The 114469-nt window shown below is 61.8% G+C and carries 101 protein-coding genes, 1 tRNA gene and 1 pseudogene (2 of these 103 cut by a window edge); 59 read left to right on the forward strand and 44 right to left on the reverse strand.

What is annotated here, in order from left to right; genetic code table 11:
- The 3 genes from LW136_RS08105 to LW136_RS08115 all read right to left on the reverse strand — a co-directional run.
- Positions 1-357: the start of an MlaA family lipoprotein gene (locus LW136_RS08105; protein WP_125877429.1), read on the reverse strand. It extends 399 nt beyond the left edge of the window; 357 of the gene's 756 nt are visible here — the first part of the coding sequence; it begins with the start codon at positions 355-357; its stop codon lies beyond the left edge, outside the window.
- A gap of 4 nt (positions 358-361) precedes the next feature.
- Positions 362-1654, reverse strand: a complete 1293-nt coding sequence (locus tag LW136_RS08110; protein WP_234174927.1) for an alpha/beta fold hydrolase family protein — start codon at positions 1652-1654, stop codon at positions 362-364.
- Positions 1655-1820: 166 nt separating this feature from the next.
- Positions 1821-2045 (reverse strand): DUF2061 domain-containing protein, encoded by a 225-nt coding sequence (locus tag LW136_RS08115; protein WP_014819793.1) that lies wholly within the window; start codon positions 2043-2045, stop codon positions 1821-1823.
- A gap of 281 nt (positions 2046-2326) precedes the next feature.
- Here LW136_RS08115 and LW136_RS08120 point away from each other — a divergent pair, with 281 nt between their 5' ends.
- The 5 genes from LW136_RS08120 to LW136_RS08140 all read left to right on the forward strand — a co-directional run bounded on the left by LW136_RS08120 (position 2327) and on the right by LW136_RS08140 (position 7149).
- Positions 2327-2641, forward strand: a complete 315-nt coding sequence (locus LW136_RS08120; RefSeq protein ID WP_003301253.1) for a DUF485 domain-containing protein — start codon at positions 2327-2329, stop codon at positions 2639-2641.
- Positions 2641-4296 carry a cation acetate symporter gene (locus tag LW136_RS08125; RefSeq protein WP_234174928.1) on the forward strand — a complete coding sequence of 552 codons (1656 nt, stop codon included), beginning with the start codon at positions 2641-2643 and terminating at the stop codon, positions 4294-4296. Before LW136_RS08120 ends, LW136_RS08125 begins: the two co-directional genes overlap by 1 nt.
- Before the next feature lie 241 nt (positions 4297-4537).
- Positions 4538-5347, forward strand: a complete 810-nt coding sequence (locus tag LW136_RS08130) for an SDR family oxidoreductase (RefSeq protein WP_014819796.1) — start codon at positions 4538-4540, stop codon at positions 5345-5347.
- 128 nt (positions 5348-5475) lie between these two features.
- A complete protein-coding gene (locus LW136_RS08135; protein ID WP_234175241.1) occupies positions 5476-6606 on the forward strand; it encodes an MFS transporter in 1131 nt (376 codons plus the stop codon).
- 114 nt (positions 6607-6720) lie between these two features.
- Entirely contained in the window at positions 6721-7149 is a 429-nt protein-coding gene (locus tag LW136_RS08140; protein WP_003301247.1) for a hypothetical protein, read from the forward strand.
- Positions 7150-7164: 15 nt separating this feature from the next.
- Here the strand turns inward: LW136_RS08140 and LW136_RS08145 are convergent, their stop codons facing one another.
- The 5 genes from LW136_RS08145 to LW136_RS08165 all read right to left on the reverse strand — a co-directional run bounded on the left by LW136_RS08145 (position 7165) and on the right by LW136_RS08165 (position 15351).
- Positions 7165-7392, reverse strand: a complete 228-nt coding sequence (locus LW136_RS08145; RefSeq protein ID WP_234174929.1) for a YheU family protein — start codon at positions 7390-7392, stop codon at positions 7165-7167.
- 44 nt (positions 7393-7436) lie between these two features.
- Positions 7437-10184: a hybrid sensor histidine kinase/response regulator gene (locus LW136_RS08150; protein ID WP_234174930.1), complete on the reverse strand. Its 2748-nt coding sequence runs from the start codon at positions 10182-10184 to the stop codon at positions 7437-7439.
- A 194-nt stretch (positions 10185-10378) separates the two neighbouring features.
- Positions 10379-11584, reverse strand: coding sequence for an osmoprotectant NAGGN system M42 family peptidase (locus LW136_RS08155; RefSeq protein WP_014819799.1), 1206 nt, complete (start codon positions 11582-11584; stop codon positions 10379-10381).
- A gap of 119 nt (positions 11585-11703) precedes the next feature.
- Positions 11704-13443, reverse strand: coding sequence for an N-acetylglutaminylglutamine synthetase (ngg, locus tag LW136_RS08160; RefSeq protein ID WP_179484550.1), 1740 nt, complete (start codon positions 13441-13443; stop codon positions 11704-11706).
- 135 nt (positions 13444-13578) lie between these two features.
- Positions 13579-15351 (reverse strand): N-acetylglutaminylglutamine amidotransferase, encoded by a 1773-nt coding sequence (locus LW136_RS08165; protein ID WP_014819801.1) that lies wholly within the window; start codon positions 15349-15351, stop codon positions 13579-13581.
- A gap of 175 nt (positions 15352-15526) precedes the next feature.
- Here LW136_RS08165 and LW136_RS08170 point away from each other — a divergent pair, with 175 nt between their 5' ends.
- Positions 15527-16000, forward strand: a complete 474-nt coding sequence (locus LW136_RS08170; protein WP_104097083.1) for a MarR family winged helix-turn-helix transcriptional regulator — start codon at positions 15527-15529, stop codon at positions 15998-16000.
- Between the two features lie 58 nt (positions 16001-16058).
- Here the strand turns inward: LW136_RS08170 and LW136_RS08175 are convergent, their stop codons facing one another.
- From LW136_RS08175 to egtB, 3 genes are read right to left on the reverse strand one after another with little or no spacing between them, the layout of a single operon-like run.
- A complete protein-coding gene (locus tag LW136_RS08175; protein ID WP_234174931.1) occupies positions 16059-17837 on the reverse strand; it encodes a S8/S53 family peptidase in 1779 nt (592 codons plus the stop codon).
- 3 nt (positions 17838-17840) lie between these two features.
- A complete protein-coding gene (egtD, locus tag LW136_RS08180; RefSeq protein WP_003285636.1) occupies positions 17841-18803 on the reverse strand; it encodes an L-histidine N(alpha)-methyltransferase in 963 nt (320 codons plus the stop codon).
- A 2-nt stretch (positions 18804-18805) separates the two neighbouring features.
- The gene (gene egtB / locus LW136_RS08185; RefSeq protein WP_234174932.1) at positions 18806-20101 is read right to left on the reverse strand and encodes an ergothioneine biosynthesis protein EgtB; all 1296 of its coding nucleotides are present in this window, start codon (positions 20099-20101) and stop codon (positions 18806-18808) included.
- A gap of 149 nt (positions 20102-20250) precedes the next feature.
- Here egtB and LW136_RS08190 point away from each other — a divergent pair, with 149 nt between their 5' ends.
- A complete protein-coding gene (locus LW136_RS08190) occupies positions 20251-21066 on the forward strand; it encodes an OBAP family protein (protein ID WP_234174933.1) in 816 nt (271 codons plus the stop codon).
- A 2-nt stretch (positions 21067-21068) separates the two neighbouring features.
- Here the strand turns inward: LW136_RS08190 and LW136_RS08195 are convergent, their stop codons facing one another.
- Positions 21069-21764, reverse strand: a complete 696-nt coding sequence (locus LW136_RS08195) for an SDR family oxidoreductase (RefSeq protein WP_234174934.1) — start codon at positions 21762-21764, stop codon at positions 21069-21071.
- 9 nt (positions 21765-21773) lie between these two features.
- Entirely contained in the window at positions 21774-22079 is a 306-nt protein-coding gene (locus LW136_RS08200; RefSeq protein WP_014819807.1) for a hypothetical protein, read from the reverse strand.
- A gap of 117 nt (positions 22080-22196) precedes the next feature.
- Between LW136_RS08200 and LW136_RS08205 the strand changes: the two genes are divergently transcribed.
- Positions 22197-26516 (forward strand): DEAD/DEAH box helicase, encoded by a 4320-nt coding sequence (locus LW136_RS08205; protein WP_234174935.1) that lies wholly within the window; start codon positions 22197-22199, stop codon positions 26514-26516.
- 171 nt (positions 26517-26687) lie between these two features.
- Here the strand turns inward: LW136_RS08205 and LW136_RS08210 are convergent, their stop codons facing one another.
- The gene (locus LW136_RS08210; protein WP_191122160.1) at positions 26688-27551 is read right to left on the reverse strand and encodes a DUF6279 family lipoprotein; all 864 of its coding nucleotides are present in this window, start codon (positions 27549-27551) and stop codon (positions 26688-26690) included.
- A 178-nt stretch (positions 27552-27729) separates the two neighbouring features.
- On the opposite strand from LW136_RS08210, the gene LW136_RS08215 reads away from it, so the two are divergent.
- A complete protein-coding gene (locus LW136_RS08215; RefSeq protein ID WP_014819810.1) occupies positions 27730-27918 on the forward strand; it encodes a hypothetical protein in 189 nt (62 codons plus the stop codon).
- A 30-nt stretch (positions 27919-27948) separates the two neighbouring features.
- Here LW136_RS08215 and LW136_RS08220 read toward each other — a convergent pair whose 3' ends face one another.
- From LW136_RS08220 to LW136_RS08235, 4 genes are all read right to left on the reverse strand, one after another.
- Entirely contained in the window at positions 27949-28497 is a 549-nt protein-coding gene (locus LW136_RS08220) for a hypothetical protein (RefSeq protein WP_101274243.1), read from the reverse strand.
- A gap of 78 nt (positions 28498-28575) precedes the next feature.
- Positions 28576-29346 carry an ABC transporter substrate-binding protein gene (locus tag LW136_RS08225; protein ID WP_102833270.1) on the reverse strand — a complete coding sequence of 257 codons (771 nt, stop codon included), beginning with the start codon at positions 29344-29346 and terminating at the stop codon, positions 28576-28578.
- A gap of 121 nt (positions 29347-29467) precedes the next feature.
- Entirely contained in the window at positions 29468-30193 is a 726-nt protein-coding gene (locus LW136_RS08230; RefSeq protein ID WP_041013500.1) for an RNA pseudouridine synthase, read from the reverse strand.
- A 78-nt stretch (positions 30194-30271) separates the two neighbouring features.
- Positions 30272-30451 (reverse strand): hypothetical protein, encoded by a 180-nt coding sequence (locus LW136_RS08235; RefSeq protein ID WP_014819814.1) that lies wholly within the window; start codon positions 30449-30451, stop codon positions 30272-30274.
- Between the two features lie 181 nt (positions 30452-30632).
- Here LW136_RS08235 and LW136_RS08240 point away from each other — a divergent pair, with 181 nt between their 5' ends.
- The 3 genes from LW136_RS08240 to LW136_RS08250 all read left to right on the forward strand — a co-directional run bounded on the left by LW136_RS08240 (position 30633) and on the right by LW136_RS08250 (position 35156).
- Entirely contained in the window at positions 30633-31781 is a 1149-nt protein-coding gene (locus tag LW136_RS08240) for a PQQ-dependent sugar dehydrogenase (protein WP_234174936.1), read from the forward strand.
- Between the two features lie 166 nt (positions 31782-31947).
- Complete coding sequence (locus LW136_RS08245) at positions 31948-34278, forward strand: glucose/quinate/shikimate family membrane-bound PQQ-dependent dehydrogenase (RefSeq protein ID WP_234174937.1); 2331 nt, start codon at positions 31948-31950, stop codon at positions 34276-34278.
- A 41-nt stretch (positions 34279-34319) separates the two neighbouring features.
- Positions 34320-35156: a CvfB family protein gene (locus LW136_RS08250; RefSeq protein WP_234174938.1), complete on the forward strand. Its 837-nt coding sequence runs from the start codon at positions 34320-34322 to the stop codon at positions 35154-35156.
- A 44-nt stretch (positions 35157-35200) separates the two neighbouring features.
- On the opposite strand, the gene LW136_RS08255 is transcribed toward LW136_RS08250, so the two are convergent.
- Together LW136_RS08255 and LW136_RS08260 are read right to left on the reverse strand one after the other, a co-directional pair.
- Positions 35201-35782 (reverse strand): DUF488 domain-containing protein, encoded by a 582-nt coding sequence (locus LW136_RS08255; protein WP_234174939.1) that lies wholly within the window; start codon positions 35780-35782, stop codon positions 35201-35203.
- A gap of 3 nt (positions 35783-35785) precedes the next feature.
- Positions 35786-35998, reverse strand: a complete 213-nt coding sequence (locus LW136_RS08260) for a hypervirulence associated TUDOR domain-containing protein (protein ID WP_063541423.1) — start codon at positions 35996-35998, stop codon at positions 35786-35788.
- 535 nt (positions 35999-36533) lie between these two features.
- Here LW136_RS08260 and LW136_RS08265 point away from each other — a divergent pair.
- The 6 genes from LW136_RS08265 (at position 36534) to LW136_RS08290 (ending at position 43634) form a co-directional block, all read left to right on the forward strand.
- The gene (locus LW136_RS08265; RefSeq protein ID WP_234174940.1) at positions 36534-38606 is read left to right on the forward strand and encodes a glycoside hydrolase family 5 protein; all 2073 of its coding nucleotides are present in this window, start codon (positions 36534-36536) and stop codon (positions 38604-38606) included.
- 447 nt (positions 38607-39053) lie between these two features.
- Complete coding sequence (locus LW136_RS08270; RefSeq protein ID WP_234174941.1) at positions 39054-39836, forward strand: hypothetical protein; 783 nt, start codon at positions 39054-39056, stop codon at positions 39834-39836.
- Entirely contained in the window at positions 39833-40258 is a 426-nt protein-coding gene (locus LW136_RS08275) for a phage holin family protein (RefSeq protein WP_234174942.1), read from the forward strand. The genes LW136_RS08270 and LW136_RS08275 overlap by 4 nt, the downstream gene beginning before the upstream one ends.
- Positions 40255-41013 carry a DUF3618 domain-containing protein gene (locus LW136_RS08280; RefSeq protein WP_234174943.1) on the forward strand — a complete coding sequence of 253 codons (759 nt, stop codon included), beginning with the start codon at positions 40255-40257 and terminating at the stop codon, positions 41011-41013. Before LW136_RS08275 ends, LW136_RS08280 begins: the two co-directional genes overlap by 4 nt.
- 84 nt (positions 41014-41097) lie before the next feature.
- Positions 41098-41173 (forward strand) — tRNA-Thr (locus LW136_RS08285).
- A gap of 499 nt (positions 41174-41672) precedes the next feature.
- Positions 41673-43634: a methyl-accepting chemotaxis protein gene (locus tag LW136_RS08290; RefSeq protein ID WP_234174944.1), complete on the forward strand. Its 1962-nt coding sequence runs from the start codon at positions 41673-41675 to the stop codon at positions 43632-43634.
- A gap of 98 nt (positions 43635-43732) precedes the next feature.
- Here LW136_RS08290 and LW136_RS08295 read toward each other — a convergent pair whose 3' ends face one another.
- From LW136_RS08295 to LW136_RS08310, 3 genes and pseudogenes are all read right to left on the reverse strand, one after another.
- A complete protein-coding gene (locus LW136_RS08295; protein ID WP_234174945.1) occupies positions 43733-45862 on the reverse strand; it encodes a TonB-dependent siderophore receptor in 2130 nt (709 codons plus the stop codon).
- Between the two features lie 227 nt (positions 45863-46089).
- Positions 46090-47633 (reverse strand): annotated as a pseudogene (locus tag LW136_RS08300) (diguanylate cyclase).
- Between the two features lie 408 nt (positions 47634-48041).
- The gene (locus LW136_RS08310; protein ID WP_234174948.1) at positions 48042-49922 is read right to left on the reverse strand and encodes an NAD(P)/FAD-dependent oxidoreductase; all 1881 of its coding nucleotides are present in this window, start codon (positions 49920-49922) and stop codon (positions 48042-48044) included.
- 257 nt (positions 49923-50179) lie between these two features.
- Here LW136_RS08310 and LW136_RS08315 point away from each other — a divergent pair, with 257 nt between their 5' ends.
- A complete protein-coding gene (locus LW136_RS08315) occupies positions 50180-52066 on the forward strand; it encodes a sigma-54-dependent Fis family transcriptional regulator (RefSeq protein WP_041013517.1) in 1887 nt (628 codons plus the stop codon).
- A gap of 32 nt (positions 52067-52098) precedes the next feature.
- Here LW136_RS08315 and LW136_RS08320 read toward each other — a convergent pair whose 3' ends face one another.
- The 6 genes from LW136_RS08320 to LW136_RS08345 form a co-directional block, all read right to left on the reverse strand.
- Positions 52099-53082, reverse strand: a complete 984-nt coding sequence (locus LW136_RS08320; protein WP_234174949.1) for a lipid A deacylase LpxR family protein — start codon at positions 53080-53082, stop codon at positions 52099-52101.
- Positions 53083-53159: 77 nt separating this feature from the next.
- Positions 53160-54224, reverse strand: coding sequence for a hypothetical protein (locus tag LW136_RS08325; protein ID WP_234174950.1), 1065 nt, complete (start codon positions 54222-54224; stop codon positions 53160-53162).
- A 3-nt stretch (positions 54225-54227) separates the two neighbouring features.
- Positions 54228-54476 (reverse strand): acyl carrier protein, encoded by a 249-nt coding sequence (locus LW136_RS08330; RefSeq protein WP_015277638.1) that lies wholly within the window; start codon positions 54474-54476, stop codon positions 54228-54230.
- Positions 54473-56374 carry an HAD-IIIC family phosphatase gene (locus tag LW136_RS08335; RefSeq protein ID WP_234174951.1) on the reverse strand — a complete coding sequence of 634 codons (1902 nt, stop codon included), beginning with the start codon at positions 56372-56374 and terminating at the stop codon, positions 54473-54475. Before LW136_RS08335 ends, LW136_RS08330 begins: the two co-directional genes overlap by 4 nt.
- A 21-nt stretch (positions 56375-56395) precedes the next feature.
- On the reverse strand, positions 56396-57934 hold the full coding sequence (locus LW136_RS08340; protein ID WP_234174952.1) for an MBOAT family O-acyltransferase: 1539 nt from the start codon (positions 57932-57934) through the stop codon (positions 56396-56398).
- Positions 57935-58334: 400 nt separating this feature from the next.
- A complete protein-coding gene (locus LW136_RS08345) occupies positions 58335-58568 on the reverse strand; it encodes a hypothetical protein (RefSeq protein ID WP_015277635.1) in 234 nt (77 codons plus the stop codon).
- 205 nt (positions 58569-58773) lie between these two features.
- Between LW136_RS08345 and LW136_RS08350 the strand changes: the two genes are divergently transcribed.
- The 5 genes from LW136_RS08350 (at position 58774) to LW136_RS08370 (ending at position 62940) form a co-directional block, all read left to right on the forward strand.
- The gene (locus tag LW136_RS08350) at positions 58774-59649 is read left to right on the forward strand and encodes a YihY/virulence factor BrkB family protein (protein ID WP_234174953.1); all 876 of its coding nucleotides are present in this window, start codon (positions 58774-58776) and stop codon (positions 59647-59649) included.
- A 154-nt stretch (positions 59650-59803) separates the two neighbouring features.
- Positions 59804-60919: an N-acetylglucosaminyl phosphatidylglycerol synthase gene (locus tag LW136_RS08355; RefSeq protein WP_041013530.1), complete on the forward strand. Its 1116-nt coding sequence runs from the start codon at positions 59804-59806 to the stop codon at positions 60917-60919.
- Complete coding sequence (locus LW136_RS08360) at positions 60912-61673, forward strand: N-acetylglucosaminyl phosphatidylglycerol deacetylase (protein WP_234174954.1); 762 nt, start codon at positions 60912-60914, stop codon at positions 61671-61673. The genes LW136_RS08355 and LW136_RS08360 overlap by 8 nt, the downstream gene beginning before the upstream one ends.
- Entirely contained in the window at positions 61670-62662 is a 993-nt protein-coding gene (locus tag LW136_RS08365; RefSeq protein ID WP_234174955.1) for a glucosaminyl phosphatidylglycerol flippase, read from the forward strand. The genes LW136_RS08360 and LW136_RS08365 overlap by 4 nt, the downstream gene beginning before the upstream one ends.
- A gap of 86 nt (positions 62663-62748) precedes the next feature.
- A complete protein-coding gene (locus LW136_RS08370; protein WP_046622295.1) occupies positions 62749-62940 on the forward strand; it encodes a CsbD family protein in 192 nt (63 codons plus the stop codon).
- 80 nt (positions 62941-63020) lie between these two features.
- Here LW136_RS08370 and fdxA read toward each other — a convergent pair whose 3' ends face one another.
- Together fdxA and mutS are read right to left on the reverse strand one after the other, a co-directional pair.
- Positions 63021-63344 (reverse strand): ferredoxin FdxA, encoded by a 324-nt coding sequence (fdxA, locus tag LW136_RS08375; protein ID WP_003285709.1) that lies wholly within the window; start codon positions 63342-63344, stop codon positions 63021-63023.
- Positions 63345-63465: 121 nt separating this feature from the next.
- The gene (gene mutS, locus LW136_RS08380) at positions 63466-66045 is read right to left on the reverse strand and encodes a DNA mismatch repair protein MutS (protein WP_234174956.1); all 2580 of its coding nucleotides are present in this window, start codon (positions 66043-66045) and stop codon (positions 63466-63468) included.
- A 474-nt stretch (positions 66046-66519) separates the two neighbouring features.
- Between mutS and LW136_RS08385 the strand changes: the two genes are divergently transcribed.
- From LW136_RS08385 to recX, 4 genes are all read left to right on the forward strand, one after another.
- Positions 66520-67632, forward strand: a complete 1113-nt coding sequence (locus LW136_RS08385) for an acyltransferase family protein (protein ID WP_234174957.1) — start codon at positions 66520-66522, stop codon at positions 67630-67632.
- A 97-nt stretch (positions 67633-67729) separates the two neighbouring features.
- Complete coding sequence (locus tag LW136_RS08390) at positions 67730-68227, forward strand: CinA family protein (RefSeq protein WP_234174958.1); 498 nt, start codon at positions 67730-67732, stop codon at positions 68225-68227.
- A gap of 83 nt (positions 68228-68310) precedes the next feature.
- A complete protein-coding gene (recA, locus tag LW136_RS08395; RefSeq protein ID WP_014819877.1) occupies positions 68311-69354 on the forward strand; it encodes a recombinase RecA in 1044 nt (347 codons plus the stop codon).
- A gap of 5 nt (positions 69355-69359) precedes the next feature.
- Positions 69360-69827 (forward strand): recombination regulator RecX, encoded by a 468-nt coding sequence (recX, locus tag LW136_RS08400; RefSeq protein ID WP_234174959.1) that lies wholly within the window; start codon positions 69360-69362, stop codon positions 69825-69827.
- A gap of 100 nt (positions 69828-69927) precedes the next feature.
- On the opposite strand, the gene LW136_RS08405 is transcribed toward recX, so the two are convergent.
- Positions 69928-71019, reverse strand: coding sequence for an LOG family protein (locus LW136_RS08405; RefSeq protein WP_023444835.1), 1092 nt, complete (start codon positions 71017-71019; stop codon positions 69928-69930).
- A gap of 115 nt (positions 71020-71134) precedes the next feature.
- Positions 71135-72544 (reverse strand): MBL fold metallo-hydrolase RNA specificity domain-containing protein, encoded by a 1410-nt coding sequence (locus LW136_RS08410; protein WP_234174960.1) that lies wholly within the window; start codon positions 72542-72544, stop codon positions 71135-71137.
- Positions 72545-72676: 132 nt separating this feature from the next.
- On the opposite strand from LW136_RS08410, the gene LW136_RS08415 reads away from it, so the two are divergent.
- The gene (locus LW136_RS08415; RefSeq protein ID WP_234174961.1) at positions 72677-75091 is read left to right on the forward strand and encodes a phosphoketolase family protein; all 2415 of its coding nucleotides are present in this window, start codon (positions 72677-72679) and stop codon (positions 75089-75091) included.
- 55 nt (positions 75092-75146) lie between these two features.
- Here the strand turns inward: LW136_RS08415 and LW136_RS08420 are convergent, their stop codons facing one another.
- A complete protein-coding gene (locus LW136_RS08420) occupies positions 75147-75545 on the reverse strand; it encodes a PA3611 family quorum-sensing-regulated virulence factor (RefSeq protein WP_014819882.1) in 399 nt (132 codons plus the stop codon).
- A 127-nt stretch (positions 75546-75672) separates the two neighbouring features.
- Between LW136_RS08420 and LW136_RS08425 the strand changes: the two genes are divergently transcribed.
- Positions 75673-76383, forward strand: a complete 711-nt coding sequence (locus tag LW136_RS08425) for a tRNA-uridine aminocarboxypropyltransferase (protein ID WP_090519008.1) — start codon at positions 75673-75675, stop codon at positions 76381-76383.
- Positions 76384-76396: 13 nt separating this feature from the next.
- Here the strand turns inward: LW136_RS08425 and LW136_RS08430 are convergent, their stop codons facing one another.
- The gene (locus LW136_RS08430) at positions 76397-77308 is read right to left on the reverse strand and encodes a DMT family transporter (RefSeq protein WP_014819884.1); all 912 of its coding nucleotides are present in this window, start codon (positions 77306-77308) and stop codon (positions 76397-76399) included.
- Between the two features lie 246 nt (positions 77309-77554).
- On the opposite strand from LW136_RS08430, the gene erdR reads away from it, so the two are divergent.
- Positions 77555-78205 (forward strand): response regulator transcription factor ErdR, encoded by a 651-nt coding sequence (gene erdR, locus LW136_RS08435; RefSeq protein ID WP_003299411.1) that lies wholly within the window; start codon positions 77555-77557, stop codon positions 78203-78205.
- A gap of 14 nt (positions 78206-78219) precedes the next feature.
- Here erdR and LW136_RS08440 read toward each other — a convergent pair whose 3' ends face one another.
- A complete protein-coding gene (locus LW136_RS08440; RefSeq protein WP_014819885.1) occupies positions 78220-79146 on the reverse strand; it encodes a LysR family transcriptional regulator in 927 nt (308 codons plus the stop codon).
- Between the two features lie 113 nt (positions 79147-79259).
- Here LW136_RS08440 and fpr point away from each other — a divergent pair, with 113 nt between their 5' ends.
- The 5 genes from fpr to LW136_RS08465 all read left to right on the forward strand — a co-directional run bounded on the left by fpr (position 79260) and on the right by LW136_RS08465 (position 85407).
- A complete protein-coding gene (gene fpr, locus LW136_RS08445; protein ID WP_014819886.1) occupies positions 79260-80036 on the forward strand; it encodes a ferredoxin-NADP reductase in 777 nt (258 codons plus the stop codon).
- Between the two features lie 125 nt (positions 80037-80161).
- On the forward strand, positions 80162-81940 hold the full coding sequence (locus tag LW136_RS08450; RefSeq protein WP_234174962.1) for a recombinase family protein: 1779 nt from the start codon (positions 80162-80164) through the stop codon (positions 81938-81940).
- 1167 nt (positions 81941-83107) lie between these two features.
- Complete coding sequence (locus LW136_RS08455) at positions 83108-83416, forward strand: hypothetical protein (protein WP_234174963.1); 309 nt, start codon at positions 83108-83110, stop codon at positions 83414-83416.
- 490 nt (positions 83417-83906) lie between these two features.
- Positions 83907-84128 (forward strand): hypothetical protein, encoded by a 222-nt coding sequence (locus LW136_RS08460; protein WP_234174964.1) that lies wholly within the window; start codon positions 83907-83909, stop codon positions 84126-84128.
- A 511-nt stretch (positions 84129-84639) separates the two neighbouring features.
- Entirely contained in the window at positions 84640-85407 is a 768-nt protein-coding gene (locus LW136_RS08465) for a hypothetical protein (protein WP_234174965.1), read from the forward strand.
- On the opposite strand, the gene LW136_RS08470 is transcribed toward LW136_RS08465, so the two are convergent.
- Positions 85393-86939 (reverse strand): IS3 family transposase gene (locus LW136_RS08470; protein WP_086937305.1). Its coding sequence is split into 2 segments (ribosomal slippage): positions 85393-86453 and positions 86453-86939, totalling 1548 coding nucleotides; the frame shifts between segments, so codons are not numbered across the junction. The two genes, LW136_RS08465 and LW136_RS08470, sit on opposite strands and share 15 nt — an antisense overlap.
- A gap of 375 nt (positions 86940-87314) precedes the next feature.
- Here LW136_RS08470 and LW136_RS08475 point away from each other — a divergent pair.
- The 6 genes from LW136_RS08475 to LW136_RS08500 all read left to right on the forward strand — a co-directional run bounded on the left by LW136_RS08475 (position 87315) and on the right by LW136_RS08500 (position 91491).
- On the forward strand, positions 87315-87788 hold the full coding sequence (locus LW136_RS08475) for a hypothetical protein (protein ID WP_234174966.1): 474 nt from the start codon (positions 87315-87317) through the stop codon (positions 87786-87788).
- 1 nt (position 87789) lies between these two features.
- Positions 87790-88077, forward strand: a complete 288-nt coding sequence (locus LW136_RS08480) for a hypothetical protein (RefSeq protein WP_234174967.1) — start codon at positions 87790-87792, stop codon at positions 88075-88077.
- A 47-nt stretch (positions 88078-88124) separates the two neighbouring features.
- Entirely contained in the window at positions 88125-88517 is a 393-nt protein-coding gene (locus LW136_RS08485) for a hypothetical protein (RefSeq protein WP_234174968.1), read from the forward strand.
- 6 nt (positions 88518-88523) lie between these two features.
- Positions 88524-90251 (forward strand): tape measure protein, encoded by a 1728-nt coding sequence (locus LW136_RS08490; protein ID WP_234174969.1) that lies wholly within the window; start codon positions 88524-88526, stop codon positions 90249-90251.
- A gap of 229 nt (positions 90252-90480) precedes the next feature.
- Positions 90481-90735 carry a hypothetical protein gene (locus tag LW136_RS08495; RefSeq protein WP_234174970.1) on the forward strand — a complete coding sequence of 85 codons (255 nt, stop codon included), beginning with the start codon at positions 90481-90483 and terminating at the stop codon, positions 90733-90735.
- 141 nt (positions 90736-90876) lie between these two features.
- Complete coding sequence (locus LW136_RS08500) at positions 90877-91491, forward strand: recombinase family protein (RefSeq protein ID WP_200650016.1); 615 nt, start codon at positions 90877-90879, stop codon at positions 91489-91491.
- A 363-nt stretch (positions 91492-91854) separates the two neighbouring features.
- On the opposite strand, the gene LW136_RS08505 is transcribed toward LW136_RS08500, so the two are convergent.
- From LW136_RS08505 to LW136_RS08515, 3 genes are all read right to left on the reverse strand, one after another.
- Positions 91855-92346: a hypothetical protein gene (locus LW136_RS08505; RefSeq protein ID WP_234174971.1), complete on the reverse strand. Its 492-nt coding sequence runs from the start codon at positions 92344-92346 to the stop codon at positions 91855-91857.
- A 133-nt stretch (positions 92347-92479) separates the two neighbouring features.
- A complete protein-coding gene (locus LW136_RS08510) occupies positions 92480-92971 on the reverse strand; it encodes a YchJ family protein (RefSeq protein WP_234174972.1) in 492 nt (163 codons plus the stop codon).
- Position 92972: 1 nt separating this feature from the next.
- Positions 92973-93470, reverse strand: coding sequence for a DUF6231 family protein (locus tag LW136_RS08515; protein ID WP_234174973.1), 498 nt, complete (start codon positions 93468-93470; stop codon positions 92973-92975).
- A gap of 132 nt (positions 93471-93602) precedes the next feature.
- Here LW136_RS08515 and LW136_RS22760 point away from each other — a divergent pair, with 132 nt between their 5' ends.
- A complete protein-coding gene (locus tag LW136_RS22760; protein ID WP_472739251.1) occupies positions 93603-94241 on the forward strand; it encodes an OmpA family protein in 639 nt (212 codons plus the stop codon).
- Positions 94242-94301: 60 nt separating this feature from the next.
- Here the strand turns inward: LW136_RS22760 and LW136_RS08525 are convergent, their stop codons facing one another.
- Positions 94302-94766, reverse strand: coding sequence for a CopD family protein (locus LW136_RS08525; RefSeq protein ID WP_234174974.1), 465 nt, complete (start codon positions 94764-94766; stop codon positions 94302-94304).
- Between the two features lie 87 nt (positions 94767-94853).
- Between LW136_RS08525 and dinG the strand changes: the two genes are divergently transcribed.
- The 4 genes from dinG to pdxH all read left to right on the forward strand — a co-directional run bounded on the left by dinG (position 94854) and on the right by pdxH (position 99863).
- Positions 94854-96998, forward strand: coding sequence for an ATP-dependent DNA helicase DinG (dinG, locus tag LW136_RS08530; protein ID WP_023444823.1), 2145 nt, complete (start codon positions 94854-94856; stop codon positions 96996-96998).
- A 109-nt stretch (positions 96999-97107) separates the two neighbouring features.
- Complete coding sequence (locus LW136_RS08535) at positions 97108-98256, forward strand: serine hydrolase domain-containing protein (protein ID WP_234175242.1); 1149 nt, start codon at positions 97108-97110, stop codon at positions 98254-98256.
- Positions 98257-98392: 136 nt separating this feature from the next.
- Entirely contained in the window at positions 98393-99019 is a 627-nt protein-coding gene (locus LW136_RS08540; RefSeq protein ID WP_045666256.1) for an OmpA family protein, read from the forward strand.
- A gap of 196 nt (positions 99020-99215) precedes the next feature.
- Entirely contained in the window at positions 99216-99863 is a 648-nt protein-coding gene (gene pdxH / locus LW136_RS08545) for a pyridoxamine 5'-phosphate oxidase (RefSeq protein WP_045666257.1), read from the forward strand.
- 224 nt (positions 99864-100087) lie between these two features.
- Here pdxH and LW136_RS08550 read toward each other — a convergent pair whose 3' ends face one another.
- Positions 100088-100324 carry a hypothetical protein gene (locus LW136_RS08550; RefSeq protein ID WP_090519001.1) on the reverse strand — a complete coding sequence of 79 codons (237 nt, stop codon included), beginning with the start codon at positions 100322-100324 and terminating at the stop codon, positions 100088-100090.
- A gap of 164 nt (positions 100325-100488) precedes the next feature.
- On the opposite strand from LW136_RS08550, the gene LW136_RS08555 reads away from it, so the two are divergent.
- The 7 genes from LW136_RS08555 to LW136_RS08585 all read left to right on the forward strand — a co-directional run bounded on the left by LW136_RS08555 (position 100489) and on the right by LW136_RS08585 (position 106875).
- Positions 100489-100950 (forward strand): outer membrane lipoprotein, encoded by a 462-nt coding sequence (locus tag LW136_RS08555; RefSeq protein ID WP_046621300.1) that lies wholly within the window; start codon positions 100489-100491, stop codon positions 100948-100950.
- 216 nt (positions 100951-101166) lie between these two features.
- Positions 101167-103959, forward strand: coding sequence for a monovalent cation/H+ antiporter subunit A (locus LW136_RS08560; protein ID WP_090519000.1), 2793 nt, complete (start codon positions 101167-101169; stop codon positions 103957-103959).
- On the forward strand, positions 103959-104288 hold the full coding sequence (locus tag LW136_RS08565; protein ID WP_003299385.1) for a Na+/H+ antiporter subunit C: 330 nt from the start codon (positions 103959-103961) through the stop codon (positions 104286-104288). The genes LW136_RS08560 and LW136_RS08565 overlap by 1 nt, the downstream gene beginning before the upstream one ends.
- Entirely contained in the window at positions 104285-105784 is a 1500-nt protein-coding gene (locus tag LW136_RS08570) for a monovalent cation/H+ antiporter subunit D (RefSeq protein ID WP_234174975.1), read from the forward strand. Before LW136_RS08565 ends, LW136_RS08570 begins: the two co-directional genes overlap by 4 nt.
- Positions 105781-106281, forward strand: coding sequence for a Na+/H+ antiporter subunit E (locus LW136_RS08575; RefSeq protein ID WP_234174976.1), 501 nt, complete (start codon positions 105781-105783; stop codon positions 106279-106281). The genes LW136_RS08570 and LW136_RS08575 overlap by 4 nt, the downstream gene beginning before the upstream one ends.
- Positions 106266-106535, forward strand: coding sequence for a K+/H+ antiporter subunit F (locus LW136_RS08580; RefSeq protein WP_003299380.1), 270 nt, complete (start codon positions 106266-106268; stop codon positions 106533-106535). Before LW136_RS08575 ends, LW136_RS08580 begins: the two co-directional genes overlap by 16 nt.
- 10 nt (positions 106536-106545) lie before the next feature.
- Positions 106546-106875 (forward strand): Na+/H+ antiporter subunit G, encoded by a 330-nt coding sequence (locus LW136_RS08585; RefSeq protein ID WP_003299378.1) that lies wholly within the window; start codon positions 106546-106548, stop codon positions 106873-106875.
- Positions 106876-106928: 53 nt separating this feature from the next.
- Here LW136_RS08585 and LW136_RS08590 read toward each other — a convergent pair whose 3' ends face one another.
- Together LW136_RS08590 and map are read right to left on the reverse strand one after the other, a co-directional pair.
- Positions 106929-109631 (reverse strand): [protein-PII] uridylyltransferase, encoded by a 2703-nt coding sequence (locus tag LW136_RS08590; RefSeq protein WP_234174977.1) that lies wholly within the window; start codon positions 109629-109631, stop codon positions 106929-106931.
- A gap of 37 nt (positions 109632-109668) precedes the next feature.
- Entirely contained in the window at positions 109669-110451 is a 783-nt protein-coding gene (gene map / locus LW136_RS08595; protein WP_014819901.1) for a type I methionyl aminopeptidase, read from the reverse strand.
- Between the two features lie 286 nt (positions 110452-110737).
- Here map and rpsB point away from each other — a divergent pair, with 286 nt between their 5' ends.
- From rpsB to uppS, 5 genes are all read left to right on the forward strand, one after another.
- Entirely contained in the window at positions 110738-111478 is a 741-nt protein-coding gene (rpsB, locus tag LW136_RS08600; RefSeq protein ID WP_014819902.1) for a 30S ribosomal protein S2, read from the forward strand.
- A gap of 127 nt (positions 111479-111605) precedes the next feature.
- Positions 111606-112469, forward strand: a complete 864-nt coding sequence (gene tsf / locus LW136_RS08605) for a translation elongation factor Ts (protein WP_014819903.1) — start codon at positions 111606-111608, stop codon at positions 112467-112469.
- Positions 112470-112670: 201 nt separating this feature from the next.
- Positions 112671-113414 (forward strand): UMP kinase, encoded by a 744-nt coding sequence (pyrH, locus tag LW136_RS08610; RefSeq protein ID WP_014819904.1) that lies wholly within the window; start codon positions 112671-112673, stop codon positions 113412-113414.
- The gene (frr, locus tag LW136_RS08615) at positions 113411-113968 is read left to right on the forward strand and encodes a ribosome recycling factor (protein WP_014819905.1); all 558 of its coding nucleotides are present in this window, start codon (positions 113411-113413) and stop codon (positions 113966-113968) included. Before pyrH ends, frr begins: the two co-directional genes overlap by 4 nt.
- Positions 113969-114105: 137 nt before the next feature.
- Positions 114106-114469: the 5' portion of a polyprenyl diphosphate synthase gene (uppS, locus tag LW136_RS08620; protein WP_014819906.1), read on the forward strand. Its footprint extends 398 nt past the window's final position; only the first 364 of its 762 coding nucleotides appear in the window; the start codon lies at positions 114106-114108; its stop codon lies off the right edge, out of view.

Consider the following 114469-nt stretch of genomic DNA (forward strand, 5'->3'; position numbering starts at 1 on the left):
CGCGCGCTGGCCCTTGAGCTGAGCCAGGCTGTTGAACAGCGTCGGCACTTCGCCGAGGTTGCTGAAGAAGTTGCTCACGCCTGTGCGCACCGTCGGCGGCGTGACGTAGCGATAGCCGCGGACCACCGGCAGCATCACCCACTGATCGAGCCGATAGTTGAAGTGGTAGATGCGCCGGTTGACCGACTCGAACGGATCGTAGACATCCAGTGCCTGGAAGGTGGCGCGCTCGAACTCGCGCTGATCCAGACCGGGATTGAACTCCAGATTGCGCAGCGGATGGGTGAAACCATCCTCATCCACCTTCGGCGTGTCGGCGAAGGCCAGACCACTGGCCAGAAGCAACGGCAGCAGCATTCCTTTAGCCACGGAAGAACTCCAGCATGTGTTGAGTGTTTACGCGGTAGTTGAGGTTGCCGCAGTGGCCGCCTCGCGGATAAAGGGTCAGGCGATCACCGAAGGTACGGCGCAGGAAGCCGAGGTCACCCTCGCCGAGGATCAGGTCGTCGGCGTTGTGCATGACGGCGATCTTCGGACTCTGGCGCAGGTAATCCTCCAGTGCGTACAGGCTGACCTGCTGGATCAGCTGGGTCAGGCTGCCGCCGTCGTACTGGGCGCGCCACATCGGAATCACCTGCTCGGTGATGTAGCAGTCGAAGTTGCACAGCAGTGCGCGCTTGAAGAACGGCTCCAGACGGGTGCCTTCGTTGATCGGATACTCGGGCGGTGTGATCAGGCCGCGACGGTTGATCAGGTCGGAGGTGAAGGTGATATCCGCGGCGGAGAAGCGGAACACTGAACCGATGAGCATCGCCATCTGCTCGTCGCTGAGCTTCAGGTTCGATTGCTGGAAGTCGTAGAGAACGGCCTCGTCGAGGTCGATATAGCCCTTCTGACGGTAATAGCGCGTGAGCTTTTCCAGAATCACTTCGTAGAAGGTGGTGTGGTCGTTAATGCCTTCGACGCGGGTCTGCACCAGCTTGTCCAGGTTGCTGACCGAGGTGTAGAGGTTGACCGGCGGATTCAGCAGCAGCACGCGCTTGAAGTTGAAGCTGCGACGGGTTTCGTCCAGCTGGCTGACGAACGCGGCATTCAGGGCGCCGAGGCTGTAGCCGGTGAGGTGGTACTCGGTGACGGGCAGCTTGTGGTGCTGCGCGCGGACCGCCTGCATGACCCGGTACAGGTCTTTGGCATCGTCGCTGCTGATCCCGGGTGTTGCGTAGCGCGAGGCGGCGGACATGAAGTCATAGCTGGTCGGCGACGACAACTGCACCACATGGTAGCCGGCGCCGTAGAACAGACGCTTCAGGGCTTCGGTCTTGCCTGCCGAATAGCGCGCGCCGGTACCGGAAATGATGAACATGAGTGGCGCGGGGCCGCTTTGCCGAGCGAGCCGATAACGCAGCTTTTTGACCGGCCAGAAGTTGTCCGGGAGGGTGAACTCGCGTTCGGGACGCAGACGCAGGTTGTAGTCGGCCTGGTCGATATCGTCATCGGTCGGCACTTCGGCGCGTAGCTCGATGGGCGTACCGGCGATGGTGGCTTCGAAGGGGTTGGACAGCGGGAAGCCGTACTCCTCGACAGTCAGATCGGCGGCGTGGACAGGCGCAACGACCAGGGCGAGCAGGGCGGTCAGGCGCAACAACAGCTGCATGGTGCTTCTCCGTTAACAGGCCCGGTTGGCCTGTGGCAAGGCAGCGACGGCGTCCCGCGCTACCTGTCCCAATAGAACTGCATCGGCTGCACAACGCAAGCCAACTTCACTATGGCAGCGCGGTTGCGGATTCGATCCCTGCGCAGAATGAGAAATGACGACGGCGTCAGGCGTGATGGTGCAGCCAGGCATGTTTGGGGATGGGCATCTTGCTTGCCGGACTGCGTTCGAAACGCTGCCAGAGCTTCTCGTGGAAGTAGAAGCCCACCGAGTTGCACAGCGGTTCGACGGTGGCGACCAGGCCGCCAATGGCGATGCTGCCAGTCAGTGCATAGGTCACCGAAAAGGCGATGCAGAAGTGCATCAGGGTGAACGTCACGGTCTTCAGCATGGCCCCGTCTCCTTGTGCAGTCGAGAATCGTTCTCGCGATGAAGAGAGTCTGGTCGAGCCCGGGCAATGTCTGAAATCAACGTTTCGCATGTGCGACATAGCGCCACACTATTTGTATGTGGATTTGTTGCGGCGCCCCATTTTCCGCGGCTGAACGGCTCTACGACGGGTGTTTTTGTGAACTGCATTCAGACCAAAGTCGGGTGGTGTTCATCCGACCCAAGCCTAAAGTAGCCGCCCCTGCTCCCACCGGGGGGTAGCGACCGTGGAGACAGATTCCAATGCACAATGAAAATGTTTACCGGCAGATCTATGCCAATCCGCGTTTCCAGGAGCTGGTTGCCAAGCGCGGCCGTTTTGCCTGGCTGCTATCGGCCGTCATGCTCAGCGCCTACCTGGCGTTCATCCTGCTGATCGCCTTCGAGCCAAAGATCCTCGGCATTCCGCTGTCCGCCAATACCGTGACCACCTGGGGTATCCCGGTTGGCGTCGGGGTGATCTTCATGGCGTTCATCCTGACCGGTGTCTACGTGCAGCGTGCCAACGGTGAGTTCGATCGCATCAACCAGGAAATCCTCAACGAGGCACAGCAATAATGATCCTGCGTTTTCTGATGACTGCCCTGCTGTTGGCAGTCTCGCCTGTGCTTCTCGCCGATGCCATCACCGGCGAAGTCCAGAAACAGGCCACCAACTACACCGCCATCATCATGTTCGTGGTGTTCATCGTGTTCACCATGGGCATCACCAAGTGGGCGGCCAAGCGCAACACCTCCACGGCTGACTACTACACCGCGGGTGGTAGCATCACCGGCTTCCAGAACGGCCTGGCGATCGCCGGCGACTTCATGTCGGCGGCATCCTTTCTGGGCATTTCCGCGCTGGTCTACACCAGTGGCTACGACGGCCTGATCTACTCCATCGGCTTCCTCGTCGGCTGGCCGATCATCCTCTTCCTGATGGCCGAGCGCCTGCGCAACCTGGGCAAGTTCACCTTCTCCGACGTGGCGTCCTATCGCCTGGGCCAGACTCAGATCCGTCTGCTCTCGGCGTTCGGTTCGCTGATCGTGGTGGCCTTCTACCTGATCGCGCAGATGGTCGGCGCCGGCAAGCTGATCCAGCTGCTGTTCGGCCTGGACTACTACGTAGCCGTGGTGCTGGTCGGTGTGCTGATGGTCATGTACGTGCTGTTCGGCGGCATGCTCGCCACCACCTGGGTGCAGATCATCAAGGCGGTCCTGCTGCTGTCCGGCGCCTCTTTCATGGCCATCATGGTGATGAAGAGTGTCGGTTTCGACTTTGGCAGCCTGTTCGCCGAAGCAGTGAAGATCCATGAGAAAGGCGCTCAGATCATGAGCCCGGGCGGCCTGGTTTCCGATCCGATCTCGGCGATCTCCCTCGGCCTGGCGCTGATGTTCGGCACCGCTGGCCTGCCGCACATCCTGATGCGCTTCTTTACCGTCTCTGACGCCAAGGAAGCGCGCAAGAGCGTGTTCTACGCCACCGGCTTCATCGGCTACTTCTACATCCTGACCTTCATCATCGGCTTCGGCGCGATCCTGCTGGTCAGCACCAACCCGGACTTCAAGGACGTGACCGGCGCCATCGTCGGCGGCACCAACATGGTCGCCATCCACCTGGCCAGCGCGGTGGGCGGCAACCTGTTCCTCGGCTTCATCTCCGCGGTCGCCTTCGCCACCATTCTCGCCGTCGTGGCGGGTCTGACCCTGGCCGGTGCCTCGGCGGTTTCCCATGACCTCTATGCCTGCTTGATCAAGCAGGGCAAGGCGCGGGAAGAGGACGAGATGCGCGTAACCAAGCTGACCACCCTGAGTCTGGGCGTGGTGGCGATTCTGCTCGGCATCATCTTCGAGAAGCAGAACATCGCCTTCATGGTGGGCCTGGCGTTCTCCATCGCCGCCAGCTGCAATTTCCCAGTGCTGTTCCTTTCCATGTACTGGAAGGGCCTGAGCACCCGTGGTGCGCTGTTTGGTGGCTCGCTGGGGCTGTTCACCGCGTTGCTGCTGACCATCATCAGCCCGACCGTGTGGGTCGACGTATTCGGCTTCGCCGAAGCGATCTTCCCCTACAAGTACCCGGCGCTGTTCTCGATGGCTGCGGCATTCGCCGGCATCTGGTTCTTCTCGGTCACCGACAAGTCCAAACGTGCTGGAGAGGAGCGCGAGCGCTTCTTCGCCCAGTTCGTTCGTTCGCAGACCGGCCTGGGGGCTACTGGCGCTGTCGCGCACTGACGTCCAGCCGGCAACACAAGAGGGCAGCCTGCGGGCTGCCCTTTTTAATGCCTGCAAGGAGGGCTGTCATCTGGCTGCAACAGCCCCATCCTGCACCCATATTGCCTGCCCAGAACCGCGCGGTCAGCCCCATCAGCCGCGGGTTTGCCAAGGGCATTCAGCAGTCTGATGGATGCCGGTCCGTGCCCCGGCATTCGCTAGACTCGCTGCCACTACCCGAACAACAAAAGGCAGCACAACGATGCACAACCGCATGATGATTACCGGTGCCGGCTCCGGACTTGGTCGCGAGATTGCCCTGCGCTGGGCGCGTGAGGGCTGGCAGCTGGCGCTTTCCGATGTCAACGAAGGCGGCCTGGCGGAAACCCTGAAAATGGTCCGCGAAGCGGGCGGTGACGGCTTCACCATGCGCTGCGACGTGCGTGACTACAGCCAGCTGATCGCCTTCGCCCAGGCCTGCGAGGAGAAGCTTGGCGGCATCGATATCGTGGTCAACAACGCCGGTGTGGCTTCCGGCGGCTTCTTCGACGAGCTGTCGCTGGAGGACTGGGACTGGCAGATCGCGATCAACCTGATGGGCGTGGTCAAGGGCTGCAAGGCGTTCCTGCCGCTAGTACAAAAGAGCAAGGGCAAGATCATCAACATCGCGTCGATGGCGGCGCTGATGCAGGCACCGGGCATGAGCAACTACAACGTGGCGAAGGCCGGCGTGGTGGCGCTGTCGGAAAGCCTGCTGGTCGAGCTGCGCCAGGCCGAGGTCGGCGTGCATGTGGTCTGCCCGTCGTTCTTCCAGACCAACCTGCTGGATTCCTTCCGCGGCCCGACGCCAAACGTGAAGGCGCAGATCGGCAAGCTGCTGGAGTCCTCGCCGATTACTGCGGCGGACATCGCTGACTACATCCACCAGCAGGTCGCCAAGGGCGAGTTCATGATCCTGCCGCACGACGAGGGCCGTATGGCCTGGAAGGTCAAGCAGCAGAACCCTCAGGCGATCTACGACGAGATGGCGCTGCTGGCCGAAAAGAAACGCGCCAAGAGCAAGGCGCTCTGAGACTGCCCGGCCGCTTCGGCGGCCGCTGCGGTTGCCTCGGGGAGGGGCGGGGAGTAGGGTTGCCTGTCCGGCTTTTTTCGCCGTAACCCTATGGATCGCTTGTGAAATTTCCCTCCCGCGGGCTGCTGATGCTGGCGCTGGTCCTGGCTGCCATCAACCTGCGCCCAGGTATTACCTCCTTCGCTCCGCTGATCGAGCGCATCGCCGAAGAGCTTTCGCTTTCTCGCGGTCTGATCAGTCTCACCACGGCCTTGCCGGTTCTGCTGATGGGCTTGCTCGCGCCCCTGGCGCCGCGGCTGGCAGTGCGTTTCGGGCTGGAGCGCAGCATCGCGCTGTGCCTCGGGCTGATCGGCGTGGCATTGCTGTTGCGGCTGTTCGGCCACAACGCCGTTCTGCTGATCGGCACCGCCGGGCTGGTTGGCGCCGGGATCGCCGTCGCCGGGCCGCTGCTGTCCGGTTTCATCAAGCGCTACTTCCTCGAACGCATGGGCCAGACCGCCGCCTGGTACTCGCTGAGCATGGCGGTCGGCGGCACCCTCGGCGTAGTGGTGACGGCGCCGGCCACCGAGGTGATGGGGCAGGACTGGACGCGTGGCCTGGCGCTCTGGGCGTTGCCGGCCCTGGCTGCGCTGCTGATCTGGTCGCGCTTGCCCAATCAGCCGGAAGCCGCCAGCGAGAGTCGTGCCGGTTTGCCCTGGAAGGAGCCTCGGGCCTGGTTGCTCAGTGTCTACTTCGCCCTTCAGGCCGGGCTGTTCTACGCGCTGGCCACTTGGCTGGTGGCTCGTTATCACGAGGTTGGCTACAGCCTGCTGCAAAGTAATGCGTTCTTCAGTGGCTTCATGCTCATCGGCCTGCCGAGTGCCTTTGCCATGCCCTGGCTGGCGCAGCGGCTGGGCAATCGGCATCGAATCATGGCGGCGTGCGGCGGGTTGGCGACCCTTTGCCTGGCAGCAATCGCTCTGGCACCGAGCTGGCAACCCCTGGTGGTCTGCATGCTGCTCGGCGTCGCGCTCAACGGCACCTTCTCCCTGGCGCTGATCTCGCCGATGTACGAAGCCAATACTCCGTTGGCGGTCAGCCGGCTGACCGCGATGATGCTCTGCACCGGCTACTGCCTGGCGTGCCTGACTCCGGTACTGGCCGGGCTCGGGCGTGATCTGGCGGGTGACTATCGCATGCCGTTCCTGGTCCTCACCGGCATGGCGGCATGCATGTCGTTGTTGGCGATGCGCCTGCGGCCACGGCATCAGGATTGCTGAACCGTCCCGAGGCTGTGGCCTGTTTCACCACTTCCCAAGCCGCGGGTGACCCGCCCGCCGCGCTGTGCTAGAAAGCTCGCCGTCCCAGTTCATCCCTGCGTTTCGGAGTTTCGAGTGGAGTCTGAATCCATCGTTTATGGCTGCATCCGTGATTGGCCTTCCGCCGACCCCGAGCAGTGCCGCCAGCGCCGGGCGAACAATCTGGCTGCCGTGCAGGCGTTGCCGCAGGGCGAGGCCTGGCCCTTCATCGGTCGCGAAATGTTTTCCTTCTGCCGTAACGAGGAACTGGGCCTGTACCAGACCCAGGTGATCCACTTCGGTGCCAGCTACCGCGCAGTGGAGTACGAGTGGGCGCTCTGGGTCCAGCGTTTCGAGGAGCTGCTCAAGCAGTTGTACTGGACCAGCGCGGTGGTGCACCTGGAAACCGAGCTCAACGGCACCCACACCTTTCGCTGGGAAACCGATACCGGCAGCCACAGTCCGCAGCAGAGCGACCTGCGCATGCGCTGTGCCTGGGAGCGCGAGAGCGGTCTGTTCGGCTGAAACGCGCGGCGTCGTTCAGTCCAGCCACTCGCGCGGCACATCGCGCCTAAGGGCCAGCTGGCATTGCTGACTGTCGGGGTCGAAGACGATCACCGCCTCCCCCTTCTCCAGCGCGCGGCGCACCCGTGTCACCCGGGTTTCAAGCGGGGTTTCGTCACCATTATCGGTGCCGTCGCGGGTGACGAAATCTTCTATTAGGCGGGTCAGGGTGTCCGGTTCGAGCTGGTCGTGCGGTATGAGCATGGGATTTCTTCGGGTGAGCCGGTTTGCCACAAGGCCGGCGGACGTTAGCTCGCGCCGCCCTGCAGGTAGCTGTCCAGGCAAGCATACAGCTGCCGGCTCTCCAGAGGTTTACCGATGAATTCATCCATACCCGATTCCAGGCCGCGCTGACGGTGCTCTGCCAGTACGTGGGCGGTCACGGCGATGATCGGCACGGCCTGTAATTCAAGCTCCGCTTCCAGCTTGCGTATCCGCCGGCTGGCTTCGAAGCCATCGAGCTCCGGCATTTCGCAGTCCATCAGGATCAGTTGCACGGCTTCCGGATCGCGACGATAGAGGTCCACGGCCTGGCGTCCGTTGTCGGCGAGCTGAACCGCGTAACCGCGCTTTTTCAGCAGGCCGCGCACCACCATCTGATTCACCGGATTGTCCTCGGCGACCAGAATGCAGGGTTCGCGGGGTGGCTGCTCTGCTGGTGCAACGTCGGTCGCTTCGCTAGCCTGCTGAGGCGCTGGAGTGTATAGCGCCTGCAACGCCTCACGCAGCGGCGTGCTCTGCAGCGGTAGCGCCAGGCTGATCAGACGTAACCCAGGCGATGGCGGTGGCGGCTCGTGGACCGGCGAATAGAGCATCAGCACCCGCTGATTCGCCTCCAGATGCGGGCGAAGACGCTCCAGCCACTGCGCCGGACTACCCGGCCAGGGCGCTAGCAGAACCAGCAGTGGCGGGGCGGTGAAGTCAGACAGGTAGTCCGGCAGACATTCCGGGGTCTGGCAGCGCTCGGTGCGCATGCCCCAGCGCCGCAGCAGATGGCTCAACGCTTCGAGGCCCTCGGTATCCTGCGAGGCGAGCAGCGCCGGGCGGCCGCCGAGCAGATGGGCGAGGGGGTCTTCCGTGTCGCTAGCGCTTTGCAGCGGGATTTCGAAGCAGAAGCGACTGCCGCGGCCTGGTGCGCTCTGCACCTCGATATGGCCGTTCATCATTTCCACCAGCTCCTTGCTGATCGCCAGGCCGAGCCCGCTGCCGCCATAACGTCGGGTGGTACTCGAATCGCCCTGGGAGAAGGACTCGAACAGTTGCGCCAATACTTCCTGACGCATGCCGATACCGCTGTCGCTGACGCAGAACACCAGGCGCCGGGTGCCTTCCTGAGTCTGGCGGCAGGAGACTTCGAGCAGTACGTGGCCGTGCTCGGTGAATTTCAGCGCATTGCTCAGCAGGTTCATCAGAATCTGTTTGAGTCGCGTGGGGTCGCCACGAATCCGTCGCGGCACGCCGGGCTCCAGGCCTACGTGCAGGCTCAGCTGTTTCTCCAGCGCCTGCGCGGTGAACAGCCGGATGGTTTCGGAAATCAGGATTTCCAGATCGAAATCGATGTCTTCCAGGCTGAGCTTGCCGGAGCCGATCCGGGCGTAGTCGAGGATGTCGTTGATCACCGCCATCAGCGAATTGCCGGAGCTGGAGATGGTATCCAGGTAGAACTGCTGGCTGCGGTCCAGCGGCGTTTCACGCAGCAGTTGCAGCATGCCGAGCACGCCATTGAGCGGAGTGCGGATCTCGTGACTCATCTTGGCCAGGAAGCGGCTCTTGGCTTCGTTCTCGCTGGCGGCCCGCTCGGCGGCCTCACGCGAGCGGTAGCCCTCTTCCTTGAGCAGGTTGATGCGATCGGCCAGGCCGATGGACAGGGTGATCAGTTCGAAAGCGACGCTGGCCTTGACCACCGCCGCTCCGTACAGGCCGAACAGTTCGAAACCCAACGAGCCGGCCGTGACCAGAATGAACGAGGCCAGCAGCACGCCCCAGGCCAGCGTGTAGTAGACGCCATAGCGCACGCCGCGACGCCAGACGAAGGCGCCGGTGACAAGCAGGCCGACCGAGGCGGCGATCACCGTGATGCTGGCCAGGATGCTCCAGGTCTGCACGTCCAGCAGCAGCCCGGAAACCATGCTGCCGAGGGCGATCAGCAGCGTGCAGCGCAGCACCAAGTCGAGCCGTGGAAAGAGCTCGCGGGTGTGCAGGAAGTGGCGGCTGAACTGAATGGCGATCAGGCAATGGCTGAACATCAGGACGTAGATGCCCATGGCCACCAGCCCGCCGTCGTCAGCCAGCCATTTGACCAGCAGGCCGTCGAAGGAGAGCGCGAACAGCCCGACGTTGAGGGTGTAGACCAGATACCAGAAGTACGCCGGCTCGCGCAGCGAGGCGAAGAGGAACAGGTTGTAGCAGAACATCGCAAACAGCACGCCGTAGAAGGCGCCGCTGATGCCGCTCAACTCCTGTTGCTGGGCCGCGCTGGCGTTGTAGCTGCTGAAGTACAGCGGCACGTAGAGCGTGCTGGTGGTCTTGATGCGCAGCAGAAGGGTGGTTTCGCCCGGAGGCAGATCGACGGGAAACCAGAAGTCGCTGACCTTTACCGGTCGATCCGCGAAGGGGTAGCGATCCCCGCTCAGCTGCCTGCTGATGCTGCCGTCGGGGTACTGCAGGAACAGCTCAATGTGGTCGAGCAGCGGGTAGTTGATTTCGACGAAGCCGCCGAGCGGTGCGTCCAGCTCGTTGACCAGTCTGGCGCGTAACCACCATGTCGAGCTGTTCTTGCCCTCGTTCACATGGCCGCTCTCGACGGTGCGCATGCGCTCGTCCGCGAATGCCATGACTTCATCGACATCCAGCGCGCCATCCGGGTCCTCGAGGTAGAGGGTGCCGCTTCCGAGTGACTTGCGCAGGTCGGGTGAATCGAACACGACGGGCGAGATTGCCCAGGCTTGGAGCGACAGGCAAAACAGCAGCAAAGCCAGGCATGAACGCGGCGTCATGTTTCGTTCCGGAAGAGGCGCGCCCGAATGGGCGACACATATTAGTAGAGCGATGTGACGGTACCGATTCCTTGGGCTCTACATGGCGCCTTCAGAGTGCCGCACGTCCTTGTCCGGTTAACTTTGCCGAGTTACACGCCGAGCGGCAAGCGTCTACTGTGCGAAGCAGGCGCCTGGTCACGTAAGCCGATGGCTCAACTATCACGCTCCTGGGGTTGGTGCTGGCGCCCGATCAGTGTGTCGACGGGTGGTACACGGGTGTCGTTCTCCATCTGCGCATCATGTTCCAGTTGATGGCTGAAGCGTTCCAGCGAGTCCTTCGAGTGCTGTGAGTCGCTGGCGAAGACCGGCTGGCTGAGCATGTAGCCGCAGAGCAGGCGGCTCATGGCCGCGAGGCTGTCGATGTGGGTGCGTTCGTAGCCATGGGTGGCATCGCAGCCGAAAGCCAGCAGCGCGGTGCGGATGTCGTGTCCCGCTTCGACCGCCGATTGGGCGTCGCTGTGGTAGTAGCGGAACAGATCGCGGCGCACCGGGATTTCGTTCTCGCTAGCAAGCTTTAGCAGGTGGCGCGATAAGTGAAAGTCGTAGGGGCCGCCGGAATCCTGCATCGCCACGGTTACCGCGTGCTCGCTGGAGGCCTGGCCCTTGGCCGCCGGCGCGATGTCGATCCCGACGAACTCGCTGACATCCCAGGGCAGGGCGCCGGCGGCTCCAGAACCGGTTTCCTCGGTGATGGTGAACAGCGGATGTACATCGATGGGTGGTTCGCGGCCGCTTTCGACGATGGCCTTCAGTGCCGCCAGTAGCGCGGCGACGCCAGCCTTGTCATCCAGGTGACGGGCGCTGATGTAGCCGTTCTCGGTGAACTCCGGCATTGGATCGAAGGCGACGAAATCACCGACGTTGACCCCTAGCGCGCAGGTTTCGTTGCGGCTGTAGGTATAGGCGTCCAGGCGCAGTTCGACGTGGTCCCAGCTGACCGGTGCTTCATCCACGGCAGTGTTGAAGGCATGCCCCGATGCCAGTAGCGGTAGTACGCTACCGCGGATAACTCCGGTATCGGTGAAGACGCTGACGCGGCTGCCCTCGGCGAAACGGCTCGACCAGCAGCCCACCGGGGCCAGGCCGAGGCGGCCGGTATCCTGAATCTCGCGAACAATGGCACCGATGGTGTCCAGGTGCGCCGCGACGGCGCGATCCGGGCTGTAGCGCCGGCCCTTGAGTGTGGCGCGGATGGTGCCGCGGCGGGTCAGCTCGTAGGGGATGCCCAGCTCGGCCAGGCGCTCGGCAACATAGCGCACAATGGTGTCGGTGAATCCGGTGGGGCTGGGGATGGCGAGCATCTCCAGCAACACGCGTTGCATGTAGTTGAGATCGGGTTCGGGGAGTTTTGCGGTCATGGGAGCTCCTGTTGACGGTGCTTTTTTAGCCACCGGATGGAGTGAATGTCGGAGAACGGGACCCGCCATAGTGACGAGCGACCTGTGGCGACCCGGCTTGGTGCCGGGTCGCGCCAGACTCAACCTGCGGTGCTGAGCGGGAAGAGCAGGTCGATGAAGCGTTCGGCGGTCGGCTGCGGCTGATGATTGGCCAGGCCGACGCGCTCGTTGGCCTCGATGAAGACGTACTCCGGCTGGTCCGGTGCCGGCACCAGCAGGTCCAGGCCCACCACCGGGATATCCAGTGCGCGGGCGGCGCGTACGGCGGCGTCGACCAGCTCGGGGTGCAGTTGCGCGGTGACGTCTTCCAGCGTGCCACCGGTATGCAGGTTGGCGGTGCGGCGCACCGCGAGCCGGTGTCCGTCCGGCAATACACTTTCGAAGTCGAAGCCGGCGTCGCGCAGGCAGCGCTGGGTTTCCTCATCCAGCGGAATGGAACTCTCACCGCCGGTAGCGGCCTGGCGCCGGCGGCTCTGCTTCTCGATCAGCGAACCGATGCTGGTGCGGCCATCTCCGATGACTTCCGCCGGGCGGCGTATCGCCGCGGCGACCACCTCGAAACCGATCACCACGATGCGCAGGTCGAACCCCGGATGAAAGCTTTCCAGCAGCACGCGGCTATCGTACTGCCGGGCGCGCTGGATGGCGTCTTCCATTTCGGTCGCATCGCGCAGGTCCACGGCGACGCCCATGCCCTGTTCGCCATCCACCGGCTTGACCACCACGCTGCCGTACTCGGCGAGGAACGCGGCATTTTCCTTCGGGCCGGCGGCCAGTTGTTGCGCCGGAAGACAGATGCCGGCCTGAGACAGGGTGCGGTGGGTCAGGCGCTTGTCCTGACAAAGCGTCATGCTGACAGCCGAGGTTAGGTCGGATAGCGACTCTCGGCAGCGCACCCGCCGGCCGCCCTGGGTCAGGGTGAACAGACCGGCTTCGGCATCGTTGATCTCGATCTCGATACCGCGCCGCCGGGCCTCGTCGACGATGATCTTTGCGTAGGGATTGAGCTTTGCTTCCGGGCCAGGGCCGAGGAACAGCGGCTGGTTGAAGCTGTTCTTGCGCTTGACGGTGAAGGTCTGCAGGTCGCGGAAGCCCAGCTTGGCGTACAGCGCCTTGGCTTGCTGGTTGTCGTGCAGCACCGACAGATCGAGATAGGCCAGGCCGCGGCCCATGTAGTGTTCGATCAGGTGACGCACCAGCGCCTCGCCGACGCCCGGCCGCGGGCAGCTTGGCGAAACCGCCAGGCACCACAGGCTGGAGCCGTTTTCCGGATCGTTGAAGGCGCGGTGGTGGTCGATGCCCATCACGCTGCCGATGATCTGCCCGGAGGTCTCGTCCTCGGCCAGCCAGTACACCGGGCCGCCCTGTTCGCGAGGGGTGCAGCGCTCCGGGTCGACTGGCATCATGCCGCGCGCCTGGTACAGGCCGTTGATGGCCTGCCAGTCCGCTTCGCTCTGGGCACGGCGCACGCAGAAACCGCGGAAACGCTTCTGCGCAGGGCGGTAGTCGGTGAACCAGATACGCAGGGTATCGGAGGGGTCGAGGAAGAGTTGCTGCGGTGCATAGGACAGCACCTGATGTGGCGCGGCGACGTACAGCGCGATATCGCGCTCGCCCGCCTGCTCGTTGAGCAGTTCGGCAGCGAGTTGGGCGGGATCGGAGTAGGTGTGGCCGACCAGAATGCGACCCCAGCCGCAATGCAGGATCACCGGGCCGCAGGGCTCCTCCTGACCGTCCTCGGCGAAGCGTGCCTGCAGCCGCTGGTAGGTCGGAGCCTGACCGCGCAACAGACGCTGACCGTAGGCTTGGGACTTCTGCATGGTGCGTTCCTTGATGCTAAGTCACGAACCGGCAGCGGCGGGGCGATGTGCTCGCCCCCGTGGCGCGTGGCAACCGCAGCCGTTCGTGAGCGGGTTATCGGGGCCGTCGTGGCCTGGCGCCTGCATCGGCCACCGTCAAAGGCCTTGCTCGCTCAACCATAGGTTGACCGCCGCTAGCTGCCAGAGTTTTGAACCGCGCAGCGGCGTGAGCTGGCCATCCGGATCGGCGAGCAGCTTCTCCAGTGCCTGCGGGTTGTAGAGGCCGCGTTCCTGGCTGGGGTCGAGCAGCATCTCGCGAACCCAGTTCAGCGTCGCACCCTGCAAGTGCTTGAGGCCCGGCACCGGGAAGTAGCCCTTAGGCCGGTCGATCACCTCGGCAGGAATCACCTGGCGCGCCGCTTCCTTGAGCACATACTTGCCGCCCTCGGGCAGCTTAAACCTGGCCGGGATGCGCGCCGACAGTTCGGCTACGCGGTAGTCGAGGAACGGCGTGCGCGCCTCCAGGCCCCAGGCCATGGTCATGTTGTCGACGCGCTTGACCGGGTCATCGACCAGCATCACTGTGCTGTCGATACGCAGCGCCTTGTCCACCGCCGCATCGGCGCCGGGCTGGGCGAAGTGCTGACGGACGAAGTCGCCGGAGAAGTCGCCCTGGACCCACTGCTGCTGCACAGTCTCGGCATATTCCTCGTACGTGCGATCGCGGAACGCGGCGAGGTAGGCCGCCACCGGGTCTTCGGCGCCGTCCACCAGCGGATACCAGTGGTAGCCGGCGAACAGTTCGTCCGCACCCTGGCCGCTCTGCACCACCTTGCAGTGCTTGGCCACTTCCCGCGAGAGCAGGTAGAAGGCGATGCAGTCATGGCTGACCATCGGCTCGCTCATCGCCTGGAAGGCGGCCGGCAGCTGTTCGAGGATTTCCTTTTCCTGAATGCGCAGCTGGTGGTGGCGCGTGTTGTAGTGCTTGGCGATCAGATCCGAGTACTTGAACTCGTCGCCGCGCTCGCCGCCGGCATCTTCGAAGCCGATGGAAAAGGTCAGCAGGTTGTCGGCCACGCCGGCTTCACGCAGCAGGCCGACCAGCAGGCTGGAGTCGACACCGCCGGAGAGCAGTACGCCGACATCCACCGCGGCGCGCTGACGGATCGCCACCGCCTCGCGCATGGTGTCCAGGGTGCGCTGTTTCCAGTCTTCGAAGCTGTAGTTGCGCTCCTCTTCTCGGGCGCCGAATTCCAGCTCCCACCAGCGCTGGGTGGTGGTCGCGCCATTGGCGTCGACGCGCATCCAGCTCGCCGGCGGCAGCTTCTCGATACCGGCGATCAGCGTGTCCGGTGCCGGAACCACGGCGTGGAAACTCATGTAGTGATTCAACGCCACCGGGTTCAAAACACCGGCGATATCGCCGCCCTTGAGCAGTGCCGGCAGCGACGAGGCGAAGCGCAGGCGCTGGTCGGTGCGCGACAGGTAGAGCGGCTTGACGCCGAGACGGTCGCGGGCGATGAACAGCTGCTGGCTGTCGCGCTCCCAGATGGCAAAGGCGAACATGCCGTTCAGCCGCGGCAGCAGCGCTTCGCCCCAGGCATGGAAGCCCTTGAGCAGCACTTCGGTATCGCCTTCGGAGAAGAAGCGGTAGCCCAGGCCTTCCAGCTCAGCGCGCAGTTCCGGGTAGTTGTAGATGGCGCCATTGAAGACCATCGACAGGCCGAGGGCCGAGTCGATCATCGGCTGGCCGGACGCCTCGCACAGATCCATGATCTTCAGGCGTCGGTGACCCAGGGCGAGTGGGCCCTGGCTGTGGAAACCGCACGCGTCGGGGCCGCGCGCAGTCAGGTGTTGAGTGATGCGTTCAACCGCAGCCAGATCGGCCGGGCGGTTATCGAAGCGAAGTTCTCCAGCTATGCCACACATAAGATCCTTACCGGTTTTGCCGTTGGGGAGTGTGACTGGCCCGTCACCCGCGAAGTTCAGCCTTTCGGATCAGCGCAGCGGCGCCGATGCGGCCGGGAACAGGTCAGTCAGCTTTTTACACCAAAACAAAAAAATGATTTGATGTCAAAGTTAGTTTTCGCAAGAAAAGCCGCATATGACTGAAGAAACAGTTTTAAACGAAAGCAATAGTGCCGGGCTGGAAGCCTTCGAAATGCCGCTGTTTCAGGCCATGCGCCGGTTGCAGCAGGACGCCGAAGTACATGCCAAGCGTCTGGCGCGCTACGGAGGCTTGAGCCCTGTGCAGCTGATGATCCTGCAGGTGCTGGCTAGCGAAGGGCAGTTGACCGCAAGTGACCTGAGCCGGCGCGTCAGCCTTACCGCAGCCACGCTTTCCGGGCAGATCGACCGGCTGGAGGAGCGCGGGCTGTTGCAGCGCCAGCGCGACGACCAGGACCGCCGCCGCCAGTGGCTGCTGCTCAGCGATAGCGGCCGCGCCTTGTTGCAGCAGGCGCCAGCGCTGCTGCCACCGGAATTCCGCGCGCGTTTCGCCGCCTTGCCGCAATGGGAGCGCCACGCGCTGACCGCCGCGCTGCTGCGTGCCGCCGAGCTGTGCGGCGACATGGAGTGAACACCTAGGGGTCTGTTCCCGTTTCATCGCGAGCCCGCGAATGAAACGGGAACAGACCCTAGCGCGAGTTCTTCAGGCTTTCCACGGTCAGCTCCAGCGCCTTGCGCATGTCCAGCCGTGCTGAGCGACCGACATCGCGATCATCCAGTCGATAGCCGCGCTCGGACGGCAGGATCGGCGCGGTAAGGTCATCCGCCTCGGCGGGCTCGAAATCCGAGTCGCGGCCGATGGTCATGGCGCTGCGGCGTAGCAGTTCACGCACCTGATCCGGCTCCAGCCCGGGATTGACCGAAAGCATCGCACCCACCGCACCGGCGACCAGCGGCGTGGCATAGGAAGTGCCGCAGTGCACGTCGCCGCGCTGCTCGGGATCGAGAGTTGCTGCACGGGTGCAGGCGGCGGCGGTGATGTCCACGCGCATATCGACGTTGGATGATTTGCGCTTGCGTACGTAGTCGGGGTGCTCCACCGAGACCTTTTTCCGGTCGTTGCGCTCATGGCCGCCGACCACCAGCAGCTGCTCGGTGATGAACGAGGAGGGCAGTCGATAGTCGTCACGCCCGGAGTGGGCCGAGCCATTGCCGGCGGAGTTGATCACCAGCACGTCGGGATGTTCGCGGCGCAACCAGAGGAAGAATTCCTCCAGCAGCTCCTCGTAGCCGCTCATGGCAATTCCCGAGCGCAGCAGCGAATCCACCGGCTCGCCTTCCACATCCACCGTGCCAATGCGGTGGATGCCCCAACTCCAGTTGAGGATGCGCGCGCCGTCCTCCACCAGATTCACCGAGGCCGCGACGTTGGCCGTGATGCCGGCGTCCGAGTTGCGCTCGACGATCACCTCGAAGCCCGGCCCGGTACCGTCCAATGCACTGAGAAAGCCCTGGTCGCGGGCATCGCTGGCATGGGCGGCGAGGATGCCGGCGACGCTGCTGCCGTGATTGTCCGGCCGGTCGGCGTCGCGGGCGTAGAGGCAGGTGCGCTGCTGCTGTGGATCGCAGGGTTCGAGGTACTCGGCGAAATGCGGTGCATCGAAGTCCACCGCGCGTTCGATGATGCCGATACGCACCGGCTGTTTTTCGCCGGCGCGCTGGCCGGCGGGAATGCGTTCGCGGTAGTAGTCCACCGCATCGAGGAAGCGGTTGGCGGCCCACTCGCGGTTCTGCGGACGCTTCTGATCCGCGGTCTTGCCGGTTTCCTGCTCGTCGTTCTCGGCAGCCGATTCCTCGATCACCACGGCATCCACACCCACCTCGCTGCCCAGGCGCAGCACCATGGCGTCGCGCTCGGTCAGGTCTTTCACTGGTAGGCGCAGCTGATAGGTGTTCAGCGGCGGTATGGCGCCGACGACTTCGGCACCGTACTTCTTGGCGAGCTGGCGCGCCTTGTCCAAGCCTTCGTGATCCTCCTCGATGATCAGGCTGACCAGGTCTACATAGGTGGTCAGGTCATCCATGTTGCGCGCCACTTCGTCGGGTTTGGCGGCGAGCACCTGGCTGCGACCGGCCGAGAGCCAGACCGGATTGCTGCGTAGCCCGTCGCGCTCAAGCCACAGCGGGCCGCTGCGCACCGCGTCCGCCGCAAGGATCAGACGCAGCTGCTCACCGTCGCGCTGGAGCTTTTCGGCAGCCACTCGCTCGCCGTTGAGGTGCAGCTGCACCTCGCCACGGGGCAAACCTTTGGCGCTCAGGCACCAGCTCAGCGAATCTCCGGCAAAGAGGTCGCCGCAGCGCTTGAGCTGGGTGATGCGGATTGGATCTTCTGCAGCTACTGGAAGGGTGGCGAGGGCACTCAATAGCCCAAGGCCGAGGGTGAACAGGGCGCAAGCGCGTGCAGGCATGGCTCAACGTCGCTCGAGGTAGTTGACGCTGAAAAGCCCGCGCCGGTCGGTCCACTGACCGCGACAGTCGAAGCCGGCGGCATCGGCCAGGGCAGCGAAGGATTCCAGCGTGTACTTGTAGGAGTTTTCCGTATGCAGGCTTTCCCCAGCATCGAAGTGGAAGCGCCGGCCTTCGATGGTCACGTCCTGCGCATCGGGGCTGATCAGGTGCATCTCGATGCGCGATTCGGCCTCGTTGAAGAAGGCGCGATGGACGAAGCGTGACGGGTCGATGTCGCTGTCCAGCTCGTTGCGGATGCGCTGCAGCAGGTTGAGGTTGAAGGCGGCTGTGACATGAGCGCGGTCGTTGTAGGCCGCTTCCAGCACCGCACGATCCTTGACCAGATCGACGCCGATCACCAGGCCGCCGCCGGCCGGCAGCACATCGTGCAAGCGCTGCAGAAAGGCCGCGGCCTCGCCTGGGGTGAAGTTGCCGATGCTGGAACCGGGGAAGAACATCAGCGGGTGCTCGCTGGAAAAATCATCCGGCAGGTTCAGCTCGTTGGAAAAGTCGGTACAGGCGGCATGCACCTCCAGCCACGGGTAGTCCGCCGCCAGCCGCTGGGTACTGCTGAGCAGGAAGTCCTCGGAGATGTCGATGCCCAGATAGCTGGTCGGGTGCAGCGCCTCCAGCAGCAGGCGTACCTTGCGACTGGCACCGCTGCCCAGCTCGATCAGGTCGCTGTGAGGGCCGGCGATGTCGAGGATGTCGTTGGCAGCCTCGGCGAGAATCTGCTCCTCAGTGCGGGTGATGTAGTACTCGGGCTGCTGGCAGATCTGCTCGAACAGCTCGGACCCGCGCCGATCATAGAAGAACTTAGGCGAGGCCCATTTCGGGCTCGCGGCGAACCCGGCGAGGGTTTCGTCGCGCAGCGAGGCGTCGTGTGGCTGTTGCAGCTGATCGTGAAAGTGAATTGCCAGCGCCATGTTCAGAGCCCTCTGGCCAGGCGCAGCCCGGCGAACTGCCAGCGCATGGCCGGCTGGAAGAAGTTGCGGTAGGTGACCCGTAGGTGGGATTCCGGCGTGGCGCAGCAACCGCCACGCAAGACCATCTGGCCGGACATGAACTTGCCGTTGTACTCGCCGAGGCTGCCCTCCAGCGGGCGAAAACCCGGATAGGGCAGGTAGGCGCTGGCGGTCCACTCCCAGACATCGCCGAACAGCTGCCTCGGGCCGTCATGGCCGGGCGGCGCGGCGACCGGTTGCAGGTAGTCGCTTTCAAGGAAATTGCCGCGCAATGGCTGGTCGGCGGCGGCGACTTCCCATTCCGCTTCGCTCGGCAGCCGCGCACCGGCCCAGCGTGCGAACGCATCGGCCTCGTAATAGCTGATGTGACAGACCGGTGCCTCCAGGTCCAGCGGGCGCAGACCACCAAGGGTCATCTCGTGCCAGCTGGCGTCCTCGCGCAGCCAGTACAGCGGAGCGTTCCAGCCGGCCTGCTGGATCAGGTCCCAGCCGTCCGACAGCCACAGCTCCGGGCGGGCATAACCGCCGTCAGTGATGAACGACAGGTATTCGCGGTTGCTCACCAATCGTTCGGCAAGCTGGAAATCCTCGACGAACTGGCGATGTCGCGGGGTTTCGCAATCGAAGGCGAAATCGCTGCCGGCATGCCCGATGTGCTGCACACCGCCGGCGTATTCATGCCAGCGCGGGCGCTCGGGGCTGCTGGGCCGGGGCTGGGCGAGATCGTCGCGATAAACCGGGTGCAGCGGGTTCTGCGCGAGGATGTGCTTGATGTCCATCAGCAGCAGTTCCTGGTGCTGCTGCTCATGCTGCAGGCCGAGGCCGACGCGGCGGACGATTTCGGCAGCCTGCTCGCGCGGCGGATTGCTCAGCAGTTCGCCCATGGCCTGGTCGACGTGGCGGCGATAGCGATAGATCTCGTCCACTCCCGGGCGGGACAGCACACCGCGCCGTGCCCGCGAAAAGGGCAGGCCATGGGTCTGGTAGTAGGAGTTGAACAGGTAGTCGTAGGCCTCGTTCAGCCGCCGGTAACCAGGCAGATAAGGCAATAGCAGAAAGGTCTCGAAGAACCAGCTGACGTGCGCCAAGTGCCATTTCGGCGGGCTGACTTCCGGCGTGCTCTGGATGACGTAATCCTCGACCTGCAGCGGCGTGCAGATCGCCTCGCTGGTGGCGCGTACCTGCCGGTAACGCTGCAGCAACAGGTCGAGTTCGGCGAGTACCGGATGCGAATGTGGCTGCTCTGCCAGGTTGCCCATGGCTGTCCCCCTCGGGTTTGACGACCGAAACGGCCTCCCATAGCGACCCGGCGCAGCGGGCAAAAGTTTCTGCCGGCCGGCCCGGCAAAGTTGAAGAAGAACCGGCGGCGCCCTGGTCACTCTGTATGAGCAAAGCAGGGGATCGAACCATGCGAAAGTTGTCAGTTTTGGGTTCCGCAGCGCTGTTGGCTGCCTGCGGGCAACACAATACGGCGTCCTACACCGACGCCGCGGGCGCGCCGAAAAGCGCCGAGACGCGCACCCTCGAGGCCGGCGCAAAGCTGTTGCAGGGCAAGGCGCCGCTGAATGCTGTGAGCGCTTACCTCAACGGCTTTCACTTCTATAACGGCGACATGGACGGGCAAATGGAGGCCCACCACTACGTCACGCGGCTGAACGAGGACGTGATGCAGGCGCTGATCTACGACGGCAATGGCAGCGATGCCAAGCTCATGGGCGTCGAATACATCATCAGCGCGCGCCTGTTCGCGACACTGCCCGACGATGAGAAGATGCTCTGGCACAGCCACGATTACGAGGTGAAGTCCGGCGCGCTGGTCGCCCCCGGCCTGCCGCAGGTCGCGGAAAAGCAGCTGATGGAACAGGTGGTCAGCACCTATGGCAAGACGTGGCACACCTGGCATACCGACCGCGACAAGGAACTGCCCTATGGAATTCCGGCGCTGATGATGGGATTTACCGCGGATGGCCAGCTGGACCCGGCGCTGGAACAGGCCCGTGACGACCGTCTCGACGTGGATACCCAGGCGATCCGTCGCAGTCGCGAGTCGATCCCGCAGCCGACGGTCGATCCGGCGGCAAATGCCTGGGAGAAAGGTGAAGTGATTCAGCTGCAGCGGGTGCGGGGGGCCGGCGAGCATCGCCACGGCGATGGGGCCGGACGGGCGGAAATCATCGAGTCGGGACGCCTGCAACAACAGCAACAGCGCAGCGATGAACGCTGAGGTTACTGATCGCCGTCGACCGGGGGCGTCGGGCGAATCAGGATTTCGTTGACGTCGACATGGGCCGGCTGCGACAGGGCATAGACCACTGCGCGGCCGACATCCTCCGGTTGCAGGGCATAGGCTGGCGGCTTGTCGAACAGCGGCGTGTCGACCATGCCCGGCTCGATCAGAGTGACTCGCACACCGCTGCCGCGCAGTTCTTCGCGCACGCTCAGACCCATCCCGGTCACCGCCCATTTGCTGGCGCTGTACATCGAACCAGGAATGACGAAGCGCCCGGCTGCCGAGCCGGTGAGCAGCAGATGACCGCGGCTGGCCTTCAAGGCGGCCAGCGTGCAGCGCAGGGTCAGGCCAACGCCGTAGACGTTGGTCAGCAGCATGGTTTTCCAGACTTCGGGATCGGCGCCGCTGAAACCGCCGTCGCTGCCGGGGATGCCGGCGTTGGCGTAGACGGCATCGAGCTGGCCGTAGTGATCGAGCACGCGTTGCACCATGGCTTGCTGCTCGGCGTAATCGGTCACGTCGCAGCGAATGGCGAGGGCGCGCTGCGGCCCGATTTCATCGACCAGATGCTGCAGCTTGTCCTCGGAGCGCGCGGCGAGCGCCAGCCGGTAGCCGGCCGCCGCTGCCAGGCGTGCGGTTGCCGCGCCGATACCGGATGAGGCGCCGGTGATCAGCAGCACGTGGTCGCTCATGGCCGCTCCTCAGTAGTTCGGCGTGGTTTCCGGAATGGCGCTGTCGTCGGTGATGAACGGCATGCTCCAGGGTTCGAGGGTGCAACCCTTGTCGATCAGCTCCTGACGGGTCTGCTCGATCACCTGTGCCATGCGCAGCGGGTCGGCGTAGTCGCGCACCTGCGCCACGCGGGTGATTTCCTCGCCGCTGCCGTTCATCACGGTGAAGCCGAAGCTGTCGTCCTCGGGGTTGGCGCTGGTCACGCAACCACAGGGCAGGAAGGCTTCCGAGGCCAGTTGCATGGCGTTGTCGAGGCTGAGCGGGGTGGTGGTCATGGTCATCTCCGTTGCGTTGCGGATGTTTCAAGTTGACCGCCATATCCCATGGCCGTTTCCCGACCGCCGACCGGCTGTCGCTTGTGCAAAGGCCGGGGCGCCACCATATTCATCGGCATGACCACGTCATCCGTCGATCCGCTTGGCCGTTTCCACCCCGCCGTGGCGGGCTGGTTTTCCCGCAGCTTTCCCGCACTGACGCCGGCCCAGGCGGCTGCCTGGCCCCTTATTCGTGCCGGTCGTTCGACCCTGGTGGCCGCGCCGACTGGCTCGGGCAAGACGCTGACCGCATTTCTCGCCGCCATCGATGACCTGGTGCAGCAGGGGCTGGCCGAGGGCGGCCTGGCCGACGCGACGCGCGTGCTCTATGTCTCGCCATTGAAGGCCTTGTCCAACGACATCCATATCAACCTGGAGGAGCCGCTCGCCGGGATCACCGCGGAGCTGGCGCGTCTGGGGCTACCAGCGCTGGAAATCCGCACCGCGGTGCGTACCGGCGACACGCCGCAGGCCGAGCGCAACGCCATGCGCAAGCGCGTCCCGCATATCCTCGTCACCACGCCGGAATCGCTCTATGTGCTGCTCGGCTCGGCGTCTGGGCGCGAAATGCTCGCCGATGTGCAGAGCGTGATCGTCGACGAGATTCACGCCATCGCCGGCAACAAGCGTGGCAGCCATCTGGCGCTGTCGCTGGAGCGACTGGAAGCGCTCTGCAATCGGCCGCTGGTGCGGGTCGGCCTGTCGGCGACGCAGAAGCCGATCGATGCGGTGGCGCGCTTTCTGGTCGGCGTCGAGCGACCGTGCGAGATTGTCGACATCGGCCATGGCCGCGCCCGCGACCTGGCGCTGGAAGTGCCGCCGGTGCCGCTGGAGGCGGTGATGAGCAACGACGCCTGGGCGCTGGTCTACGACCGCTTCGCGGCACTGGCTGGCGAGCATCGCACCACGCTGGTGTTCGTCAACACGCGGCGCATGGCCGAGCGCACCACCCGCCACCTGGCCGAGCGGTTGGGTGCAGAGGTGGTCGCTGCGCATCACGGCAGTCTGGCCCGCGAACAGCGGCTGAGCGCCGAGCAGAAGCTCAAGCGCGGAGAGTTGCGGGTGCTGGTGGCCACTGCCTCGCTGGAGCTGGGTATCGACATCGGTGATGTCGAGCTGGTCTGCCAGCTGGGATCGCCACGCTCGATTTCGGCTTTCCTGCAGCGGGTCGGGCGCGCCGGGCACCAGGTCGCCGGGGTGTCCAAGGGGCGGCTGTTTCCCAGCTCCCGCGACGACCTGATCGAGTGTGCCGCGCTGCTCGACGCCGTGCGTCGTGGCGAGCTGGACACGCTGAATATCCCGCACGCGCCGCTGGATGTGCTGGCGCAGCAGATCGTCGCGGAGGTGGCCTGTCGGGAATGGGAGGAGGAAACGTTGCTCCAGCTGTTCCGCCGCGCGATGCCCTATGCCGCGGTCGACGACGCGACCTTCCAGGCACTGCTGCGAATGCTCGCCGAGGGCTATACGACCCGCCACGGAACCCGCGGCGCCTATCTGCACCGTGATCTCGCGACGCGCAGCCTGCGTGGCCGGCGCGGTGGCCGGCTGACCGCACTGACCTCCGGCGGCACCATCGCCGACAACGCCGACTATGCCGTGCTGCTGGAGCCGCAGGGGCTGAATATCGGCACGGTGAACGAGGACTTCGCGGTGGAGAGCCTGGCCGGCGATGTGTTCCAGCTGGGTAACACCTCGTATCGCATCCTCAAGATCGAGTCCGGGCGGGTGCGTGTCGAAGATGCTCAGGGCATGCCGCCGAGCATTCCCTTCTGGCTGGGCGAGGCGCCAGGGCGCAGCGACGAGCTGTCCTTTGCCGTGGCGCGGCTGCGTGACGAGATCGATCAACGGTTGGCTGAGGGGGCGGCGGTGGGCAGGGTGGACCTGTCGCCCGCCATCGATTGGCTTACCGGCACCCTTGGCCTGGCGGAAACCGCCGCGCGACAGATCGTCGAATACCTGGCGCGTGCCCGCTCCGCACTTGGCGCCTTGCCGACTCAGCAGCGGCTGGTGATGGAGCGCTTCTTCGACGAGTCCGGCGGCACCCAGCTGGTCATTCACTCGCCCTATGGCAGCCGCATCAATCGCGCCTGGGGGCTGGCACTGCGCAAGCGCTTCTGCCGCACCTTCAACTTCGAGCTGCAGGCGGCGGCCACCGAGGACGCCATCATTCTTTCGCTGTCCACCAGTCACAGCTTTCCGCTGGCGGAAGTCTGGCGCTACCTGCATTCGGCCAGCGCCGAGCAGGTGCTGATCCAGGCACTGCTGGATGCGCCGCTGTTCGGTGTGCGCTGGCGCTGGATCGCCACCACGGCACTGGCGTTGCCGCGCATGGCCGGCGGACGCAAGGTCGCGCCGCAGCTACAGCGAATGAAGAGCGACGATCTGCTGGCCACGGTCTTTCCCGACCAGGTTGCCTGCCTGGAAAACATCGTCGGCGAGCGCGAGATTCCCGATCATCCGCTTGTACGCCAGACACTCGATGACTGCCTGCACGAGGCTATGGATAGCGAAGGCTGGCTCGTGCTGTTGCGGCGCATGGAGGGCGGCGAGGTCGAACTGCTGGCGCGTGATCTGCCCGCGCCGTCGCCGCTGGCCATGGAGATTCTCGGCGCGCGGCCTTACGCCTTTCTCGACGATGCGCCGCTGGAAGAGCGCCGCACCCAGGCGGTGCTCGCGCGGCGCTGGAGCGATCCGGAGTCGGCTGACGATCTGGGCGCGCTGGACCCGGAAGCGATCGCCGCCGTGTGTGAGGAGGCCTGGCCCGAGGCGCGCAGTGCCGACGAGTTGCACGAGGCGCTGACAGCGCTCGGTTGCATTGCCGAAGCCGAGACCGTCGCACAGTCGCAATGGGGCGAATGGCTGGCCGAACTGGCCCGTGGCGGCCGCGCGACGCGCATGGAGGTGGCGCACGACCGCTTCCTCTGGTTGCCGCTCGAGCGCCTGATGCTGCTGCGCGCGGTCTATCCGCAGGCCCCGTTCCAGCCGCATCTGCAGGCGCCCGGCGGCTACGATCAGCCAATCGAGGAAGAGGCTGCACTGGTCGAGCTGATTCGTGCGCGGCTGAGCGGCTTCGGCCCGCTGCCGGTGGCGTTGATCGCGCGGCCGCTGGCGTTGCCGGCCTCTGCCGTCGCGGCGGCGCTGGTCCGTCTGGAAAGCCAGGGTTACGTGATGCGCGGGCGTTTCAGCGCTGGCGCAGTGGAGGAGGAGTGGTGCGAGCGGCATCTGCTGGCGCGTATCCATCGCTACACGGTCAAGCGCCTGCGGCGGGAGATCGAGCCGGTCGAACGTGTCGATTTCATGCGCTTTCTTGCTGACTGGCAGCATCTTTCCGCGACCACGCGCATGCAGGGGCGCGAGGCGCTGGCCACTGTCGTCGAACAGCTGGAGGGCTTTCAGGCCGCCGCCGCAGCGTGGGAGGCCGATCTCTTGCCTGCGCGCCTGAAGGATTATGGCGGCACCTGGCTGGACGAGCTGTGCCGCTCCGGTCGCATTGTCTGGACGCGGCTGGCCGGGCGACTCAGGGCCGGCGGCGGGCCGGTGCGCGGCACGCCGATCGTGCTGCTGCCGCGGCGCCAGTTACCGACCTGGTATGCACTGGCCAGCGACGCGCCGGCGCCGGAACTGTCTTCACGGGCACAGCGGGTGTTCGAATGCCTGAACGCCCAGGGCGCGCTGTTCTTCGATGAGCTGCAGCACGACGCGCATCTGCTGCGCAGCGAACTGGAGGATGCCCTTGGCGAGCTGGTGGCGGTGGGTTTGGTGAACGCCGACAGCTTTGCCGGTCTGCGCGCATTGCTGGCGCCGGCGAGCAAGCGCTCGCGCACGGCCCGGCGAAGCCGCGGGGGTGCCTTTATCGGCGGGATGGATGACGCCGGCCGCTGGGCACTGGTGCGCAAGTCTGGAGCGGGCGAAGAGGAGGCAAGAACACCAGCGTTCGATGCAGAGGCACTGGAGCACATTGCCCGTGTGCTGCTGCGCCGTTACGGCGTGGTGTGCTGGCGCCTGCTGGCGCGTGAAGCGGACTGGTTGCCGCCCTGGCGCGACCTGCTGCGGGTCTACCATCGGCTGGAAGCCCGTGGCGAGATTCGCGGCGGGCGCTTTGTTGAGGCGGTGGCGGGCGAGCAGTTCGCTCTGCCGGAGGCGCTTGGCTTGCTGCGCGAGGTGCGCAAGCGGCCGCTGGCCGGCGAGATGCTGGCGGTGTCCGCGGTCGATCCGTTCAATCAGCTCGGCACCTTGTTGCCGGGCGCCAGGGTGCCGGCCCTGGCGGCAAATCGGATCCTTTTTCGCGACGGGTTGCCGGTGGCTGTGCTGGCGGCGGGCAAGCCGCAATGGCTGGTCGAACTGGACGAGGATGCCCAGCGCGAGGCGCGCCGCCTGCTGACGCCGGCCAGACGCTGAGTAGTTAGTAGCCTGTTTGGTACGTTCAGTTGGTCAATTTCGGCGCCCATGGCTCCGATACTGTGTTGCTGCTCCTTGCCATAGCATCACTATGACTCGTCGCAGCGCCTTGCCTCGCAGCTATGTTCATCCGAACTTGCCTCAACCCACTCACCGCCCAAGCACCCGGGATCAGGCTGTCGGCGCCAGGCATTTCAGGTCGCTGAAGTCGGTGCGCAGCTGCGCCAGGCGCCCGCTGAGGTGGGTCCGCTGCCCTTCGTCGGCGAGGCTATAGAGGTCGGCCACCAGGTCCAATCCGGCCTGCTCGGCACGCTGCAACGCGGCCTGATCGTTCGTACTCAGCAACGCCTCGCGCTCCTGCAGCAGCTGCGCGATGCGGTCATCGAAATCGTCGCGGTGGCGCTGCTCGACCGCGGCCAACAGCAGCTCTTGCCAGCGCTCGCGGTTGCTCAGCCAGCGGCTGTTCTGCTCGTTCAGGGCGTGAGACCAGAGCAGCACACGTTGACGCTGGGCCGCGTTCAACTGGCCGAGCCAGTACTGCAGGCGCTCCTGCATACGCTCGGCGCGCTCGCGAATCTGCCGGTCCAGCGGCGGAGCCAGGTATTTCTCCCGGTACTCCACTCGGTTTTCCTCCAGCGCGTTGCGCAGTTCGGCGACCTGCTTGTCGCTCAGGGCACGCAGCAGGTCCGTTGCGGTGGGGGTGATCTCCACGGCAACGCTGTGCATGGCGTCGCGGACGTCGCGGTACTGTGGTTCGAGATCGCGGCGATCGAGCTGGCCGCCAGCAGTTTCACGCTCAAGCTGTTCGAGGTTGGCCAGCAGTTCCGGCAATTGCGTGCTGCAGTGCCAGGCCAGGTGCTCGCGCAGGCGTTCGCGCAGCTCGTCCTTCTGACGGTTATCGAGGTCGAGATAGTCGTTGAGCGTCCAGGGCACGACCATGTCGAGGTTGCGATAGACCAGGGTGGCGCGGCTGCAGCCGTTCAACAGCGTGGCGCAGAGCAGGGTCAGCAGGAGCAGGCTGGCAATGGGGCGCATCGTCTTTCCTCGAGCGTCGGCGGCTGTTCTGTAGAGCCACGGCAGCGCCGGGGGTTCGGCTGGCGGACCGTTTCGTCGGTGCCGGCGAGCAAAGGCGGCTGGCCTGTGGTCTTCCCTACATGGAGTCGTTCCGACGATATGGGGCGGCCGACTTACCCAGCAGCAGTGGAGAAAAGCCATGACCTCTCAGATCAAGCACCTCAGCGGCGAAGACGTACCCAAGGCTTGGCGCCCGACCTGGGCCGTGTGCTGGGTAGTGGAGCTGAACGGCACCATCGTCGGTGGCCCCTACGCCACCGAACAGGAAGCGCGTGCGGTGGCCGATGGCGACGAGGAGCCGCGGATCTCGCAGACCCCGGCGCCCTGAAACGGTAATCCCAGGCGCCCGGGCCCGTAACTAGCGGGACTGTTCCAGGCAGTGCTGCGGGCAGGGCGCCTGATACGGGACCGATGGCGGTGGCGGAGCGACCAGCTGATTCACCAGCTCCAGTGATTTATCGAAGGATGGATAGCCGCTGCGCGCCACATCCAGCTCGCCGTAGGCGTCGCGATAGCGTTCCGCGCGATCCTCGTCTGCTTCGTTGAGCAGGTACGGCTCGTGATAGATCTTGTAGAGCAGGGCCACCGCATGGGGGTGGCCCTTGCGCTTGGCCTTCTCCAACAGGTCGAGCACTTCCGATGGCTCCGGGCCTTGGCGAATCAGCAGAAGGGCCTGATAGAACTCAGTCTCGCCGCGCCGATCCAGCTTCGCACTGCGATCAAGCAGGGCCTGGGCAAGTTCGTAGCTGTCTTCGTCGCCGATCGAAATCAGAATCTTCGCCTGCATCAGGTCATTCTGGTACAGCAGCCGTTCGGCACGACATTGGTCGTTCCAGTCGCGGTCGCAGGATTGAGTGGCGCAGCCGCCGAGGGTCAATAGCAGGCTGACCAGCAGTGCCTTTTTCATGGCTGAATTGGTACTCCGTTCTCTTTTCGCCAGTATGAGCCGTGCCAGCTTCGATTCGCCAGTGGCGCTTACGTTCGCTCAATAATTGGGACAGGGCGCGCTCATCTCTTGCAGGCCGTAGCGCCTGAGCAGGGTCTGCCAGCGCGCGCTGTGCGGCAGATCGGCGATGAGCTGATGCACGAACTGCGTGGTTTCGGCTGGCAGGCTGGCGGTCATGAGCACGTGCCGGTCGAAGACATAGAGCGGGCGTGGCGAAACATGCAGCGGTGCGTCCGGCACCTCTGTCAGGCTGAAGAACAGCCGTGAGGAGCGCGGCATCAACGCGACATCGATGCGCTGGTTGAGCAGCTTGTTCAGGTTCTGCAGATCGTTGTGCACGTCTTCGCGCTGGATCAGGCCCTTGTCGATATCGCCTTCCAGCGCCCGGTAGAGATGCCCGAGCACGCCGCCCAGACGCAGCCCGTGCAGCGATTTCGGGCCGTCATAGTCGACCGGCTTGTCGTTGTGGGACACGAAGTCCTGGATGTCGCACAGCAGAGGCCGAGTCCAGCTGGCGCCGGCGGTGAGGCGCTCTGGGAAGAACTCCGGCGTGGCCCATAGGAGGATGCCGGGCTCCTTGTCCTCGAGGCGCGCGTCGAGACGTTTGCGCGGCAACTGGGTCAACTGAAAGTCGTAGCGGTCCTGGTTGGTCGGATGCTCGTTGAGCAACTGCACCAGTGCTTCGGAGAGCCCGGGGTTCTGCCCCGAGGCAAAGGGCGGCGAGGGTTGGTAAGCCCATACGGCGACGGGCTCGGCAGCCAGGATGCTCAGCGGGAAAACGGTCAGCAGCAGGAGCATCAGTTTCTGCATCGCGGTCCTGTCTTGAGTGAGTGGCCATCGTGGCGAAGTGCCGCTCAAGACTGATTCAGCAGGGGATGTAAAGCAAGAGTGCTCCGCCGGCCGGTGCTGCCGATGGCGTGCGGGCGCGGCGTCAGAAGCGTTCGTGTTCGCCGACAAAACGCCACTGGCCGGCCGGTAGTTTGGCCATGGACAGGCGGCCGATGCGAATGCGTTTGCAGGCCAGCACCGTCAGCCCGATGGCTTCGCAGAGCAGGCGGACCTCGCCGGGCGCGGGTTCCTTGATCACCAGGCGCAGACGGTTTTCGCTCTGCCAGCTGACCTTGGCCTTGGGCAGGATCTTGCCGCGGTGGCCAATGCCCTTGGCGAGCAGGGCCAGCCCGTTTTCTTCGGCTTCGCCGCTCACTTCGACGACGTATTCCTGCTCCAGCTTGTCGCGCGTGCTGGTGAGCAGGCGGATCACTTCACGTTGCTGGCTGAAGACGGTCAGCCCGCTGGCGTCGGCGTCCAGTGGCAGCAACAGGTTCTGCTGCAGCAGATGACGCTGCAACGCTTCGTTGCGGCTGGGGTCGTCGCTCCAGTGCTCGCTGGCCTGCAGTACGCGGCGGGTGCTGTCGACGTCGGCATCGATCACCAGCCCGGCCGGTTTGTGCAGCAGCAGCGTCACAGGCGTGATTTCCTTCGCGGTAGCGCCGGCCTGCAGTTCGACACGCTGTTCAGGTCGCACCTTGATGAAAGGCGCTTCGACCAGTTCTCCGTCGACCGTTACCCAACCACCCTCGATATACAGCTCGGCCTCGCGCCGGGAACAGCCGAGTTGCTCGGCGAGGCGTTTGGCAAGGCGTACGGGGTCGGTCATGGTGCGCTCGGAGACGAGAAAGGAAGGGGTAGAACGCGGCGAGCCATGATAAAGCCGGCTCGCCGAAGGCGGTTCAGATCACTTCTTGCTGATGGTGATCTGGCGGGAAGGACCGTTGGTCTGGCCACTCACACCGTTGGGGATGGTCTGGACTTCGCCGCCTGCCTTGATGAAAGCGGCCATTTGCGCAGCGAGGGACTGGCTGGTTTCGGTGGCGGGTTCGGGCTTGCGCTTGGCGCTGGTGGTTTTAGTGGCCATGGATCGCTTTTCCTTTAATCAGTCGAACCGGGCATTATACAGATTTGATCAAAATTTGTTCAGGTTTTTGCAGGCCGTCATTTCTTGAAGCGTTTTTGCAACCACTCAGCGAACCGTCTGGTCTTCAATTAGCCGCGAAAGCGAGTTTCTCGACGCCGGATCATCACCTGAGAGGAAGACCATGCTGCGCCATGCCATTCGCACCACGCTCTGTGGTTTTGCCATCGCCGCTTCGCTGCAGGCTGTCGCCGAAACTGAACGTCATTCCAGCGAGGCTGGGCCGGTAACGGTCAAGGAGATCGCCAGCGGCCTTGAAAACGCCTGGGCACTGGCCTTCCTGCCGGACGGCAAGCGCATGCTGGTGACCGAACGGCCTGGCCGCCTGCGCGTGATCGGACTGGACGGCAGCCTCTCCGAGCCACTTGCTGGCGTGCCGGAGGTCTTCGCCCGCTCCCAGGGTGGTTTGCTCGACGTGCGATTGTCGCCGGACTTCGATAAGGACCGCCTGGTCTACCTGACCTATGCCGAGGCCGGTGAGCAGGGCAAGGCTGGAACGGCGGTCGGTCGTGGCCGGCTGAGTGACGATGACACACGGCTGGAGAACTTCGAGGTTATCTTCCGTCAGCTGCCGAAGCTCTCCACCGGGGTGCACTTCGGCTCGCGGCTGGTGTTCGACGGCAAGGGACACCTGTTCGTCGCGCTCGGCGAAAACAATCAGCGGCCGACCTCACAGGACCTCGACAAGCATCAGGGCAAGGTGGTGCGCATCGGCCTGGACGGCAGTGTGCCGGAGGACAACCCCTTCGTCGGGCAGAGCGGCGTACGACCGGAAATCTGGTCCTACGGCCATCGCAACCAGCAGGGCGCCGCACTCAACCCCTGGAGCGGCGTGCTCTGGACCCACGAACATGGGCCGCGCGGCGGTGACGAGGTCAACATTCCCCAGGCTGGCAAGAACTACGGCTGGCCGTTGGCAACTCACGGCATCAACTACAGCCTGCTGCCGATTCCTGAAGCCGAGGGTGAAACGGTCGAGGGCACTGAGCCGCCGCACCACGTCTGGAAAAAATCGCCGGGCGTCAGCGGGATGGCGTTCTACGATGCCGAGCGCTTTCCCGGTTGGCAGCGCAGTCTGTTCATCGGCGCGCTGGTGGATCAGTCGCTGATACGCCTGCAGCTCGATGGCGACCGCGTGGTTGGTGAAGAGCGCCTGCTCAAGGAGCTGGGCGCGCGCATCCGCGACGTTCGCGTCGGGCCCGACGGTTACCTCTATGTGCTGACCGATGCGGGCAATGGCAAGTTGCTTCAGGTTGGCCTGGACACCCAGTAAGTCTCGCCTGGCGGGGCTGCCGGCCCCGTCTTGCCAAGTCACGTCGCGCCAATTGCCCCTGTGCACGGAGCATTCCCGCTCGTCGCCTGTCCCACTCTCATGATGGCCAGCCCTGCCGGCCGTCGCAGTGTGGTGATTTGAATAACAAGATCGAGGGAGACAGGCCGTGGCTGTGGTCATCAGCGGAGTGTTCTGCATCATCGTCGGGCTTGCGCTCGGTGCAGGGGGAGCGAAGGTCGTCAGCCTTGGCGGTACCTGGTATTTCGCCATCGTCGCGGCAGGGTTTCTGCTGACCGGGGTCCTGCTGCTGATGCGCCGCCGCGCGGCGCTTTGGGTTTACGCGCTGCTGATGCTCGGCGCGCTCGGTTGGGCGCTGTACGAAGTGGGGCTGGACTGGTGGCAGCTGGCGCCGCGCGGCAGCATCATCGCGCCGCTCGGGTTGTGGCTGCTGACGCCCTGGATCGCGCAGCGGCTGGGCTGGCAGCACTTCGGTTTTCGCGCCTGGGGTGGCGCCGCGCTGCCGCTGATGCTGGCGGTCGTGCTCTGGGGCGCAGCAGCGGTGTACGCCGTTGGGCACGACAGTCACGACATCAAGGGCATGCTGCCGCCGCCTTTGGCCGAGGCGCCTGCCATGGACCAAGCCGTGCCGGCCGGCGACTGGCACGCCTACGGACGCAGCCAGCAGGGCCAGCGCTACTCGCCGCTGGCACAGATCACGCCGCACAACGTCGAGCGGCTGGAGCCGGTGTGGCACTACAGGACCGGAGATCTGCGCGGTCCGGACGACCCGGATGAAACCACCTACGAAGTCACCCCGCTCAAGGTCGATGACAGCCTGTACCTGTGCACGCCGCACAATCTGGTCATCGCGCTGGATGCCGAAACCGGCGAGGAGCACTGGCGCTTCGATCCCGAGGTGCCGCATTCGGTCAACCGCCAGCACCTGACCTGCCGCGGGCTTTCCTACCATGCAGCGCCGCCGGCCACCGAGGGCCAGGCCTGTCGGCAGCGCCTGTTCATGCCAACCGCCGATGCCAGGCTGATCGCGCTGGATGCGAAGACCGGGGAGATTTGCCCCGGCTTCGGCGACAACGGCGCGGTGGATCTCTGGGCGAACATGCCCCACGTGAAGGAAGGCTTCTACTATTCCACGTCGCCGCCGGTGGTCGCGCGTGATCGGGTGATCGTCGGCGGAGCGGTGAATGACAACGTTCGCGCCAACGAGCCGTCCGGCGTCATCCGTGCCTATGACGTCTATACCGGGGAGCTGAAATGGAACTGGGACCCGGGTAATCCGGATGAAACGGCCCCGATCGCCGCCGGGCAGACCTACAGCGCAAGCAGCCCGAACAGCTGGAGCATCTCCAGTGCCGACGAGGCCTTGGGTATGGTCTATGTGCCGCTGGGTAATCAGGTGCCGGATCAGTGGGGCGGTAAGCGTAGCGAGAACAGCGAGCGTTTTTCCTCCTCAATCGTCGCCCTCGATCTGGATAGCGGCCAGCTGCGCTGGGTCTTCCAGACAGTGCGCCATGACCTCTGGGACATGGACGTACCGGCGCAACCGAGCCTGATCGACATCCAGACCGAGGAGGGGCCGGTGCCCGCGCTGGTGGCGCCGACCAAGCAGGGCGACATCTATGTACTCGACCGTCGCACGGGTGAGCCGGTCCTGCCGGTGCGCGAGGTGCCTGCACCGCAGGGCGCGGCCAAGGGTGACTGGGTCGCCAGGACGCAGCCTGCGTCGGCACTGACCTACGAGCCGCCGAAGCTGCAGGGCAAGGACCTGTGGGGCGCGACGCTGATTGATCAGATGATGTGCCATATCCAGTTCCACTCCCTGCGCTACGAAGGGCGGTACACACCGCCATCGACCCAGGGCACCCTGGTCCATCCGGGCAATTTCGGGGTGTTCAACTGGGGTGGTGTAGCCGTCGACCCGGTGCGGCAGATGGTGTTCAGCACGCCGGCCTATCTGGCCTTCACCTCGAAGCTGATTCCCCGGGAGGATGCCGAGACGACCTATGTGTCCGAGGAGGAGCCGTTCCTCAACGAGAACTTCGGCTCGCCCTTCGCCGTTGAGCTGAAGGCTTTCGTCTCGCCCATCGGCCTGCCATGCACCGCGCCGCCTTGGGGCTACGTGGCCGGCGCCGATCTGCGTACCGGCAAGACGCATTGGCTGCGCAAGAACGGCACGGTGCGCGACCGCTCGCCGATTCCGCTGCCGTTCAAGATGGGCGTGCCGAGCCTTGGCGGACCGATGCTCACCGCCGGTGGCGTCGCGTTCCTGAGCGGGACGCTTGACTACTACCTGCGCGCCTACGATGTCAGCACCGGCCGCGAGATATGGAAAGCGCGTCTGCCGGCCGGTGGCCAGGCCACGCCGATGACCTACGAGAGCCGCTCGGGTCGGCAGATGGTCGTGGTGGTTGCCGGCGGGCATGGTTCGCTGGGCACCAAAGCCGGTGATTCGGTGATCGCCTATGCATTGCCACGCTGACAGGCGCTAGAATCGCCGCCTTTATATTCGGGACCGCCCACATGGCCGCAATCGGACGTTACAACAGCCTGCAGATCGTCAAGCACACCGGTTTCGGCCTCTATCTGGACGGCGGCCCTGACGGCGAAATCCTGCTGCCCAACCGCTACATCCCCAAGGACATGCCGACCGAGGTGGATGACTGGCTGAACGTCTTCATCTACCTCGACAGCGAGGACAAGCTGATCGCCACCACCGAGAAACCCAAGGTGCAGGTCGGTGAATTCGCCAGTCTGAAGGTGGCCGAGATCAACCGCGTCGGATTGTTTCTCGACTGGGGACTACCCAAGGACCTGCTCTTGCCGCACTCGGAAGAGAAGCGGCCGCTGCAGGTGGGTGATTACTGCGTGGTCTACGTCTACATCGACAAGCGCACCCGGCGCATTACCGCCACGGCGCGACTGGACCGCTATCTGGACAAGACCCCGGCGAACTACAAGGTAGGAGAAGCGGTGGACCTGCTGATCGTCGAAGCCACCGATCTCGGTTTCAAGGCGATCATCAACGGCCAGCACTGGGGCCTGATTCACAAGAACGAGGCGTTCAAGTTTCTCCGTGGTAGCATGCGCGAGCGCGGCTACATCAAGGAGCTGCGGCCCGACGGCAAGATCAGCCTGAGCCTGCAGCCGGTGGGCAGCGAAGCGACCGATGCGCTGCAGGCGTTGATCCTGCAGAAGCTGGAAGAAAACCAGGGCTCGCTGGATGTCAGCGACAAGAGCCCGGCCGAGGAAATTGCCCGTCGCTTCGGCGTCAGCAAGGGCAACTTCAAGAAGGCCATCGGTGGTCTGTACAAGCAGGGCCGCATCGTCATCCACCCGGATCGCATCGAGCGCGCCTGAGCCGATCCCATAGCGGGGTGGTCGCAATGACCACCCAGTAGCCGCTACAGATCCAGATTGATCTGCCCGCTGCCGACTTCCTTTCTCAGCGACTCTCCGTTGCCCTCCGCATAGCTCAGCTGCCCGTCGACCAGGCGGGCAGGGGCGGTGAACGGGTGGGCGGTCGGCGGCTTCTCGTCCTGGATATGAAGGACTTCGATGCCGCGTATCTTCAACACGTCCGAAACCAGCGAACGATGGCAGCGCCACCAGAGCACCTCGGCGCACATCATTGCCGTGCGTCGCTGGGCCGCCATTTCCAGTAGGCGCTGCAGACCGCGGTTGAATTCATCGCTGCGCAAATGATCGGCATAGCCGCGAAAGGAGCTGTTGCGCCAGGCCAGGCTTGGCGAATCCTTCAGAGGTCGCCGTCTGCCGCCCAGTTCCTCGATCCATTGATAGTGCAGCCCGTGCGCTTCCAGACCTTCGCGCAAGGCTGCCTCGCCGAACTGCGGCAATCGCCTTGAGCCGGGAAAGCGGCGGACGTCGGCGATGGCCTCGATCTGATGGTGGCGCAGTAGCTCGATCAGCTGCTCCAGCGAGCGCGTCGAGTGGCCGATGGTCCACACCGTGGCTGGCTGAACCATGCCTCAGCTCAGCTTCCTGAGTGCCGACTCTTTATGCATCGCCACATGGTCGGTCTTGTCGCTCTTGATCTCGTATTGCGGCGCGTCCGGACTGGCGCGCCGTGTGCGGCCCATGAATTCGGTGTCGGCGGTGTGCACTCGGGTGATGTGACCGCTGACCCGTCCTGCTTCCGAATTCCAGCTGACGTGATCACCCACTTTGTACTTCTGGCTCATGGTGCCTCCGTTTCGTAGTTCGGTAAGGCTTCCGACAGCCATCAGCCGACGAAGATCGGTTGTTTCCAGCACTTGGTTTTTTATCCGGCACGAAGGGCTGTTTCGCTTCTCCGTTATATACCGTTCGTCGGCAAGCTTCGATAGCGGTTAATCCCTCCAGCGACCACGAAAGTTCAAAAAGCCGACGCTCATTTTGGCGCCAGGTAACCAACTAGGGCGGTTAAACGTAATATCAATTCGACAGCTATCGCCATATGAGTAATGGCAACTTAATGTTATTTGCGTGGTGTGGCGATTTTCTGGCGATCTATTACTGACAAAAAAATTTCCATTAATTTTTCGAACCTATTATAAAGCCGCCACGCAAGACGATTTGCCGGTTTGTTCAGGGGGTGGACGGCGGGAAATTTCTTGTTGAACGGTTCGTTTGTTGTGACACCGCGGCCCTCCTCAAGAGCAACGCCCCACGACTTATCGACCTCCCGTCACTTTTTAAAGGCTCGGCCTTTGAAGTAGTAAGTTCCGGAGAGACTCAATGTCCACCAACCTGTTTTCCGGTGCCCGCAAGGCACTCGTCGCTTCCATCGCCGCCGCTGTTCTTCTGGGTGGCGTCACTGTTGTAACCACGCCTTATGCCGCTGCATCCACGGTTGCCGCTGTATCGGTTTCCGCCAAGATCAACGCATTCACCAACACCGATTGGCTGAACGGTGTCTGGCGCACCGGCGCCGGCTTCTCGATCCCGGCTACCTCGGCAAACCGCACCGCGTTCGTGGCCGGCGTCTCGGTACGACTGGCAGACGGTCAGGTACGCAAGATCAGCCGCGCACAGATCGTCGGCAGCAACATGAGCATCTTCCTGGAAGGTGCAAAGCTGGACGGCAACAAGGTTGGCGCACCGCAGGTGGTCACCATCGGTAGTACGGCCGTTACGGCGCCGATAACTTCCACCGCTCCGGTCACTGCACCGACTACCGTCGCTGCACACTCGACCAGCATCAATGCATTCACCAATACCGATTGGCTTAATGGTGTATGGCGCAAGTCGCCGGGCTTCTCCATTCCAGCAAGTGCTGCCAACAAGGCTGCTTTCAAAGTTGGTGCGTCGGCAAAACTGGCAGATGGCCAGGTCCGCAAAGTTACCCAGGTGCAAGTTGTCGGCGCCAATATGAGCGTCTATCTCGAGGGTGCGGCAGTTAACGGAAGTGTCGTAGGCGCGCCGAACAAGTTGTCGCTGGCTACAACTTCGACTACCAGCCCGGCTCCGACTGCACCGACTACTTCGGTCATCGCCACCAGCAACCTGAACAACTACACCAATACCCATTGGCTCAACGGTATGTTCCGCACTGCTGCCGGCTTCTCGATCCAGGCAAGCAGCACCAATGTGGCGGCATTCAAGGCTGGCGCTTTGGTGAAGCTCGCTGACGGCCAGACCCGCAAGGTGCTGCGCACTCAGCTGGTTGGCAGCAACATGAGCGTCTTTCTCGACGGCGCTGTGATCAATGGCACCACCCTGGGTTATCCGAAGACCATCTCGGTGGTCAGCACATCGACCAGCACTCCTTCGTCACCGGCTCTGACTACTCCGCCGGTAGAAGCAGCACCGGCGCCTGCGCCTACCGCACCTGACACCACCAACGGCAAGCCGCTGCTGGTTGGCGTCAACCTGTCCGGCGCAGGCTTCGGCCCGTCGGTTGTTCCGGGCAAGCATGGCACCAACTACACCTACCCGGCCGAGTCGTACTACAAGAAGTACTCCGACCTGGGCATGCCGCTGGTTCGCCTGCCGTTCCTCTGGGAGCGAATCCAGCCCAAGCTGAACTCTCCGCTCAACGCTGAGGAGTTCGCCCGTCTGAAGCAGTCGCTGGACTTCGCGCAGAAGCACAACGTCAAGGTGATTCTCGACCTGCACAACTACTACCGTTACTACGGCAAGCTGATCGGCTCCAACGAAGTGCCTATCAGTTCCTTCGCTGCGGTGTGGAAGCAGATCGTGCAGCAGGTGGTCAACCATCCTGCCGTCGAAGGCTACGGCCTGATGAACGAGCCGCACTCCACCAACGGTCTCTGGCCGCAGGCTGCCCTGGCCGCCGCTCAGGCAATCCGCACCGTCGACTCCCAGCGCTGGATCTACGTAGCGGGCGATCGCTGGTCGAGCGCCTTCCACTGGCCGCACTACAACACCCAGCTGGTCACCAACCCGTGGATGCGTGATCCGAAGAACAACCTGGTTTATGAAGCGCACATGTACGTGGACAAGGATTTCTCGGGCAACTACTTCGACAAGGCCGAGAAATTCGACCCGATGATTGGTGTCAATCGCGTCAAGCCCTTCGTCGACTGGCTCAAGCAGAACAAGCTGCGCGGCTATATCGGTGAGCACGGCGTACCGGACTTCTCGCCCTCGGCCATCGTCGCTACCGACAACCTGCTGGCTTACCTGCGTCAGAACTGCATCCCGAGCACCTACTGGGCTGCCGGTCCCTGGTGGGGTGAGTACGCCATGTCGCTGGACGTGAGCAGTGGCAAGTACCGTCCGCAGCTGCCGGTTCTGCAGAAGCACGCCAAAGCCGCAAACAGCTGCACCAGCGTCGGTCCGCTGTAACGACAAACGATCCAAACAAGAACGGGCCCCAAGGGCCCGTTTTTGCGTTCCGATACGGTATCGGCTGATTACAGCTCGTCGGCTCGCTGTGACGGGGTGATCGCCAACGAGCTGACCCGATGGTCACCATCGCTGCCATTCCCGCCGTTCCGCTTGTTCGCCCTTCGCATTCCCCCAAGCCAAGCCGCATGCCGGCTGCGTGACAATCACGGGCAGATCGCCACCAGATCTCGCTGTTTCACGTCCTCCCTTCCTGCCGTGCGGCATAGCCGAACTCGTTCCTCGAAGCCCCGTACCGCTTAGCCAGAAACACGGAACTCGAAAATTTGGGTCCGGTCACCATTTATGTGCGTACTGAAATCGCACAGCCGCGGAACCCCGCACTGCTGTGCTTCACGGACCGTGGTCATCCGGCCAAACCCTATGACCCTATAAAAGGTGGACAAAATGACGACACCCGATGAAGAGATCACAGGTTACGGCGGCCAAGCCAGAACCGACGCCAACGCGCAGTCAACGAGCGCTCCCGCTCAGCCCACCGGCCAGACAGGCCAGGCAGGCACCACGCAGGCAAGCAGTTCCGCTTCCGCTCCGAGTGCCGAGGAACTCAAGGCGAAGGCGCGCGAGGCCGGCGAGCAGGTGAAGAACCAAGGCAAGGCTCAGCTGGACAGCTACCGCGGTACGGCCGCCGATGAGCTGGAAAAGGTTGCGCAGAGTGCCAAGGCAGCAGCGGCAGAACTTGAAAACCAGGATCGCACTGGCCTTTCCCATTACGTCTCCGACATGGCGCAGAGCATGGTCGACCTGGCCGACAACCTGCGCGGCAAGAGCGTCGATGAGCTGGTGGGCGAGGTGAACCGTCTGGCTCGCAACAATCCCGGCCTGTTCATTGCCGGCAGCGTTGCACTTGGCTTCGGCCTGACTCGTTTCGCCCGTGCTTCCAGCCATCGCGCTGAATCCACAACGCGTGAACCGACGACCGATTACGGCCATTCCGACGCCAGTCGCCCGCATCCGACTTCGCCGCTCGGCGTGCCGGCAGACGTAACCGCCGAAACCCTGCCAAGCCAGTCCGACCTGGACTCGCGCATTTCTAGTGGCACACCGAGCAATACCGTCGGCGGTGTGAGCAACGCTGGCATGGCGCCGAACACGGGCAGCACCAATGGCGTGGGCAGCAACGGCGTTGGCAGCACTGGCAAAGGCACGAACGGAGGGCTTAATCGATGAACGAACAACGCAACCTCAATACGCCTTACGAACCCGGCAACCCCGAGTACGATAATTCGGTCGGCGGTTTGCTACGGCAGCTGACCCGCGAAGTGCCGTCGCTGTTCACCAAGGAACTGGCGCTGGCCAAGGCCGAGCTGAACGAATCGCTGCGTGCGACCAAGGCCGGTGCTGCCAGCGTCGCAACCGGCGGTGCGGTGCTCCTGGCCGGCTTCATCATCCTGCTGATGTCGGCGGTCTACTTCCTCAGCACCATGATGGAACCCTGGCTCGCCGCGTTGATCGTCGGCGTGGTCGTAGTGGTCATCGGCATGATCATGGTCTCGGTCGGTAAGAAGAAGTTCGAAGCCTCTTCGTTCAAACCCGACCGCACCATCCATTCGCTGCAGAAGGATAAAGAAGTCGTAAGGGGGCACGCATGAGCACGCATAACCAGGTAGACGTAGAAGCACAAAAGGACCCCGACACGCTGGAGCGCGAGATCGACCAGCAGCGCGCCGAAATCGGCAACATCGTCCACGCGCTGGAAAGCAAGCTCTCCCCGGGGCAGATGATCGATACCGCGCTCGGCTACGCCAAAGGCGGGGGTGGCGAGTTCCTGCATAACCTCACCGATACCGTTAAGGCCAATCCGGTCCCTACGCTGCTCACCTCCATCGGTCTGGTATGGCTGATGGCCGGGCAGAATCGCCGCCCGGATTACAGCGATAGCGCTTCGACCGGTCCGTCGATGACCGACAAGCTCGCCGCCAAGGCCTCTGGGCTCAAGCAGCAGGGCACCGGCATCAAGGAAAAGGCTGCGCAGATGAGCCATAGCGCCTCCAGCTCACTGGGCAATGCCCGTCATCGCGTCGGTGACTCCAGCCGGCACGCCGCGGAAAGCCTGCGGCATACCGCAGACCGTGCGCGCGGCGGGTTCACTCAGCTGCTCAACGAGCAACCGCTGGCATTGGGCGCCATGGGCATAGCCCTCGGCGCGCTGCTGGCGGCCTCGGTCCCACCGACCCGTCGTGAAGACGAACTGATGGGCCAGAAGAGCGACGAGCTGACCGGCAAGATCAAGGACAAGGCCCGCGAGGGCTATGCGATGGCCAGCGCCGAAGGCGAGCAGTTGGCCGGCCAGGTCAAGCACGACCTCGAACGCGACCACGGCCAGCCTGCGTCGCGGCCGCACTGATCGCCCGATGCGGATTGCAGTATCGAGGGCGATGGGCGCGGACTTGAGTCCAACCGCAGAACCCCCGATAATCCGCGGCCTGGCGCCGGTGTAGCTCAGTAGGTAGAGCAGCGCATTCGTAATGCGAAGGTCGCAGGTTCGACTCCTGTCTCCGGCACCAATGAAAGCAAAGGGTTAGCTTCGGCTAGCCCTTTTTTGTTTGTGGTGGTTTTGCCGAACCATCCCCTCGTGGTCAACCTCAAGCTGCATTACCTCCTTTCTCGTCCCGCGAGCTTTCAATCAAGGAAGGACTGCGTCGTTGTATAAGGCGTGCTCCCAAATTCCTTCTCGCCAGGCCGGCTAACCCCCGTGGATCTGGACCTGCTCGGCTGTCAGCGGAGTTGTGTCCGACAGTCGGCAGTACATTGACGCTAATTTATTGACTTTGGTCAGGGTTATGCGCCTGTGCACCAGAAAGAATGCGTGCCAGTTCAAGACGGTCGCTGATAAGCGCTGAAAGGCCGGTCGTCCTGCGACGTGCTACAGCATCCGACGCTACCGCTCGACCGACCAACAAGCCGATAAATCGCTTCCTCGCGCGTGCCGGACGGTACGCGGTGGTTGCACGCACCCTACCTTCTGCCATTGGTAACTCCATGACCTGGAGCACTGAGGTACACATGCTTAGAAACATTCCCTTGAGCGCGAAGCTTCTTTTGATCCTCGCGTGTCCTATGCTCGGTTTTCTGTGGCTGGCTAGCCTGTATGTCGCTGACAGCTACGCCACCCTGAGACAAATGGAGCGCACCGTCGAGGCCAGCGTGGCCGCGCAGAACGTAAGCCGGCTGATCACCGCATTGCAGCGTGAGCGTGGTGCGAGCGGCGTCTATCTGGGGAGCCAGGGACGTACCATGGCCCGGCGCCTGCCGGGGATGCGGCAAGCGACTGACGAAGCGTTGAGTGCCATGCAGGCGCTTGCCAAACAGGAAGGCTCGCAGATCGGGGGCGTCTTGGCCTCGCTCGATGAGCTTCAGGCAACACGTTCGCAAATCGACTCGTTCGTAATCAACAGCATCGACTCCGGTTCTCGCTTTACTGGCTACATCAAGGCGTTGATCGGCTTTACCCACGAGGTAGAGCGCAGCGTGCAGGACGTCACGCTTGCACGAGCGCTAGGCGGGCTCAATCAGTTCGTTGAGATGAAGGAGCGGGCCGGTCGCGAGCGGGCGTTGTTGGGCGTGGTGTTCGGTCAGGATCGGTTCGACGCGGCGCTGCTTGCCTCCTTCAGCCGAAACCTGGGTGAATTCTCAGCCTATATGGACGGCTTCCGTCGTGCGGCCTCGGAGCACTTCATCCGTTTGCTCGACGAAAAACTGCAGCAGCCGAGCGCCGTTGAAGTCGCACGTCTGCAACGTCTGGCCTTCGAGGTGCCGATCGGGCAGAGCCTGGGTATCGACAGCGAGCGCTGGTTCGATACGGCGACCAGCCGGATCGACCTGATGGGTGAGCTGGAGCAGGCCTTGTCGCAGGATGTGGGCACGCTGGCCGCCCGGGCTCGCGATGAGGCGCGCAACGCGCTTTGGCTGACGCTCGCCGCGGTGATCATTGCGCTGCTGGTAGTGACTGGCCTTTCCTTCCTGATCATTCGCAACATCAAACTGGCGGTGCAGGATGTGAATCATGCGCTGTTGTCGCTTTCCGCTCGAGATCTGACCGCAACGGCGCACTACGAAGGCCGGGACGAGTTCGGCGAAATCTCGCGCAACCTCAATCTCATGGCCGTCGAGCTCAAGCAGGTCGTCGGCGAGATCAGTAACGCCACCGCGCAGGTGGCCACGGCGGCGGAGGAGTCCTCCGCGGTGACCGTGCAGACAAGCCAGAGCATCGATCGCCAGCGGCAGGGAACCGAGCTGGTGGTTACCGCGATAAACGAGATGAGCGCGACCGTACGTGACGTTGCGAGAAGCACCAGCGATGCCGCCGAACTCTCGCAGCAGCTCAACGCCAACACTGCGCAAGGCCGGGCCGAAGTCGAGAGCACCATCGAGCTCATTCGCCAGCTGTCGAGTCAGGCCGATCAGACCGCAAGCATCATTGCGGACCTCAAGCGTGAGAGTGGTTCGATCTCGTCCGTGCTGGATGTGATCCGCGGCATTGCCGATCAGACCAATCTGCTCGCACTGAACGCGGCTATCGAGGCGGCACGAGCAGGGGAGCATGGCCGCGGCTTCGCTGTCGTTGCGTCCGAGGTGCGTACGCTTGCCCAGAAGACGCAGGAATCCACCGGCAGCATTCAGGACATGATTGCCAATCTCCAGGGCGGGGCTGACCGGGCTGCGCGCTCGATGCAGGAGACGCTCGCCAAGGCTCAGACCGGCTCGAGCAACATCGGCCGTGCCGGGGAGTTGCTGGCGGAGATTGCCGACGGCGTTTCTGCAATCAGTGATCGCAATCTGCAGATTGCCACGGCGGCGGAGGAGCAGAGCGCGGTGGCCGAAGACATCAATCGCAACGTCGTCGAGATCAACGATGTCGCGATTCAGGTGAGCGCCGGTGCGGAGCAGACGGCGATGACCAGTCTGGAGCTTGCGCGCCTGGCCGAGCAGCAACAGCAGCTCGTTGGTCGGTTCAAGGTCGCTTGACGCGTGCGCCTGCTGAGTTGAATCCGTAAGCCCCGGCCGCAGTTGGCCGAGGTAGGGGGAGCCGAGGGGCGCAGCCATACAGGCTGCGCCCTTCTTCGTTATAGCGTGATCGCTATGCCGGCCTGGAGGGTGCGGGGGGCGCCCGGGTAGGCCCAGATGTTGCCCCAGGAGCGCTCTTCGTACTCTTCGTCGAACAGGTTGTTGAGGTTCAGGTTCAGGCGAACCCGTTCGGTCAGCGGGTAGTAGGCGAGCAGGTCGACGGTGGTGTAGGCGTCCATGTCGAACGCGGTGCTGGTGGCGCCGCCCTTGCGGTCGCCGACGTACTTGACGCCCATGCCAACGCCGAGCCCGGCCAGCGGACCTTCGGCGAATTCGTAGGTATCCAGCAAATTGAAGCTGTGGCGCGGCACGTTGGCCAGGCGCGTGCCGGTCGGCATCGAAGCGCTCGAGCTTTCGGTGACTTCGGCATCGACGTAGGCGTAGCCGCCGATCACGCGCCATTGCGGGGTGATGTTGCCGGCCACGCTAATGTCGAAGCCGCGGCTGCGCGCTTCGCCGGCGGCGACCTGGTAGTTGCTGTCGACCGGATCGCTAGTCAGCACGTTTTCCTTGGTGATGTGGAACAGCGCCGCGGTGACGCTGAGGTCGTGCTCCGGCAGCTCGTACTTGATACCGACTTCGTGGGCGATGCCTTTTTCCGGGTCGAACGCCTGGCTGCTGCGGTCGGCGCCGCGGTTGGGCTTGAACGAGCGTGAGGTGTTGGCGTAGACGGCCAACTCCTCAGTGAGGTCGTAGATCAGCCCGAAACGCGGGGAGACGGCGTTATGCGCCTGGTTCCAGCTGCCGGCGGGGGTGAGCTTGTTTTCATAGCGCTGCTCGAAGCGTTCCAGACGCGCGCCGACCTGCGCTGTCAGGCGCTCGGTGAGGGCGATCTGGTCCTGCAGGAAGAACGCGTAGGACTTCAGGTTCTCGTCATCGTAGGTCGTGGTGCGGGTCAGCGCCGGCAGCGGCTGGCCGTAGACCGGATCATAGAGGTCGATCGGGAAGTCGCTGGTCGCACCACCCGAGCGATCGATCTGGGAGTCGTAGTTGAAGTCGTCGAATTCCACACCGAGCAGCAGCGTGTGGGCCAAGCCCGCTGCATCGAAGTGACCCTCCAGATTGGCCTGCACAGCCAGGTCGTTCCAGTTCAGCCAGCGCTCGCTGTAGTTGCGTCCTACCGTGCGGCCATCGGCGGCCAGGCCATTGTTCTCCACCGCGCCGCCGTCCAGGCTACCGTCGAGGTACTGGATGCCGCCGCGCAGCATCCACTGGCTATCCAGCTGGTGCTCCAGGCGCAGTTGCGTGGTGGCGTTCTGGTTGGTCAGCTTGCCGGCACTTTCCTCCCCGAGGAAGCGTTCGCGCGACAGGTCGCCGGCCTGGTTGGGGTAGCGGGTAAGACCACGGTCCATGGGGTGGCGGTTGTGCAGATAGTCGCCTTCGAGGATCAGCGCGGTGTCGTCGCTGAGCTGCCAGCGCAGCACTGGCGCGATGTTGTAGCGCTCACTTTCGACGTGATCGCGGAAGCTGTCGCTGCCTTCGGCGACCAGGTTGAGGCGATAGGTAAACGCGGCGCTCTCGTCCAGTGCCCCGGTGGTGTCCAGTGTGCCGCGGCGCAGGCCGTCGGTGTTCACCTGACTGCCGAGTACCGTGCGCCGCTCCGCCTGCGGCTGCTTGCTGACGATGTTGAAGGTGCCGCCCGGATCGCCGCGACCGTACAGCATCGAGGCCGGGCCGCGTAGCACCTCGATGCGCTCCAGCGTGCTGGCGTCGGGCATGTTGGGGTAGCCGCGGTTCACCGCGAAGCCGTTGCGGTAGAACTCCTGGGTGCTGAAGCCGCGCACCAGGAATTCGGTCAGGCCCTGGCCGCCGAAGTTGTTGCCACGTTCCACCCCACCGGCGTAATCGAGCGCATCTTCCAGGCGCGTTGCGCCGATGTCTTCGACGACCTGCGCCGGGACTACGCTGATCGACTGCGGGGTTTCGTGGATCGCGGTGTCGGTTCGGGTGGCGCTGGCCGAGCGGGTTGCCCGGTAGCCCTGCACAGGCCCGTCGGCGCGCTCGGCTGATGCGGTGACCTGCATCTCCTCCAGTGCCAGCGGTTCAGCAGGCGGTTCGTCGTTGGCCAAAACCACGGCAGGGCAGGTGAGGGCTGGAATCGCGAGCATCGGGAGGAGAAGGCGCCGCATCGAATGATCCTTGATGGAAGGGAGCGAGGGCGGGCATCCTAATCTCAACGAAAACTATTATCAAATAGAAGGTAATCTCAACTGCTGTGCGCTATCGCTGGTTGCGACAGGGCGCAGTGGGCGCAGGTGAGATCGAGTGAGCGGCGGCAGGCACTCAGTACTTCGCGCTGCGCGGATGAGCTGGGCTGGCAAGCGGCACGGCATCACCTCTGGCGGCTGCTCGGCGCTCAGGCCGAGGCCAGGACGACGCGGTCGCGGCCGGCTCTCTTCGCCTGGTACAGCGCTTCGTCCGCGGCCTTGAAAGTCGCGTCGGAGGACGCATAGCGGTCACTGCAGGCGATGCCGATGGAGGCTGTTACCGGTGCGCCGGTCGGGCTTGCGGTTTGCCGCAGGCGGGAGAGCAGGCGCTCGGCGGCGATACCCGCACCGCTGGCGTCCGTTTCGGGCAGCAGCATGAGGAATTCTTCGCCACCCATGCGGCACAGCACGTCAGTGGGGCGCGAGCATTCCTTCATGATTTCGGCGAGAAAGCGCAGCACCGCGTCGCCCACGTCATGGCCGTGCTGGTCGTTGACCTGTTTGAAGTGATCGATATCCAGCGTCACTGCCGCGTAGCGCTGGTCGAGCAGGTCGAACTGTTTGAGGGCCAGCTCGAGGCCGCGGCGGTTACGCAGGCCGGTCAGCGGGTCGGTCATGGACGCCGCTTCCAGTGCGCCCATCTTCTGCTGCAGCAGGGAGACGCCTGCGAGCATCGCGACCTTCAATCGCGAGACCTCGAAATACCAGGAGTTGACCATCGAAATACGACTGGCTGCCTCCGGTGCGCCCCAGTGTTCGGCGGTATCGGCCAGGGCGCGAATGGGCCGGGAGATGAGTATGGACAGCCACCAGAACACCGCGAGCGAGATAAGCGTGAACGGTACCGCGTTGAGCAGCGTGGTCCGCGCCAGTTGTTCGAGCTTCGCGGTGATGGCTGCGGTCGGACGCTGGGCGATGATGCCCCAGCCGGTGCTCTGCATGGGCGCGAAGCCGGCGAGCATGTCCACGCCGAGCGTATTGATGACGCGCTGGCTGCCCTCCTGGCCCGACAGCACCTGCCGGACCACCGCATTGCTCGATACGTTCTGGCCGACCCGCTTGCCGTCTTCGTGGAAGATCAGTCGGCCCTGTGTGTCGACCACGTACAGGTAGGAGCCGTCGCGGTAGTAATGCACCCCCAGCAGGCCGTGCAGTGCGTTGCGCTCGCGCAGGAACAGCGAGGCGCTGATATAGCCGAGGTAGCTGCCATCGGGGGCGAAGATGGGGTGGGTCACCGCGATCAGGTAGGTACCGTCGGTGGCAACGTAAGGATCGCTGGTCAGCGGCTTGCGCTCTTTCAGCGCGCGTGTCGCGCCTACGCTATTGACCTTGAGACCGACCAGACCGGTGCTTTCCGGTGAGGCCGAGACGATCTCCCCGGCGGCGCTGACGATCACGGCCCGGCTGAACTGCTCGCTCTTGAGCTTGAGCCGTTCGGTCTCGCTGTCCCGCGCTCATCGAAGCGCGTCGACAGCACCTCTGCCGCGTAAGCCAGTTCGCGACGGCTGTTGAGAAAGAACTGATCGGTGGTGTCGGCGAGCTTGCGCGCATAGGCCCGGTTTGCCTCCAGAGTCTGCTCGAACAACTGTTCGCGCTGTGAGCTGTAGCCGGCGAAGAAGCTGTTACCGAAGGTCAGCAGGCCGGCGACGAGTGCCAGCAGCAGCGTGAGTTTCTGTAGATCCAGCCGGGACATGAAGCGCGATTCTCCGAATGCGTGCTTGGCGTGCGCCAATGGAGGTTGCTGTCGGGGCTTCAGGCAAGCGGAAGCCAAAGGGCTGGGAATGATACAGGCAGCGCGCGGCTGACGAGTGGCTTCTCATACATATAGAGCTGGCGGCCTGCTCTGGATCAATCGCCTGCTGCCGGTACAACTATCGCAGTATGGCAAATGAGAGGTGCGGGTGTTCTTCCTGATCTGGGCGGCCGCTCGGGCTCCATGTGCTGTGGCGGCCGGCGCAGCTCGGCTGAGCCGATAACTGGCGCTGCCTTGTCTGGCTCTGCCTGTGCTGAACGTGATGGTTGTTGCCCTGGGCGGGGGTGAGCTGACTACGAAACAGGCCCGCTGATGCGGGCCTGTTTCATTCGAGCTAGCCGATGCGGTTCAGCCCTGGTGATAGCTCGGCGCAAGCTTGTAGACCGAGGTATCCAGCCCCTCGAAGCGCGCCTTCAGCTGCAGTGCCAGGTACAGCGAGTAGTGCCGTGACTGGTGCAGGTTGCCACCGTGGAACCAGAGGTTCTGCTGCTGCGTGGGCTTCCACATGTTGCGCAGCTCGCCTTCGTACGGACCCGGGTCCTTGGTGGTGCCGGAACCGAGGCCCCAGCAGCGCCCGACCTTGTCCGCGACGTCCTGGGAGATCAGCCGCGCCGCCCAGCCGTTCATGGAACCGTAGCCGGTGGCGTAGACGATCAGATCGGCCGGCAGGCGGCTGCCATCGTTGAGCACCACGGCATCCGGCTCGATGTGGTCGACACTGAGCCCGGGCCCGCTCTTCAGCTTGATGGTGCCGTCGGCGATCAGCTCGCAGGCGCCGACGTCGATGTAGTAGCCCGATCCGCGGCGTACGTACTTGAGGAACAGGCCGGATTCGTCATCGCCGAAGTCGAGCATGAAGCCCGCTGCAGCCAGGCGGTCGTAGAAGGCCTTGTCGCGTTCCTTGACCTGCTCGAAGGCCTGGCGATGGAACTGCGGCAGCACCTTGTAGGGGATCGAGGCGAACAGCATGTCGGCCTTGTCGGTGGTCAGTCCGCTTTCGACCGCATCCTCCGAATAGAGCGGGCCGAAGACCACTTCCATCAGCGTGTCGGAGCGCACGATATGGGTGCTGGAGCGCTGCACCATGGTGACGTCCGCGCCGTTCTCCACCAGGTCCGCACAGATATCGTGGGCCGAGTTGTTGGCACCGATGACCACCGCGCGCTTGCCGCGCCAGGCGTCGCCGCCGGGATGCTGGCTGGAATGGTGCTGCTGGCCGGCAAAGGTTTCCGCACCCGGATAGACCGGCACGTTGGGCACACCGGACATGCCGGTGGCGAGGATCAGCTGCGCGGGCTTGAGGGTCATCGGTTTGCCATCGCGCAGCACTTCGACCGTCCAGCGGCCCTCGGCTTCGTCGAAGCTGGCCTTCACGCATTCGGTTTTCGCCCAGTAGTTCAGCTCCATGACCTTGGCGTACATCTCCAGCCAGTCGCCGATCTGGTCCTTGGGTGTGAAGATTGGCCAATGGTCGGGGAAGGGCAGGTAGGGCATGTGGTCGTACCAGACCGGATCGTGCAGGCACAGCGACTTGTAGCGCCCGCGCCATTGATCGCCGGGGCGCTCGGCCTTGTCGACGATCAGCGTCGGCACGCCGAGGCGCTTGAGCCGCGCGCCGAGGCCGAGGCCGCCCTGGCCGCCGCCGATGACCAGGCAATAGGGCTGTTCCGTGATGCCCAGCGCGGCTTCCTCGTCGCGGCGCTTTTCCAGCCAGTTGCGCTTGTCGGCCAGGCCGTGGCCGTGTTCGGCGCCCAGTGGCCGGCGGCGTCCGAGCGGTTCCTCGTGCCCCTTCAGCTCGCGCATGGTGGTCAGCAGCGTCCAGCACAGGCCGTCCTTCAGACGCACATAACCCTTGCCGCGGGCGACGTCGGTTTCCAGGCTGATCCAGCCTTCGAGCACGCCGTCGGTCAGGCTCGCTTCGCCTTCGAGCTTCCAGTTGTCCGGCCGGGTGGCTTCCAGGCGGCTTTCCAGCATGTCACGAATGTCGGCCTTGCCTTCGAGGGTGATCAGGTTCCAGCTGAACAGCACCAGGTCACGCCAGTGGCAGTCGTCGGCGAATAGCTCAAGGGTGCCATCGACGTCGCGTTGCGCCAGGCGCTGGCCGAGGCGTTCGACCCAGGCGGCCAGTTGTTCGGTGGGCGAGCGGGTGTCGGTGGTCTGGCGGTCACCGCCGAGGTCGCTGCCGTTATCGGTTTTCAGATCGAACGGAACGTCGTTGCTGGGACGCATGGTGGTTCTCCTGGTCATTGTTGTTATTCACGGGGATACCGTGCTTGCAGGAGAGCAAGCGGCGGGCCAGCAACCGGCGCGCCGCGTCGTATCTGGCCTGGAGTCGTATCGGGACTGCCCGGTCGAGCGTGCGCTGTGCCATCGCCAGTACGGCGGGGGTGACACTCTGTACCAGCCGTGGCACAGCATGCGGCGGCCGGGCGATTGGCCTATGCTGGGCGCGAAACCGCCTCGAAACATCGCGGAGAACAACAAGAATGACCTCTCGCCTCAGTCAGCACGCGCACCAGGTCCTCAGCTTCGGTGACGGCACGTCCGCCAGCCAGGGCCCGGCTGCCGATCCCGCCATTGCGCGTTCCTGGCGCCGTTGCCTGGAGCAGCATCAGCTCGACCCCACCAGCCCGCGCGCGCCCTGCGTGATCGAGAGTCCGCGGCTCAATGAGCATCGCGAGCGGCTGGACCGGGTTATCGCCGTCGCCCACTGGCAGATGAACAGCCTGCACCAGCAGCTGGGCAGCAGCGGCCACGCGGTACTGCTGACCGACGCCAGCGGCGTGGTGATCGACAGCGTGGCGGATCAGGCCGAGCGCGCGGAATTCCAGCGCGCCGGGCTCTGGCTCGGTGCGGTGTGGAACGAGGCGACCGAGGGCACCAATGGCGTCGGCCTGTGCCTGCTGGAGCGCCAGGCGCTGACCATTCGGCGTGACGAGCACTTCCGAGGTCGGCACGCAGCACTGACCTGTTCGGCGAGCCCGGTGTTCGATGCCGAAGGCGGTTTGCTTGCCGTACTCAATGTGTCGTCGGCGCGTGAAGACCTGTCGCGCCAGCGGCGTTTTCACACCATGGCGCTGACCAACCTGTCGGCCAAGCTCATCGAAAGCTGTTTCTTCCTGCAGCACTGCGAGGGCAACTACCTGCTGCGCTTCCATGCCCAGCCCGAATACATCGGCCTGCTCAGCGAAGGCCTGCTGGCCTTCGATGGCGAGGGACGGATCACCGCGATCAACGAAACCGCGCTCAACCTGCTCGCCAGTAGCCGCGAGGCGCTATTAGGCCGGCCCTTGGAAACTGTGCTCGATGTGCGTCTGGATCAGTTGCTGGAGCGTGCGCGACCGCAGCCGGGGGCTTGCTGGCCCTTGCATGCCCATGACGGTCAGCGGCTGTTCTGCCAGCTGCGCGGGCCGCAGCTGCGCGTGGTTGCTGCGCCGCGCCAGGAGCCGGCCGATGTGCCGGGCCTGTGCCTGCTCGATCCGTCAATGCGCACCGGTTTCAGCCGTGCGCTGAAGGTGCTCGAGCGGGACGTGCCGGTGTTGCTGCAAGGTGAGACCGGCACCGGCAAGGAGGCATTCGCCAGCGCACTGCATCGCGCCAGCAGCCGCGCCGGTCGGCCGTTCGTGGCACTCAATTGCGCGGCGATTCCCGAGACGCTGATCGAAAGCGAACTGTTCGGCTATCGCGGCGGCAGTTTCACCGGCGCGCGGCGCGAGGGCATGGTCGGCAAGCTGGAGCAGGCCAACGGCGGGATTCTCTTTCTCGACGAGATTGGTGACATGCCGCTGGCGCTGCAGACGCGCTTGTTGCGGGTGCTGGAGGAACGCAAGGTCACCGCGCTGGGGGCTGCCGCGCCGACCGAACTGAATATCCGCCTGATCAGCGCCAGTCATCACGACCTGCGCGCGCTGGTTGTCGGCGGCGCGTTCCGCGAAGACCTGTATTACCGCCTTGGCGGGCTGATGATTGCGTTGCCACCGTTGCGCGAGCGCAGCGACAAGGCTGCGCTGCTCGATCACCTGCTGGCGGAAGAAGCGCAAGGCGAATCGATCTGTCTCGAGCCGGCCGCGCGGCAAGCCTTGCTGCGCTACAGCTGGCCGGGCAACGTGCGGCAGCTGCGCAATCTGCTGCGCACGTTGGTGGCGCTGAGCGAGCAGGGGCGCATTGGGCTGGACGACGTGCTTCCCGTGCTGCCGGCCGAAATGGGCAAGGTCGAGGCACCTCGTGACCCGCTGCAGTCGGCCGAGCGCGAGGCCCTGCTCACGGTGCTACGCGAACGGCACTGGCAGGTCAGTCGGGTGGCGGAACAGCTGGGGATCAGTCGCAATACGCTCTATCGCAAGCTGCGCAAACACGGCATCTCGCGTAACTGAACCGGCGGACGCCGATGCCCGCCGTCAGTGGGTCAGAGCGCGGTGGAGAGGGTGATCGAGCCGAACTGGTCGTGTTCCTGCTGGCCCTGGAATTCGCGAGTGCGCCAGACGCTGGCGAACGCCAGCTGCCAGCGGCTCCAGGTCAGCGCCACACCGAGCTTGGCGTCGCCCACCCACTCGCGGCGGTCCACCGAATGGCTGTCCTCGAAGGTGTTGCCGTCCAGCAGCATGTTGTGCGCCATATAGCGGCCTTCGACATTGGCGAAGCCGTACCAGGCGAAGTCGCCGCCGGGGCGGAAGAACTGGCTGCCGCTTTGCGCCGGCGTAACCGCGGGGATGCTGAAGCTGCGCTGCAGGTTCTGACCCAGGCGCAGACCCAGCCCGGCCGAGCCGTAGCTGTATAGGTTGCCGAGGGCGAAACCGAGACTCGGGCCGTATTCCAGCTCCAGCCCGGCGAAGCGCTCCTGCAGCCACCAGCGATGCTGATAGCCCAGATTGACGAAGGGTTCGTTCTCCAGCTGGTTGTCCCAGCCGTTGGGCTCGTCGCTGTCGGTTGCCTTGTGCACGGCACGCTGCAAACGCTTGCCGCCCGCGGCCGGGCCAACGATGCCGACATCCAGGTGCAACCCTTGCGCGGTGCGCCAGCCGTCGTACTGGGTGTCGGAAAACATCGACATGCCGGCGAACAGCAGACCGGCGTAGGGGCGGTCGTCTTCGATCAGTGCTCGAGTTTCTATTTCCTCCGGCGTGTAGATCTGATGGCCGAAGCGATAGGCGACGTTGTCGATTGCCGCTCCCGACCAGCCGGGCAGCAGATCGGCGAAGCGCCGCGTCCAGCTCTGGTCGTCCGGTTCGAAACCCCAGATGACTTCCAGGCCGTTGGTGTAGTGACCATCGCTGCCCGAGGCGATGATGTCGTTCTCCGCCTTGATGGCGAGGATGTCCGCATGGCTGACGGCGGGGGCGGTGATGGATGCGGCGAGCAGGCACAAGCACAGCAAAGAACGAGAATGCATGATTCAACTCCTGGCTTACGTTCTTGTTTGTATGTTCTTTCTCGGACCATCACCGCTTCCAGCGGTTCGCTTGCCGATCAGGGCGCGTCGTACGCGCCGTTTCTGGCCAGTCCCGCCTTGCTGACCATCTCCTGCCTGGCTTCCTGTAGCTGCTCGGCCAGCGCCACGGAAAAGCCCTGCACGGCCGACCAGCGCAGGTGGATGGCGTCGACGAAGGCGGCCGGTGGGGCAACCCATTCGCGATCGGCGTTCCAGTACTGCGCTCCGGCATTCCCGGCAATGGCGGCGTTCAGCTTGGCGTCGAAGCGGCCGAGAAAGCTGCCGTCGGCATCGACCTTGGCTTTCCACTGCGGGTGCAGGGGCGTGGAAACCACCAGCAGCTGGCGTTGCTCGTTCTTCAGGCGTTTCGACAGTTCGCCCAGGGCGACAAAGCAGCTGTCATCCAGCGCGTCCGGTTTGTCGTAGAACAGGCCGCGATCACCCTGCGGCTCCAGCGGCCCGTCGCCGTGGCGGGTGAACACCAACGGGTCCCATTCGATTTCGTTGGCCCGCTGCGCCTTGACCGTCTGCGCATTGCGCAACAGTGAACGCGGCGAGAAGTAGCGCATGTAGTAACCCCAGCGTGAGGCCTGCTGATAAACGTAGTGATCGGCATCCTCGCGGTCGAATACCGCATCCGGCACTTTCCAGCAGCCGGCGAAGTCCAGCGGATCGACGATCATCACCACCTGGCGGATGCTCGGCTCACGATCCAGCAGCCAGTTGGCGACATAGGTCGACTGGTTGGCGTGCAGGCCGCAGAACGCACCGTTGAGCGGACGCAAGCCGGGCGTCTGCTCGATCAGCACGTCACCATCGACATGGCGCCAGGCGACCGAGGAACCGACGATCAGCAGGTTCGGATCGGCGATGGGGTTGTGCCGCAGAAAGTGCAGCTTTTCGTCCACACACAGGCTGTTGGAGAAGGCCGGTGGCGGCAGGTTGTCGGTGTGATTGAGCCAGGCGAGCAGGGCGGCAAAGCCGCCGAGCATCCCGAACAGCCCGGCGAACATGCCCAGCAGGTAGCCGGCACGTATCCGCCGCTGGTCTGCTTCGGCCCGGGCGGCAACGCCGTCCGGGCATGTATCGACGGATCTGGCCATGACTCAACGCCCTCCGAGTTTGGTCTGGATCAGTTGCGCGAAGTGGCCAACGTTCTTCAGCGATTCCAGTTCGGCGGTGCGGAACTTGATGCCGAAGCGTTGCTCGGCGGCCACGATCAGCAACACATGGGTCTGACTATCCCAGCCATCGATGTCGTCGGCGGTGGTTTCGGGCGTGAGGACGATATCGTCATCGTCGAACACGTCGTGGAAGACTTGGGTCAGCGCCTGGAGAATTTCCTTTTCGTTCATGCTTGCACCTGGATGTGATGGTTGATGGGAGCGCGCGAGGCCAGCTCGTAGCGCCAGAAACTTGCATCGGTAGCGGCGTTGGCAGGGGCGGGGCGCTGCTCGAAGCCCAGCCGCGGATAGTGCTCGGCGACCATGCCGTTGCGTTCGGTGGGGCGGTATTCGCCAACCAGTGCTCCCCAGCCGGCAGCTGCTGCCGCATCGGCCAGCACCTCCAGTACGGCCATCTCGACTTCACGCCCCAGTACGCGGCAGCTCATCAGCCAGCTGTCGATCAGCAGTTCGTCAGCCTCGATGGCGGCATCCGGTCGCGCCAGCACCACGCTGATCAGGCCGTTGTCGCCGAACTTGTCTTCCAGTCGCAGGGCCAGCGCGATGGTTTGCGGATCGCTGGCCATGCGCTCGACTTCGGCTTCGGTATAGCGGCGGGTGGTGAGATTGAACTGGTTGGTCTTGTTGATCAGCTGGGTGGCGCGGGCCAGTTCGGTGGCGCCGATGTGGCTGACGCGCAGCACCATCTGCAGCCCGCGCAGGTAGCCTTCCATATCCGTGGCCTGGTTCAGCGCGGCCTTGCGTTCGGCATTCAGCGCATAGCTGCGGCCGCGCTCGGCGTCATCGGAGGTAAAGGACACGGCCTCGAAATAACCCGCGGCGGCGATGCGTGCGGGGTAATCGGCGACATCGTCGGGCAGTTCCGGTACGGCGACTTCCGGCAGCTCGCGGCGCACGATGTCGCGCTCGGCGGGGTTGTCGTCGACGAACACCAGGCTGTCCAGACCGATATCGAGCATGCTCGCGATGCGCCGCAGGTTGCCGGCCTTGTCTTCCCAGTTGGCGACGAAAGCTGCGATATCGCTGCGCTTGAGCGCCATTTCCGGATGTGCGAATGCCGCCTCGGCAACGTGCAGGTCGTTCTTGCTGCACACCGCAAGAATCACCCCGCGGCGCGCCAGTTGCGCGGCATAACGCTGGAAGGCGAGAAACGCCTCGCCGCTGGGGCTGCCCTGGCCGAGCTGGATACCGTCGATGCCGTCATCACCGATCACACCGCCCCACAGGGTGTTGTCCAGATCGAGTACCAGGCATTTGCGTGACAGCCCGGCAGTGGCCGCCGCGATCCGCGCCAGATGTTCGCCATAAAGCGGTGCCAGCGTCGGGCTGACCAGCTGCTTGGCCTGATGCCAGCGCACCGGCTCGGCCAGGCCGTCGCCATAAGCGGCTGCGTGCCAGGCCAGATCGAGCAGCAGCACGCCATCCTCGCGGGCGGCGGCGCGGATGGCCGCGTTTAACCGTTCGATGACTGCCCGCGGGGAAGCCGGCACCAGTGCTTCGTAAGAGCCGAACAAGGGCGGTGCGACCGGCACCAGGGTTTGCTGCACCACCTGCGCGGCATAGCGTTCGCGGGCCCGGCGCCAGAGCAGGCGCAGCTCATCGACGCGTTCCGCCACGGCGGCATCCACTTCCGCCTGACTGGCCTGCAAGGGCAGTTGCAGCGGCGCGTCATGGGCGTCCAGCGCCAGCAGCACCAGCTGCGGGGCAAAGGCGTCCAGCGCCGGGTCATCAGCCAGCAGTGCCTGGCGGTACATGCCGTAGGGCGCAACGTGCAGCGACAGCGCCAGCCGCCGTTGCAGCCCGGCCACGCGGATAGCCGGCAGCAGGTGATCGACCGTGTGCGAGGACAGCAATGCCAGCCGCAGCGGCGTCAGTCGTGCCGCTGCGGCGTGCTGCTCTACGCCCGTGGCGGCTAGCTTGTCCAGTCGCGCGGTCAGGGTGAAATCCCGTTGAAAGGTCGCCAGCCGCGCGGCTTCGTGCAGGCGCTGCAACGGGTCATCGATACGTTTGGCTTGGCTGATCGCGGCGGAGAGATCCGGGTGCGCCGGCAGCCAGTGAAGTTGTTGCATGCCTGGGACTCCTTGTCGTGGTCAGAACTGGAAGTAGAGGAATTCGGTCGGCGCCATGGAAAAGGCGATCGCCAGGGCGAAGAAACCGAGCACGCCTACCGCCATGCCGTGGATCGCCGTCGGCCGCCAGGCGCTGACCGGCAGCAGCCGTTCGGTCCAGTGCGGCTGAGCCTGGAAGTTGAGTGCGGTTCGGAAGTGGCCCATCCACTGCTGCACGTTGGGCATGCCCCAGACGAACACCAGCAGCGCGGCGATATAGACGAAGTCGGAGCGATCCATCGCCGTACTGGCCGGGCTCAGGCCGAGCATGCCGGCGAAGATCGCCATGGCGGTCGGCACGTCGCTGGCGCGAAAGAACACCATTGCCACCACAACGCAGCCGAAAGTCAGCGCGACGGCCGCCGCCTTGTGCCACCAGATGTCGCTGTCCAGCTTCCAGCCCTGACGTGCCTTCCAGGCACGCCAGCCGTGGGCGACCACCAGATAGAAGCCGTGTAGCAGGCCGAAGGCAACGAAGTGCCAGCCGGCGCCATGCCAGATGCCGGAAATGAACATGGTGAACACGGTGGGGTAGGCGACCAGCGCAAAGAAGGTGCCGGCGGTCATCTTGCCCCGCCGCGGCTGCGGCTTGCCGGCCGCCATGCGCGCGCGGGTCACGCGCAGCACGATGGGGTTGTAGATGTAGGCCGTGAGAAAACGCGTCAACGTCATGTGCCAGCGCGACCAGTAGTCGATGACATTGCGCGCCTTGAACGGGCTGTTGAAGTTGGCCGGCAGGCTGATGCCGAACAGCAGCGCGAGGCCGATGGCCATGTCGCTGTAGCCGGAAAAGTCGAAGTAGATCTGCAGCGTGTAGGTCAGCGCTCCGGTCCAGGCATCGTAGAACGCCGGGATGGTGCCGTCGGCAGCCAGGCTGAAGACCGGCGTGGCCTTCAGCGCGAGGGTGTCGGCGATCACCACCTTCTTGAACAGGCCGAGCAGAAACACCGTCGCGCCCAGCGACAGGTTGTCGATGCGCGCGCGGAAGCTGTCGCGGTCGTTGAACTGCGCAAGCATCTCACCGTGGTGGGTGATCGGCCCGGCGATCAGTTGCGGAAAGAAGCTGATGAACAGGCAGTAGTTGGCGAAATCGTGCTCTTCCACCACGCCATCATGGGCATCGACCAGATAGGCGATCTGCTGGAAGGTGAAGAAGGAGATCGCCAGCGGCAGGATGATGTCTTCCACCCGCCAACCGAGATCCAGCGCCGCATCCAGCGTGCCTAGCAGGAAACCGGTGTACTTGTAGTAGACCAGCAGCAGCACGTTGGCCGCGACCGCCAGCCCGAGCACCAGACGTGAGGGGTGCCGGAGCAGGTAGCCACCGAGCAGATAGTTGACCAACATGCTGCCGAACAGCAGCGGTACGTAGACCGGGTTCCACCAGCCGTAGAACACCAACGAGACGACGGTCAGCCAGATCACCGCGAGCCGCTGTCGGCCCGATCCGGTCAGCACGAAGAATCCAATCAACACCACCGGTAGAAAGCCGGCGATGAATTCCACTGAATTGAAAAGCATCTTTCCCTATCCCTGCTCAGCGTACGTGCATCGCTGCCCAGGCCGCCGGCAAGGCGGGGCGAGTCATCCATAAAGTCCTAGCGCCACGCCACCGACAATCCATCCTGGTCGGCTTTGCGACATCCTCGGTCCATCAGTGGGTGCTCGCTCGGGTTACGGCCACCTTGGCCGGCTTCCCCTGAGCTCCTATGGCTCGGACGTGAAGGTGTAAAAAAAAGTTGCAGTGTTTGTTGCGCCGTCGAGCGCTTTGTTGCCGCAGGTCAAAAGGTCCCCGGCGGGCGTGGCCTGCAGGCCATTTCCGTCGGTCGGGAAAGTTCCCGGCATTTTTCAAGGCTCGGAACATTTGAGCGCGAACGAGCTACTGGCGTGTTCGGGCGACCGGGTGAAGGTGCCGGTCCGCTCAGCGGACGCTGCTCAACCCTGCGCTGCTGCGCGCGCGCTGAACGCTTCTCGACGCGGCGGCAGGCGGTTCGACCTTGCGCTGCAGGTGCCGCACGGTGCGCTTTAGCCGCTGCACCTTGTCTTCCAGTTGGAAGACCTTGCGGTTGTTGTAGAACATGCCCAGCACGAACCCCACCGAAGTGAAGACCAGGCCATAGATGAGTGCGGCTTCATAGAGATAGCTGGAAAACATCCTGTCGTCCTCTGCGGGTAATGGCCCACGCTCGTCGAGCGAATCAACCCGGAATGGGCTGATGCCAATCTGCCTTTATGTGACAGGACGCACAGTGGAAACGTTCCCGCTGCGATGGCTGCGTCAGATGTCTAGCAGCGAACTCTCCAGCAGAGCGGTCGTCCCATTTTCTAGACCGCACATTTCACTGATTGGGGAAACATCGATGGCCATGCTGGACACCCGCGGTATCGGGGTCGTGACCTTGCTCAAGCGTACGTTCAAGGAATTCGGCAACGACGACATGTCGACCTATGCCTCGGCGCTGGCATACCGCGGCCTGTTCTCGATGTTTCCGTTCCTGCTGTTTCTCATCGCCTTGCTCGGCTTTCTCGATCTACAGAACTTCTTCGACTGGTTGCGCATGCAGGCCGAGCTGGCCCTGCCGCCGATGGCGATGGAGCAAATCAATCCGGTCATTGACCAGTTGCAGGAACAGAAGGCGGGGCTGCTGTCGTTCGGTATCGTCGTGGCGCTGTGGACAGCCTCGGTCGGTTTTCGCTCGCTGATGAATGCGATGAACCGCGCCTACGACGTGGAGGAGGGGCGACCGAGCTGGAAGCTGATCCTGCTTTCGTTGGCCTATACCGTGGGCATCGCCGTGCTGCTGCTGTTGTCGGCCGGGCTGATGATCGTCGGGCCGCAGGTGATGGAGTGGCTGGCTTCGCAGGTCGGCCTGAAGGACGTCGTCGTGCTGCTCTGGACCTGGCTGCGCTGGCCGGTGATCGTACTGATGCTGATGCTGGTGGTGGCGCTGCTGTACTACGTGGCGCCGGATGTGAAGCAGGAGTTTCGCTTCATCACGCCGGGCTCGGTGCTGGCCGTGCTGGTGTGGATTCTGGCCTCGATCGCGTTCGGCATCTATGTGCAGAACTTCGCCGACTACAACGCGACCTACGGCAGCATCGGCGCCATCATCGTCTTGCTGCTTTATCTGTACATCTCCTCGGCAGTGCTGCTGTTCGGTGCCGAACTCAATGCGGTGATCGAACACGCTTCGGTCGAAGGCAAGGACCCGGGCGAGAAGGTGCCGGACGCCTGAGGCGCCGTCTGGCGCCCCGCTGCGAACAACCCTTCTACGTAACGGTCATCTATTTCATTACAGAATTATTCCGCAGGGATTGCGGAGCATGCCGCTGACGCGCGACGTGCCCGGCGAGGCCGGAGTTCTGCTATGGGACCGACGGAGAAGTACCTTGCATATCGCGGATATGACCATGTTCTACGCGCCCGCCAGTGGTGGCGTGCGCACCTATCTCGAGGCGAAGCATCGCAGGCTGCAGCTTTACTCCGGCGTTCGGCACAGCATTCTTGTGCCGGGCGGCGACTACAGTCACAACGACGGCCTCTATGAGGTGCCGGCACCGATCCTGCCGTTCGGCAAGGGCTACCGCTTTCCGATCCGCCGCGCGCCCTGGCGCAATCTGCTGCGTTCGCTGCGTCCTGATCTGATCGAGGTCGGCGACCCCTACATGACCGCATGGGCGGCACTGGATGCGGGGCGCCGGCTCAATGTTCCGGTCATTGGTTTCTATCACTCCGACCTGCCACTGCTGGTCAGCAACCGCATCGGCAGTTGGCTGGGCACCAACCTCAACGGCTACGTTTCAAAGCTGTACGGAAGTTTCGACCGGGTGTTGGCACCCAGCGAAGTGATGGCCGACAAGCTCTTGCACCTCGGCGTGAAGAACGTCTTCGTGCAGCCCTTGGGGGTTGATCTGGACACCTTCTGCCCCGAGCGCCGCGACCCCGATCTGCGCCGCGAGCTGGGCCTGGCCGACGACACCCGGCTGATGATCTTTGCCGGGCGCGGTTCGCGGGAGAAGAACCTGCACGTCCTGCTGGAAACCGCGCGCCAGCTCGGCAAGCCGTACCACCTGTTGCTGGTGGGTTCGAGCATGCCGCAGCGGGTGCCGGACAACGTCACGGTGATCGATCGCTTCTGTTGTGCCAGCGAAGTGGCGCGCTACATGGCCAGTAGCGATGTGCTGCTGCATGCGGGCAATCAGGAGACCTTCGGCCTGGTGGCGCTCGAAGCCATGGCCAGCGGTATTCCGGTGATCGCCGCGCGTGCCGGTGCGTTACCGGAGCTGGTGCCGTTCTACACCGGGCGCCTGTGTCGGCCGCTCGACCCGAGGGCCATGGCGCATGCCGTGCGTGAGCTGTTCGAAGACGATCCGCGACTGCTCGGACAGCAGGCGCGCCAGCATGTCGAGGCGCATCATGCCTGGGATGCCGTGGTGGCGGGGTTACTCGCTCATTATCACGCGGTGCTCGGCACAGCGGACCTGCCGGTAGCCGTACATGGCTGAGGCTGCTCTGACGCTGGTGCTGCACGACGTGGCCGCGGAAACCTGGCCGGACTACCGGCCCTTCGTCGAGGCGGTGGACGCCATCGGCGGCGTGCCGATCACCTGGCTGGTGGTCCCGGACTTTCATCAGCGCAATCCGCTGGTCCAGCAGCCGGATTTTTGCCGGCTGCTGGACCAGCGTGTGCAGCGTGGTGACGAACTGGTGCTGCACGGCTGCTACCACGCCGATCTCGAGCCCGCGCCGAAGACGCCGCGAGACTGGTTCATGCGCCGCGTATACACCCATGAGGGCGAGTTCTACGGCCTCGACGAACAGGCTGCGAGTGACCGGCTGGCGCGCGGTCTGGAGTTGTTCCGGCGCCAGCAATGGTCGTTGCATGGCTTCGTCGCTCCTGCCTGGCTGATGAGCGAGGGCACTCGGCGTGTCCTGGCCGACAGTGGGCTGACCTATACCAGCGACCCGGGCCACCTTTATCTGCTACCCGACTTTTCTCCAATCAGGGCGCCGGGGCTGGTCTGGAGCGCTAGAAGCCCCTGGCGCCGTGGTGTGTCCTGGCTGGTCAGCGAACGCCAGTTGCGTCAGAGCCGTCAGGCGCCATTGCTGCGATTGGGCCTGCATCCGGTGGATATGCGCCACGAGTTCTCCCGCCGCTACTGGCTCGATGTGCTCGAACGGATGCTGCGGGACGGCAGGACACCGCTGACCAAGATCGACTGGCTGCGCCAGTACCGCCAGACGAGCGCCGTGGCATGAATCGGCGCTGGTGGTTGCTGGGCGGTGCCTTGCTCGCGGCGGCCATGGTGCCGCTTCTGCTTGGCGGCACCGGCCTGTTCGAACGTCTGCGCCACTTTCCGGGTAGCCTGTTGGCCACCATGCTCGGCATGGTGCTGGTCGGCTGGAATCTGAATGCGCTGCGCCTGCGCCTGTTGCTCGGGCGGCGCAAGCTGGGCCAGCGTCGTGCATTCGGCATCGTCGTCGCCACCGAATTCGCCATCTGTGCGACGCCTGGAGGTGCCGGAGGGCCGCTGACCCTGATGGCGCTGCTCATGCGCCAGGGCGTGGCGCCGGCCAAGGGCACGGCGACCTATGCCGTGGAGCAGCTGAGTGATCTGCTGTTCTTCGCCTGCGCCCTGGTCGGCGTGCTGTTCTATGCACTGACCCACAGGCTCAACGCGCATATCGCCAGCCTGCTGGGCTTCAGCGTCGCGCTATTGATCGGTGTGATGGTTCTGCTGGCGTTGCTCGGGCGCTTCCACCGGCAGGTATTTCTGCTCAATGGCTGGCTGGTTGGCCGGCTCGGCATGAAGCCGTCACGCAAGCGCCGTTGGGCACGCAAGGTGCTGGGCTTCCGTAATGCGCTGGTCGACTGTTTTCGCCTGCCGCGTCGTCTTCTGTTGGCGGTGTTCGGATTGACCACACTGCACTGGCTGCTGCGCTTCAGCGTGCTCTATCTGACGCTGCGTGGTCTGGGCAGCGAGTTGGCCTGGGCCTGGACCTTTCTCGTCCAGCTGCTGGCGCTGACTGCGGGGCAGCTGAGCCTGCTGCCTGGGGGGGCGGGTAGTGCCGAACTGGCCTCGGCTGCGCTGCTGACCCCGATGGTAGGCAAGTCGACGACGGCGGCGGCGATTCTGATCTGGCGCTTCGTGACCTATTACTTCTACCTCATCGTGGGCGCGCCGGTGTTCCTGCACCTGGCAGGGCGACCGTTGCTGCGCCGGCTGGTGCCTTCGCGCCACGCGTGAGCCGCTCTGTTCCGATGGCCGGGGGAAACTAACGCTTCGCGTGGGCGGTCCACTCTATGTCACCAATGAGAAGCCAGGAGTTCGCCATGAGCAGTACTGAAGACAAGGTCAAGGGCAACACCAACGAAGCCGTCGGCAAGATCAAGCAAGGCGTGGGTGAGGCGACCGACAACGAGCGCATGAAGGGCGAAGGCAAGCGCCAGGAAGCGAAGGGCGAGGCCCAGCAGGTCAAGGGTGATGTGAAAGACACCCTGAAGAAGGGCATCGACAAGGCCTGATCTGCCGACGTTCTTGCGGCAGTACAAATGAAAATGCCCGCATCGCTGCGGGCATTTTTTTGTCTGGAATCGGCTGGCGATCAGCGCTCCAGATACTGCAGTTTGTCCTTCACGCCGTCCCACTCTTCGGCATCGGCCAGGGCGTCTTTCTTCTCGGTGATGTTCGGCCAGACTTCCGCCAGATCTGCGTTGAGCTCGATGAACTCCTGCTGATCCTCCGGTACCTCGTCTTCAGAGAAGATCGCCTGGGCCGGGCACTCCGGCTCGCACAGGGCGCAGTCGATGCACTCGTCCGGGTGAATCACCAGAAAGTTCGGGCCTTCGTAGAAGCAGTCCACCGGGCAGACTTCCACGCAATCGGTGTATTTGCACTTGATGCAGTTGTCGGTGACGACGAAGGTCATGTCTAGCTATCTCCTCAGGCGTGTCAGGTAGGCGTTACGGTGACGCCCCTGCGAGTAGGCGGCACAGGCAAATGCCGCTTATCAAAAAAATGCGCGCGATTCTAGCAGCTTTCGCGGCGTATCAAATGCGAGTTTTCAAGCTGTATAGCAGGTCCAGCGCCTGGCGCGGCGTCACATCATCGGGATTGATCCGTGCCAATTCCTCGAGCACCGGGTGCGGCAGGCTGGCGAACAGGTCGTTCTGCATGGGCGGCGCGGGTTGGCCGGGCTCTATTTTCGGCATTTCGTGGGGCAGACTGGTGGTTTCCAGGCGCGACAGATGGTCGCGGGCGCGCTGGATCACTTCGCCCGGCACGCCGGCCAGTTGTGCCACCGCCAGGCCGTAGCTCTGGCTGGCCGGGCCGGGCAGCACGTGATGCAGGAAGACGATTCGCTCGTTGTGCTCGGTTGCCGACAGGTGCACGTTGGCCACCACCGGCTCGCTTTCCGGCAGCACGGTCAGCTCGAAGTAGTGGGTGGCGAACAGTGTGAAGGCGCGCAGCTTGGCCAGGTGTTCGGCGGCGGCCCAAGCCAGCGACAGGCCGTCGAAGGTGCTGGTGCCACGGCCCACTTCATCCATCAGCACCAAGCTGCGGTCGCTGGCGTTATGCAGGATATTGGCGGTTTCGCTCATCTCCACCATGAAAGTGGAGCGACCGCCGGCCAGGTCATCGGAAGAGCCGATACGGGTGAAGATGCGGTCCACCAGCGACAGCTCGCAGGCCTTGGCAGGGACGAAACTGCCGATCTGCGCTAGTAGCACGATCAAGGCGGTCTGGCGCATGTAGGTGGATTTACCGCCCATGTTCGGCCCGGTGATGACCAGCATGCGGGTGTCGTCGCCGAGGCCCAGGTCGTTGGCAACGAAGGGCGTCTGCAGCACCTGCTCAACCACTGGATGACGGCCTTGCTCGATGCGCATGCAGGGCTGTTCGACGAAGCGCGGACGGTTCAGGTCGAGGGTCAGCGCGCGTTCGGCGAGGTTGCTCAGCACGTCCAGCTCGGCCAGCGCGGCGGCGGAGTCCTGCAGCGGCGCCAGATGGCCGATCAGCAGTTCCAGCAATTCCTCGTAGAGCTGTTTTTCACGGGCCAGGGCGCGGCTCTTGGCCGACAGTGCCTTGTCCTCGAATTCCTTGAGTTCCGGCGTGATGAAGCGCTCGGCGCCCTTGAGCGTCTGCCGGCGGATGTAGTCGGCGGGAGCGGATTCGGCCTGCTTGCTCGGCAGCTCGATGAAGTAACCATGCACGCGGTTGTAGCCGACCTTGAGATTGGCCAGGCCCGTGCGTGCCTTCTCGCGGGTTTCCAGGTCCATCAGGTACTGGCCGGCGTTCTCGGAAAGCGACTGCAGCTCATCCAGCTCGGCGTCGTAGCCGGTCTTGAGTACGCCGCCGTCGCGGATCACCGCGGGCGGGTTGTCGATGATGGCGCGGGCCAGCAGTTCGGCCAGTTCCGGGTAGGTGCTGATGCTTTTCGCCAGTTCGAGCAGATGCGGTGCCACCAGGTCCTGCATGCCCGCCTGCAGCTGTGGTAGCGCAGCGAGCGCGTCGCGCAGGCGCGCCAGATCGCGCGGACGGGCGTTGCGCAGGCCAATCCGGGCGAGGATGCGTTCCAGGTCTCCGATGTCCTTGAGCTGCGGCTGCAGCTGTTCGAAGCGGTAATGCTCGAGCAGGCAGGTGATCGAGTCCTGACGCGCCTCGAGAGTCTCGCGGTTGCGCAGCGGGCGATTCAGCCAGCGGGTCAGCAGGCGCGAGCCCATGGCGGTCTGGCAGCGGTCCATGACCGATTGCAGAGTGTTGTCACGGCCGCCGGCCAGGTTGACGTCCAGCTCCAGATTGCGCCGGCTGGCACCGTCGAGGATCACCGTGTCGTCGAGGCGCTCATGACGCAGGCTGCGCAGGTGGGGCAGGGCGGTGCGCTGGGTTTCCTTGGCGTAGGCCAGCAGGCAGCCGGCGGCACCAATTGCCAGGGTCAGGTTCTCGCAGCCGAAGCCCTTGAGGTCCTGGGTGGAGAACTGCTGGCAGAGGCTCTTGAAGGCCGAGTCTCGATCGAAATCCCAGGGCGCGCGACGGCGCACGCCGCGGCGTTTCTCCAGCGGCAGGCCCTGTGGCCAATCGTCGGGGATCAGCAATTCTGCTGGGCTCAGGCGCTCCAGTTCGGCGAGCAGGGTTTCCCAGCCCTTGAGCTCCTGCACGCTGAAACGGCCGCTGGCGATGTCCAGCACCGACAGGCCGAACAGCCTCTCGTCGCCCACCACCGCCGCCAGCAGGTTGTCGCGGCGCTCGTCGAGCAGCGCCTCGTCGCTCACCGTACCGGGGGTGATGATGCGCACCACCTGGCGCTCCACCGGCCCCTTGCTGGTGGCCGGGTCGCCGATCTGCTCGCAGATCACCACCGATTCGCCAAGCTTGACCAGTCGCGCCAGGTAGCCCTCGGCGGAATGAAAAGGAATACCCGCCATAGGGATCGCCGTGCCCGCCGACTGCCCGCGCGCAGTCAGGGTAATGTCGAGCAGCGCGGCGGCCTTCTTGGCATCGTCGTAGAACAGCTCATAGAAGTCGCCCATGCGGTAGAACATCAGCTGGTCTGGATGCTCGCGCTTGAGTCTCCAATATTGCTGCATCATCGGCGTATGGGCGGAAAGGTCGGCGTTGGGCTTGGTCATCGGCTTGCGTGCGGTTCGTTGAGTGGCGGGTAAGGCTATCGGATGACGGTGCGGTCGGACTGTCCGGAGCCAGGTTGACGCGGGAAAGCCGGCAAGGTTAACACGGGCTGAGCGGCTCGACAGGTGAGGGTGTGGGGCAGTTTGAGCGGCGTTCAGGTGTCATTTGTCGGGCCGGGCACAGAAGGCGTTGACAAGCGAACCGGAGCTGTTGGTAACTCTGGTCTGTCGACAGGTTGCCGGTGCGCTTCGGGCCTCGTGTACGCCGGGCCTGCGACTCCCTCGATCACGCAGTCGTGCAGGCCCCTCGGTGCCCTGTCGCGGTAGCTTGCCTGATTATCGCTCGTGCTTCGCCGCCCTGTGGTGGATTGCAGTCCCGGCCATCCCGCCTCGGCGAATGCCTGTTCTACCCCCTCGCGTCAGTTCTTCCTGCAGTAATGCTGGCGACCTCCCTTTCTGGTCAAGTGAGCAGCAGACATGTCTCGACTACTCGGACTCGACGCCCTGCGCGGCGTTGCGGCGTTGTGCGTTGCCTATTCCCATCTGATCGCAAAAATGAAGCGTGATGGCCATTTCGATGGGCTGACCAGCGATCTGTTTCTTGTCAGCAAAACGGTACTGGATGTCGGCAAGACCAGCGTGCTGGTGCTGTTCGCCCTGAGCGGCTATTTCGTCGTTGCGGCGCTGTACAAGAGCCGCCATCGCTACGAACGGCCGGTCGCGGCGTTCGTCTATCAGCGCTTCTTCAGGCTGTTTCCCCTGTACTGGCTATCGCTGCTTCTCGGCGTGATGTTTCCCTGGGACGATCCGGCTCGGGTGTTCAGTCCGGCTGTCATCGCGATCAATGCGACGATGCTGCAAGGCTTCGTATTTGTCGAAAACGTGATCGGTTTGTACTGGACGCTGCAAATAGAGCTGACCTTCTATGTGCTGTGCATTGTCATCTTCGCGCTGCGTCTGGGCGGCTCGGCCAGGCGCGATCTGCTGTTTCTGCTGGCCCAGTACGTCTTCACCCTGCTGCTCGCGTTCCTGCGCTACAAGCTGGAAATGAAGCTGCCGGTGGCCCTGCCCCTGATGCTGAGTGTGTGTTTCCTCGGCGCATTGTGGAAGGCCACGGATAACGGTCGCGCACCCGATACCGGGCATTACGCGCGCATCGCAGTGGGCCTGTTCTACCTGTTTCTGTTGCCGATCTGCGTGCTGGCCTACTCGCGCGATACCGGTCTCGGGGAAACCTGGTATCGCTACTTCGTCAGCTATGCGGTGGGTGTTGCCGTCTTCATTGGCGCGACACGCATCAGTGGTAAGGGGCTGCGCTGGATCGCGCCGCTAGGCGGGATCGGCTATATCGTCTTCCTGGCCCATCCATCGGTATTCGCAATCGCCGAGCGGCTGGGCTTCGGCGCTGGAGCGCTGGCCATTCCCGGCCCGCTCTACATCGCGGTGATGCTGTCGCTGGTGACGCTGTTCGGCTTCTTCGTCAAGCGAACCCTGGCAGATCCCATTCAGCGCTATGGCGATGCAGTGGTAAGCCGTCGCGGGCGGAGCATCGGCGAGCGTATCGTGCTGCCGGTTCGCCAGGATGCCTGATGGGCGACGCGTAACTCGACCATTGGCCATCCAGATGGCTGAACTCGGGAGCCCGCTGGTGTAGGGTATCGGCCACTTTCCTTCGGCTGGAGTCCTGATGAATCTCACCGAACTGGCCGCACAGCTGGGTGATGCGCTGCAACGACTGGGTGCGCAGGTCAGCACCGCGGAATCCTGCACCGGTGGTGGCATTGCCGAGGCCATCACCCGTATCGCCGGCAGCTCGGCCTGGTTCGAGGCCGGCTACATCACCTATTCCAATGCTCAGAAGACGCGCCAGCTCGGCGTACCGGCGGAGCTATTCAAGCAGGTCGGCGCGGTCAGTGCCGAAGTGGTGCAGGCCATGGCGCGGGGCGCGCAGCGCAACAGTGGTGCGCGCTTTGCGGTGGCTGTCAGCGGCATTGCCGGACCCGGCGGCGGCACGGCAGAAAAACCGGTTGGTACGGTCTGGATTGCCTGGGCCGATGACTCGCATGTGCAGGCCCAGCGCTATCTATTTACCGGTGACCGCGAAGCCGTACGTGAGCAGACGGTGGCGGCGGCTTTGCAAGGTTTGCTTGCGCTGGCGGTCGGAGAAAAACAGTTTCGGGGCTAGGCGAGTAAATATGCCTATGTTCTAATACTGGCTACTTATACAGTTGTTGTGGCCTCCGGCCCTCTTGATCAAGTGAGGATTTGATGGACGAGAACAAGAAGCGCGCCTTGGCTGCAGCCCTGGGCCAGATCGAAAAGCAGTTCGGCAAGGGCGCAGTGATGCGCATGGGCGATCATGATCGTCAGGCCATTCCGGCCATTTCTACCGGCTCGCTGGGCCTGGATATCGCGCTTGGCATCGGCGGTCTGCCCAAGGGCCGTATCGTCGAAATCTACGGTCCGGAATCCTCCGGTAAGACCACCCTGACCCTGTCGGTAATCGCTGAAGCGCAGAAGATGGGCGCCACCTGTGCCTTCGTCGATGCCGAGCACGCGCTGGACCCGGACTATGCCGGCAAACTGGGCGTGAACGTCGACGACCTGCTGGTTTCGCAGCCTGATACCGGCGAGCAGGCACTGGAAATCACCGACATGCTGGTGCGCTCCAACGCGGTGGATGTGATCATCGTCGACTCCGTGGCGGCGCTGGTGCCCAAGGCCGAAATCGAAGGCGAGATGGGCGATACGCACGTCGGCCTGCAGGCCCGTCTGATGTCCCAGGCGCTGCGCAAGATCACCGGCAACATCAAGAACGCCAATTGCCTGGTCATCTTCATCAACCAGATCCGCATGAAGATCGGCGTGATGTTCGGCAGCCCGGAAACCACAACCGGCGGTAACGCGCTGAAGTTCTACGCCTCGGTTCGTCTGGACATTCGCCGTACCGGCGCGGTCAAGGAAGGCGACGAAGTGGTCGGCAGCGAAACCCGCGTCAAGGTAGTGAAGAACAAGGTGGCGCCGCCCTTCCGTCAGGCTGAGTTCCAGATCCTCTATGGCAAGGGCATCTACCGCAATGGCGAGGTCATCGATCTCGGCGTGCAGCAGGGCCTGGTGGAGAAGTCCGGCGCCTGGTACGCCTACAAGGGCAACAAGATCGGCCAGGGCAAGGCCAACGCCGCCAAGTATCTGGAAGACAATCCGGAGATCGGTCAGGAGATCGAGCAACAGATCCGCGACAAGTTGCTGGTAGTTGCGCCAAACACCAAGGCCAACCCGGTTACCGAAGATCTGGCTGACGCCGATCTCTGATCCCCATGGCTGCCGTGCTCGATAACCCCGTCGCGGTACGGCGGACGGCCATGGATCTGCTGGCTCGACGCGAACATGGTCGCGTCGAGCTGGCTCGCAAGCTGCGCCAGCGTGGCGCCCCGCCTGAGTTGATCGAGCAGGCCCTGGATCGTCTATGCGAGCAGGGTTTGCTTTCCGAATCCCGATATCTCGAAAGCTTTGTCAGAAGCCGGGCCAATGCCGGCTATGGGCCGTTGCGTATCCGCGAGGAATTGGCCCAGCGCGGACTGGCCAGAGCGGATATCGAGCAGGCATTGCGTGACAGTGGTTTTGACTGGGGTGAGCAGCTGCGCGAACTCTGGCAGCGCAAGTTCGCTGGACGGTTGCCTGCCGATGCCAAAGAGCGGGCGAAGCAGGGGCGCTTTCTCAGCTATCGCGGTTATCCGCTGGAGTTGATCAGTCGAGCGTTGCGCGGCGACAGCTCGGCGGATTGAGGCGGTAACGGGGCTCTATGCCAGGTTGTGCGCGTCGGTGCTGAAGCCGACCAGCCTTACGAGCGCTCGCAATATCCAGAGTCCAGGCCATCAAAGGCCATCAGTCCTCGCTCGCCAGCGGCCGCGCCCAGTTGGCCGGTTCGTTGACGTAGTCCGTCAGCTCCCTCAAGCGACCGTGGTTGCGGCCGTTGAAGACGAAGCTCAAGCGCGGCAGGCGCTGCAGTTCCGGCTCGTCCAGTTCCGATTCACAGCAGTTCTGCTGTTCGAATACGCCTTTCAGACACAGATCGGTGAACTCCGCGTTCAGGTATTCCATCGCCTGGTCGTTCAGTGCGTGGTTCAGGCGCAGAACGAAACGATCCTTCAGCCAGCGGCTCGAGTGGAAGTTGCGATAGAAGTTTGCGATTTCCCTGGCTGCTTCTTCGGCATCGTCCACCAGGCGCATCAATCGCATGTCGCTGGGCAGGATGTAGCGATTCTCCTCCAGCTGACCGCGCATGAACTGCAGTGCATCCTTCCAGTAGGTGCCGCCGGGTTCGTCGAGCAGCACGATCGGCACCAGCGGACTCTTGCCAGTCTGGATCAGCGTCAACACTTCCAGTGCTTCGTCCAGCGTGCCGAACCCACCGGGGCAGAGCACCAGCGCATCGGCTTCCTTGATGAAGAACAGTTTGCGCACGAAGAAGAAATGGAACGACAACAGGTTCTCGGTGCCACCCACCGTCGGGTTGGGGTGTTGCTCGAAAGGCAGCGTGATGTTCAGCCCGAGGCTGCTGTCGCGCCCGGCGCCCTCGTGAGCGGCGGCCATGATGCCGCCACCGGCGCCGGTGATGACCATGAAGTTGTAATGCGCAAGGATGGAGCCCAACTGACGGGCCAGCGCATACAGGGGATGTTCGACCGGCGTACGGGCTGAGCCGAAAACCGTGACCTTGCGGCGCCGCTTGAACTGGTCGAGCCGGCTGAATGCGTGCTCCATTTCGCGCATCGTCTGCAGCAGGATCTTGGCATCCCAGCGGCTGCGGTCGGCCTGAGCCATGCGCATGACGGTCACCAGCATCTCCCGGTATAGGGGCAGGTTCGCACTGTTCTCCGGAACGACCAAGGCGGCCAACTCATCGATCTTGCTTTCCAGCTCGGCGCCGCTGGTCTTGAAATGCCGCGACAGATAGTCATCCGAATCAAAGGACATACAACATCTCCATGTATGAGCGTCGCGTTCAGGCTATAGGGTGCGGTCAGCCGGCTCAAGCCGGTTGCGTGGCGCGCAGGCGACCGAAGCCGCAAGCGGCTTCGGCGGGCTGCGTTCAGATGGCGATTCGGTCGCCGGGTTCGGGAATGCGTGCTTCCCAGTTCAGGCGCTCACGGATGGACTGCTGCAGCACCTGCATCTTCTCCAGCTCGCCGTGCACCAGGTAGAGCTCCGGACGGCTTTCGAAGTTGCTGACCCAGTCGATGAGCTGAGACTGGCCGGCGTGGGCGGAGAACCCGCCGAGGGTATGCACCTTGGCATTCACGGCGATGCGCTGGTGCAGCAACTTGACGCTTTTCGCTCCGTCGACGATGGCACGGCCGAGGGTACCGCGTGCCTGGAAACCAGGGATCACCAGATGGCACTCCTCGCGCCAAAGGTTGTGCTTGAAGTGGTGCAGGATGCGCCCGCCGGTGCACATGCCGCTGCCAGCGATAATGATCACGCCGCTCTTGAAGCGGTTGATCGCCATCGATTCTTCCGGTGTCGGCGTGGATCGGAGGATCGGCAACCAGCGCTCGGCGTAAAGCTTGCCGCTGGCTCCGCTCAGGGCATTGTCGATGCCGTCGAGATCCAGCTGATCCTTGTAGTGCGAGTAGATGGCGTTGGCGCCGATGGCCATCGGGCTGTCCAGGAATACCGCTTGCTGCGGCAGGCGGCCTTCCCGGTAGAAGCGCCCGAGGTAGTAGATCAGGTCCTGCGTACGTCCGACGGCGAAGGAGGGCATCAGCACGTTGCCGCCATCGCGATGGGCCTGTTGCAGGATGCCGGCCAGCTCCTCGATCGTGTCTTCGTGGCTGCGGTGGTCGCGGTCGCCATAGGTGGACTCCATGAGCACCACGTCAGCTTCCTTGAGCACGGTCGGCGCATGCATCAGCGGCGAGCAGTCGTTGCCCAGGTCGCCCGAGAAGACCACGCGCCGTGTTCTGCCATGGTCGTGCACATCCAGTTGCACGATCGAGGAGCCGAGGATGTGACCGGCATCGTGGAAGGTCACCGCGACACCTGGCGCGACATCGAACGTCTCGCCATAGGCGTGGGGAGTGCGCTGGCTCAACATGCGCTCGGCGTCGACGCGGGTATAGAGCGGCTGGATCATCGGTTTGCCGATGCGCGCGCGCCACTTGTTTTCCCACTCGGCATCCTTTTCCTGAATCTGCGCCGAATCCAGCAGCATCAGTTCGAGCAGCTCCGCGGTGGCATCGGTGCAGTGCACGGCGCCGCGGTAGCCGAGGGCGACCAGGCGCGGGAGCAGGCCGCTGTGGTCGATATGCGCGTGGGACAGCACCACCGCATCGAGTGTCTTGGGGTCGAAGGCGAACGCGCTGCGGTCGCTGCCGGCTTCTTCCCGGCGGCCCTGGTGCATGCCGCATTCGAGCAGAACCCTTGCACCGTCATGGGTCTCAATGAGATAGCAGGAGCCGGTTACCTGCTGAATGGCGCCTAGAAAACTGAGCAAAGCCATGTTGCCTTCCTGTCTGTACGATGATGTCCACATTGCCCGCTCGGTTGCCATGACCACTTGATACATATCAGAGATAACGAATCGAGCGCTGCCTAGACTACAGCACAACCCGCTTACCAACGGAGTGAACCCATGAGTCAGCTACTGCCCAGCCTTGTCGAGCTGGATCAACACGCGCAAGCCGAACCGGAGTTCGCCACCTGGCGTGTAGGTTTCGGGCCGTTCGAGCACGCGCTGGAGACCCAGGCGGCGGTGTTCCGGTTGGCCCATCAGCTGGTACAGGCAGGTCATCAGCCGGATCTGGCCAGTGTTTACCGGCTGCTGCAGGCGGTCGACCGGGTCGCCAGCGCCGGACTCTGGCTGGTGGTGCACATGACCTACGCGCGCCAGGTGCATCTGGACGGTTCGCCGTTGGCTGCCGAGGATTTCAAGCAGAACCCCGAGGGGCATACCGGCGGCGCGCTGAACATGGTGCCGGCCTATGCCGGTTACCTGGCCCTGAATGCACTGACTGGCCGCACCCGCGCCTGGCTGATGGGGCAGGGCCACTGTGTGGCGGCCGTCGATGCGCTCAACCTGCTGACGGGCAACCTGCATCCGGAGCAGGAGCAGGCCTACGCGGGCGGCGAGGCGGGCATGAATCGCCTGCTGCAGGATTTCTACGGGTACGGCCAGGCCGCCGACGGCAGTCCGCTCGCGCCGCTGGGCAGCCATGTCAATCCGCACACCGCCGGCGGCATTGCCGAGGGCGGTTATCTCGGTTTCGCCGAGCTGCAATACGCACACATGCCGCTGCCGGGCGAGACGCTGGTGGCCTTTCTTTCCGATGGCGCGGCGGAAGAGCAGCGCGGCAGTGACTGGATTCCCCGCTGGTGGCGTGCCGAAGATTGCGGCGTCGCGCTGCCGGTGATGATTGCCAACGGGCGGCGAATCGAGCAGCGTACCGCGCTTGGCACCGAGCAGGGGCTCGAGGATTTCCGTCAGCACTTGAGTCAGTGCGGCTTCGACCCGATGCCGTTCGATGGGCGTGACCCTGCTGCTTTCGTCACCACCCTGTGGGAGATGGAGCTGCGCCTGGAGCGACGCGTGGAAGAGAAGGCGCGCGGCATTCTCAACTATCCGCTGCCGATGCCCTACGGCATCGCCGAGACGGTGAAAGGCTTCGGCTTCTATGGTGCCGGCAGCAACGCAGCGCACAACCTGCCATTGCCGGGTAATCCGAGCCGCGATGAGCAGTCACGCGACCTGTTCAACGAGCACGCGGCGCGTCTGTTCGTACCGCAACAGGAGCTGGCTGCTTCACTGGAGCTGTTCACGCGCAGTCGCCAGGGTCGAACGCTGGAGCGCGACAATCCGCTCGCCTCGCGACGCCCGCCTGCGCCGACCATGCCGAAGTTGAACTACCGCGACGACGCCTGTTCACCAATGGCAGCGGTCGATCGTTTCTTCGTCGAGCTGACCGCCGCCAACCCCGCGTTGCGGCCGCGGGTGGGTAATCCTGACGAGCTGGCCAGCAACCGTTTGGGCGGCGTGCTGAAGGCGCTCAAGCATCGCGTCATCGAGCCGGAAAGCGAGCTGGAGGCCGTGGACGGCGCCATCATCACCGCTCTCAACGAGGAGGCGGTGGTATCCGCCTGCCTTGCCAACCAGGGCGGCTTGAATCTGGTGGCGAGCTACGAAGCCTTCTGCGTGAAGATGCTGGGCGTGGTGCGGCAGAGCATTATTTTTTCCCGGCAGCAAAAGGAGATTGGCAGGCCTGCAGGCTGGCTCGGCTGGCCCTTGATCGCGACGTCGCACACCTGGGAAAACGGCAAGAACCAGCAGTCCCACCAAGACACGACCTTCTGCGAGGCGCTGCTCGGAGAGATGAACGACATGGTCCGGGTGCTGTTTCCGGCCGACCACAACAGCGCCCTGGCGCTGCTGCCATCGATCTACCAGGCACGCGGCGAACTGGCCTGCCTGGTCATGCCCAAACGCGACCGGCCGTGCTACTTCGATCAGACCCAGGCCGAGCAGTTGGCGCGCGACGGCGCCATCGTGGTCGAGGAGCAGCCGGGCAACGAGGCATTGCTGCTGATTGCCAACGGCAGCTATCAGCTGGGCGAGATGCTCCGTGCGGCCAAGCGGCTCAAGGAGGCCGACTGCGCTTATCGCCTTGTCTATCTGCAGGAGCCGGGCCGCTTCCGCGGGCCGCGCGATCATTGGGAAGTCGGGGCGCGCGCCAGCGAAGGCGTGGCGGAGCGGTTGTTCCCGGATGCGATGGAAATGCGCGTGCTGTTGACGCACATGCGGCCAGAAGTGGCGCGCGGTCACCTGTGGCCGATTCTGCCGGACGCGCGCAAGAGTTCGGCGCTCGGCTATCGCAACCGCGGAGGTACGCTGGATGAGTTCGGTATGCAGTTCGCCAATCGCGCCAGCTGGGCCAATGTGCTCGCGGCCTGTGCGCGCCTGCGCAATGTGCCGCGCACGGCACTGCTCACCAGGGAAGAGGCTGCCGCTGTAGCTGGCAAAGGTGATCCGCAGATACTGCGGGGCGACGCTTGATAAATAAACCTGGCAGGACGGCGGGCCGTGGCCTGCGCCTGCCAGCGTTCACCTGTTAGCGGTCGCAGTCCGAGGCCTTGTAGCGCTCGCTGGCGATGGGCTTGTTGCTCTGGTACTCGCTGAAGTCATAGCGTAGGACTGCGCCCTGGCTCATCAGCTTGCGTAGTCCTTCATTGCCACAGACGCTAACAGCGAGCTGGCTGCGCACATCGGCCGGGTTATCGCGCATCTGCGCCGCATGCCGCGGCTGTACGCTGAGATGGTTTACCAGCATGTTGTTTTCTACGGTGTAGCCCTGGTCAAGAATGTCTTCGTTGATCGCGCGGGGCGTTCCGACACTGCTTTCGCGGGCGACCTGCTCGAGCAGCTGATTCAGCTGTTGCTCCTGCAGCGAGGCGGCGTGGGCAACGGGGAGGGCGAGGCTCAGAGCGAGCAGGGTGGTCAGACGATACATGGCGGTCTCCTTTTGACTGCGCTATTTCGACCGGCTGCCTGTGGTGCGGTTCATTTAACGGTGCTGGGCAGAAGTCTCGCTGGCGCTGGTAGACTGCCGCGCTTCATCGTCACCCTCGAGTCGATTCATGCCCCATGCCGTAGCCCGTCTGCGCAGCGAACGCCTGGCCAAGAGCCTCAAACCCTTCGTTGCCCGCGGCTCCCGGGCGTCGCGCTGCGAGCGTTGCCGGGTACCATTCAGCCATTGCCTTTGCCCTTGGCTTCCGACGATCGAAAGCGATTGTGGTGTCTGCCTGCTGATGCACGATATCGAGCCGCTCAAGCCTAGCAATACGGGCTGGCTGATTGCCGATGTGGTGCGCGATACCTTCGCCTTCACCTGGCAGCGCACGGACGTGGACCCGCGATTGCTGGCACTGCTGGCCGATCCGCAATGGCAGCCACTGGTGATCTTCCCGGGTGAATACGCCGAGTCGAGGCGGGTGGTCGAGCAAGTTGAGCGGGAGAACGCTAAGCGCCCGCTGTTCGTACTGCTCGATGCCACCTGGACCGAGGCGCGCAAGATGTTTCGCAAGAGCCCTTACCTGGATGGCTTGCCGGTGCTGAGCCTGCGACCGGAGGCGCTGTCGCGCTACCGGCTGCGCCGGTCGACCCGCAGTGACCATCTGTGCACCGCCGAGGTCGCAGCGCTCTGTCTGGATCTGGCTGGAGAGTCGGCCGCGGCGAACACGCTCGATGCCTTGCTCGATGTGTTCACCGAGCACTATCTGGGTGCCAAGTATCATCGCCAGCCGGACCTGCAGAACGCCGCGCATCTGGCATTGAAGCCTGCGCGCTGAACTCGATTGGCCGTCAGGCCTTGGCAGGACTGGCTGTGGTTAGCGGCTCGGCTTTGCGCGGCCAGAGCTGTGCGGCGAGCATGCCGATGAACATCAATACGCAGCCCATGTAGCCGCGCAGCGTCAGGCTTTCCTCAAGGAACAGTGCGCCCGCGATGGCTGCGAACACCGCTTCCAGTGAGAGGATGATCGCCGCATGGGAGGCGATCGCATGCTTCTGCGCAACGACCTGCAGCGTGTAGCCAACCGCAACGGCGAACAATCCGCCATAGATGAGGGCCGGCCCGGCGAGCCAGATGCTGGTCGGCTCGATCTCTTCGAAGATCAATGCCAGCAGCAGGCTGACCACGGCACAGGTGGCGAACTGCAGGAAGGCCAGGCGAATCGCGTCGTGGCGGCTGACGAAGAAGCTCACCAGCAGCACATGCAGGCCCCAGACGAAGGCGCCGGCCAACTGGATCCAGTCACCAGAGGCAACGGTGAAATCCTCGCCGATGCTCAGCAGCGCCATGCCGGCAACGGCGAGAAAGGCGCCGACCCAGGTTCCGAGGCCTGTCCTGTGGCCAATGATCAGTCCCAGCAGTGGCACCACGATCACGTACAGGCCAGTGATGAATCCTGAGTTGGTCACGCTGGTAAACAGCAGGCCGACCTGCTGCAGGTTGATTCCCACGGTCAGCGCAAGCCCCATGCTCAGGCCGCCGAGCAGCAGGCCACGCTGCAGAAAGGGTTCGTGCCGGGCTTTGGTGCGGCCCTGGTAGATCACCAGTGGCAGCAGCGCGAGAGCGCCCAGGGCGAAGCGCAGGCCGGTAAATAGAAACGGGCCGATGTTGTCCATGCCGATGCGTTGGGCGACAAAGGCCGTGCCCCAGATCATGGCGGTGATCAGCATCAGGAAGTCGGCGCGGAGGGCTTGGCTACGCATGTTTCGGCTCGGTCGGGAAAAGTCGCAGACTTTGCTACAAAGCGCCGCGCTTGACCACTTATTCATGGGTGGGCATGCTTGCGCCGCTTGATTTGTTGTGGCGGGCGGCCGATATTCGGTCTGGCCGGCCGAAAATTTCACATCGGACCATCCCCGGAGCGTTGACTCGGGGTTTCTGCCGTCATCTTGTCGGCATCGGCTGCTCAAGCCGATGAAAAAGCGCCAATAAAAACTACAGGTCTGCCAATGGCTGCTTATGAAATAATCATTGCCGATGATCACCCGCTTTTCCGCAGCGCGCTGCAACAGGCGCTCACCATGGGGCTAGGGGAAAACGTACGTCTGGTGGAAGCGGCCAGCATCGCCGAACTGGAAAGCCTTCTAAATCAGGGCGCCGATTGGGATCTGGTGCTGCTGGATCTGAACATGCCTGGAGCCTATGGTTTCTCGGGGTTGGTACTGCTGAGGGGGCAGTATCCGCATCTACCGGTAGTCATGATCTCGGCACAGGAGGACGCAGCGGTCGTTGCGCGCTCCCGTGAGTTCGGTGCCAGCGGTTTCATTCCCAAGTCCAGTTCTCTGGAAACCATCCAGGAAGCGGTACGTGCTGTTTTGGATGGCGATGTCTGGTGGCCTAGCAACATCCAGGATGTGGCCAACGTCAGCGATGAGGCCAAGGCCGCCAGCGCCGGGCTTGCCAGCCTGACGCCGCAACAGTTCCGAGTGCTGACCATGGTCTGTGACGGGCTGTTGAACAAGCAGATCGCCTACGAACTGAGCGTTTCCGAAGCGACCATCAAGGCCCACGTTACCGCTATCTTCCGCAAGCTCGGCGTGCGTACCCGCACCCAGGCAGCGCTGTTGCTGCAGCAGATGGGTTCCATTCCCACCAGTTGACGCCAGATATGGGCTCAGGCGATCGGCGGCAGCTGGATTTCATCGCTGCGGCGCACGCCTGAGGTCAGGGCGCGGCACTGTTCGACGAACTCAAGCATGGCCGCGGTCTGATACTTGTGCGAATGCCATATGAAGTAGAACTGGCGGCGCAGGTCCAGCTCGGGCGTCGCCACCGGTACCAGGCTGCCACGGCGAAAGGCGTCACGCAGCGCCAGTCGAGAAATACAGCCGATCCCCAGTCCCGACTCCACCGCGCGTTTGATCGCTTCGGTGTGCTCCAGCTCGAGCCGCACGTTCAGCTTGCCTGGCCGATGTCGCACAGCCTGTTCGAAGGTCATCCGCGTGCCGGAGCCCTGCTCGCGGAGAATCCACGCTTCGCTGGTCAGCTCGTCCAGGCCCACCTCGCCGCGCCCGGCCAGCGGGTGCTGCGGCGCGCAGAACACCACCAGCTCATCTTCGATCCACGGCTGGACCTCAAGGTCCGGGTGCTGGCAATCACCTTCGATCAAACCCAGATCAAGTTCGTGTTGCGCGATCTGATGCACGATGTGCGCAGTGTTGTGTACGTGCAGCTTCACTCGGCATTCCGGGTGGCGCTGCATGAAGCTGCCAATCAGCAACGTGGCGAGGTAATTGCCGATCGTCAGCGTCGCACCGACCGCCAGTGAGCCGAAGCCGCTCTTGCCGTTGAGCAGATCCTCGATGGCGCGTGCCTGATCGAGCAGGGCAACTGCCTGCGGCAGCAGCTGTTGTCCGAGCGCGTTCAAGCAGAGCCTTTTGCCGGCTCGGTCGAAGAGCTGGCAGCCGGACTGGCGTTCCAGTTCGGCCAGCGACGTACTGGTTGCAGACTGTGACAACGATAGGCTCTCGGCTGCGCGCGACACGCTTTCCTGGCGGGCGACAGCGGCAAACACTTCGATCTGGCGGAGAGTAAAATGCATATCTATATAACCGATAACCTATATCTTTATTATCCAGTTAACGAATAAAGACGCCATCGCTAGACTGGCGCCACGTAACGACGCCCGTCGCGACACCACGAGGAATTCGTAGCATGAGCAATCTGAACGTAGAGCGCGTTCTCAGTGTGCACCATTGGAACGACACGCTGTTCAGCTTCAAGACCACCCGCAATGCAGGCTTGCGCTTCGAGAACGGCCAGTTCGTCATGATCGGCCTAGAGGTCGAGGGCCGTCCGCTGATGCGCGCCTACAGTATCGCCAGTCCCAACTACGAAGAGTATCTGGAGTTCTTCAGCATCAAGGTGCAGAACGGCCCGCTGACTTCTCGACTGCAGCACCTGCAGGAAGGCGACCAGATCATGGTCAGCCGCAAGCCAACCGGAACACTGGTGCTCGACGATCTGTTGCCTGGCAAGCATCTTTACCTGCTCAGCACCGGCACGGGCCTGGCGCCATTCATGAGTGTCATCCAGGACCCGGAAACCTACGAGCGCTTCGAAAAAGTCGTGCTGGTGCATGGTGTTCGCTACGCAAACGAAGTCGCCTATCGTGAATTCATCACCGAGCACCTGCCGCAGAACGAGTTCTTTGGTGAGGCGGTGAAAGAAAAACTGATCTATTACCCGACTGTGACGCGCGAGCCTTTCGAGAATCAGGGCCGCCTGACCGAGCTGATGCGCAGCGGCAAACTGTTCAGCGACATCGGCCTGCCTCCGATCAATCCGCAGGACGATCGCGCGATGATTTGCGGCAGCCCGAGCATGCTGGACGAAACCAGCCAGGTGCTGGACAGCTTCGGTCTGAGCGTCTCGCCGCGGATGGGCGATCCCGGGCACTACCTGATCGAACGCGCATTCGTCGAGAAGTAGCGCATCCGCTCCACGCCGCCGCCTCGCGCGGCGGCTATCCCGGTGCGGTCTGGCATCAGACGTAGGCGGCGCAGCACTTCTTCACATTCTGGCACAATCCACCCATTCAGCAGGGAGGGTGCATTGTGTCTGCCATTCAAAAGCCTCGGGCTTACTCATACATTCGATTTTCAAACGCTACGCAGGCAGCGGGGGACAGCTACAGGCGGCAGCGTGACGAAGCAGAAAAGTATTGTGCTCAGCACGGCTTAGAGCTGGTGGACGCCAAGGAATACAGTTTCTTCGATCAGGGTAAATCAGCGTACAAGGCTCGACACCTTGACGATACGGGCGAGCTTGCTCGATTCCTGTCCTATGTGCAGGACGGCACCATTCCCAAGGGCAGCACCCTTCTTGTCGAATCTCTCGACCGTCTCAGCCGGGAGCGTGTGAAAGACGCTCTACCGCGTTTTCTTGACCTGCTGAATCAAGGAATTAACGTGGTCACTCTGGCAGATGGCAGGCTCTACACATCGCAGTACAACGAACTCGACCTGATTATCAGTATCGTGCAGATGAGCAGGGCACACGAAGAATCAGCCACCAAAGGCAAACGTGTGTCGGCAGCTTGGCGACGTAAGCAAGCAAGCGCCCGCACAGAATCAGTGCCTATCGGCAAGCTCCGTCCCCTATGGCTGGATTACACCCCAGATGGGTATGTGCCCATTCCTGAACGTGTAGAAGTGGTACAGCGCATCTACAAGCTTGCTCAGGACGGGTATGGACACAGGGCGATAGCGGCTCAGCTTAATCAAAGTGGTGTCCCTTCCTTCAGTGCGGACAGGAAGAACGCTTCCGGGTTGTGGGCAAACAGCAGCATTGCTCGGATGCTGTGTAATCGGTCCGTGCTTGGTGAATATCAGCCGCACCAATTCATTGAAGGTAAGCGTGTCCCTGTCGGAGCACCTATCCCCGGCTTCTATCCGCCGATCATCACTGAAGACGAGTTCTATGCGGCTCAGCAGGCGGTTTCGTCCCGTCGCCAGTCGCAGGCTACAAAGCCCGGTAAGCGGTTCAACGTCTGGCAGGGTGTGTCGCAGTGCGGCATATGTGCAGGACCAATGCACATCAGCAAGCGGGGAAACTCTCGCATCCTAAGATGCTTTCGAAACATCCAAGGTCTGTGCCCAGCCAAGCCGGTGCTGTTGCCACGTAGTGAAGAGGTGTTCCGGGAAATATTGGCAAAGGTCGATAGCCTATCCCTGGTGCAGAGCAATCAAGGAAAGCTACAGCATCAGATTGCTGTGTGTGATGGGAAGATCGCTGAGACGAGAGAACGCCTCGAATCTCTACAGGCTCAGATTCTGAATCTAAGTGGTTCACTTCCCGCGTCAATCATCACAGTGATGCAGCGTCTTGAAGATGACCTATCCCAGCACCAGCAAGAGCGCGAGGCGCTGAGAGAGGACATTGCTCGGGAGCAGATCATAGATAAAGAAGAATTCTTCTCCCGGCTCGACCTTGTGTCATATGAGGGACGGGCACGCGCTAATAGCTTGCTGAAAAGTCTTGGTGTGCAAGTTGCTATCGAACGGGTAGGGGAGGCGAGAGGAAAGAAGGCACCAGTGCACTACAGCATCGTGGTGGCTGAGAAGTATGGGTTTGCATTCACTGATTACAGCGGACAGCTTGAGTTCTTGCCGTTGTCGTCCCCCACCTTGGAACTGGCGCTACAGCAGGGAGAGGCGATCCCCAGTGCCGTGCGAGCGCACGTCCTTGCACGAGAACATCTGATTGCGCAGGAAGAGCAGGAGCGCACGCGGCTAACTGCCCTCACCAAAATTCATAGCTTTAAAGAGATTGCAGAGCTGGAAGGGATCAGTGTTCGGGAGGTGAAACGCCGTATCGAGGGGAGGAGGGGCTAAACGCGGATCAGAACAGGGGATTTAGTAGGGGTTTTCACCCCTTAAAAACGCGATAGGGTTTTCAATGAATCCGTTTGCATCTGAGCATTACCGTGCGTTTAAGGCTTAGTTTTCCCTACTATCTCTGGAAGGCTCACAAGAGCAACTAAAGGTCAATACTTTAATTGACAAAATCGAACTATTGTGAAACAATCCCCGCCTTCCTTGAAACTGGTGGGTAAAGCGTGGTGGCGAAAGCTTCCTGCGCCAGACAGCGACGGTTTCTCGTATTAATCGGCTATCGTGAGTGTGGGTAAAGCCGATGCGTTCTCTCAACGCCCTGTCAGGTATCAGCACCTGTGTGAAATGCACGAGAGCAAGTTATGGCGGCTGATTGTCCATAACCCGAAGGCGACTACACCACCCGTTGTAGATCGTAGGAGGCGGATACACACCGCCCCACTAACCTCATCCCAATCTGCACAACGCTTAATTGCGTATACGGGCGGGCTTTGGTCGGACTTTAGGAAAAAGAGCTTACTGACTTCTAATGCGCTGTGCCGTAGCAGGCACTACCCGACTAAGGGGAATGGCGTTTGAAGTTGGTAGGGCTTTCTTTTTCCGAAGTTCCTTCCTAAACCCATCTGCACATATACTGCATCTACTAAGAATACAAGATAAAATACATAAGAATATCTAAGCTGTAACCGTGATGTTCTGTGCCTCCTGCACTACCGAATATGAAATAATTATAAAATAGTTGTTTTAACTATAGACAAAAACCGCATTTAGGGTGTATAATTATAGTGAAGGAAGGGAGAAAATAAATATTAAACTTTTTCCCCCTCTTTATGTGACTTCTCCTATTTTCTAAGCGTCTAAGTAGTATATCCCGGAAAACATACCCCACTCTTGTGGGTTTTGTCGTGTCTACAGTTTGTGTTCCTCTCCTCACTGGGTTCTGACATATGATCTGGTGAGGAATTAAAAGAAGCTCCCGGCTTCTCTGTCAGAGTAAGAGCAGGGTTTTCCCTGTCTGGCAGTTCTTCTACGTGTGGTGCATTTCTTCTTCTTGCTGCGCTACACATCTTATAGGCATACAGCTCTCTTTTCCTTGGGTTGTATGCCTCTTTTTTACCCAAGATTCAAAAATCTTTAAATATCCTAAGTTTTTAAGGAGCTATACCTATGCCCGCAATTGAGATTACAAGGCACTGCATCTGGTGCAATGCGAAGATGAAAACAAAACGAGCGGACAAGCGCGTCTGCTCTTCCAAGTGTCAAAACGAAATGTCATACGTCCACCGCCGTGATTATGGCTGGCTGACTAACGAAGAGTTTAGACAAGTTATCCATAACCATATGGAAAACGGAACACACATCAATCCAGATCATCCGCTGGCTAAGCTTGACGCTGCCCTGGCTGATTTTATCCGAGCCACCACAGCAGTGATTGAAGCTGCTACAGAACAAGAAGAAGGAGTATTTAATGCCTAAATGCGTAATGTGCAATACCGAGCTTACAGGCCGATCAGACCAGTTCCTTTGCAGCAACCGATGCACCCTACAAAGATTCAGGCTTCGACAGAAAGCAACACAAGACTTCAAAGACCTGCTTATTAAAATCAAGTCCAAAGAAGCTCTAAACCTTCTTGTGCAAGATTTACAGAATATGCTTGCAGAAGAACGAGTAAACGCAGACTGAAACACAGCATTTACTACTGTTTTTAATGCTGTAAATCAACGATCCCGGCAACACCATCCCAACACCCTAATTCATATCAAACATCGTTTGACGGGATTTTATTGCCTATAGAAAGGAGAAACGACAATTGCGACAAACAATGTATCTGGGCACTCAGTGCTATCAGAAAGAAAGCTTCTTGCTACAGGTTGAGCTGTTAGCACGACTGGAAGTAGAAGCAAAGCAACACAACCAATCACCATCTGAATACCTAAACACAATTCTACATAAGGAGCTTAACCAATGATGTTTGACAAAGAACGTGACACACGAATCAAAGTAATCATCCCGACTGAGTGGTTTGAAAAAGCCAAAGACCTTGGCGTCGATATCAGTTTACAGGCTCTGGCACACAAGTTGATTAGGCAGCACCTGACCCATCTGGAACTGAAACAAGAGCTTGCCCGAGTGAATGCACTCGGCGGAGGTGGAGATATTCCCGAGTCCTCCAGCGGACACGGGTGAGTCCTTAAACGGACCCGCACCGAGTCCATAAACGGACTGTAGATAGATAGAGAATACAGATAGAAAAGAAAGATAGAAATATTAGAGTCCTTCTTTAATCTTAATGTTTACTCAATGTCCGATTAGCTGGTCTTCGACCGAACGCCAATCAGACATTAGATACAGTGCATTCGAACGCTACGCATTCTCTGTGCACCGTATTAGCAAGAGCACAAGCAAAAGCTTGGTTTGTATTTGGTTTACTAATTGTTTGTGCAAGAGCCTTCGGCTCCCTACCATTTTTGTTGTGTGCAAGATCGTAGATCAGTCAAATCAAATCCCCGTGTCCGTTTACGGACTCACATTGAAATGAGGTAAAAAATGAGAACTCACCTGTCCGAGAGAGCGAGTCGCGAACTCATACAGATTATGGAACATTACGGGTTCAACTCAACGAACCACACGCTAAACATTATGATCGGAAATCTTTACAAAGCACTAAATCTTAAACCCAAACACGAGGTGAATAACAATGCAAGCGAACAACCAACACAACACCACTGAACAGTTCCTGAAGCTTCCCTATGATGTGCTTGATGCCACTGGCTTCATCGCCAAGGGTGGAGAGATAGTCAACATCACTCTTCAACAGAAGATTGTTTATTGCTGGATGAAACAACGCTGTGAGTTCTTTGCTAAGGACGGACGCGAATACTTTGACAATGTGGATGACATTGCCGACAGCCTGAAGATCAATCGTAAAACCGTATTGGGTGCCATTCAGTTCTTTAGGGACAACGGCGTTCTGATCGCGGACAAAAAGCCTTTGGGTGGTGCACGGGAGAAGTGGGTGTTTAAACGCTTCTGCGACATATCCTTTGTGAACACCAAGGACAAGGAGAAAGCCCCTGTACAGGCCAAGGAGCAGCCCACACAAGCCCCCCAGGAGCTTGCAGCCCCGACAATAGATGACTTCGTGCCTGCTGGTGCTGAATGGGCCTCTGAGGCTGTGCCAATGGACGCATACGACGACTTTATGCCCGAGCCTGAAGACGATGGCTCCTATGCTGATGCCCTTAGCTACAGCGAGCTGGAAACGATAGAACAGCCTGTATCTGTATCTGTGCCAGCGGCTAAGCAATTATCCGCATCAGGAATCGACCTGAGCACGTTGCCTGATATCTGCTACGAGCGGAACGGCAGTATTAATGATCGTATGTGGGATTGGCTGGAGACTCGCGGCTTCTATGTCGGCGATTTTCAAGGTAGTTGTCGCGTGAGCGTGTCACGCTGCCTTTGATGTTTGCTGCAGTACCGCTTCCCGCTCCGGGTTCAGGCACACGATTGGTGCCAGCACCCAGTTCCTGATGTTGCCGCTCCAGCGCTCCGGGTGCCGTGCACGCGCCGCCTCGTACAGCTCGATACGCTTGCGCAGCAACTCTTCCGCCTGGCCAGTATGTCGCTGCGCCGGGGTCACGAACTTCAGGGCGCTGTGGCGATGTTCATGGTTGTACCAGGCCACGAAGCTGTTCACCCAGTTCCTGGCCTGCTCCAGCGTGTCGAAGGGCCGCTCCGGCCACAGCGGGCAGTACTTCGCCGTGCGGAACAAGGCCTCGGCATAGGCGTTGTCATTGCTCACCCGCGGGCGGCTGAACGAGGGCATCACACCCAGGTTCTGCATGGCCGCCAGCATGGTCGAGCCCTTCATCGCGCTGCCGTTGTCCGAGTGCAGTACCAGCGGCTGGCCTGCCCGCTGTTCACGTAGGCAGGCCTGGCGTAGCAGCTGGGCGGCCTGCTCGGCGCTTTCACTTTCATGCACCTCGTTGGCCACCAGCTTCCGGCTGTAGACGTCCTTGATCATGTACCAGTAGAAGTAACGGCCCTTGACCGTGGTCGGCAGCCAGGTGATGTCCCAGCACCACAGCTGGTTCGGGCCGTCGGCCACATGGGTCGTCAGCGCTCGTTTCACCGGTGGGCGGCTACGGCCGCGCGGATGCTGCTGTTCGGCGTCCTTCAGCAACCGGTAAAAGGTCGACTCCGAGGCCAGCCAGGTGCCCTGATCGGCCAGCCGCGCCACGATCTGCTGCGGCGGCAGGCTGGCAAACTCGGGCTGGTTGGCGACCTCCAGCACGCGGCGGCGCTCTTGCGGGGTCAGCTTGTTGGCCGGCTCAGCTCGCTGTGCCGAAGGACGCCGATCCTCCGGGCAGTGCTGCCAGCGCTGCAGGCTGCGCAGCGACAGGCCCAGTTCGGCGCAGGCCTGCGCCCGCCGCGCTCCCGCCGCCACGGCGTCCTCGATCAACTGCAGCGTTTCACGGCGATCCGGGGCGCTGATCATTCGTCCTCGTCCTTCCCCCAGAGCGCCTCGGCTTTTTTTCGCAACACCAGCAGAGCCGCGGTTTCTGCCAGCGCCGCATCCTTGCGCCGCAGTTCACGCTCCAGCTGCTTGATGCGCTTCTTCGCGGCCTTTTCCTCTTCGCGTTCGCGCCGGGTCTTGATCGGCTGAGCCAGGCTGTTGGCCTGCTCGCAGGCTTCGCGCCAGGCGTTGATCTGCTCGACATACAGGCCTTTGCGCCGGCAGTACTCCGCCAGCTCAGCCGCATTGAGGCTGGCGCTTTCCAGCACCACCCGAAACTTGTCCTGGCTCGACCACTGGTCGGCCTGCTGTCCATCTCCCGGCACCACTGCTCCCGCTGCTCTGGCCTGTTTGCGCCAAGCATACAGGGTGGCATCAGTAATGCCTGTCGCTTCCACCAGCTCCGGCACCGTCCGGTTCAAGGGCGGCATCATCTGCCGCACCACCCACTCCCGATGCTCTATCGAATAACGCGCCACACGGCTCTCACTTCCGCCCACCGACCAAGACTCATCGAATCAACTCACACGACAACTATCCTGACGCGGCGGGATGTTGAAGACCCAGATAATTGTATCGTGCACTTGAATGGCACTCGCTATGCCTTCATAGGCCGACAGTTTGAAGTGTGCACCAAACAAGTAGAGGAAGAGGAATTTAGCCCGTTCTAAATAGCTATTTACTACGGAAAAACGCTTCTGTTTTAAACGATCTGCTACAAACCCTCCCCCACACTGGGGCAGAACAAGCAACAAACAACCCTTAAAACATCAACGAATTTGATTCATTCCGAGTCAATGCCGCAGGTATCCATTGCCTGCAATTTATATAAACCATAAAAGAGGAAACACAATATGACAACTAAACAACACGTCCAACAGCCGATGGTCTTCTCTCCTGAAGTATTGGCAGAACGTCAGGCTAAAGCAATCGAACGCTACAAAGGTTCTCACGCAGCCTGCCAGCAGGTAGATGAGCCAATCCTGATTCGATACACAGAAAAAGTTATTGATCTTATTTCTCAAGGTTACACATTCAACACCAAGCTTCCTTGCCGTTCTGGCCCTAATATCTATGCGGCTTATTTTACAAAGCCAGCAGCTATGCAAGAACAAGAGATTGAAGCCATCAAGCTTGAAGTAGAAGAAAAATACAAAGCTGAGATTGAAGCTTTCAACGCTGAGCAAGAGTCCATCCTTGCAGAGCAGTTGTATCAGGCTCAAGTGGCTAAAGAGCGAAAGGCAGCTGAAGAGAAAGAGCACAAGGCTCGGGAGGCTGCCAAGAAGGAAGCCGCTGACTACTTCGCTTCCATTAAGGAGGGCAAATAATATGCCTCTGAACATCAAAGCATTTGAACGCGCTATGAAACGAGCAGCAGAAGAAAAGAAAAAAGCTTCTTTGTCCGCTCCTGCTCCGGCTCCTGTAGCTGCTAAAGCTCCTATAGCTCCCAAGAAAGAAGAGCCTGCTCTGAAGAGCAATTTGACGGAAGAGGAAATCCAATATTATTGCAACCTCATCCACGAGGCTAACGCCCGCTCTCCAAGTCATCCCAACAACACAACCAATCGCATCATTCGGGAAAGGTTGGAAGCAATGGGCCTTCAGCCTAACGACTAACAAGGACAGGGGGCGCAATGCCCCCTTCTTTTCAAAGGAAAGAAACAATGATCTACAGCGTTTTAACAATCTCCCCTCTGCCTTTCAGCTCTCCTCACGAAGTGAAGACAACGGTTAGCGAGTATCTGAAAAGCATCTCAAGCATCAAGGGCAGTCAATGGCAATTGAATGACAGGACAGGCAAACAAAGCGTCATAGTTGCTGTTGATGCTGGCTCCCTTCCATTCAATGAGAACGACTTATTCAGGAACACTCGATCAGGCACCGTCTGTATCTGCTCTATCCCGCCTATCAATGATAAATGGCAGTTTGATAATTTCCTGAGCACATACGGCACACACTTCCTACAAGACTACATTTCCCTTCTGCCCGATCTTCCGGGCTATCCAAGCATCCCCCCTCTTCAGGGCGGATTCTGGAACAACACAAACAAAGGATAAGATATTATGGCTCGTCCAGTTTCATCGTTCTATGCCCAGATCGGCATACAAACACGGCTCCAAGATTTACGAAGAGTAGATAGATACCTAAAACTCCTCGAAGGCAAGGTAAGGAAGACAACAGCAGCTCTTCAGAAGGACTTTAGTAAAACTCTTGTTCTCCCAACATTGAAGATCAAGAAAGTTCAGATTGACAACACCCTGAACGCTCAACGTTCCATTCAAACTGATCTGAATAGGATTGGTCGCCTTACAGAATTGCGTATTGGCAGTGTGAAGCTTGATGAAGCTCGCATCACGCGGCAGATTCAAAATCTTTTCACTCGTGCATCATCCGCAGCGCGTTTGAATCTTCGTACTATACAAGGTAGCTCCGGGGGAGCCTCGCTTCACTATCCAACATACGCTCCACGCCTCCCCCATATGCCTAATACACAAAGTCTTGGGCAATATGCCGGTGCAGCAGGCTTCGGAGGTGGTATCGGAGCAAGTCTCCCTATGATGGGTGGTCCCGTTGGTCTTGCTGTAGCTGGTGTGACAGCAGGTGGTTATATGGCCTATTCCAAGGTATCTCAGCTTAAGCAGTCTCAAACGGATGTAGAGGCGCAGCGCGTAAAGCTCGATGTGGCTTCAGGCTATAAAGATCGAAAGGACATCGACAGACAGAACGAAGAGTTTTTCAGCCTCGCTAATATGACTGGTAGCGATGCAATGTCCCTGGTCGATAGCTATAGCCAGATGATGAAGACGCTACAAGCCATCGGCCTGTCATCAGAGAAAAGTTTTGACCTCTACAAAAATATGTCTCTGTTTGCCAAGTCCACTGGTGCTGATAGTCAGCAGATGAGTCGAGCCGGCTATGCAATCGGTCAAATCTACGGGAAGGGTTTCGTCAGTCGGGAAGAGCTACAGCTTCAGCTGGCCGATGCCCTGCCGAGTTTCAGGCGTTATCTGATGGACGTATACGCCAAGGAGACAGGCAACAGCAGCTTCGAAAGCTTCGACAAGGCGCTAACAGATAAGAAGATCACCACTCAGATGCTTGAACAAGCTTTCAGGGAAGCCGCTAAGTCTGGGATGCCCAACGTCCAGCAATATGCCAACACAGCGCAAGGGATGGAGAACCAATACGCCAACCAAGTGCTGCAAGAACAGATGCGCAGGACGCTCGAAGAAGATGGTGTTGTTCCAGCAGCTAAGGAGTTCACTACAGCTCTCGGAGAACTTCACAAGGCCACTATGCCATTGCGTGACAGCTTCTATTCGCTCGCAGCAAGCTCAACATCCACAGCAGCCAAGCTAATCAACATCGTGTCTGAGAGGCTTACAGTGGCTCCCGCTATGCACGGCAAAGCATCCCCTGAGCAGATGGATACCAGCGTGTACAGCAGCGCACAGGGACGGGGTTTGCTATCAGTGCCCAGCGTCGAACGTCTCAAACAGTCCAAGCCTGCCACTGGTCCCATCCTCCCTATCCCTGTATCAAAGAAAGAATGGCAGCTCGCCGCTGAAGGTTACGCAAGCCCTGAAGCTCTACTTGAGCAGATGAGCACAACGAACAACATCAGCATGCAGGCAAGCATGACTATCAGCGCCGGCGGGATCGTCGTTAACACACAAGCGACAGATGCCGAGCAGCTTGCTCAAGAGCTTGAACCACACATTCGGCAGCAGTTTGATAATTCTCTACAAGGGTTGCTGACAGAAACGGACATTGCATTCGGCTCTAAATAAGTAGCACGCCACATACGTGCTATAAACCCCAGTAAACATTCAAAGTTGTATTTAAAAGGCAGGGATAAACATTCTCTGCCTTCCCCGGCTATACCTCATAGCTCCGCTGCAGCCCTGATGTTACTTAATAACATTCAATATTGTGTTAAGCCTATTTCATCGCTTAAACGCGATGTTCTGCTAAACATTTTCAATTCAAGAATATATATCCCTAATAAAGGAGAGATAATTGATTAATTTAACTAATAGCCTTCAAATTCTCACCCTCTTCGTGATGTCTGCCGTCTTGCTGGTGATCTGGTCTTTGCCATCTGCTGCTGACCTACAGGCCACCAATAGCCGTGTATCCCAGATCGAGGACAGAGTGACCAACCACCTCAGTTACAACGAAGGACGACACAACGCCCTGGACGCACGAGTGACGGAACGTCTGAACAAGATTGATCGCCGTGTGCAGATGCTGGAATTGAAGGCGGGACGCTAGGGAATCGACCTATCGTTTAGGTCTACTCAAATGGAAGGTGCACACGAATGATAGACCGCCTATCACTCATCCTATTGCGCATAGCTAAATGGTAGATTATCCTTCACCTATCGAAAGCAAAGACAAACGATAGGAGGCCACATGAACACTCATCTGTATCTGAGAGCATCGACCAAGGATCAGGACGCCGGGCGAGCTTTGGCCTCCCTTCAGCAGTTCGCCAGTAAACACGGGCTGACTGTCATAGGCACATACGCTGAGAACATCAGTGGCACTAAGCTGGATCGTCCACAACTGAATGCGTTGCTCGACGCTGCCAAGCCGGGGGATTGCCTTCTGGTGGAATCGGTAGATCGCCTCTCTCGTCTGTCACAAGACGACTGGAAGAATCTTAAGCACGTCATTGAGAGCAAGGGTCTGAAGCTGGTGGTGGCTGACCTTCCTACAAGTCACCAGCTCGTCGATGACAAGGGGATCACTGGCCAGATCATGCAGGTTATCAATTCAATGCTGATTGACCTGATGGCTACGATGGCCCGCCTTGACCAAGAGAAGCGTGTTGAACGTATCCGGCAGGGTTTGGAGAACAAGAAGGCACGTGGCGAGAAGGTAGGTGGTAAGGCACGCAACGAACAGAAGTGGGCAGAGATTCGCAAGCTTCTAGGAAATCCCAGCCTGACAATGGATCAAGTGGCAAAGCTTGCTGGTGTTGGTGTCGCTACAGTCTACAGGGTCAAAGCTGCTTCGGCCTGCTGAACACCTTCTGTTTCCCCCTCTCAGCCCTGCTACATGGCGGGGCTTTCTGCTATCCCTCAAATCCCTTCAGGAATGCCCCTTAGAGCGTCGCTGAGCACGCTAGAACGTGCGTTCTCTTCGTTTCCTTTGCGTGTTATGTCTTGGCTCAAACGCGCAACAGCGCTCACTGTAGCCCTACGCCCAATATTTTAAATTCGTGTAACTGGTCAAAAAGTGATCAGCGGGCGCGAGTTAAGCCGGGTCACACCCGAGCGGGGAATTTCAGCAAACGTTCTGCATATAGGAGAGGAGACAGGGGATGTGATATTTGCTAAGGAGAATCCCCCCACACCTGTGCAAAGTATGGGGGCTTTCTGACGGGGGTTAGTTGAGCTTGCAAGCTTCCATGAAGCGAGTCGTTTCTCTGGTGGAGCCTGCTACAGATGCGGAAGCCGACCATTTGCTGTCGATTTCAGGAAACGAAGTGCCCACGAGAATCTTCGACTGTGCAGCTTGAATCTGCTTCAACACCTTTAACGTCAAATCTCGGTCATAGCTGATGACTTGGTTGAATTTGGCATTACGATTCGCGTAAACCGCCCTCATCTTTATTGGCGGGTTCTGGTCAACCTTAATCAGCAGTTCCGCCTTGAGTAGGGACGATTGTGCAGGCGCTTCGCCTTCTTCGAGCAGTGCGGCAGATAGCTTGCCTTCGCTGCAATCAAAAGCCAGCGCATGGCTGGGGCCAATTTCCCCGATAAGCAGTCCAACCTTCTGATCAGAGAAAATATCGTCGTCGATCTTTGTAAGCCAATTGGCGTTTGCCGTGGTGGCCATTGCAAGACCCATCATCAGCAGGAGAGGTTTGACGCGCATACGGACTTCCTTTTCGTATTCGTGGTGATAGCGCAAAGGTATCACACGATATTTTCTCTACGCATCATCGCCGCCTAGGTGCAGACCAGCCGTAGAAAAGAACGGGCAGGGGAGGGGGTGGTAAAAAAGGTGTTCAGGGATTGAGTGCAAAGTAGCAACACTTCTTGAATTTCGAACCGCTGCCGCATGGGCAGGGATCGTTGCGTCCGGCCTTGAGTGGCACCGTCGGATCGATGAAATACCATTTTCCGTCGCATTGAACGAAGGCCGAGCGTTCCTGGTGGACATGCTCGCCCGCCTGGTCGTGCCAGCGGGCGGTGAAGGTCACCCGTGCATGTTCAGGCTTGCCGCCGAGCACTGCACTCTCGTTCACTTCCAGCCCCAACCAGGTGCTGTCCAGGCTCCAGCGGCGCATGCCGTCCATGTCCAGCGCCGTCTGTTGCACCGGCAGCGTGGTGGCCTGCAGATAGTCGACCAGACCCAGCACGTAGGCGCTATAGCGCGAGCGCATCAGCAGTTCGGCGCTGGGTGCCGGTGTGCCCGCGTGATAACGGCCACAGCACTGGTCAAGCGTATTGCCGCTGCCGCAAGGGCAGTTAGGCGCGAGGGGGCGCTGTTCGCTCATGTCACCACCAGTACTTTCCGAAGTTTTCCGGGTTGGCCCAGAACCTGGCATTCAGCCAGTCCGGAACCTGCTTGTATTGGAGCAGGTCGTAGGTGAAGAGCGTCAAGGTCTGTCCGTCGCGCTGGAAGCGCTCGCTGACTTGCAGGGCTAATGCATAGAAGTCTGTGGTCTGCCATTCGGATGCGTCGAGATCCACGAGTACCGCCATACGGCTGGCATTCAGATTGCGAACGCTGCCGAGCAGCTCCAGGCCGTTACGCTTGGGCATGTGCTCCAGACAGTCGACGAACAGGGCCAAATCGTAGCGCTGAGAGGCCAGTTGTTCTGATAGCGGCGCGGCATCGGCGCGGTCTAGCTGAAACTCCGGATGACATTCGGCGTAGGCAGCCAGAGCAGGTTGATCACTGCGCCCCACTTGCAATAGACGGCTTGGGGCATAGTGCTCGAGCATCGCCGCAAGCGCTTGTTGTGGCGTGTGCACTACAGGGTTTTCACTCAATCGAGAATCCTCGTTTCAAAGGTGAAGACTAGCGCGGTGCCGTTTGTCGGCCTAGTCTGAAAATAACCGGAGCCGCCCGGATTCCCGTACGTGGCGATTCTGGCTGAATGTCCACACTGGAGGTTTTGATCGATGAGTACATTACGGACAGCAGTACCCGTTATTGTCATGACCACGTTCCTGGCTGGTTGTGCAGGCGTGCAGAAACAGGATTGGCCGACATGTGCGGCCGTGGGTGGCGTGAGCGGTGCCGCGCTGGGGGCCATCGAGAGCAGCTCCTATGCCGGTTGGGGTGCTCTGATCGGTGGTGGTGTCGCGGCAGCCTATTGTTGGGCCAACGGCATGGAAGAGGAAACTGTCGCCGTCGTCGAGACGGTCGAGCCGATGCCTCAGTCCGAGCCGGAACCGGAGCCAGCGGCAGAGCCGGTGCGCGTCGAACTGGACGTCAAGTTCGACTTCGATCGTGATGTGGTCAAGCAGGATAGCTATGGCGACATCCAGAATCTGGCTGATTTCATGAAGGAATATGGCCAGACCACGACCGTGCTCGAAGGCCACACCGACTCCGTCGGTACCGATGCCTACAATCAGCGCCTTTCCGAGCGCCGCGCCAATGCGGTTCGTCAGGTGCTGGTCGACCAGTATGGCGTCGAGGGTGATCGGGTGAATGCAGTTGGCTACGGCGAATCGCGCCCGGTCGCCGATAACGCAACCGAAGAGGGCCGCGCTATCAACCGTCGCGTAGAGGCTGAGGTCGAAGCACGCCCTTGAGTCGAATGCGGTAACAGATCCAGCCGGGCCCACAGTGCCCGGCTTTTTTATTTACGGCTGTCAGAACGACGGCCGTGCGCTGGCTAGCGCGATCACCAGCAGGCCGAGCAGGAGGTTGATACCCACCAGTCGGCGAATCTGCCCGAGCACCGCACCAGCGTCCGGCCACCGCTCGGCCTCGACCGCGCGCTTGAGGACCGGCAACTGCAGTAACTGAATACGCAGAAACAGCGCCAGCATCACCAGATACAGACCGGCCATGATGTGAACGTAGCGCGGTGCGCTTTCCAGCGGGCCGAAACGCATGTGCCACATGCCGATGCCGCTTAGCGGCAATACCAGCACCGCCACCCAGACCCAGATGAAAAAACGTCGGAACACATCTGCCCATAAGGTCAACCGCTCCGGTGCCTGCAGCACCGCCACCGCCGCCGGGCGCAGCACCATCCAGGCGAAAAACATTCCGCCCACCCAGACCGTCGCGGCGAGTACATGCAGGGTGTAAAGCAGAGCAAATGACGTCATGGGGCAAATCTCCGGTGGCGGCAGGGCGAACGCGCGCTATCATAGCCGCCCCATTGAAGTACTGAAAATATATACAGCTCCGCGCCCATGCTCAGCACCGAACTCAAGTCCCAGATCCAGGGCGCCTACAGCCGTTTTCTCGAAGCCAAGGGGCTCAAGGCCCGCTATGGCCAGCGCCTGATGATCGCCGAGGTCGCCAAGGTGCTCGGCACTATCAAGACCGATGATGAAGGGCGTCGCGAGAGCGAGCCCGCGGTCGTCGCGGTCGAGGCGGGCACCGGTACAGGCAAGACCGTCGCCTACAGTCTGGCGGCGATCCCCACCGCCAAGGCGGCTGGCAAGCGGCTGGTAATCGCCACGGCAACGGTCGCCCTGCAGGAGCAGATCGTGCACAAGGATCTGCCGGACCTGATGCGCAACAGCGGACTGAATTTCAGCTTCGCATTGGCCAAGGGCCGCGGGCGCTACCTGTGCCTGTCAAAGCTGGATCTGTTGCTGCAGGAGGGCCAGGCGCAGAGCGCGACCGCCCAGTTGTTCGAGGAAGAAGGCTTCCGCATCGAGGTCGACGAGCGCAGCCAGAAGCTCTTCACCGGCATGATCGAGAAGTTGGCGGGTAATCGCTGGGATGGCGACCGCGACAGCTGGCCGGAGGAGCTGGGCGATGCGGACTGGTCGCAGCTCACCACGGATCACAGCCAATGCACCGGCCGGCATTGCCCCAACTTTCAGCAGTGCGCGTTCTACAAGGCGCGCGAGGGCATGACCAAGGTCGACGTGATCGTCACCAACCACGACATGGTTCTGGCTGACCTGGCCCTTGGCGGCGGTGCGGTGTTGCCCGATCCACGTGACACCATCTACGTCTTCGACGAAGGGCATCACCTGCCGGACAAGGCCATCGGTCACTTCGCCCATTTCACCCGGTTGCGCTCCACGGCTGACTGGCTCGGGCAGGTGGAAAAGAACCTGACCAAGCTGCTTGCCCAACATCCGCTGCCGGGCGAGCTCGGTCGGCTGGTGGAGGGCATCCCAGAACTGGCTCGTGATCTGCGCACCCAGCAGCAGTTCATGTTCAGCGCCTGTGAGCAATTGGCCGATTTCAAGGCCGGTGAGGACATGGAGGGCCGTGAGCGGCCGCGGCACCGCTTCGTCGGTGGCGTGGTGCCGGAGCATCTGATCGAGCTGGGCACCGAGCTGAAGAAGGGTTTTTCCAAGCTGACCGATCTGTTCAGTCGGATCGCTGAACTGCTCAAGGAGGCCATGGACGGCGAAGCAGGTGGCGGAATCGCCAGCCATCAGGCCGAGGAGTGGTACCCGCTGTTCGGCAGTCTGCTGACGCGCTCGCAGAACAATTGGGAGTTGTGGACCGCATTCACCGTCGAAGACCCGGAGGATAGCCCGCCAATGGCGCGCTGGCTGACCCTGGCGGAAGGCGGGGCGCTGTTCGATATCGAGGTCAATGCCAGCCCGATCCTTGCAGCGGAAACATTGCGGCGCAATCTCTGGAATGTCGCCTTTGGTGCGCTGGTGACATCGGCGACGCTCACGGCGCTGAACAGTTTCGACCGCTACCGCATGCGGGCCGGTTTGCCCAAGGCTGCGGTCACCGCCGTGGTGCCGAGTCCTTTTCATCATGCCGATGCCGGGGTGCTGCGCGTCCCCGATCTGAAGGCCGATCCGCGCGATGCTGCAGCACACACGGCAGCCATCGTCCGCGAACTGCCGGGATTGGTCGAAGGTGCACGGGGAACGCTTGTACTGTTCTCGTCACGCAAGCAGATGCAGGACGTGTTCGACGGCCTGGAGCGTGAATGGCGTCGGCGGGTGCTGATCCAGGGCAACCTGTCCAAGCAGGAAACCCTGAACAAGCACAAGGCGCGGGTGGACGATGGCGAGTCCAGCGTGCTGTTCGGGCTTGCCAGCTTTGCCGAAGGTGTCGATCTGCCGGGGGCATACTGCGAGCATGTGGTGATTGCGAAGATTCCGTTTGCGGTCCCCGATGACCCGGTCGAGGCCGCGTTGGCAGAGTGGATCGAGGCGCGCGGCGGCAACCCCTTCATGGAGATCGCCGTTCCAGATGCCTCTCTGCGGCTGGTGCAGGCCTGTGGGCGGCTGCTGCGTACCGAGGCGGACCGTGGAACCATCACGCTGCTCGACCGGCGGGTGGTGACGCAGCGCTATGGCAAGGCGATCCTCAATGCGCTGCCGCCGTTCCGTCGCGAGATTGGTTGATAGGCGAGATAACCGGTCGCGATATCACCCCATCAGCGCTTCGTCTGGCGGTTTTGTTGCGTAATGGCGGCTGCAAGAATCCCGAGAATTGATTGCGAGAGGTGACAGCGTGCAGGTTCAGGGCTATTTCGATCTTCGTTTCGAGGCCGTTCGCGATGCGTTCGGCGCGCTGTTCGATGGCACCCAGCAGCGCGGCGCGGCACTCTGTGTGCAGATCGGCGGCGAGACGGTCGTCGATCTCTGGGCCGGCGTTGCCGACAATCAGGGCGAGCAGGTGTGGCACAGCGATACGGTGGTCAACCTGTTCTCCTGCACCAAGACCTTCACCGGGGTTGCTGCGCTGCAGCTGGTCGAGGAAGGCAAGCTGCAGCTGGATGAGCCCGTCGGCCGTATATGGCCGGAGTTCGCAGTCAATGGCAAGGAAACCATCACCCTGCGTCAGCTGCTCTGTCATCGGGCGGGATTGCCGGCGATTCGCAGACCGCTAGCCGCCGAAGCGCTGTACGACTGGGACGTCATGACCGCCGCGCTAGCAGCCGAAGAGCCATGGTGGACGCCCGGCACCGATCAGGGCTACGCGGCGATGACCTACGGCTGGCTGGTTGGTGAGCTCCTGCGTCGTGTCGATGGCTGTGGGCCAGGCGAGTCGATCGTTCGTCGTACGGCGGTGCCGCTCGGGCTTGACTTCCATATCGGTCTCGGCGACTCCGAGGCTCATCGTGTCGCTTATCTCACGCGCACCAAGAACGACTTTGGCGACGCTGCCGCGCAGCGCCTGTTCAAGGCCTTGATGAGCGAGCCGGAGTCAATAAGTGTCCGGGCCTTCAACAATCCACCGTCCATCATGAGCAGTGGTAACAAACCGGAATGGCGACGCATGGCGCAACCGGCCGCCAACGGCCATGGCAATGCCCGCTCGTTGGCGGGTTTCTATACAGGGTTGCTGCAGGGCAAACTTCTGGATGAGTCGCTGCTGCGCGAGATGACCAGCGAGCACAGTGCCGGACAAGACCGCACTTTGTTGGCGGCCACGCGTTTCGGCCTCGGCTGCTGGTTGGATCAGCCGCACGTCGCTAATGCCACCTTTGGCATGGGAGACCAGGCGTTCGGTCACCCTGGTGCCGGTGGCAGTGTTGGTTTTGCCGATCCGGAGCGTGAACTGGGGTTCGGTTTCGTGACCAATACCCTCGGCCCCTATGTGCTGATGGACCCGCGTGCTCAATCGCTGGCGCGTAGCGTTGCAGCATGCCTGCGTTGAACCACTCGTCACTTCTGGCCTCGCGGGCTTTTCAAAAGAAGGGCTTGCGTCCACAATTTCAACTCGAACTCAATAGTGGCCTCACCTCGATTGGTCGCACCCTCCTAGAACGCTTCTGGTTGACGGAACCTGCCTCATGAACCTGCTGAAGAGCGTCTCCCTGATTTTCTGCATGATCGTCGTTGCCGGCTGCAGCTCGAAGAGCGAGAAACCGAGCGAGGCGGCTGCCCCGGCTACGGTCAAGGTGGATTACGCCTGGCTCGATGAGTACGAGCCGCAGTTGAAGGATGCGCTCGTCGGCAGTGGTTTCGAGGTGGAGCGCCGTGACAGCGTGCTGGTGGTGACAGCGCCGGTAGACTCGTCCTTCAATCCGGATCGTCCCGGCATGCTCCTGCCGGTAACCCTCGGGCCGATCACCCGTGTTGCAAAGCTGGTCGAGAAGGACGACAAGACTGCCGTAGTCGTACTCGGTCATGCCGACAGCACTGGCTCTGCGGACACCAATCGCACCGTCAGTCGCGAGCGTGCCGGTGCAGTGGCGGCCATTTTCCGCCTGAGTGGCCTCAAGCATAACCGCCTGCGCATTCGAGGCCTGGGTTCCGATATGCCGCGTGCAGCCAACGACAGCAAGGAAGGCCGGGCTCTGAACCGTCGGGTCGAGATGGTACTGGCGCCGCAGGCGACGATGCTCGCATTGATCGCCAAGTACGAGCAGCCGGCGCAGACCGCGACTCAGGTGGCGCAAGCCGAGGTCGCCAAGTAGCGCTGCCAGGCATTGGATATCGACAGGCCCGCATGCGGGCCTGTTTTCGTTGGGCATGGTTGCCTTGAATCAAGCGCGTTGCCTGAGCACGCGGATAAGCTAGTTCATGCAGGCCGGCTGGGTTCAACCACCGTCGCCCGGCGAATGGCCGCCTGGTAGGCTGAAGCCTGCTTATTCGACTACAAGGAGCCCCGCGATGATCCAGACCCTGGCCGATATGCGCCGTGACTACACACGTGACGGACTCAGCGAGGCCAATGCACCAGCCGAGCCGTTCGGATTGTTTCGTCAGTGGTTCACCGAGGCCACGAAAACCGAACAGGCACCGGTGGAGCCTAACGCGATGTCCCTGGCTACGGTCGACTCCGACGGCCATCCTCACTGTCGTATCCTGCTTCTCAAGGCGCTGGATGATCGAGGCTTTACCTTTTTCACCAATTACGACAGCGCTAAGGGTGAGCAACTGAATGCTTCGCCCTATGCAGCCATGACTTTCTTCTGGCCGACACTCGAGCGTCAGGTTCGTATCGAGGGGCGGGTGGAGAAGGTTACTCAGGAGGAGTCGGATGCTTATTTTCAAGTCCGCCCCTTGGGTAGCCGGCTCGGTGCCTGGGCATCGCCGCAGAGCCAGGTGATTCGCGATCGCGCCGAACTTGAGCGTTTGCTGGCGGAAACCGAGCAGCGCTTTCTCGACACGGCGCCCCATTGTCCGCCGCACTGGGGTGGTTATCGCCTGTTGCCGGAGCGTATGGAGTTCTGGCAGGGCCGGCCTAGCCGCCTGCATGATCGTCTCGACTATCGTTTGATCGCAAACAGCTGGCAGCGGGAGCGCTTGGCGCCCTAAATGGTCTCCCAGCAACGAACTAGTCCAGGCGCTGTTGCTCCAAGCCACTTGTACCGGAGAGCGGCGCTTTGCTGGAGCGCCAGCGGGTAAGCTCTCGCGCCGTGCTGGCAACGTTCTGTAACCAGCAAACGATCATCTGGTGCTAGGGGATGTGCTTTCCGATGGTCAGAGACCATGAAAGCGTGGCTTGTTTGTTCGGGTCTGATCTTCTGAAAGTGTCCGAATCAGAGGCCGGGGTAGTGTTGTATCTGCTGCTCCAGCCAGCTTTGTAGTTCCCGCCGCTTGATCTTCTGACTCTTCGCGTCGGCGAGGCGTTGTAGCATCCAGCTGCGCTTGTCTGGGTCGCTGCCGGCGATTGAAAGCGCCAGGTCCCGATCGGCCCAAAGTCGGAAGCGCATGATCAGCCAGCCGTGAAAAGCCAGGCCAGCTATGGTGGTGATGGCTATGATGAAGTAATCCATGGATCGTCTCGGCGAGAGGAACCGGTGCGCCAGGTTCGACTCGCATAGGTATGCTAGGAAGGTAGTAAATGCTGAGTCAGGACGGAGAAGTTGCCAAGCGCTTTTTTGTCGCTACTGCTCATGCCGCCGTTCAGAACGAAACAGCTGTCCGCAGGAGAATTGCAATGCGTAGGTCCATTTATGTCGCTTCCTTTACAGCTCTGACGCTCGCTCTGGGTGGGTGCGCCTCCAGCCTGACCGGAGATACCTATTCTCGGGATGAGGCGCGAGCCGTACAGACCGTGCGTTACGGAACCATCGAATCGCTGCGTCCAGTGAAGATCGAGGGAACCAAGACCCCCATCGGCACCGGCGCTGGCGCAGTGGTTGGTGGCGTTGCCGGCAGTGGCATCGGCGGCGGTCGTGGCAGCGCGGTTGCCGCTGTAATCGGTGCGGTTGCCGGTGGCATGCTCGGTGCCGCGGCAGAAGAGGGGATAACCCGTACCCAGGGTGTCGAGATCACCGTGCGCGAGGATGATGGCAACATGCGCGCCTATGTGCAGGCCGTGGAGCCCAATCAGGTGTTTCGGGTCGGACAACGGGTTCGCATCCTCACCGTCAGTGGTACCAGTCGCGTGGCGCCCTGATCTTCATAGCAGCTGCCCGAGGCTGAGGTCAGAGCGCTGTCACCGCTCCGTAAACGGAACGGTGACAGCGCTTTTTGTTTTTCGAAATACATGAATCCATGACGCCAGCATCATCGGTATGGATAATCGGGCACACATTTATGTGCTGTTTCAGGCAGTTGCTGTGCCTGCAAGGATAAGAATGCCTCCGCTCAGGTGGCTTAAGGGGTCTCGTTCATGGCGCTTGCGCTGATCATCGCTTTGCCATTTCTGGGCATCTTCCTGCCTTTGCTCCTGGAGAGGTTTGGTCGCTCCGCTTGTGCCTTTGGCGCGGGCCTGGCGCCACTGACAGCGCTGATTCTTCTGCTGACCAAACGGGCCGACGTATTTGCCGGCCAAACCGAAATCATCCATTACGAGTGGTTGCCGCAGCTCGGACTCAACCTGAGCCTGCGCCTTGATGGATTGGGCTTCCTCTTCGCCCTGCTGATTCTCGGCATCGGTATTCTGGTCATTCTTTACGCTCGCTATTACCTGTCGAAGAAGGACCCGATGGGGCGATTCTTCGGCTTCTTCTTGCTGTTCATGGGTGCCATGCTCGGCGTGGTGCTGTCCGAGAATCTGCTGCTGATGCTTATGTTCTGGGAGCTGACGAGCCTTTCGTCGTTCCTGCTCATTGGTTACTGGAATCACCGCGCCGATGCCCGCCAAGGCGCGCGCATGGCGCTCGCCATCACCGGAGGCGGCGGCCTCGCCTTGCTCGCCGGTATTCTGCTGATTGGCCATATCGTCGGCAGTTTCGAGCTGACAACCGTGCTCGCTTCGGGCGATCTGATCCGCGCCAATGCCCTGTACCCGCTGACCTTGATTCTCGTGTTGCTCGGTGTGTTCACCAAGTCCGCGCAGTTCCCTTTTCACTTCTGGTTGCCACAGGCAATGGCAGCGCCCACGCCGGTATCGGCCTTCCTGCATTCCGCGACGATGGTCAAGGCCGGTGTCTTCCTGCTCGCTCGGCTGTATCCGGCGCTGGCCGAGTCGGAGTGGTGGTTCTACATGGTCAGCGTCACCGGGCTGGCGACATTGCTGCTGGGTGCGGTGATGGCGCTGTTCCAGCACGACCTGAAAGGCCTGCTGGCCTATTCCACCATCAGCCACCTGGGCCTGATTACCTTGCTCTTTGGCCTGGACTCGCGTCTTGCAGCGGTCGCGGCGATCTTTCACATCATCAACCACGCGACCTTCAAGGCCTCATTGTTCATGGCCGCCGGGATCATCGATCACGAGACCGGCACTCGCGACATGCGCCGCATCAATGGCATGTGGAAGTACATGCCACACACCGCGGCACTCGCGATGGTGGCGTCGCTGGCAATGGCCGGTGTCCCATTGCTCAATGGTTTCCTGAGCAAGGAAATGTTCTTCGCCGAGACGCTCGATCAGCACCTGCTCGGTAGCTTCTATTGGACGATTCCCGCGGCAGCGACGCTGGCCGGTGCGTTCTCGGTCGCCTATTCGCTGCGTTTCGTTCACGACGTGTTCTTCAACGGCGAGCCGATCAATCTGCCGAAGTACCCGCCTCACGAACCTGCCCGCTACATGAAGATTCCGGTGGAAATCCTCGTGTTGCTCTGCCTGCTGGTGGGGATGCTGCCGGCTTTCACCGTGGGCCCATTGTTGGCGGCGGCGGTGTCGGGAACGCTGAATGGCAACGTGCCTGAATACAGCCTGTCGATCTGGCACGGCTTCAACTTGCCGCTGGCCATGAGCTTTGCTGCGCTGATTGGCGGGATACTGATCTACTCGCTGCGCAAATGGGCGTTCCGCTGGTACGAAGGGTTGCCGACGGTCGATTCGCTGGAGGTGTTCGAACGGGTGATGGGCGGACTGACCCTCGCTGCACGTCACGTCACCTGCCTGCTGGAAAACGGCTCGCTGCAACGCTACATCGCCCTCATGCTGCTCAGTACGCTGGTGCTCGTGGTTTTTGCGTTGACCCCGTTGGAAACGCTGCATGGGCCGGTCGCGCTGACGCCGCTTGATGGAATCACCGTGCTGGGTATGGCGATTCTGGCGCTGACTTCGCTGCTGACCGTGCTTTTCCATCGCCGCCGTCTGACCGCGCTGATCGTACTCAGTGTCGTTGGTCTCATGGTCGCGCTTGGGTTTGCCCGTTATTCCGCTCCAGATCTGGCGCTGACCCAGCTTTCGGTAGAGGTGGTGACTATCATCCTGCTGATTCTCGCGCTGTTCTTCATGCCCGACCGTACGCCGGCCGAGTCGAGCAGTCTGCGTGCCTTCCGCGATTTCGTTCTCGCGGGCGGCAGCGGCACCATGGTCGCGCTGCTTGCCTACACCGTGCTGACCCGGCCCTACGACAGCATCGCGTCGTACTTCCTCGAGAACAGTGTTTCCGGCGGCGGTGGCAAGAACGTCGTGAATGTGATCTTGGTGGACTTCCGTGGGTTCGATACCCTGGGCGAGATCGCAGTGCTGGCGATCGCCGGCGTAGGCATCTATGCGCTACTCAAAGGCCTCCGCCTGCCGCACCCGGTTCGCGACTACGGCGGGCGACCCTGGTCGGTCGACCGGCACCCCATGGTTCTGGATGCACTTGCCCGCGCGCTGCTACCGATGGCGCTGCTGATTTCCGCCTTCATCTTCCTGCGCGGGCACAACCTGCCGGGTGGCGGATTCATTGCCGGTCTCATCACCGCGGTGGCACTGATTCTTCAATACATCGCGCATGGCGTGAGCTGGGCACAGGCGCGGCAACCGATCAGCTATCACGCACTCTGCGGCGCAGGCCTGCTTATTGCGGGGCTGACGGGGCTGGGCAGCTGGGCGTTTGGCTACGCGTTCCTGACGTCGTCATTCGGGTATTTCCATCTGCCTCTCGTCGGAGAGTTCGAGCTGGCGACTGCAATGCTCTTCGATCTGGGGGTTTATCTGGTGGTTGTCGGCGCGACATTGCTGATTCTTTCCAACATCGGCCAGGTCAGCCAGGACGATTCCAACAGGGAGGTGCTGTAGTGGAAGCGCTGTTCGCAATCACGCTGGGAATCATGACGGCCAGTGGCGTCTATCTGCTCCTGCGTGCCCGGATCTTTCCGGTGGTGATGGGGCTGACGCTGATCTCCTATGCGGTCAACCTGTTCATCTTTTCCATGGGCCGGCTGGCGACCGGCGTTCCGGCGGTGATAGGCAAGAGCGCGGAGTATGGCGATCCGCTGCCGCAGGCGCTGGTGCTTACGGCCATTGTCATTGGCTTCGCCATGACCGCCTTCGTGGTGGTGCTGGCGTTGCGCAGCATCGGAGAGCTGCGTACCGATCACGTCGACGGTGAGGAGCCGCGCAAATGAATCACGCGTTGATCCTCCCGCTGCTGCTGCCGTTGTTCATGGGGGCGCTGTTGCTGTTCGCTCATCGCGCGAACAAGTCGACTAAGCGCCTGCTTTCACTGGCGGCAACCTGGACCCTGGTTCCGATTGCGATCTGGCTGGTACTGCTTGCCGATGATGGCCAGCTGCGGATCTATGCGCTAGGTAGCTGGCAGCCGCCATTCGGCATCATTCTCATGCTGGACCGGTTGAGCGCACTGATGCTGCTGGTGACGGCGGTGCTGGCTGGTTTCGCAGCGCTTTATGCCTGCCGTGGTGATGATGAGCGCGGGCCGAACTTTCACGCCCTCTATCAGTTCCAGCTGCTCGGCATCAATGGTGCCTTCCTGACCGGCGACCTGTTCAACCTGTTCGTGTTCTTCGAGATCCTGTTGATCTCCTCTTATGCCTTGCTGCTGCACGGCCATGGTCAGCGCAGGGTGCGCTCGGGCATGCACTATGTAGTGCTGAATCTGCTCGGCTCCTCGCTGTTTCTGATCGGCGTGAGCATGCTCTACGGGCTGCTGGGCACCCTGAACATGGTCGACATGGCTGCCCGTGTGAGCGCGGCCGATCCGGCCGATGCGCCGCTGCTGGCGGCCGCCGGGTATCTGCTGCTGGTGGTGTTCGCGCTCAAGGGCGCAATCCTGCCGCTGTACTTCTGGTTGCCGCGGGCTTATGCATCAGCCACCGCGCCGGTCGCTGCGCTATTCGCGATCATGACCAAGGTCGGTCTGTACGCGATCATTCGTGTGTTCACCCTTGTCTTCGGCAGCGAAGCGGGCGAGTTGAGCGGCATGGTCGATGTCTGGCTCTGGCCGCTAGCTCTGCTGACGCTCGGTGCGGCTGTGATAGGCGCATTGGCCGCTCGCAGCCTGCAGGTGCTGCTGGCCTATCTGGTGGTCGTGTCGGTGGGCACGCTTCTGGCGGGTATTGCGCTCGGCAGCGAGGCAGGGATTGCTGCGGCACTTTATTACTTGGTCCACAGCACGCTGGTTGCGGGCGGCTTGTTCCTGCTCGCCGATCTGATAGCTCGTCAGCGCGGAGACCTGGGGACCGATCTGATTTCGGCGCCTGCGCTGCGTCAGCCGCTGCTGCTTGGCACGCTGTTCTTCATGGGCGCCATCTCCGTGGCCGGTTTGCCTCCGTTCTCCGGCTTTCTCGGCAAGGTGATGCTGCTGCGCGCCATCGAGCTTGGCGCAGACGCTATCGCGCTGTGGGCCGTGGTGTTGGTCGGGGGGTTGGGCATGCTGATTTCACTGAGCCGAGCCGGCAGCCTGGTGTTCTGGCGTCCCAGTGCCGAGGCGGTGGGGCAGCCTGCCGATGCCATTCGGGTTCTGGCGACGGTCGGCTTGCTGCTTGGTAGTGTGATGTTGGTTGTCGCCGCCGGCCCGCTGCAGGCGTTCGTGCAGGCAACTGCTGCGCAGCTGTTGGATGTTGCGCCTTATCTGCAGATCCTTCAGGGAGGTGCGGCATGAAAGCGCGCTGGTTACCTAATCCCGCCCTGACCTTGATGCTGGCCATTCTCTGGCTGCTGCTCAATAACACGCTGAGCTTCGGGCAGTTCTTGCTCGGTCTGTTTCTTGGTTGGGCGATTCCACTTCTGGTTCGGGGGTTTCTCGTCGAGGTGCCGCGCATACGCAAGCCGCTGCAGCTGTGCGTGTTCTCGCTCAAGGTGCTCTTTGACATCGTCGTGGCCAATGTGCACGTTGCCAAGCTGGTGCTGGGACCGAAGAAGAACCTGCGTCCTGCGTTCATCGAGGTGCCCATGGCCATCGAGAACGAGTTCGTCCTGTCCACCCTGACCAGCATCATCTCGCTGACGCCTGGGACGGTGTCAGCCTGTCTGAGTGAGGATCGCCAGATGCTGATGGTGCATGCGCTGGACGTGCCTGATGTCGATGCGCTGATCGCTGACGTCAAGCGTAACTATGAAGCGCCACTGCTGGAGATCTTCGAATGCTCGCCTACGTGATTCCGTTCTGTATGGCCGTTTTGGGGCTGGCGGCGGTGTTGAATGTCGTTCGTCTGGTCCAGGGGCCGGACATGCCCGACCGAGTGCTCGCGCTCGATACGCTGTACATCAACGCGCTCGCGCTTATCGTGCTGTTCGGCATCTGGCTCGCCTCCGACCTGTTCTTCGAGGCTGCACTGCTTATTGCCGTGATGGGTTTCGTCAGTACCGTCGCAGTCGGTAAGCACCTGCTGCACGGCGACATCATTGATTGAGGGAAACGACATGCCATTCTGGATCGAAGTGCTGGTAAGCGTGTTCCTTATTATCGGCAGTCTGTTCGCGCTGATCGGTGCGATCGGCCTCTACCGGCTGCCGGATTTCTACACGCGTCTGCATGGCCCGACCAAGGCGACGACGCTGGGTGTTGGCGGTATCGTGATCGCGTCGATGATCTTCTTCAGCAGCCAGAACGATGGCTTGAGCCTGCACGAGCTGCTGATCACGCTGTTTCTCTTCCTCACTGCGCCGGTCAGTGCGCACATGCTGGCCAAGGCTGCAATGCAGCAGAAGCTGCCAGCTGTCGAACAAACGCGGGGTCAGCCCTGGGATTGAGCCTGCCACCTACCTGTCTTGCAGCGCCAGGTAGGTGAGCAGGCGAGGTCATCTCAGATCAGGATGCTGCTCGGTGAGGGTTGCTGTTCGTTTTCCTGCTGCAGCTCCTTGACGAGCGCCTGCTGCAGACGCAGACAGAACTGCGGGTCGGACAGCGGCTGGTTGTCTGCGTCGGTGACGAAGAATACGTCCTCTACGCGTTCGCCCAAGGTCGCAATCTTGGCGTTCTGCACCGATAGATCGAAATCGAGGAACAGCTGGCCCACCCGCGCCAACAGGCCGGGCCGGTCCGGTGCAATGATTTCCAGAATGGTCTGCGGCCGCTGTGTGTCGTTGTGGATGGTGACCTGCGGCGGAAAGGCGAAGTGCTTGAGTTGCCGTGGGACACGGCGCTGGATGATGGTCAGGTAGTCGTCAGGGTTGCGCAGGGCGGCGATCAGGCCGCTGCGAATCTCATCGATCCGCTTCGGATTATTGCCGATCGGGCTGCCGTCGGCGTCCAGCACGATGTAGGTGTCCAGCGTGAACTGGCTGCTCGACGTCAGGATGCGCGCGTCATGAATGTTCAGGTTCAACTGATCCATGGCCGCCACGGTCACGGCGAAGAAGTCGTGTTGGTCTGGCGCGTAGATGAATATCTGCGTGCCTCCCTCGAACTCCCGCTGCGTGGTTTCCTTGATCAGCACCAGCGGCCCACCGTTGGCAGGGTGCTCGATGATCGCGTCGGTATGCCAGGCCACATCGGTGGCTGTATGCCGGAGGAAATAGTCGTCCCCCAGCTGCGCCCAGAGCTGCTCAGCATCGTCCGGATCGGTACCTTGGCGGACCAAGTCATCCAGCGCGGCACGTTGGGTCTGGCGAATCTGCTCTTCGCGCCCCAGCGGGTTTTCCAGCCCGCGTTTCAGGGCTCGCTTGGTTTCGGTATAGAGCTGACGCAGCAGGCTCGCACGCCAGGAATTCCACAGGGTCGGGTTGGTGGCGTTGATGTCGGCCACGGTCAGGACGTAGAGATAGTCCAGGTGCGTCTCGTCGCCGACCAGTTGGGCGAAATCATTGATCACCTGAGGGTCGGACAGATCCTTGCGCTGCGCAGTGGTGGACATGACCAGATGGTTTTCCACCAGCCAGACCACCAGTCGGGTATCCCACGCCGGCAGCTTGTGACGACTGCAGAATTGCTCGGCATCCACCGCGCCGAGCTCCGAATGGTCGCCGCCACGGCCCTTGGCAATGTCGTGATAGAGCCCGGCAATGTAGATCAGCTCTGGTTTGGGCAGCCTTTCGACCAGCTTGCTGGCCAGCGGATACTTCTCGGCGACGCCCGGCTTGGTCAGCTTGCGCAGGTACTTGATGACATTGAGCGTGTGCGCGTCGACGGTGTAAATGTGGAACAGGTCGTGCTGCATCTGCCCGACGATGTGGCCGAACTCCGGCAGATAGCGGCCCAGGATGCCGTAGCGGTTCATTCGGCGAAGGTTGCGGTGAATACCTTCCTTGCACTTGAACAGCTCGATGAACAGGCTGGTGTTGCGCAGATCCTGGCGAAAGATGTCATCAATCAGGTAGCGGTGATCGCGGAGCAGTCGAATGGTGTCCGAGCGAACGCCCTGGATGTCGGGGTGCTGGGCGAGCAGCACGAAGGTTTCCAGGATCGCGAAAGGGGTGCGTTTGAAGATAGCTGCGCTGCTCACCTCAAGGTAGCCGTCGCGTACTTGAAATCGGCTGTTTAGTGGCACGATCGGGCCTGACTCGCCTTCCCAGAGAATCACTTCGGCGAAGTGCTGACCGACAAGATCGCTGAGTTCGGCAATGCTCATTACGATCCGGTAGTACTTCTGCATAAAGCGTTCGATGGCCAGCTTGGCATCATTGTCTTCATAGCCCAGCAGCGCGGCCAAACTGCGCTGATGGTCAAACAGCAGGCGATCCTCGGCGCGACCGGCAAGCATGTGCAGGCCGTAGCGCACCTTCCAGAGAAACTCCTGGGCGGCGGTCAGCAGGCTGTGTTCACCCTCGGTAAGAAAGCCCTGATCGACCATCGCCTGCAGATTGAGCGTGCCGAACTCGCGACGGGCGATCCAGAGGATGGTCTGGATGTCGCGCAGGCCGCCGGGAGAGCCTTTTACATTGGGCTCCAGGTTGTACTCGGTGTTGTTGTACTTGGCATGTCGTGCGCGCTGCTCGTTGCGCTTGGCGAGGAAGAATTCCTTGCTAGGCCACATCTGTTGGGTACTGGTGACCCGCAGCATCGCCTGGCGCAGGCGCTCCGGGCCGGCGATTGTCCGGCTTTCCATGAGGTTGGTGATGACCGTGAGATCGGCGCGCGCTTCGTCGGCGCATTCGGCAACGGAGCGCACGGCCTGCCCGACTTCCAGGCCGATATCCCAGAGCAGGGTCAGAAAGCCCTCGATCGAGTCGCGAAAGATTTCCTGGTCGTTGGCGTCGAGCAGAATGAGCAGGTCGATATCGGAGTAGGGGTGCAGTTCACCTCGGCCGTAGCCACCCACGGCGACGAGCGCGATATCTGCGCCATTGTTCCAGTCGAAGCGATCCCAGGCCGAGCGCAGAATCTGATCGACGAACCAGGCGCGATCCTGAATCAGGCGACGGATGTCCCGGCCTGCCTTGAACCGCTCGTCCAGTACCTGCCGCGCCTGGCGTATGGCCTTCTTGTACGCAGCGATGGGGCTGGCCTTCAGAGCCAGCTCCGCCTGAAACTGGCTGCGGTCAAACAGCTCCGGGTCAACCTGGGGCATGCGAACGTCCTCCCGTGGGGGCTGCGGCTGTGAAATCTCAGGCAGAGGTGCGAGCGATGGTGTCGTCGCTGCGCAGAGTGAAGATCTCGTAGCCGTCGGCGGTCACCAGGATGGTGTGTTCCCATTGCGCCGACAGCTTGCGATCCTTGGTGATCGCGGTCCAGCCATCGCCAAGCAGGCGGGTTTCCGAGCGACCCTGGTTGATCATCGGCTCGATGGTGAAGGTCATGCCTTCCTTGAGCTCCATGCCGGTGCCGGCACGGCCGTAATGCAGAACCTGCGGCTCCTCATGGAAGACCTTGCCGATGCCGTGGCCACAGTATTCGCGGACCACGGAGAACCCATTCTTCTCGGCATGTTTCTGGATGACTTCACCGATGTCCCCGAGTCGCGCGCCAGGGCGAACCAGCTCGATGCCTTTATAGAGGCATTCCTGAGTGACCTGGCAGAGGCGATCGGCCCACTCGGGCACCTTGCCGACCATGAACATCTTGCTGGTGTCGCCGTGATAGCCGTCCTTGATCACCGTGATATCGATGTTGAGGATGTCGCCGTCTTTCAGCGGCTTGTCGTTCGGGATGCCGTGGCAGACAACGTGGTTGATCGAGGTGCAGATCGATTTGGGAAAGCCCTTGTAGTTCAGCGGAGCGGGAATGGCCTGCTGAACGTTGACGATATGCTCGTGGCAAAGGCGGTCGAGTTCCTCGGTGGTGACGCCTGGCTTGACGTGCTCGCCGATCATCTCGAGAACTTCGGCGGCGAGGCGCCCGGCAATGCGCATCTTCTCGATATCTTCGGGCGTCTTGATGGTGACAGTCATGCAAACCTCTTGTATGCCCGCAGGCGAAGGCAATAACGGAAAGTCGCGATGATAAACCAAAGCGCTTGCGGCCTGCAGGTCAGGGCTGACTGCACCGCTGAGCCTGTTGTAGAGAGTTCAAAGCAGTAGCCTCTCGATGGTCGTTGTGCTATAAAACGCGCCGCTCAGCGGGGTAGACCCCGTCGAGCCTAACCCCACACACGTGTCGACACGGTATCCTGGGTGCTCGCAAGAGTTGGATATCGGGACGCGTGGAGGCCTAACCCGACTTATTCGAGGACTGATCATGTCTCAAGTCACTATGCGCGATATGCTGAAGGCCGGTGTGCACTTCGGCCACCAGACCCGTTACTGGAATCCGAAAATGGATAAATACATTTTCGGCGCGCGCAACAAGATCCATATCATCAACCTGGAAAAAACCCTGCCGATGTTCAACGACGCACTGCGTTTCGTTGAGAAGCTGGCTGCAGGCAAGAACAAGATTCTGTTCGTTGGCACCAAGCGTTCCGCCGGCAAGATCGTTCGCGAAGAAGCTGCTCGTTGTGGCTCGCCGTATGTCGATCATCGCTGGTTGGGTGGCATGCTGACCAACTACAAGACCATCCGCGCCTCCATCAAGCGTCTGCGTGAGCTGGAAGGGCAGTCCCAGGACGGTACTTTCGAGAAGCTGACCAAGAAAGAAGCTCTGATGCGTACCCGTGATCTCGAGAAGCTCGAGCGCAGCCTGGGTGGTATCAAGGATATGGGCGGCCTGCCGGACGCCATGTTCGTCGTCGACGTCGATCACGAGCGCATCGCTATCTCCGAAGCCAACAAGCTGGGTATCCCGGTCATCGGCATCGTCGATACCAACAGCAGCCCGGAAGGCGTTGACTACATCATTCCCGGTAATGATGACGCCATCCGTGCCGTGCAACTCTACCTCGGCTCCATGGCTGACGCTGTCCTGCGCGGTCGCCAGAACGGTGCCGGTGGCGCTGACGAGTTCGTTGAGGAAGTTGCTTCCGAAGCGGCTCAGGGCTGAGTGCGGCGCACTGCAGCGTGACACCCGATGAACAAAAAGGGGGCTAGGCCCCCTTTTTGTCTCTTGCGAATTGATCACCCGTGTATTGGGTGAGTGGTTTAGAAACCAAATCGAGAGGATTCCCAACATGGCAGAAATCACTGCAGCCTTGGTCAAAGAACTGCGCGAGCGTACCGGTCAGGGCATGATGGAGTGCAAGAAGGCTCTGGTCGCCGCTGGTGGTGACATCGAAAAGGCGATTGACGACATGCGTGCCTCGGGCGCCATCAAGGCCGCCAAGAAGTCGGGCAACATCGCTGCCGAGGGCTCGATCGCCGTTCGCGTCGAGGGTGGCCGTGGTCTGATCATCGAAGTCAACTCGCAGACTGACTTCCTGGCTCTGCAGGATGACTTCAAGGCGTTCGTCAAGGAAAGCCTGGACGAGGCCTTCGAGCAGAAGCTGACCGATGTGGCCCCGCTGATCGCTTCTCGTGAATCCGCGCGCGAAGCGCTGGTCGCCAAGTGCGGCGAGAACGTCAACATCCGTCGCCTGACCGCAGTGGAAGGTGAGGTGGTTGGTGCCTATCTGCACGGTCACCGCATCGGTGTGCTGGTCACCCTGAAGGGTGGCGATGCCGAGCTGGCCAAGGATATCGCCATGCACGTGGCTGCCAGCAATCCTGCGGTTCTGAGCCCGGCTGATGTTTCCGAAGAGCTGGTTGCCAAAGAAAAGGAAATCTTCCTGCAGCTCAATGCCGACAAGATCGCCGGCAAGCCGGAAAACATCGTCGAGAACATGGTCAAGGGCCGTATCAACAAGTTCCTGGCCGAAGCCAGCCTGGTTGAGCAGGCGTTCGTCAAGAACCCGGAAATCAAGGTTGGTGAGCTGGCCAAGAAAGCTGGTGCCGAAATCGTATCCTTTGTTCGCTACGAAGTAGGCGAGGGCATCGAGAAGGCCGAAGTCGATTTTGCTGCCGAAGTTGCTGCTCAGGTCGCTGCGACCAAGAAATAAGGCCGCTTCGGTGGTTCTGGCAAAGAGGCTGCCCGCTCACGCGCGCGGCCTCTTTGTCGAATTGGGCAGCGGAATTGTTTTTTTTGTCACGATATAGTCATCGCCTGGCACCAACCCCGGGTTGAGCTGTCAAAGCGCAGATATTTTTTGGTCTGAGTCATTCAGACTTGATCACAGCACGCCGCAGGAGATAACACGCCAATGGCTCAGCAGATGAGTGCACGCAATCCTCGCTATAAACGCATTCTGCTCAAATTGAGCGGCGAGGCCCTGATGGGCTCCGAAGACTTTGGCATAGATCCCAAGGTCCTTGACCGTATGGCTCTGGAAGTCGGCCAGTTGGTGGGCATCGGCGTCGAGGTCGGACTGGTCATCGGTGGTGGCAACCTCTTTCGTGGTGCTGCGCTCTCGGCGGCCGGTATGGATCGCGTCACCGGCGACCATATGGGTATGCTGGCCACTGTGATGAACGCGCTGGCCATGCGCGACGCGCTTGAGCGTTCGAACATCCCGGCGCTGGTCATGTCTGCCATTTCCATGGTCGGCGTGACTGATCACTATGACCGTCGCAAGGCGATGCGTCATTTGAAGACCGGCGAGGTGGTTATTTTCTCCGCCGGTACCGGCAACCCATTCTTCACCACCGACTCGGCCGCCTGTCTGCGTGCGATCGAGATCCAGGCGGATGTCGTGCTCAAGGCCACCAAGGTCGATGGTGTTTACACCGCAGATCCGTTCAAGGATCCGAATGCGGAGAAATTTGCCGAGCTCACGTACGACGAAGTGCTGGATCGCAAGCTTGGCGTGATGGATCTGACAGCCATCTGTCTGTGCCGTGACCACAATATGCCGCTGCGGGTCTTCAACATGAACAAGCCCGGCGCCCTGCTCAACATCGTGCTAGGTGGCGCTGAAGGAACCCTGATCGAGGAATCGAAAGAATGATCAACGAGATCAAGCAAGACGCGCAGGAGCGCATGAAGAAAACCCTGGAATCGCTGGACCATGCATTCGCCAAGATCCGTACCGGCCGTGCACATCCCAGTATTCTCGATAGCGTTATGGTCTCCTATTACGGTTCCGACACTCCGCTGCGTCAGGTTGCCAACGTAATTGCCGAAGACTCCCGCACTCTGGCATTGACAGTGTTCGACAAGAGCATGATCCAGGCGGTAGAGAAGGCGATCATGACCTCGGACCTGGGTCTGAATCCGGCCACCGCTGGCACCACGATTCGTGTGCCGATGCCCGCGCTGACCGAGGAGACCCGTAAGGGCTACACCAAGCAGGCCCGCGCAGAGGCCGAGAACGCCCGAGTCGCAGTGCGCAACATCCGCCGTGATGCGATCGCGCAGCTGAAGGACCTGGTCAAGGAAAAGGAAATCAGTGAGGACGAGGAACGTCGTGGCCAGGATGACGTCCAGAAGCTAACCGACAAGTACGTTGCCGAGATCGACAAGGCCCTAGAAGCCAAAGAAGGCGACCTGATGGCCGTATAAGGCCGGCATCGAATCGCTGCTGTCGTGTCCTGAATCGGGGGACCGGTTCGTGATGCGACAGTGCAGATGCCCCAGAGCTGTTGCTTGCAGCTTTTTCTTTTGGTTCGCAGCGTGTTTTAGCGCAAGTAGAGTTGTTCATGGAAAAGGTCAGGCAGATCGCCGGGCGGAATGTACCCCGTCACGTGGCGATCATCATGGATGGCAACAATCGCTGGGCGAAGAGGCGTTTGCTGCCCGGTGTGGCCGGGCATAAAGCCGGTGTCGACGCGGTTCGCGCCGTGATTGAGGTCTGCGCCGATTCCGGCGTCGAGGTGCTGACACTGTTTGCGTTCTCCAGCGAGAACTGGCAGCGCCCGGCAGATGAAGTCGGTGCGCTGATGGAACTGTTCCTGTCGGCGTTGCGGCGTGAGGCGCGCAAGCTCGATGAGAACGGCATTCGCCTGCGCATCATCGGGGATCGTGCCCGTTTCCATCCCGAATTGCAGGCCGCGATGCTGGAGG

This window comes from Stutzerimonas kunmingensis (assembly GCF_021432085.1).
Lineage (GTDB): Bacteria > Pseudomonadota > Gammaproteobacteria > Pseudomonadales > Pseudomonadaceae > Stutzerimonas.

Bases quoted from the DNA above. Each gene is read 5' to 3' on its own strand.
- LW136_RS08110 (WP_234174927.1), bottom strand. From the start codon at position 1,654: ATGCAGCTGTTGTTGCGCCTGACCGCCCTGCTCGCCCTGGTCGTTGCG.
- LW136_RS08115 (WP_014819793.1), bottom strand. From the start codon at position 2,045: ATGCTGAAGACCGTGACGTTCACCCTGATGCACTTCTGCATCGCCTTT.
- LW136_RS08120 (WP_003301253.1), top strand. From the start codon at position 2,327: ATGCACAATGAAAATGTTTACCGGCAGATCTATGCCAATCCGCGTTTC.
- LW136_RS08125 (WP_234174928.1), top strand. From the start codon at position 2,641: ATGATCCTGCGTTTTCTGATGACTGCCCTGCTGTTGGCAGTCTCGCCT.
- LW136_RS08130 (WP_014819796.1), top strand. From the start codon at position 4,538: ATGCACAACCGCATGATGATTACCGGTGCCGGCTCCGGACTTGGTCGC.
- LW136_RS08135 (WP_234175241.1), top strand. From the start codon at position 5,476: ATGCTGGCGCTGGTCCTGGCTGCCATCAACCTGCGCCCAGGTATTACC.
- LW136_RS08145 (WP_234174929.1), bottom strand. From the start codon at position 7,392: ATGCTCATACCGCACGACCAGCTCGAACCGGACACCCTGACCCGCCTA.
- LW136_RS08150 (WP_234174930.1), bottom strand. From the start codon at position 10,184: ATGACGCCGCGTTCATGCCTGGCTTTGCTGCTGTTTTGCCTGTCGCTC.
- LW136_RS08155 (WP_014819799.1), bottom strand. From the start codon at position 11,584: ATGACCGCAAAACTCCCCGAACCCGATCTCAACTACATGCAACGCGTG.
- ngg (WP_179484550.1), bottom strand. From the start codon at position 13,443: ATGCAGAAGTCCCAAGCCTACGGTCAGCGTCTGTTGCGCGGTCAGGCT.
- LW136_RS08165 (WP_014819801.1), bottom strand. From the start codon at position 15,351: ATGTGTGGCATAGCTGGAGAACTTCGCTTCGATAACCGCCCGGCCGAT.
- LW136_RS08170 (WP_104097083.1), top strand. From the start codon at position 15,527: ATGACTGAAGAAACAGTTTTAAACGAAAGCAATAGTGCCGGGCTGGAA.
- LW136_RS08175 (WP_234174931.1), bottom strand. From the start codon at position 17,837: ATGCCTGCACGCGCTTGCGCCCTGTTCACCCTCGGCCTTGGGCTATTG.
- egtD (WP_003285636.1), bottom strand. From the start codon at position 18,803: ATGGCGCTGGCAATTCACTTTCACGATCAGCTGCAACAGCCACACGAC.
- egtB (WP_234174932.1), bottom strand. From the start codon at position 20,101: ATGGGCAACCTGGCAGAGCAGCCACATTCGCATCCGGTACTCGCCGAA.
- LW136_RS08190 (WP_234174933.1), top strand. From the start codon at position 20,251: ATGCGAAAGTTGTCAGTTTTGGGTTCCGCAGCGCTGTTGGCTGCCTGC.
- LW136_RS08195 (WP_234174934.1), bottom strand. From the start codon at position 21,764: ATGAGCGACCACGTGCTGCTGATCACCGGCGCCTCATCCGGTATCGGC.
- LW136_RS08200 (WP_014819807.1), bottom strand. From the start codon at position 22,079: ATGACCACCACCCCGCTCAGCCTCGACAACGCCATGCAACTGGCCTCG.
- LW136_RS08205 (WP_234174935.1), top strand. From the start codon at position 22,197: ATGACCACGTCATCCGTCGATCCGCTTGGCCGTTTCCACCCCGCCGTG.
- LW136_RS08210 (WP_191122160.1), bottom strand. From the start codon at position 27,551: ATGCGCCCCATTGCCAGCCTGCTCCTGCTGACCCTGCTCTGCGCCACG.
- LW136_RS08215 (WP_014819810.1), top strand. From the start codon at position 27,730: ATGACCTCTCAGATCAAGCACCTCAGCGGCGAAGACGTACCCAAGGCT.
- LW136_RS08220 (WP_101274243.1), bottom strand. From the start codon at position 28,497: ATGAAAAAGGCACTGCTGGTCAGCCTGCTATTGACCCTCGGCGGCTGC.
- LW136_RS08225 (WP_102833270.1), bottom strand. From the start codon at position 29,346: ATGCAGAAACTGATGCTCCTGCTGCTGACCGTTTTCCCGCTGAGCATC.
- LW136_RS08230 (WP_041013500.1), bottom strand. From the start codon at position 30,193: ATGACCGACCCCGTACGCCTTGCCAAACGCCTCGCCGAGCAACTCGGC.
- LW136_RS08235 (WP_014819814.1), bottom strand. From the start codon at position 30,451: ATGGCCACTAAAACCACCAGCGCCAAGCGCAAGCCCGAACCCGCCACC.
- LW136_RS08240 (WP_234174936.1), top strand. From the start codon at position 30,633: ATGCTGCGCCATGCCATTCGCACCACGCTCTGTGGTTTTGCCATCGCC.
- LW136_RS08250 (WP_234174938.1), top strand. From the start codon at position 34,320: ATGGCCGCAATCGGACGTTACAACAGCCTGCAGATCGTCAAGCACACC.
- LW136_RS08255 (WP_234174939.1), bottom strand. From the start codon at position 35,782: ATGGTTCAGCCAGCCACGGTGTGGACCATCGGCCACTCGACGCGCTCG.
- LW136_RS08260 (WP_063541423.1), bottom strand. From the start codon at position 35,998: ATGAGCCAGAAGTACAAAGTGGGTGATCACGTCAGCTGGAATTCGGAA.
- LW136_RS08265 (WP_234174940.1), top strand. From the start codon at position 36,534: ATGTCCACCAACCTGTTTTCCGGTGCCCGCAAGGCACTCGTCGCTTCC.
- LW136_RS08270 (WP_234174941.1), top strand. From the start codon at position 39,054: ATGACGACACCCGATGAAGAGATCACAGGTTACGGCGGCCAAGCCAGA.
- LW136_RS08275 (WP_234174942.1), top strand. From the start codon at position 39,833: ATGAACGAACAACGCAACCTCAATACGCCTTACGAACCCGGCAACCCC.
- LW136_RS08280 (WP_234174943.1), top strand. From the start codon at position 40,255: ATGAGCACGCATAACCAGGTAGACGTAGAAGCACAAAAGGACCCCGAC.
- LW136_RS08290 (WP_234174944.1), top strand. From the start codon at position 41,673: ATGCTTAGAAACATTCCCTTGAGCGCGAAGCTTCTTTTGATCCTCGCG.
- LW136_RS08295 (WP_234174945.1), bottom strand. From the start codon at position 45,862: ATGCGGCGCCTTCTCCTCCCGATGCTCGCGATTCCAGCCCTCACCTGC.
- LW136_RS08310 (WP_234174948.1), bottom strand. From the start codon at position 49,922: ATGCGTCCCAGCAACGACGTTCCGTTCGATCTGAAAACCGATAACGGC.
- LW136_RS08315 (WP_041013517.1), top strand. From the start codon at position 50,180: ATGACCTCTCGCCTCAGTCAGCACGCGCACCAGGTCCTCAGCTTCGGT.
- LW136_RS08320 (WP_234174949.1), bottom strand. From the start codon at position 53,082: ATGCATTCTCGTTCTTTGCTGTGCTTGTGCCTGCTCGCCGCATCCATC.
- LW136_RS08325 (WP_234174950.1), bottom strand. From the start codon at position 54,224: ATGGCCAGATCCGTCGATACATGCCCGGACGGCGTTGCCGCCCGGGCC.
- LW136_RS08330 (WP_015277638.1), bottom strand. From the start codon at position 54,476: ATGAACGAAAAGGAAATTCTCCAGGCGCTGACCCAAGTCTTCCACGAC.
- LW136_RS08335 (WP_234174951.1), bottom strand. From the start codon at position 56,374: ATGCAACAACTTCACTGGCTGCCGGCGCACCCGGATCTCTCCGCCGCG.
- LW136_RS08340 (WP_234174952.1), bottom strand. From the start codon at position 57,934: ATGCTTTTCAATTCAGTGGAATTCATCGCCGGCTTTCTACCGGTGGTG.
- LW136_RS08345 (WP_015277635.1), bottom strand. From the start codon at position 58,568: ATGTTTTCCAGCTATCTCTATGAAGCCGCACTCATCTATGGCCTGGTC.
- LW136_RS08350 (WP_234174953.1), top strand. From the start codon at position 58,774: ATGGCCATGCTGGACACCCGCGGTATCGGGGTCGTGACCTTGCTCAAG.
- LW136_RS08360 (WP_234174954.1), top strand. From the start codon at position 60,912: ATGGCTGAGGCTGCTCTGACGCTGGTGCTGCACGACGTGGCCGCGGAA.
- LW136_RS08365 (WP_234174955.1), top strand. From the start codon at position 61,670: ATGAATCGGCGCTGGTGGTTGCTGGGCGGTGCCTTGCTCGCGGCGGCC.
- LW136_RS08370 (WP_046622295.1), top strand. From the start codon at position 62,749: ATGAGCAGTACTGAAGACAAGGTCAAGGGCAACACCAACGAAGCCGTC.
- fdxA (WP_003285709.1), bottom strand. From the start codon at position 63,344: ATGACCTTCGTCGTCACCGACAACTGCATCAAGTGCAAATACACCGAT.
- mutS (WP_234174956.1), bottom strand. From the start codon at position 66,045: ATGACCAAGCCCAACGCCGACCTTTCCGCCCATACGCCGATGATGCAG.
- LW136_RS08385 (WP_234174957.1), top strand. From the start codon at position 66,520: ATGTCTCGACTACTCGGACTCGACGCCCTGCGCGGCGTTGCGGCGTTG.
- LW136_RS08390 (WP_234174958.1), top strand. From the start codon at position 67,730: ATGAATCTCACCGAACTGGCCGCACAGCTGGGTGATGCGCTGCAACGA.
- recA (WP_014819877.1), top strand. From the start codon at position 68,311: ATGGACGAGAACAAGAAGCGCGCCTTGGCTGCAGCCCTGGGCCAGATC.
- recX (WP_234174959.1), top strand. From the start codon at position 69,360: ATGGCTGCCGTGCTCGATAACCCCGTCGCGGTACGGCGGACGGCCATG.
- LW136_RS08405 (WP_023444835.1), bottom strand. From the start codon at position 71,019: ATGTCCTTTGATTCGGATGACTATCTGTCGCGGCATTTCAAGACCAGC.
- LW136_RS08410 (WP_234174960.1), bottom strand. From the start codon at position 72,544: ATGGCTTTGCTCAGTTTTCTAGGCGCCATTCAGCAGGTAACCGGCTCC.
- LW136_RS08415 (WP_234174961.1), top strand. From the start codon at position 72,677: ATGAGTCAGCTACTGCCCAGCCTTGTCGAGCTGGATCAACACGCGCAA.
- LW136_RS08420 (WP_014819882.1), bottom strand. From the start codon at position 75,545: ATGTATCGTCTGACCACCCTGCTCGCTCTGAGCCTCGCCCTCCCCGTT.
- LW136_RS08425 (WP_090519008.1), top strand. From the start codon at position 75,673: ATGCCCCATGCCGTAGCCCGTCTGCGCAGCGAACGCCTGGCCAAGAGC.
- LW136_RS08430 (WP_014819884.1), bottom strand. From the start codon at position 77,308: ATGCGTAGCCAAGCCCTCCGCGCCGACTTCCTGATGCTGATCACCGCC.
- erdR (WP_003299411.1), top strand. From the start codon at position 77,555: ATGGCTGCTTATGAAATAATCATTGCCGATGATCACCCGCTTTTCCGC.
- LW136_RS08440 (WP_014819885.1), bottom strand. From the start codon at position 79,146: ATGCATTTTACTCTCCGCCAGATCGAAGTGTTTGCCGCTGTCGCCCGC.
- fpr (WP_014819886.1), top strand. From the start codon at position 79,260: ATGAGCAATCTGAACGTAGAGCGCGTTCTCAGTGTGCACCATTGGAAC.
- LW136_RS08455 (WP_234174963.1), top strand. From the start codon at position 83,108: ATGCCCGCAATTGAGATTACAAGGCACTGCATCTGGTGCAATGCGAAG.
- LW136_RS08460 (WP_234174964.1), top strand. From the start codon at position 83,907: ATGATGTTTGACAAAGAACGTGACACACGAATCAAAGTAATCATCCCG.
- LW136_RS08465 (WP_234174965.1), top strand. From the start codon at position 84,640: ATGCAAGCGAACAACCAACACAACACCACTGAACAGTTCCTGAAGCTT.
- LW136_RS08475 (WP_234174966.1), top strand. From the start codon at position 87,315: ATGACAACTAAACAACACGTCCAACAGCCGATGGTCTTCTCTCCTGAA.
- LW136_RS08480 (WP_234174967.1), top strand. From the start codon at position 87,790: ATGCCTCTGAACATCAAAGCATTTGAACGCGCTATGAAACGAGCAGCA.
- LW136_RS08485 (WP_234174968.1), top strand. From the start codon at position 88,125: ATGATCTACAGCGTTTTAACAATCTCCCCTCTGCCTTTCAGCTCTCCT.
- LW136_RS08490 (WP_234174969.1), top strand. From the start codon at position 88,524: ATGGCTCGTCCAGTTTCATCGTTCTATGCCCAGATCGGCATACAAACA.
- LW136_RS08500 (WP_200650016.1), top strand. From the start codon at position 90,877: ATGAACACTCATCTGTATCTGAGAGCATCGACCAAGGATCAGGACGCC.
- LW136_RS08505 (WP_234174971.1), bottom strand. From the start codon at position 92,346: ATGCGCGTCAAACCTCTCCTGCTGATGATGGGTCTTGCAATGGCCACC.
- LW136_RS08510 (WP_234174972.1), bottom strand. From the start codon at position 92,971: ATGAGCGAACAGCGCCCCCTCGCGCCTAACTGCCCTTGCGGCAGCGGC.
- LW136_RS22760 (WP_472739251.1), top strand. From the start codon at position 93,603: ATGAGTACATTACGGACAGCAGTACCCGTTATTGTCATGACCACGTTC.
- LW136_RS08525 (WP_234174974.1), bottom strand. From the start codon at position 94,766: ATGACGTCATTTGCTCTGCTTTACACCCTGCATGTACTCGCCGCGACG.
- dinG (WP_023444823.1), top strand. From the start codon at position 94,854: ATGCTCAGCACCGAACTCAAGTCCCAGATCCAGGGCGCCTACAGCCGT.
- LW136_RS08540 (WP_045666256.1), top strand. From the start codon at position 98,393: ATGAACCTGCTGAAGAGCGTCTCCCTGATTTTCTGCATGATCGTCGTT.
- pdxH (WP_045666257.1), top strand. From the start codon at position 99,216: ATGATCCAGACCCTGGCCGATATGCGCCGTGACTACACACGTGACGGA.
- LW136_RS08550 (WP_090519001.1), bottom strand. From the start codon at position 100,324: ATGGATTACTTCATCATAGCCATCACCACCATAGCTGGCCTGGCTTTT.
- LW136_RS08555 (WP_046621300.1), top strand. From the start codon at position 100,489: ATGCGTAGGTCCATTTATGTCGCTTCCTTTACAGCTCTGACGCTCGCT.
- LW136_RS08560 (WP_090519000.1), top strand. From the start codon at position 101,167: ATGGCGCTTGCGCTGATCATCGCTTTGCCATTTCTGGGCATCTTCCTG.
- LW136_RS08570 (WP_234174975.1), top strand. From the start codon at position 104,285: ATGAATCACGCGTTGATCCTCCCGCTGCTGCTGCCGTTGTTCATGGGG.
- LW136_RS08575 (WP_234174976.1), top strand. From the start codon at position 105,781: ATGAAAGCGCGCTGGTTACCTAATCCCGCCCTGACCTTGATGCTGGCC.
- LW136_RS08580 (WP_003299380.1), top strand. From the start codon at position 106,266: ATGCTCGCCTACGTGATTCCGTTCTGTATGGCCGTTTTGGGGCTGGCG.
- LW136_RS08585 (WP_003299378.1), top strand. From the start codon at position 106,546: ATGCCATTCTGGATCGAAGTGCTGGTAAGCGTGTTCCTTATTATCGGC.
- LW136_RS08590 (WP_234174977.1), bottom strand. From the start codon at position 109,631: ATGCCCCAGGTTGACCCGGAGCTGTTTGACCGCAGCCAGTTTCAGGCG.
- map (WP_014819901.1), bottom strand. From the start codon at position 110,451: ATGACTGTCACCATCAAGACGCCCGAAGATATCGAGAAGATGCGCATT.
- rpsB (WP_014819902.1), top strand. From the start codon at position 110,738: ATGTCTCAAGTCACTATGCGCGATATGCTGAAGGCCGGTGTGCACTTC.
- tsf (WP_014819903.1), top strand. From the start codon at position 111,606: ATGGCAGAAATCACTGCAGCCTTGGTCAAAGAACTGCGCGAGCGTACC.
- pyrH (WP_014819904.1), top strand. From the start codon at position 112,671: ATGGCTCAGCAGATGAGTGCACGCAATCCTCGCTATAAACGCATTCTG.
- frr (WP_014819905.1), top strand. From the start codon at position 113,411: ATGATCAACGAGATCAAGCAAGACGCGCAGGAGCGCATGAAGAAAACC.